This window comes from Streptomyces sp. NBC_01092 (assembly GCF_045039535.1).
Classification (GTDB): domain Bacteria; phylum Actinomycetota; class Actinomycetes; order Streptomycetales; family Streptomycetaceae; genus Streptomyces.
On record NZ_CP108659.1, the window covers coordinates 6,997,994 to 7,113,336 of the forward strand.

General features: G+C 70.9%; 99 protein-coding genes, 2 tRNA genes and 1 riboswitch (2 of these 102 running past the window's edge). Of the genes, 61 read left to right on the plus strand and 40 right to left on the minus strand.

Annotated features, from left to right (window positions below):
- On the minus strand, nucleotides 1-31 hold the beginning of the coding sequence (locus OG254_RS32005) for an MFS transporter (RefSeq protein ID WP_405588621.1). 1,178 nt of this gene lie to the left of the window's left edge; the window shows 31 of its 1,209 coding nt (coding positions 1-31); the start codon lies at nucleotides 29-31; its stop codon lies beyond the left edge, outside the window.
- 124 nt (nucleotides 32-155) lie between these two features.
- Here OG254_RS32005 and OG254_RS32010 point away from each other — a divergent pair, with 124 nt between their 5' ends.
- From OG254_RS32010 to OG254_RS32020, 3 genes are all read left to right on the plus strand, one after another.
- Nucleotides 156-797 (plus strand): DUF6758 family protein, encoded by a 642-nt coding sequence (locus OG254_RS32010; protein ID WP_351189469.1) that lies wholly within the window; start codon nucleotides 156-158, stop codon nucleotides 795-797.
- Nucleotides 798-986: 189 nt separating this feature from the next.
- Nucleotides 987-1,844: a PHP domain-containing protein gene (locus tag OG254_RS32015; protein WP_405588625.1), complete on the plus strand. Its 858-nt coding sequence runs from the start codon at nucleotides 987-989 to the stop codon at nucleotides 1,842-1,844.
- Nucleotides 1,845-1,963: 119 nt separating this feature from the next.
- On the plus strand, nucleotides 1,964-2,569 hold the full coding sequence (locus tag OG254_RS32020) for a MarC family protein (RefSeq protein ID WP_405588627.1): 606 nt from the start codon (nucleotides 1,964-1,966) through the stop codon (nucleotides 2,567-2,569).
- Nucleotides 2,570-2,670: 101 nt separating this feature from the next.
- Here the strand turns inward: OG254_RS32020 and OG254_RS32025 are convergent, their stop codons facing one another.
- Nucleotides 2,671-2,823, minus strand: a complete 153-nt coding sequence (locus OG254_RS32025) for a hypothetical protein (protein ID WP_093747204.1) — start codon at nucleotides 2,821-2,823, stop codon at nucleotides 2,671-2,673.
- A gap of 205 nt (nucleotides 2,824-3,028) precedes the next feature.
- Between OG254_RS32025 and OG254_RS32030 the strand changes: the two genes are divergently transcribed.
- Entirely contained in the window at nucleotides 3,029-3,922 is an 894-nt protein-coding gene (locus OG254_RS32030) for an NYN domain-containing protein (protein ID WP_405588630.1), read from the plus strand.
- Here OG254_RS32030 and OG254_RS32035 read toward each other — a convergent pair.
- Nucleotides 3,919-4,800, minus strand: coding sequence for an alpha/beta fold hydrolase (locus tag OG254_RS32035; protein WP_405588633.1), 882 nt, complete (start codon nucleotides 4,798-4,800; stop codon nucleotides 3,919-3,921). The two genes, OG254_RS32030 and OG254_RS32035, sit on opposite strands and share 4 nt — an antisense overlap.
- Nucleotides 4,801-4,953: 153 nt before the next feature.
- Entirely contained in the window at nucleotides 4,954-7,350 is a 2,397-nt protein-coding gene (locus OG254_RS32040) for a DEAD/DEAH box helicase (RefSeq protein WP_405588636.1), read from the minus strand.
- A gap of 473 nt (nucleotides 7,351-7,823) precedes the next feature.
- On the opposite strand from OG254_RS32040, the gene OG254_RS32045 reads away from it, so the two are divergent.
- A complete protein-coding gene (locus OG254_RS32045) occupies nucleotides 7,824-8,579 on the plus strand; it encodes a ferritin-like fold-containing protein (RefSeq protein ID WP_187284295.1) in 756 nt (251 codons plus the stop codon).
- A 138-nt stretch (nucleotides 8,580-8,717) separates the two neighbouring features.
- Here the strand turns inward: OG254_RS32045 and OG254_RS32050 are convergent, their stop codons facing one another.
- From OG254_RS32050 to OG254_RS32065, 4 genes are all read right to left on the minus strand, one after another.
- Nucleotides 8,718-8,987: a hypothetical protein gene (locus OG254_RS32050; RefSeq protein ID WP_147993572.1), complete on the minus strand. Its 270-nt coding sequence runs from the start codon at nucleotides 8,985-8,987 to the stop codon at nucleotides 8,718-8,720.
- A gap of 183 nt (nucleotides 8,988-9,170) precedes the next feature.
- A complete protein-coding gene (locus OG254_RS32055) occupies nucleotides 9,171-9,398 on the minus strand; it encodes a DUF3107 domain-containing protein (protein ID WP_147993573.1) in 228 nt (75 codons plus the stop codon).
- 152 nt (nucleotides 9,399-9,550) lie between these two features.
- Nucleotides 9,551-10,192, minus strand: coding sequence for a TetR/AcrR family transcriptional regulator (locus tag OG254_RS32060; protein ID WP_147993574.1), 642 nt, complete (start codon nucleotides 10,190-10,192; stop codon nucleotides 9,551-9,553).
- A 240-nt stretch (nucleotides 10,193-10,432) separates the two neighbouring features.
- On the minus strand, nucleotides 10,433-10,657 hold the full coding sequence (locus tag OG254_RS32065) for a hypothetical protein (protein ID WP_405588640.1): 225 nt from the start codon (nucleotides 10,655-10,657) through the stop codon (nucleotides 10,433-10,435).
- A 272-nt stretch (nucleotides 10,658-10,929) separates the two neighbouring features.
- Here OG254_RS32065 and OG254_RS32070 point away from each other — a divergent pair, with 272 nt between their 5' ends.
- From OG254_RS32070 to moeZ, 12 genes are all read left to right on the plus strand, one after another.
- Nucleotides 10,930-11,955 (plus strand): alpha/beta fold hydrolase, encoded by a 1,026-nt coding sequence (locus OG254_RS32070; RefSeq protein WP_405588642.1) that lies wholly within the window; start codon nucleotides 10,930-10,932, stop codon nucleotides 11,953-11,955.
- A gap of 8 nt (nucleotides 11,956-11,963) precedes the next feature.
- Nucleotides 11,964-13,556, plus strand: a complete 1,593-nt coding sequence (locus tag OG254_RS32075) for a DUF3152 domain-containing protein (RefSeq protein ID WP_405588644.1) — start codon at nucleotides 11,964-11,966, stop codon at nucleotides 13,554-13,556.
- Between the two features lie 56 nt (nucleotides 13,557-13,612).
- Complete coding sequence (locus tag OG254_RS32080; protein ID WP_341846150.1) at nucleotides 13,613-13,705, plus strand: Ms4533A family Cys-rich leader peptide; 93 nt, start codon at nucleotides 13,613-13,615, stop codon at nucleotides 13,703-13,705.
- A gap of 218 nt (nucleotides 13,706-13,923) precedes the next feature.
- Complete coding sequence (locus OG254_RS32085; RefSeq protein ID WP_405588647.1) at nucleotides 13,924-15,642, plus strand: ABC transporter substrate-binding protein; 1,719 nt, start codon at nucleotides 13,924-13,926, stop codon at nucleotides 15,640-15,642.
- A 23-nt stretch (nucleotides 15,643-15,665) separates the two neighbouring features.
- The gene (locus OG254_RS32090) at nucleotides 15,666-16,658 is read left to right on the plus strand and encodes an ABC transporter permease (RefSeq protein WP_405588649.1); all 993 of its coding nucleotides are present in this window, start codon (nucleotides 15,666-15,668) and stop codon (nucleotides 16,656-16,658) included.
- Nucleotides 16,655-17,644: an ABC transporter permease gene (locus OG254_RS32095; protein WP_405588652.1), complete on the plus strand. Its 990-nt coding sequence runs from the start codon at nucleotides 16,655-16,657 to the stop codon at nucleotides 17,642-17,644. The genes OG254_RS32090 and OG254_RS32095 overlap by 4 nt, the downstream gene beginning before the upstream one ends.
- On the plus strand, nucleotides 17,641-19,542 hold the full coding sequence (locus tag OG254_RS32100) for a dipeptide ABC transporter ATP-binding protein (protein WP_405588655.1): 1,902 nt from the start codon (nucleotides 17,641-17,643) through the stop codon (nucleotides 19,540-19,542). Before OG254_RS32095 ends, OG254_RS32100 begins: the two co-directional genes overlap by 4 nt.
- A gap of 213 nt (nucleotides 19,543-19,755) precedes the next feature.
- Complete coding sequence (locus OG254_RS32105; protein WP_405588658.1) at nucleotides 19,756-21,474, plus strand: DUF3492 domain-containing protein; 1,719 nt, start codon at nucleotides 19,756-19,758, stop codon at nucleotides 21,472-21,474.
- 68 nt (nucleotides 21,475-21,542) lie between these two features.
- Nucleotides 21,543-22,811, plus strand: coding sequence for a hypothetical protein (locus OG254_RS32110; protein ID WP_405588661.1), 1,269 nt, complete (start codon nucleotides 21,543-21,545; stop codon nucleotides 22,809-22,811).
- Between the two features lie 353 nt (nucleotides 22,812-23,164).
- Nucleotides 23,165-24,175, plus strand: a complete 1,011-nt coding sequence (locus OG254_RS32115; protein ID WP_351189513.1) for an NAD-dependent epimerase/dehydratase family protein — start codon at nucleotides 23,165-23,167, stop codon at nucleotides 24,173-24,175.
- Entirely contained in the window at nucleotides 24,163-24,942 is a 780-nt protein-coding gene (locus tag OG254_RS32120) for a spherulation-specific family 4 protein (RefSeq protein ID WP_405588664.1), read from the plus strand. Before OG254_RS32115 ends, OG254_RS32120 begins: the two co-directional genes overlap by 13 nt.
- 63 nt (nucleotides 24,943-25,005) lie before the next feature.
- Nucleotides 25,006-26,184: an adenylyltransferase/sulfurtransferase MoeZ gene (moeZ, locus tag OG254_RS32125; protein ID WP_351189519.1), complete on the plus strand. Its 1,179-nt coding sequence runs from the start codon at nucleotides 25,006-25,008 to the stop codon at nucleotides 26,182-26,184.
- Nucleotides 26,185-26,288: 104 nt separating this feature from the next.
- On the opposite strand, the gene OG254_RS32130 is transcribed toward moeZ, so the two are convergent.
- The 3 genes from OG254_RS32130 to OG254_RS32140 all read right to left on the minus strand — a co-directional run bounded on the left by OG254_RS32130 (nucleotide 26,289) and on the right by OG254_RS32140 (nucleotide 32,469).
- Entirely contained in the window at nucleotides 26,289-27,839 is a 1,551-nt protein-coding gene (locus OG254_RS32130) for an alpha/beta hydrolase (protein WP_405588666.1), read from the minus strand.
- A gap of 134 nt (nucleotides 27,840-27,973) precedes the next feature.
- A complete protein-coding gene (locus OG254_RS32135) occupies nucleotides 27,974-29,524 on the minus strand; it encodes an alpha/beta hydrolase (protein WP_405588668.1) in 1,551 nt (516 codons plus the stop codon).
- 149 nt (nucleotides 29,525-29,673) lie between these two features.
- A complete protein-coding gene (locus OG254_RS32140; RefSeq protein ID WP_405588670.1) occupies nucleotides 29,674-32,469 on the minus strand; it encodes a YbhN family protein in 2,796 nt (931 codons plus the stop codon).
- 186 nt (nucleotides 32,470-32,655) lie between these two features.
- Here OG254_RS32140 and OG254_RS32145 point away from each other — a divergent pair, with 186 nt between their 5' ends.
- From OG254_RS32145 to nudC, 5 genes are all read left to right on the plus strand, one after another.
- Entirely contained in the window at nucleotides 32,656-33,084 is a 429-nt protein-coding gene (locus OG254_RS32145) for an MGMT family protein (protein WP_405588672.1), read from the plus strand.
- Nucleotides 33,085-33,341: 257 nt separating this feature from the next.
- Entirely contained in the window at nucleotides 33,342-36,788 is a 3,447-nt protein-coding gene (locus OG254_RS32150) for an ATP-dependent helicase (RefSeq protein ID WP_405588674.1), read from the plus strand.
- Between the two features lie 114 nt (nucleotides 36,789-36,902).
- Nucleotides 36,903-40,418 carry a UvrD-helicase domain-containing protein gene (locus OG254_RS32155; RefSeq protein ID WP_405588676.1) on the plus strand — a complete coding sequence of 1,172 codons (3,516 nt, stop codon included), beginning with the start codon at nucleotides 36,903-36,905 and terminating at the stop codon, nucleotides 40,416-40,418.
- Between the two features lie 10 nt (nucleotides 40,419-40,428).
- On the plus strand, nucleotides 40,429-41,832 hold the full coding sequence (locus OG254_RS32160; protein WP_405588679.1) for a dipeptidase: 1,404 nt from the start codon (nucleotides 40,429-40,431) through the stop codon (nucleotides 41,830-41,832).
- A gap of 156 nt (nucleotides 41,833-41,988) precedes the next feature.
- Nucleotides 41,989-42,933 carry an NAD(+) diphosphatase gene (gene nudC, locus OG254_RS32165; protein WP_405588681.1) on the plus strand — a complete coding sequence of 315 codons (945 nt, stop codon included), beginning with the start codon at nucleotides 41,989-41,991 and terminating at the stop codon, nucleotides 42,931-42,933.
- Between the two features lie 74 nt (nucleotides 42,934-43,007).
- On the opposite strand, the gene OG254_RS32170 is transcribed toward nudC, so the two are convergent.
- The gene (locus OG254_RS32170) at nucleotides 43,008-43,250 is read right to left on the minus strand and encodes a mycoredoxin (protein ID WP_351189539.1); all 243 of its coding nucleotides are present in this window, start codon (nucleotides 43,248-43,250) and stop codon (nucleotides 43,008-43,010) included.
- 128 nt (nucleotides 43,251-43,378) lie between these two features.
- Between OG254_RS32170 and OG254_RS32175 the strand changes: the two genes are divergently transcribed.
- From OG254_RS32175 to OG254_RS32195, 5 genes are all read left to right on the plus strand, one after another.
- Complete coding sequence (locus OG254_RS32175) at nucleotides 43,379-45,631, plus strand: ATP-dependent DNA helicase UvrD2 (protein WP_405588684.1); 2,253 nt, start codon at nucleotides 43,379-43,381, stop codon at nucleotides 45,629-45,631.
- Nucleotides 45,632-45,796: 165 nt separating this feature from the next.
- The gene (locus tag OG254_RS32180) at nucleotides 45,797-46,123 is read left to right on the plus strand and encodes a hypothetical protein (RefSeq protein WP_147993594.1); all 327 of its coding nucleotides are present in this window, start codon (nucleotides 45,797-45,799) and stop codon (nucleotides 46,121-46,123) included.
- Nucleotides 46,124-46,295: 172 nt separating this feature from the next.
- Nucleotides 46,296-46,664, plus strand: a complete 369-nt coding sequence (locus OG254_RS32185) for a WhiB family transcriptional regulator (RefSeq protein ID WP_109496206.1) — start codon at nucleotides 46,296-46,298, stop codon at nucleotides 46,662-46,664.
- Nucleotides 46,661-46,984: a hypothetical protein gene (locus OG254_RS32190; protein WP_351189548.1), complete on the plus strand. Its 324-nt coding sequence runs from the start codon at nucleotides 46,661-46,663 to the stop codon at nucleotides 46,982-46,984. Before OG254_RS32185 ends, OG254_RS32190 begins: the two co-directional genes overlap by 4 nt.
- 136 nt (nucleotides 46,985-47,120) lie before the next feature.
- Nucleotides 47,121-47,330, plus strand: a complete 210-nt coding sequence (locus OG254_RS32195; RefSeq protein WP_405588689.1) for a hypothetical protein — start codon at nucleotides 47,121-47,123, stop codon at nucleotides 47,328-47,330.
- A gap of 81 nt (nucleotides 47,331-47,411) precedes the next feature.
- Here OG254_RS32195 and OG254_RS32200 read toward each other — a convergent pair whose 3' ends face one another.
- Complete coding sequence (locus OG254_RS32200) at nucleotides 47,412-48,782, minus strand: ABC1 kinase family protein (RefSeq protein ID WP_405588692.1); 1,371 nt, start codon at nucleotides 48,780-48,782, stop codon at nucleotides 47,412-47,414.
- Nucleotides 48,775-49,983 carry a TOMM precursor leader peptide-binding protein gene (locus tag OG254_RS32205; RefSeq protein ID WP_405588695.1) on the minus strand — a complete coding sequence of 403 codons (1,209 nt, stop codon included), beginning with the start codon at nucleotides 49,981-49,983 and terminating at the stop codon, nucleotides 48,775-48,777. Before OG254_RS32205 ends, OG254_RS32200 begins: the two co-directional genes overlap by 8 nt.
- 350 nt (nucleotides 49,984-50,333) lie before the next feature.
- Between OG254_RS32205 and OG254_RS32210 the strand changes: the two genes are divergently transcribed.
- The 4 genes from OG254_RS32210 to OG254_RS32225 all read left to right on the plus strand — a co-directional run bounded on the left by OG254_RS32210 (nucleotide 50,334) and on the right by OG254_RS32225 (nucleotide 54,335).
- Nucleotides 50,334-50,930, plus strand: coding sequence for a M48 family metallopeptidase (locus tag OG254_RS32210; protein WP_351201570.1), 597 nt, complete (start codon nucleotides 50,334-50,336; stop codon nucleotides 50,928-50,930).
- 177 nt (nucleotides 50,931-51,107) lie between these two features.
- Complete coding sequence (locus OG254_RS32215; protein WP_405588697.1) at nucleotides 51,108-52,868, plus strand: TerD family protein; 1,761 nt, start codon at nucleotides 51,108-51,110, stop codon at nucleotides 52,866-52,868.
- Between the two features lie 11 nt (nucleotides 52,869-52,879).
- Nucleotides 52,880-53,560, plus strand: coding sequence for an AIM24 family protein (locus tag OG254_RS32220; RefSeq protein WP_405588700.1), 681 nt, complete (start codon nucleotides 52,880-52,882; stop codon nucleotides 53,558-53,560).
- 19 nt (nucleotides 53,561-53,579) lie between these two features.
- Nucleotides 53,580-54,335 carry an AIM24 family protein gene (locus tag OG254_RS32225; protein ID WP_405588702.1) on the plus strand — a complete coding sequence of 252 codons (756 nt, stop codon included), beginning with the start codon at nucleotides 53,580-53,582 and terminating at the stop codon, nucleotides 54,333-54,335.
- Nucleotides 54,336-54,389: 54 nt separating this feature from the next.
- On the opposite strand, the gene OG254_RS32230 is transcribed toward OG254_RS32225, so the two are convergent.
- Together OG254_RS32230 and OG254_RS32235 are read right to left on the minus strand one after the other, a co-directional pair.
- The gene (locus OG254_RS32230; RefSeq protein ID WP_405588705.1) at nucleotides 54,390-54,905 is read right to left on the minus strand and encodes an NUDIX hydrolase; all 516 of its coding nucleotides are present in this window, start codon (nucleotides 54,903-54,905) and stop codon (nucleotides 54,390-54,392) included.
- A complete protein-coding gene (locus OG254_RS32235; protein WP_405588706.1) occupies nucleotides 54,902-56,356 on the minus strand; it encodes a zinc-dependent metalloprotease in 1,455 nt (484 codons plus the stop codon). Before OG254_RS32235 ends, OG254_RS32230 begins: the two co-directional genes overlap by 4 nt.
- 192 nt (nucleotides 56,357-56,548) lie before the next feature.
- On the opposite strand from OG254_RS32235, the gene OG254_RS32240 reads away from it, so the two are divergent.
- The 4 genes from OG254_RS32240 to OG254_RS32255 all read left to right on the plus strand — a co-directional run bounded on the left by OG254_RS32240 (nucleotide 56,549) and on the right by OG254_RS32255 (nucleotide 59,699).
- Nucleotides 56,549-57,667 (plus strand): SDR family oxidoreductase, encoded by a 1,119-nt coding sequence (locus OG254_RS32240; protein WP_405588709.1) that lies wholly within the window; start codon nucleotides 56,549-56,551, stop codon nucleotides 57,665-57,667.
- 88 nt (nucleotides 57,668-57,755) lie between these two features.
- Nucleotides 57,756-58,217 carry a molybdenum cofactor biosynthesis protein MoaE gene (locus OG254_RS32245; protein WP_405588711.1) on the plus strand — a complete coding sequence of 154 codons (462 nt, stop codon included), beginning with the start codon at nucleotides 57,756-57,758 and terminating at the stop codon, nucleotides 58,215-58,217.
- Between the two features lie 141 nt (nucleotides 58,218-58,358).
- Nucleotides 58,359-58,523, plus strand: a complete 165-nt coding sequence (locus OG254_RS32250) for a hypothetical protein (RefSeq protein ID WP_405588713.1) — start codon at nucleotides 58,359-58,361, stop codon at nucleotides 58,521-58,523.
- Nucleotides 58,524-58,601: 78 nt separating this feature from the next.
- A complete protein-coding gene (locus OG254_RS32255) occupies nucleotides 58,602-59,699 on the plus strand; it encodes a PDZ domain-containing protein (protein ID WP_405588715.1) in 1,098 nt (365 codons plus the stop codon).
- Nucleotides 59,700-59,774: 75 nt separating this feature from the next.
- On the opposite strand, the gene OG254_RS32260 is transcribed toward OG254_RS32255, so the two are convergent.
- A complete protein-coding gene (locus tag OG254_RS32260; RefSeq protein ID WP_351201551.1) occupies nucleotides 59,775-60,317 on the minus strand; it encodes a PPA1309 family protein in 543 nt (180 codons plus the stop codon).
- Nucleotides 60,318-60,483: 166 nt separating this feature from the next.
- On the opposite strand from OG254_RS32260, the gene OG254_RS32265 reads away from it, so the two are divergent.
- The 4 genes from OG254_RS32265 (at nucleotide 60,484) to OG254_RS32280 (ending at nucleotide 66,161) form a co-directional block, all read left to right on the plus strand.
- Complete coding sequence (locus OG254_RS32265) at nucleotides 60,484-63,444, plus strand: UPF0182 family protein (protein WP_405595301.1); 2,961 nt, start codon at nucleotides 60,484-60,486, stop codon at nucleotides 63,442-63,444.
- 57 nt (nucleotides 63,445-63,501) lie between these two features.
- Nucleotides 63,502-63,575 (plus strand) — tRNA-Met (locus OG254_RS32270).
- 228 nt (nucleotides 63,576-63,803) lie between these two features.
- Nucleotides 63,804-65,744 carry a tetratricopeptide repeat protein gene (locus OG254_RS32275; RefSeq protein ID WP_405588718.1) on the plus strand — a complete coding sequence of 647 codons (1,941 nt, stop codon included), beginning with the start codon at nucleotides 63,804-63,806 and terminating at the stop codon, nucleotides 65,742-65,744.
- Nucleotides 65,745-66,087: 343 nt separating this feature from the next.
- Nucleotides 66,088-66,161, plus strand: a tRNA-Met gene (locus OG254_RS32280).
- 60 nt (nucleotides 66,162-66,221) lie between these two features.
- On the opposite strand, the gene OG254_RS32285 is transcribed toward OG254_RS32280, so the two are convergent.
- The 4 genes from OG254_RS32285 to OG254_RS32300 all read right to left on the minus strand — a co-directional run bounded on the left by OG254_RS32285 (nucleotide 66,222) and on the right by OG254_RS32300 (nucleotide 69,607).
- Nucleotides 66,222-67,370, minus strand: a complete 1,149-nt coding sequence (locus OG254_RS32285) for an ABC transporter substrate-binding protein (protein ID WP_405588721.1) — start codon at nucleotides 67,368-67,370, stop codon at nucleotides 66,222-66,224.
- Nucleotides 67,367-68,230, minus strand: coding sequence for an ABC transporter permease (locus OG254_RS32290; protein ID WP_405588723.1), 864 nt, complete (start codon nucleotides 68,228-68,230; stop codon nucleotides 67,367-67,369). The genes OG254_RS32285 and OG254_RS32290 overlap by 4 nt, the downstream gene beginning before the upstream one ends.
- On the minus strand, nucleotides 68,227-69,021 hold the full coding sequence (locus OG254_RS32295) for an ABC transporter ATP-binding protein (RefSeq protein WP_405588725.1): 795 nt from the start codon (nucleotides 69,019-69,021) through the stop codon (nucleotides 68,227-68,229). The genes OG254_RS32290 and OG254_RS32295 overlap by 4 nt, the downstream gene beginning before the upstream one ends.
- Nucleotides 69,022-69,190: 169 nt before the next feature.
- Nucleotides 69,191-69,607: a Fur family transcriptional regulator gene (locus tag OG254_RS32300; RefSeq protein WP_147993611.1), complete on the minus strand. Its 417-nt coding sequence runs from the start codon at nucleotides 69,605-69,607 to the stop codon at nucleotides 69,191-69,193.
- Nucleotides 69,608-69,758: 151 nt separating this feature from the next.
- Here OG254_RS32300 and OG254_RS32305 point away from each other — a divergent pair, with 151 nt between their 5' ends.
- Nucleotides 69,759-71,213, plus strand: a complete 1,455-nt coding sequence (locus OG254_RS32305; protein WP_405588728.1) for a catalase — start codon at nucleotides 69,759-69,761, stop codon at nucleotides 71,211-71,213.
- A gap of 71 nt (nucleotides 71,214-71,284) precedes the next feature.
- Here the strand turns inward: OG254_RS32305 and OG254_RS32310 are convergent, their stop codons facing one another.
- The 4 genes from OG254_RS32310 to hisN all read right to left on the minus strand — a co-directional run bounded on the left by OG254_RS32310 (nucleotide 71,285) and on the right by hisN (nucleotide 73,439).
- Complete coding sequence (locus OG254_RS32310; protein ID WP_147993613.1) at nucleotides 71,285-71,677, minus strand: cyclic nucleotide-binding/CBS domain-containing protein; 393 nt, start codon at nucleotides 71,675-71,677, stop codon at nucleotides 71,285-71,287.
- A gap of 129 nt (nucleotides 71,678-71,806) precedes the next feature.
- Complete coding sequence (locus OG254_RS32315) at nucleotides 71,807-72,028, minus strand: helix-turn-helix domain-containing protein (RefSeq protein WP_405588731.1); 222 nt, start codon at nucleotides 72,026-72,028, stop codon at nucleotides 71,807-71,809.
- Nucleotides 72,028-72,519 carry a DUF2975 domain-containing protein gene (locus OG254_RS32320; protein ID WP_405588733.1) on the minus strand — a complete coding sequence of 164 codons (492 nt, stop codon included), beginning with the start codon at nucleotides 72,517-72,519 and terminating at the stop codon, nucleotides 72,028-72,030. The genes OG254_RS32315 and OG254_RS32320 overlap by 1 nt, the downstream gene beginning before the upstream one ends.
- Nucleotides 72,520-72,638: 119 nt before the next feature.
- Complete coding sequence (hisN, locus tag OG254_RS32325) at nucleotides 72,639-73,439, minus strand: histidinol-phosphatase (protein WP_147993616.1); 801 nt, start codon at nucleotides 73,437-73,439, stop codon at nucleotides 72,639-72,641.
- A 235-nt stretch (nucleotides 73,440-73,674) separates the two neighbouring features.
- On the opposite strand from hisN, the gene OG254_RS32330 reads away from it, so the two are divergent.
- On the plus strand, nucleotides 73,675-74,283 hold the full coding sequence (locus tag OG254_RS32330; RefSeq protein ID WP_405595303.1) for a TetR/AcrR family transcriptional regulator: 609 nt from the start codon (nucleotides 73,675-73,677) through the stop codon (nucleotides 74,281-74,283).
- A gap of 20 nt (nucleotides 74,284-74,303) precedes the next feature.
- On the opposite strand, the gene OG254_RS32335 is transcribed toward OG254_RS32330, so the two are convergent.
- The 5 genes from OG254_RS32335 to OG254_RS32355 all read right to left on the minus strand — a co-directional run bounded on the left by OG254_RS32335 (nucleotide 74,304) and on the right by OG254_RS32355 (nucleotide 81,080).
- On the minus strand, nucleotides 74,304-74,627 hold the full coding sequence (locus tag OG254_RS32335) for a multidrug efflux SMR transporter (protein ID WP_351192206.1): 324 nt from the start codon (nucleotides 74,625-74,627) through the stop codon (nucleotides 74,304-74,306).
- Between the two features lie 122 nt (nucleotides 74,628-74,749).
- A complete protein-coding gene (rsgA, locus tag OG254_RS32340) occupies nucleotides 74,750-75,760 on the minus strand; it encodes a ribosome small subunit-dependent GTPase A (RefSeq protein ID WP_405588737.1) in 1,011 nt (336 codons plus the stop codon).
- A 10-nt stretch (nucleotides 75,761-75,770) separates the two neighbouring features.
- The gene (gene aroA, locus OG254_RS32345; protein ID WP_405588739.1) at nucleotides 75,771-77,090 is read right to left on the minus strand and encodes a 3-phosphoshikimate 1-carboxyvinyltransferase; all 1,320 of its coding nucleotides are present in this window, start codon (nucleotides 77,088-77,090) and stop codon (nucleotides 75,771-75,773) included.
- A gap of 86 nt (nucleotides 77,091-77,176) precedes the next feature.
- Nucleotides 77,177-77,899, minus strand: coding sequence for a M50 family metallopeptidase (locus tag OG254_RS32350; RefSeq protein WP_405588742.1), 723 nt, complete (start codon nucleotides 77,897-77,899; stop codon nucleotides 77,177-77,179).
- Nucleotides 77,900-78,059: 160 nt separating this feature from the next.
- Nucleotides 78,060-81,080, minus strand: a complete 3,021-nt coding sequence (locus tag OG254_RS32355; RefSeq protein ID WP_405588745.1) for an AAA family ATPase — start codon at nucleotides 81,078-81,080, stop codon at nucleotides 78,060-78,062.
- Between the two features lie 240 nt (nucleotides 81,081-81,320).
- On the opposite strand from OG254_RS32355, the gene OG254_RS32360 reads away from it, so the two are divergent.
- From OG254_RS32360 to OG254_RS32415, 12 genes are all read left to right on the plus strand, one after another.
- Nucleotides 81,321-81,971 carry a hypothetical protein gene (locus tag OG254_RS32360; RefSeq protein WP_405588748.1) on the plus strand — a complete coding sequence of 217 codons (651 nt, stop codon included), beginning with the start codon at nucleotides 81,321-81,323 and terminating at the stop codon, nucleotides 81,969-81,971.
- Nucleotides 81,972-82,014: 43 nt separating this feature from the next.
- Nucleotides 82,015-82,770 carry a dienelactone hydrolase family protein gene (locus OG254_RS32365; RefSeq protein ID WP_405588751.1) on the plus strand — a complete coding sequence of 252 codons (756 nt, stop codon included), beginning with the start codon at nucleotides 82,015-82,017 and terminating at the stop codon, nucleotides 82,768-82,770.
- 138 nt (nucleotides 82,771-82,908) lie between these two features.
- Nucleotides 82,909-83,724, plus strand: coding sequence for an SOS response-associated peptidase (locus tag OG254_RS32370; RefSeq protein WP_405588754.1), 816 nt, complete (start codon nucleotides 82,909-82,911; stop codon nucleotides 83,722-83,724).
- Nucleotide 83,725: 1 nt separating this feature from the next.
- Nucleotides 83,726-84,373, plus strand: a complete 648-nt coding sequence (locus tag OG254_RS32375) for an alpha/beta family hydrolase (protein WP_405588757.1) — start codon at nucleotides 83,726-83,728, stop codon at nucleotides 84,371-84,373.
- A 257-nt stretch (nucleotides 84,374-84,630) separates the two neighbouring features.
- Nucleotides 84,631-85,326 carry an RNA polymerase sigma factor SigR gene (sigR, locus tag OG254_RS32380; RefSeq protein ID WP_147993625.1) on the plus strand — a complete coding sequence of 232 codons (696 nt, stop codon included), beginning with the start codon at nucleotides 84,631-84,633 and terminating at the stop codon, nucleotides 85,324-85,326.
- On the plus strand, nucleotides 85,323-85,625 hold the full coding sequence (gene rsrA, locus OG254_RS32385; protein WP_030961237.1) for a mycothiol system anti-sigma-R factor: 303 nt from the start codon (nucleotides 85,323-85,325) through the stop codon (nucleotides 85,623-85,625). Before sigR ends, rsrA begins: the two co-directional genes overlap by 4 nt.
- Nucleotides 85,626-85,733: 108 nt before the next feature.
- Nucleotides 85,734-87,023, plus strand: coding sequence for an HD-GYP domain-containing protein (locus OG254_RS32390; protein ID WP_405588761.1), 1,290 nt, complete (start codon nucleotides 85,734-85,736; stop codon nucleotides 87,021-87,023).
- Nucleotides 87,020-88,261 (plus strand): HD-GYP domain-containing protein, encoded by a 1,242-nt coding sequence (locus OG254_RS32395; protein WP_405588763.1) that lies wholly within the window; start codon nucleotides 87,020-87,022, stop codon nucleotides 88,259-88,261. Before OG254_RS32390 ends, OG254_RS32395 begins: the two co-directional genes overlap by 4 nt.
- 109 nt (nucleotides 88,262-88,370) lie before the next feature.
- Nucleotides 88,371-89,351 carry a tetratricopeptide repeat protein gene (locus OG254_RS32400; RefSeq protein WP_405588766.1) on the plus strand — a complete coding sequence of 327 codons (981 nt, stop codon included), beginning with the start codon at nucleotides 88,371-88,373 and terminating at the stop codon, nucleotides 89,349-89,351.
- 139 nt (nucleotides 89,352-89,490) lie between these two features.
- Nucleotides 89,491-90,141 carry a peptide deformylase gene (gene def, locus OG254_RS32405; protein ID WP_351192183.1) on the plus strand — a complete coding sequence of 217 codons (651 nt, stop codon included), beginning with the start codon at nucleotides 89,491-89,493 and terminating at the stop codon, nucleotides 90,139-90,141.
- Nucleotides 90,142-90,439: 298 nt separating this feature from the next.
- The gene (gene cyc1, locus OG254_RS32410; RefSeq protein ID WP_405595305.1) at nucleotides 90,440-91,525 is read left to right on the plus strand and encodes an epi-isozizaene synthase; all 1,086 of its coding nucleotides are present in this window, start codon (nucleotides 90,440-90,442) and stop codon (nucleotides 91,523-91,525) included.
- Entirely contained in the window at nucleotides 91,522-92,913 is a 1,392-nt protein-coding gene (locus OG254_RS32415; protein WP_405588769.1) for a cytochrome P450, read from the plus strand. The genes cyc1 and OG254_RS32415 overlap by 4 nt, the downstream gene beginning before the upstream one ends.
- A gap of 4 nt (nucleotides 92,914-92,917) precedes the next feature.
- Here the strand turns inward: OG254_RS32415 and OG254_RS32420 are convergent, their stop codons facing one another.
- Nucleotides 92,918-93,883, minus strand: a complete 966-nt coding sequence (locus OG254_RS32420) for a helix-turn-helix domain-containing protein (protein ID WP_405588772.1) — start codon at nucleotides 93,881-93,883, stop codon at nucleotides 92,918-92,920.
- Between the two features lie 175 nt (nucleotides 93,884-94,058).
- Between OG254_RS32420 and OG254_RS32425 the strand changes: the two genes are divergently transcribed.
- Nucleotides 94,059-94,298, plus strand: coding sequence for a hypothetical protein (locus tag OG254_RS32425; RefSeq protein ID WP_405588775.1), 240 nt, complete (start codon nucleotides 94,059-94,061; stop codon nucleotides 94,296-94,298).
- On the opposite strand, the gene OG254_RS32430 is transcribed toward OG254_RS32425, so the two are convergent.
- From OG254_RS32430 to OG254_RS32440, 3 genes are all read right to left on the minus strand, one after another.
- On the minus strand, nucleotides 94,211-95,224 hold the full coding sequence (locus OG254_RS32430; RefSeq protein WP_405588777.1) for a ribonucleotide-diphosphate reductase subunit beta: 1,014 nt from the start codon (nucleotides 95,222-95,224) through the stop codon (nucleotides 94,211-94,213). The two genes, OG254_RS32425 and OG254_RS32430, sit on opposite strands and share 88 nt — an antisense overlap.
- Nucleotides 95,224-97,608, minus strand: coding sequence for a ribonucleoside-diphosphate reductase subunit alpha (locus OG254_RS32435; protein ID WP_405588780.1), 2,385 nt, complete (start codon nucleotides 97,606-97,608; stop codon nucleotides 95,224-95,226). Before OG254_RS32435 ends, OG254_RS32430 begins: the two co-directional genes overlap by 1 nt.
- Before the next feature lie 146 nt (nucleotides 97,609-97,754).
- Nucleotides 97,755-97,863, minus strand: a riboswitch (cobalamin riboswitch).
- Between the two features lie 77 nt (nucleotides 97,864-97,940).
- Nucleotides 97,941-98,447: a GNAT family N-acetyltransferase gene (locus tag OG254_RS32440; RefSeq protein WP_405588783.1), complete on the minus strand. Its 507-nt coding sequence runs from the start codon at nucleotides 98,445-98,447 to the stop codon at nucleotides 97,941-97,943.
- Between the two features lie 156 nt (nucleotides 98,448-98,603).
- Here OG254_RS32440 and OG254_RS32445 point away from each other — a divergent pair, with 156 nt between their 5' ends.
- Nucleotides 98,604-102,221, plus strand: a complete 3,618-nt coding sequence (locus OG254_RS32445) for an ATP-binding protein (protein WP_405588786.1) — start codon at nucleotides 98,604-98,606, stop codon at nucleotides 102,219-102,221.
- 30 nt (nucleotides 102,222-102,251) lie between these two features.
- On the opposite strand, the gene mctP is transcribed toward OG254_RS32445, so the two are convergent.
- The 5 genes from mctP to OG254_RS32470 all read right to left on the minus strand — a co-directional run bounded on the left by mctP (nucleotide 102,252) and on the right by OG254_RS32470 (nucleotide 107,589).
- Nucleotides 102,252-103,868, minus strand: coding sequence for a monocarboxylate uptake permease MctP (mctP, locus tag OG254_RS32450; RefSeq protein WP_405588789.1), 1,617 nt, complete (start codon nucleotides 103,866-103,868; stop codon nucleotides 102,252-102,254).
- Nucleotides 103,865-104,131: a DUF3311 domain-containing protein gene (locus tag OG254_RS32455; protein WP_405588792.1), complete on the minus strand. Its 267-nt coding sequence runs from the start codon at nucleotides 104,129-104,131 to the stop codon at nucleotides 103,865-103,867. Before OG254_RS32455 ends, mctP begins: the two co-directional genes overlap by 4 nt.
- A gap of 139 nt (nucleotides 104,132-104,270) precedes the next feature.
- Nucleotides 104,271-104,468, minus strand: coding sequence for a YbdD/YjiX family protein (locus OG254_RS32460; protein WP_351192164.1), 198 nt, complete (start codon nucleotides 104,466-104,468; stop codon nucleotides 104,271-104,273).
- Nucleotides 104,440-106,578 carry a carbon starvation CstA family protein gene (locus OG254_RS32465; protein ID WP_405588794.1) on the minus strand — a complete coding sequence of 713 codons (2,139 nt, stop codon included), beginning with the start codon at nucleotides 106,576-106,578 and terminating at the stop codon, nucleotides 104,440-104,442. Before OG254_RS32465 ends, OG254_RS32460 begins: the two co-directional genes overlap by 29 nt.
- Before the next feature lie 246 nt (nucleotides 106,579-106,824).
- On the minus strand, nucleotides 106,825-107,589 hold the full coding sequence (locus OG254_RS32470; protein ID WP_405588797.1) for a GntR family transcriptional regulator: 765 nt from the start codon (nucleotides 107,587-107,589) through the stop codon (nucleotides 106,825-106,827).
- 320 nt (nucleotides 107,590-107,909) lie between these two features.
- Between OG254_RS32470 and OG254_RS32475 the strand changes: the two genes are divergently transcribed.
- The 5 genes from OG254_RS32475 (at nucleotide 107,910) to OG254_RS32495 (ending at nucleotide 113,194) form a co-directional block, all read left to right on the plus strand.
- Complete coding sequence (locus OG254_RS32475) at nucleotides 107,910-109,187, plus strand: extracellular solute-binding protein (protein ID WP_405588800.1); 1,278 nt, start codon at nucleotides 107,910-107,912, stop codon at nucleotides 109,185-109,187.
- 116 nt (nucleotides 109,188-109,303) lie between these two features.
- Nucleotides 109,304-110,290: a carbohydrate ABC transporter permease gene (locus OG254_RS32480; protein ID WP_405588803.1), complete on the plus strand. Its 987-nt coding sequence runs from the start codon at nucleotides 109,304-109,306 to the stop codon at nucleotides 110,288-110,290.
- Nucleotides 110,287-111,117 carry a carbohydrate ABC transporter permease gene (locus OG254_RS32485; RefSeq protein WP_405588805.1) on the plus strand — a complete coding sequence of 277 codons (831 nt, stop codon included), beginning with the start codon at nucleotides 110,287-110,289 and terminating at the stop codon, nucleotides 111,115-111,117. Before OG254_RS32480 ends, OG254_RS32485 begins: the two co-directional genes overlap by 4 nt.
- Nucleotides 111,118-111,126: 9 nt before the next feature.
- Nucleotides 111,127-112,614 carry a glycoside hydrolase family 3 protein gene (locus OG254_RS32490; RefSeq protein ID WP_405588808.1) on the plus strand — a complete coding sequence of 496 codons (1,488 nt, stop codon included), beginning with the start codon at nucleotides 111,127-111,129 and terminating at the stop codon, nucleotides 112,612-112,614.
- A 157-nt stretch (nucleotides 112,615-112,771) separates the two neighbouring features.
- Nucleotides 112,772-113,194 carry a DUF3592 domain-containing protein gene (locus tag OG254_RS32495; RefSeq protein WP_405588811.1) on the plus strand — a complete coding sequence of 141 codons (423 nt, stop codon included), beginning with the start codon at nucleotides 112,772-112,774 and terminating at the stop codon, nucleotides 113,192-113,194.
- A gap of 30 nt (nucleotides 113,195-113,224) precedes the next feature.
- Here the strand turns inward: OG254_RS32495 and nagB are convergent, their stop codons facing one another.
- Nucleotides 113,225-114,010 (minus strand): glucosamine-6-phosphate deaminase, encoded by a 786-nt coding sequence (gene nagB, locus OG254_RS32500; RefSeq protein WP_405588814.1) that lies wholly within the window; start codon nucleotides 114,008-114,010, stop codon nucleotides 113,225-113,227.
- A gap of 258 nt (nucleotides 114,011-114,268) precedes the next feature.
- Between nagB and OG254_RS32505 the strand changes: the two genes are divergently transcribed.
- Nucleotides 114,269-115,343 carry the 5' portion of an SIS domain-containing protein gene (locus tag OG254_RS32505; protein ID WP_405588817.1) on the plus strand. The gene runs 14 nt beyond the window's last position, so only the first 1,075 of its 1,089 coding nucleotides appear in the window; it begins with the start codon at nucleotides 114,269-114,271; its stop codon lies beyond the right edge, outside the window.

Below are 115,343 nucleotides of genomic sequence, written 5' to 3' on the forward strand. Positions count from 1 at the left end.
CCCGTGGCTGCCTCGAGAAAGTAGATGGCATATACACATATTAAGTTAGAGTGCCTAACGATGTAAAGAGGGCCCGGCTTCTCCGGCGAGCAGGTTCCGCCCGGACGGGTGATCGTCCTTGACGTGGCGCAGAAGGGGTAGGACCGTGGGGGCCTATGAGGGGCGAACCCAGTTGCCCGAAGTGTGGTGGCCGGGTCAGGGCTCCCGGACTCTTCGCCGACACCTGGCAGTGCGACGTGCACGGCACCGTGCATCCGGTGCAGCCCGTGATCCCGCCCAGTGTCGAGGCCCTCGGTGTGGTCGTGCATCGCACTCAGGTGCCGGTGTGGATGCCGTGGCCGCTGCCGATCGGCTGGTTGTTCACCGGGGTCGCCAGCGCGGGCGACGACCGCAGTGGCGGCAGAGCGACCGCGGTGGCCTGCTCCGGTCCCGGTCCGCTCGGCGGCATGGGGGAGCTGATCCTGGTCGCCGAGGAGCTCGGTGTCGGTCTCGGCGCGCGCTACGCGGGTATCGACGGGCCGGACCCCGGGTCGTACATGAACGTCGAGAAGCCGCCCCAGGCCAAGGTCCTCGCCGCCGGGCGTCCCACGCCGCTGTGGCATGTGTCGGGTACGCCCGACGACCGTGCCGTGTTCGCGGGGGAGGCGCTCGGGATGTGGCTGTGGGCGGTCATGTGGCCCGAGCAGTCGGGGCTGCTGATGTACGACGAGCTGGTGCTGACGGATCTGCGGGACGCGGGGGCCGAGATAGAGCTGGTGCCCTGCGGAGCGTTGTCGCCGCGCTTGCTTGAGCCGTAGCGCCCACCGGGGGTGGGGTTGCTCTGGGCGGGCGGCTGCGGGTTGTGTGTGGCTGGTCGCGCAGTTCCCCGCGCCCCTGGGTGGGTGTGTGTAGGGGGTGCTTGGGTCGTGCGGGTGTGACAGGGGGCCTCGAAAGTGCGGTTATCCTTGAGCGTCCCCTTCCTGCCGTCACCGACTGGAGTTCGCGTCGTGCGTATCGATCTGCACAGCCACTCCACGGCTTCCGACGGTACGGACACGCCGGCCGAGCTGGTGCGTAACGCCGCCGCGGCCGGGCTGGACGTCGTGGGGCTCACCGATCACGACACCACCCGTGGATACGCCGAGGCCATTGCCGCGCTGCCGGAGGGGCTCACCCTCGTCACCGGCGCCGAGCTGTCCTGTCGTGTCGACGGCATCAGCATGCACATGCTGGCCTACCTCTTCGACCCCGAGGAGTCCGCGCTGCTCGCCGAGCGTGAGCTGGTGCGCGACGACCGGGTGCCGCGGGCCCAGGGCATGGTCGCCAAGCTCAATGAGCTGGGCGTGCCCGTCACCTGGGACCAGGTGCTGCGGATCGCCGGCGACGGGTCGGTCGGCCGGCCGCACGTCGCCTCCGCGCTGATGGAGCTCGGGGTCGTCCCGACCGTGGGCGATGCCTTCACCGAGGACTGGCTGGCCGACGGCGGCCGGGCCTTCGTGGCGAAGCACGAGACCGACCCGTTCGAGGCGCTCCGGCTGATCAAGGCCGCAGGCGGCGTCGCCGTCTTCGCGCACCCCGCGGCGAGCAAGCGCGGCCGTACCGTTCCGGAATCCGCGATCGCCGAGCTGGCCGCGGCCGGGCTCGACGGCATCGAGGTCGACCACATGGACCACGACCCCGACACCCGCGCCCGGCTGCGCGGGCTGGCCAAGGAGCTCGGGCTGCTGCCGACCGGGTCCAGCGACTACCACGGCAGCCGCAAGACCTGCGTGCTCGGTGAGTACACGACGGATCCCGAGGTGTACGGCGAGATCACGCGGCGCGCCACCGGGGCGTTTCCCGTGCCGGGGACCGGCGGAGCCTGAGGCCCAGGCCCGCACCCCGCACGCTCACCTCTGTTTTCTCCGCGTTCGCGTCCGTCCCGCATGCTCGCGACGGCTTCGCACGCTCACGTCCGCTCGTTTCGTCACTTCGCAAGGCACCCATGTTCGACGTCGCCGTCTTCGGCTCCCTGTTCCTGACCCTGTTCGTCATCATGGATCCCCCCGGGATCACCCCGATCTTCCTCGCGCTCACCGCCGGCCGCCCGGCCAAGGTGCAGAAGCGGATGGCCTTCCAGGCCGTCTGTGTGGCGGGCGGTGTGATCACGGTGTTCGGGCTCCTCGGCCACCAGATCCTCAACTACCTGCACGTCTCCGTGCCCGCGCTGATGATCGCGGGCGGGCTGCTGCTCCTGCTGATCGCGCTCGACCTGCTCACCGGCAAGACGGACGAGCCGAAGCAGACCAAGGACGTCAACGTCGCCCTGGTCCCGCTGGGCATGCCGCTGCTGGCCGGGCCGGGTGCGATCGTGTCGGTCATCCTCGCCGTGCAGAAGGCCGACAGCGCCGCCATGCAGGTGTCGGTGTGGTCGGCGATCGTCGCCATCCATGTCGTGCTGTGGGTCGTGATGCGGTACTCGCTGCTGATCATCCGGGTCATCAAGGACGGCGGCGTGGTCCTGGTGACGCGGCTCGCGGGCATGATGCTGTCCGCGATCGCCGTGCAGCAGATCATCAACGGGGTCACCCAGGTGATCCAGGGAGCCTGAGCCGCTGGGCCTGGGCGCTTCGGTCTCCGGATGCGCGAAGCCCCCGTACGCCGTGAGTGGCGTACGGGGGCTTCGAAGCTTCTGCGGTGGAGCCGCGGCTGTTACGAGGCCGTGGTCTCGGCGGGTCGGATCCACAGTCGCTGCCCCGTCGCGGCGGCCTGCTGAACGATCCTGTTGACGGAGGCGGCGTCCACGACGGTGCTGTCGACGGGCGTGCCGTCGAACTCGTCGAGTCGCATGATTTCGAAGCGCATGGCTTCTCCCTTCGTCTGGTCATCCTCCAACGGAGAACTACTTGGTTACACAGGGAGTCAACGTGCTTCACGTTACAAACATTCCCTACGCTAAAGAAATTTTTCGAACGGCTAACTACCCGCCGGTAGTGGCTGCCGGATGATCAAGAGGGGACCGACCGGGACCGGTTGTGTTCGCAGCGTGACCGCCGGGACAATGGAGGCAATGAACGACGACCTCGGCGCACTCACCGCCCGCATCGACCGCACCAACGAGCTGCTGCAACGCATGCTCGCCGAGGTGGCGAAGACGCCCTCGACCCATGCGATCTTCGTCGACGCGGGGTATCTGTACGCGGCCGCGGGCCGGCTGGTCGCCGGGACGGAGGACCGCCGCGCCTTCGACCTGGACGCCGAGGGCCTGATCGAGGCGCTCATCGACCGGGCCCGCACGATCTTCGCGGACAGCAGGCTGCTGCGGGTGTACTGGTACGACGGCGCGCGGCGCCGCATCCACACCGCCGAGCAGCAGTCGATCGCCGAACTCCCCGATGTGAAGGTGCGGCTGGGTAACCTCAACGCCAACAACCAGCAAAAAGGCGTCGATTCACTGATCCGGACCGACCTGGAGTCCCTGGCCAGGCACCGCGCCATCAGCGACGCGGCCCTGCTCGGCGGGGACGAGGACCTGGTGTCGGCGGTCGAGGCGGCGCAGGGGTACGGGGCGCGGGTGCACCTGTGGGGCATCGAGGCGCCGGAGGGCCGCAACCAGGCCGAACCGCTGCTGTGGGAGGTCGACAGCCAGCGCACCTTCGACCTCGAATTCTTCAAGCCCTACGTCTCCCGTCGCACGGCCGCCGCGTACGAGGCCGCGGGGGCCCGGCCGACGCGGGAGGACGTCCGGTTCGTCGGCGCGCAGATCGCCGCGAAGTGGCTCGCGGCACGCGGGCGGGAATCGCTCGTGGAGCTGCTGCCCGGGCATCCGTATCTGCCCGGGTCGGTGGACCAGGACCTGCTGGTGGAGGCGGAGGGACTGCTGCAGTACTCGCTGCGGGGGCAGTCGGATCTGCGGCGGGCGCTGCGGGACGGGTTCTGGGAGCACCTTCAGGCGCAGTACTAGGCGGCAGTGACGCTGTCCCAGAAGTCGGCGACGGCCAATGCGGTGGGCAGGGGCTGGTCGGCGTTGGGGGAGTGCTCGGCGCCGGGGATGACCGTTCGGCGGGCCTTCAGCCGTACGGCCATGTCGTCGAGCACCGGAACCGGCCAGGTGTCGTCGCTGGCGCCCGACAGGACGTGGAACGGGAGCGGGAGGGCGGCGAGTTCGTCGACGCGGTCCGGCTCCGTGGACAACTGACGCCCTGTGGCGAGGAGTTGGGCGGGCTTCGTGCCGAGCCAGCGGCGGCGCAGCAGGTCCTCGCCGCCGATGCCGCGGGCCGGGCCGCCGACCTCCTCGGGCGGGCCCATGGCGCGGATCGCCTCCCAGGTCTCGGCCATCGTCATCACCCCGAGCGCGTCCCTCAGCAGCTTCACACGCTGCTGCTGGGAGTCGGAGATCTGGGCGGGGCCCGACGCCATGAGGGTCAGCGAACGGAAGGGCGTGTGGTCGAGGAGGACGGCCGCGCGGGCGATCTGGCCGCCCAGGGAGTGGCCGAAGAGGTGCAGGGGGGTGTCCAGGGGGCCGAGGGCCGCCACCTGGGCGAGGACGTCTCGGGCCAACTCGCTTTGCGCGTACGCGGATTCGTCGTGCTCCGGCCCGTCCGACTCGTGCTGGCCGCGACCGTCGACGGCGATCGTGCGGTAACCGCGCGCCGCGAGCGGCTCGTGCATGAGCGTGAAGTCCTCCTTGCTGCCGGTGAACCCGGGAAGCAGCAGAGCGACACCACGCGGCCGGACGCCGGGGGCGACGGGGTGGTCGACCACTGCGAAGGTGCCGCGGGCGGTCCGGAGGGGGTAGGCGCGGGCGTTCGGGGGCGGCGTGAAGGCGGGTTCGGTGGTCACGTGGGGAGGGTAACCGGTGCCACCGAGGCGTGCGTCGGGAGTCCGGACGGGCGGATCCGCCGAGCCGGCCCGGTCGCGCTCGTGCGGTGTCGGTCCCGGGAATGCCGACGGCCCGGTCCCACGCGCGGTGGGGCCGGGCCGTCGTGTGGGAGATCAGCTCTCCGCGGGCTCCGTGGCGGCGGTGGCCTTGCGGGTGCGGCGCACCTTGGGCTTCACCTCGGCCGAGCCGTCGGCGGGCTCCGCCGTCGCCGCGGCCTTGCGGGTACGGCGACGAGGCGCGGGGGCCTCGGAGGGCGCCGGCTCCTGCGTGGCCTGGGCCGGGATGTCGGCGGTCTCGGCGGCCTTGGCGGACGCCGCGGTCTTGCGGGTGCGGCGCGCCTTGGGCTTGTCCTCCGTCGCCTCGACAGTGTCGACGGCGGCCTCGGCAGCCGCGGCGGCCTTGCGAGTCCGACGGGGCTTGGCCTCGGCGGCCTCCGGCTCCGCAGCGGTGGCGGCGGTGGCAGCGGCCTTGCGGGTACGGCGCGGCTTCGCCTCCGTGCCCTCGGCCGTGTCCACGGCGGCCTCGGCGGTCGCGGCGACCTTGCGGGTGCGGCGTGCCTTGGGCTTGGCCTCGGTGGCCTCGGCCGTGTCGACGACCGCTTCCGCGGCGGCCGCTGCCTTGCGCGTACGACGCGGCTTGGCCTCGGCGGCCTCCGGCTCCTGGACCGTCTGGGCCGGGATCTCGGCGGCCTCGGCGGGCGCCGCGGTCTTGCGGGTGCGGCGTGCCTTGGGCTTGGCCTCGGTGGCCTCGGCCGTGTCGACGACCGCTTCCGCGGCAGCCGTGGCCTTACGGGTGCGGCGGCGCGGCTTGGCCTCCGCCTCCGGGGCCGTAGCGGGCTCGGATGCCTGCACGGCCTCCGAGACCTTCGCGGCCTCGGGTGCGGCCACAACCTCCGGCGTCGGGGCGGCCTCGGCCGAAGTCGCCTGCGGCTCGGCCGACTTGCGCGTACGGCGGCGGCGCGGCTTCGCCGCGGTCTCCTCGGCGGCGTCCAGGGACGGGCCCTCGGCCGTCGTCACGGCAGCCTCCGCGGCGTCCGTGGACACGGCCGTGACGGCCTGCTCCGCGGGCGCTCCGTTGCGGGTGCGGCGACGGCGGCGCGGGGTGCGCGATCCCGTGACGGACTCCGCCGTGGTGGCCTCGGCCGCCTCGTCCGGCGTCGCGGTACCGGCGGCGGGTGCCGACGCGGCGTCCAGCACGGCTCCGCCGCGCGTACGGCGACGGCGACGCGGCGTGCGCGCCGAGCGCTCGCGGTCCGGCGCGGACGAGCGGGACTCGTCCCGGCCACCGCGGCCGGCGCGACCGCGTGCACCGCGTCCGCCGGTCTCGCCGAGGTCCTCGACCTCCTCCGCGGCCAGCCCGGCGCGCGTGCGCTCCGAGCGGGGCAGGACACCCTTCGTGCCCGCGGGGATCTTCAGTTCCTCGAAGAGGTGCGGGGACGTGGAGTACGTCTCCGGCGGGTCGTTGAAGCTCAGCTCCAGCGCCTTGTTGATGAGCTGCCAGCGCGGGATGTCGTCCCAGTCGACGAGGGTGATCGCCGTACCCGTCTTGCCCGCGCGGCCCGTACGGCCGATGCGGTGCAGGTACGTCTTCTCCTCTTCCGGCGACTGGTAGTTGATGACGTGCGTCACGCCCTCGACGTCGATACCGCGGGCGGCGACGTCGGTGCAGACGAGGACGTCCACCTTGCCGTTGCGGAAGGCGCGCAGCGCCTGCTCGCGGGCGCCCTGGCCGAGGTCGCCGTGGACCGCGCCGGCGGCGAAGCCGCGCTGCTGGAGCTGGTCCGCGAGGTCGGCCGCCGTGCGCTTGGTGCGGCAGAAGACCATGGCCAGTCCCCGGCCGTCGGCCTGCAGTATGCGCGCGACCATCTCCGGCTTGTCCATGTTGTGCGCGCGGTAGACGAACTGCGCGGTGTTGCGCACCGTCTGGCCCTCGTCGTCCGGCGCGGTGGCGCGGATGTGGGTGGGCTGCGACATGTAGCGGCGCGCGAGGCCGATGACCGCGCCCGGCATGGTCGCCGAGAACAGCATGGTCTGGCGCCTGGCCGGCAGCATGTTGATGATCTTCTCGACGTCGGGCAGGAAGCCCAGGTCGAGCATCTCGTCGGCCTCGTCGAGGACGAGCGCCTTGACGTGCTTGAGGTTGAGCTTCTTCTGGCCCGCGAGGTCGAGCAGTCGGCCCGGGGTGCCGACGATGACGTCGACGCCCTTCTTCAGGGCCTCGACCTGGGGCTCGTAGGCCCGGCCGCCGTAGATGGCGAGGACGCGGACGTTACGGACCTTGCCCGCGGTCAGCAGGTCGTTCGTCACCTGGGTGCACAGCTCGCGCGTGGGGACGACGACGAGCGCCTGCGGGGCGTCGGTGAGCGCTTCGGGCTCGGCGCGGCCGGCCTCGACGTCGGCGGGGACGGTGACGCGCTCCAGGAGCGGGAGACCGAAGCCCAGCGTCTTGCCGGTGCCGGTCTTGGCCTGGCCGATGACGTCCGTGCCGGAAAGGGCGACGGGGAGGGTCATCTCCTGGATGGGGAAGGGGTTGATGATGCCGACGGCCTCAAGGGCCTCAGCGGTCTCGGGAAGGATTCCGAGCTCTCGGAAAGTCGTAGTCAGGGTGCTGCCTCTTCTGTGTGCGCGGTGCGAGGCGAGCGAGGGGGTCGTTGACGGACCGTGCCGGGGACGTCGGCTGCCATACGGATTGGCCGTAGGACACGGGACCACTGCCGACGCTCTAGCGCTCGTACCGCTGAGGGTGTCCCTCCGGTCGTCGTACGCAGAGTGCCGTACGGCCGGGGAGGGCTGTCGGGTCGGAGCCGATCGGGCCACCGACCGGGCATCCTCATAACGTGCGGCCCGTCGAAGTACGTCTGAGTACTCAGCGGGCGCATTACCACCATACCCCGGAAACGCGCACATGCGATGGCCGAATTGGTCACGTAGTCGGCGTCACACTGATTGACCAGGGACTTCCGCGACGCGATGAGCGGGCTATTGTGCGCTTCATGACGACGCCTGACAACACCGCTGACGCCTCCGACACCGCCGTCGAACACACTGGGGTCGCCGCCCAGGACTGGGCGCGGGCCTCCGCAGATCCGCAGTACCGGGCCGCTGTCGTGGACCTGCTCGGCGCGCTGGCCTATGGGGAGCTGGCGGCGTTCGAGCGGCTGGCGGAGGACGCCAAGCTGGCGCCGACGCTGGCGGACAAGGCGGAGCTGGCGAAGATGGCGTCGGCCGAGTTCCACCACTACGAGAAGCTGCGGGACCGGCTGACCGAGATCGGGGCCGAGCCGACGGCGGCGATGGAGCCCTTCGTCGCCGCGCTGGACGGGTTCCACAAGCAGACGGCGCCCTCGGACTGGCTGGAGGGCCTCGTCAAGGCGTACGTCGGTGACTCGATCGCCAGCGACTTCTACCGTGAGGTCGCGGCACGGCTCGACTCCGACTCGCGGGGTCTTGTGCTGGCCGTGCTCGACGACACCGGGCACGCGTCCTTCGCCGTCGAGAAGGTGCGGGCGGCCATCGACGCGGATCCGCGTGTGGGTGGGCGGCTCGCGCTGTGGGCCCGGCGCTTGATGGGCGAGGCGTTGTCCCAGTCGCAGCGGGTCGTCGCCGACCGGGATGCCTTGTCGACGATGCTCGTGGGCGGGGTCGCGGACGGGTTCGATCTTGCCGAGGTCGGGAAGATGTTCTCGCGGATCACTGAGGCGCACACGAAGCGGATGGCTGCGCTGGGTCTGGCGGCGTAGCCGGCCGCCCCGCGCTCTGGGGGCCTGCGGCCCCCAGACCCCCGCTTCGGCCCTGAAGGGGCCTCGTCCTCAAACGCCGGACGGGCTGAGATTGCTTATCGGCGCTTGGATGCGGGCGTCAGGAATTCGGCGGCCGGTCTACGCGGTCGCCGAGTGGCGGCTCAGTCTTCCCGCCGGGCGTACCAGCAGGGAGAGAGAGGCGGCGGAGACGATCGCCGCGCCGATGAGGATCACGAAGAGGTTGCCGAAGTCGAGCGCCGTGTGCGTGATGAAGGCGCCGAAGAGGGCGCCGGCGACACCCGTCGGGAGGACCAGCGAGCGGGCGGGCAGGCGGTGCGGCAGGCGGCGTGCGGCTGCCCATGCCAGGGCCAGGCCGAGGATCGCGGAGCTGATCGCTTCCAAGAGCATGTTGGGGTCCCTCCCACACGGCCGGCCTGCTCGAAACGGTCGTAGCCCGTCATACCCCTGACCTGCGGAATGCAATCCTCCTGTGTGAGCGAGCTGTGCTCCATCCGTGGAGACGGCGAGAGGGGCCCGGCGACCGTGGTCGCCGGGCCCCTCTCGTGATGCCTGTGCAGGCGGTGCGCCTTCTTACAGCGCGCCGAAGCCCACCTTGCGCGGAGCCGGCTCACCGAGCTCCACGTAGGCGAGGCGGTCGGCCGGGACCAGGACCTTGCGGCCGTGCTCGTCCACGAGGCTCAGCAGCTGCGTCTTCCCGGCCAGTGCCTCGGACACCGCCCGCTCGACCTCCTCGGCACTCTGACCGCTCTCCAGAACGATCTCGCGGGGCGCGTGCTGCACGCCGATCTTGACCTCCACGGCTATGTCCCTCCGACGGTCAGTGAAGTGCGCGACCTTCCGCGCCGTACCCAGCACACATTAGCCCGGTGAGGGGGACGTGCACGCTCCGCCCAAGAACGCCAGGAGCGAACAACGGACGGGAACAAACGCCCCGCACACGCCAGTGTGGGTCAGTGGTGCTCGCTGCCGTGCAACGGGAAGCCCGCGATGCCGCGCCACGCCAGGGACGTCAGCAGCTGCACCGCCTGGTCGCGCGGGACGCTGCGGTCGCTGTGCAGCCAGGAACGGGCCACCACCTGCGCGAGGCCGCCGAGGCCGGAGGCCAGCAGCATCGACTCGGCGCGCGAGAGGCCGGTGTCCTCTGCGATGACGTCGCAGATCGCCTCGGCGCACTCGTTCGTGACCTTGTCGACGCGCTCGCGCACGGCCGGCTCGTTCGTCAGGTCCGACTCGAAGACCAGGCGGAAGGCGCCGCCGTCGTCCTCGACGTACGCGAAATACGCGTCCATGGTCGCCCGCACGCGCTGCTTGTTGTCGGTCGTCGACGCGAGCGCGTGGCGTACGGCCTGGATCAGGGACTCGCAGTGCTGGTCCAGCAGGGCGAGATAGAGGTCGAGCTTGCCCGGGAAGTGCTGGTAGAGCACCGGCTTGCTGACGCCGGCGCGCTCGGCGATGTCGTCCATCGCGGCAGCGTGGTAGCCCTGCGCGACGAATACCTCCTGGGCGGCGCCCAGCAACTGGTTCCGTCGGGCACGGCGCGGCAGGCGCGTGCCTCGCGGGCGTGCTGCCTCTGTCTGCTCGATGGCTGTCACGCCGCCTCCCAATGTCGTCCACATGCGGTGTGCGCCGCGCGGCCATCGTACTTTTCGGTAACCCTGGTGTGCGCGGTGCGAGCGCAGAATTTCACGGACCGGACGGCGGCGAAAGTCGCGCACAGGGTTTGAAACCGGGGCAGAGCGGGCAACCGGCGGCCTCTTTCCTGCTCAGCGGCACACTCTTCCGTGTCCCGTTGCGCCTTCATTCGAGCTCGGCGGCCTCCGGGCCGGCCGATGTCACCGGTAGTCGTCCTCGTCGATGGAGACGACGCGTGCCTGCTCGATCAGATCGGCCTCGTTCGCCCGGTCCTGGTCCGCGCCGGTCAGCGGGTCGTCGCGGTCGCGCAGGACGTCGGCGTGCTGCTCGGCCGCGTCCGCCGACGGGGCCTCGACGTCGAACTCCTCGGACTCGTCGGTGTCGTCGTCCACGAACGTGTCGGGGTCGGTCGGATCGACGGCCATGACGGGCTCCCTTCCTAGAAGGTCCCCGGGGGGACGACGTCCCTGGATGAGGCAGGGGTCCACATCCGGGTGCCCTGCGTACGAGCCTAGGAGACACCCGTTCCGGACGCTATGCGATGCGCGGCGGATCCGCGGGCGATTCGGGCGGGCCCCGGGTGACTTCGGTCCGGGCGGTGCACAGGTCCGGTTCCCGGCCGATTTCTGCCATGTACGTGTCGACTTGTGACGGCGAACACATGAACCACTGCGTGATCGTCTCGTAACATTGCCGCATGTCTTCGACCGAGTTCCCGTCCGCGCCGGCCGCCAGCGCGCTCCCCAAGGTGGCGACCGTCCGGGTCGCGGAGGGTGAGCGGCTGCGATCGGTCGGACTGCCGGGGATCACGCTGACGGTACGGGCGAGACCGCCCGTGCGCGAGGGGCTGGCGCCCGCGCTCTACGTCCATGGACTCGGCGGTTCCTCGCAGAACTGGTCGGCGCTGATGCACGAGCTGGAAGGCGACGTCGACTGCGAGGCCGTCGACCTGCCGGGCTTCGGCGACTCGCCACCACCGGACGACGGCGACTACTCGATCACCGCGCACGCGCGCGCGGTGATCCGCTATCTCGACGCCTCCGACCGCGGCCCCGTGCACCTCTTCGGCAACTCGCTCGGCGGCGCCGTCACCACACGCGTCGCCGCCGTGCGTCCCGACCTCATCCGTACGCTCACGCTCGTGTCGCCCGCGCTGCCGGAGATCCGCGTCCAGCGCACCGCCGTGCCCACCGGCCTGCTCGCGGTGCCCGGAGTGACCGCGCTCTTCACCCGCCTCACCCGGGGGTGGACGGCCGAGCAGCGGGTCCGCGGCGTGATGCACCTCTGCTACGGCGACCCCGGGCGGGCGACGCCGGAAGCATTCCGCAACGCGGTCGAGGAGATGGAGCGCCGGCTCCAGCTGCCGTACTTCTGGGACGCGATGACGCGTTCCGCGCGCGGGCTCGTCAACGCCTACACCCTCGGCGGCCAGCACGCGCTGTGGCGCCAGGCCGAGCGGGTGCTGGCGCCGACGCTGCTCATCTACGGCGGCCGGGACCAGCTCGTGGGTCACCGCATGAGCGAGAAGGCCACGCGCAGCTTCCGCGACTCCCGCCTGCTGAGCCTGCCGGATGCCGGGCACGTGGCGATGATGGAGTATCCGGAGGTCGTGGCTCACGCGTTCCGCGAACTCCTCGTGGAGACGGGGCAGTCGGCGGCCCCGGGTTCGCGCGGGGAGGCCGCCGACGCCGGCGGGGTCGCTGCCGAGAGCGCGGGGAGCTGAGGCGGGACGTGGGACGTCACAGCCGCCGCGGGCCGGCCGCCAAACGCGACACCGCGGACACCACCGCACGACAGGGCACTCGGGGAGCGCAGCCGGAGACGGGGGCGGGCCAGCGCGGGCCGTCCGTGCCGGGTCCTGGCCAGCGCGGGCCCTCCGTGCCGGGCGCGGGGCCCGGACGGGTTCCGGGAGCGCGGCAGGCAGGCGCGCCCCTACGGCAGGGGATGCCGGGGGCGACGTACGGGGGGCAGGGCTTCCCCGACGGGACGCCGGCGCGTGGTGTCCCGCTGCTGCCGGACGGTACGCCGGTTCACGGGACCCCGAGGTTGCCGGACGGCACTCCCGCGCACGGCTTCCCGAGGCTAACGGACGGTACGCCCGTGCACGGGACCCCGAGGCTTCCCGACGGCACGCCCGCGCACGGCTTTCCCAGGTTCCCCGACGGCACCCCGGCCCACGGCGTGCCCCGATTCGCGGACGGCACCCCGGCCCGCGGCATTCCGCAGGCCCGCGGGAGTCACCCCGAGCAGCGTGAACCCGGTGGTGGCTGGGGCGAGTTGAGGGGCGGGGCCGCGACCGGCGTCCCCCTGCCGCGCCCCCGGCAGGCACCGCGCTCCGAAGGGCCCCGGCAGGACTACGTCAACGCCTTCGACGAGGACGTCGACGTCTTCGTGCCCCGGACGACCGAGGGCGCGCACGCCTCCGACCCGTACGCCTCTGTCACCGACTGGGACACCAGGACCCGTACCGACGTCGACGACGACGCCCCGCCGACCGGCGTGCCCGTGCCGGCGCAGGGCGGCAAGGGGCGGGCCTTCACCGGCATCGCCGCGGCCGCCGTCGTGACCGTGCTGGCGGTCGTCGTCGCCGGTCAGGTCGTGAAGGGGCGGGACGACGGCGACGCACAGTCGCAGTCCGCGACCGACCAGGCGCGGGACGCCCGGGACCCGGCCTCGCGCGGGGACGGGCGGCCGACGCCGTCCGACGCGCCCGGCGCGGCCCCGCTGACGTACGCCCAGAAGATGGCCGTGACCTACCCGCTCGGCGCGACCCTCAAGGGGTCGGGGAAGTTCGAGGCGGTCAAGGGGGTCGACAAGGCGCCGGGCAAGGGGCAGAAGTTCACCTATCGCGTGGACGTGGAGCAGGGGCTCGGGCTGGACGGCGAGCTCTTCGCCGCGGCCGTGCAGAAGACCCTCAACGACGACCGGAGCTGGGCCCACAACGGCGCGCGCACCTTCGAGCGCATATACACCGGCAAGCCCGACTTCGTGATCACGCTGGCCAGCCCCGGCACCACGGCCGACTGGTGCGCCAAGTCCGGACTCGACACCACCGAGGACAACGTGTCGTGCGACTCGGCCGCCACCGAGCGCGTGATGATCAACGCCTACCGGTGGGCGCAGGGGTCCGAGACGTACGGCGACCGCATATACGAGTACCGGCAGATGCTGATCAATCACGAGATCGGTCACCGGCTCGGCTTCGGCCATGTCACCTGCGACAAGGACGGCGAGCTCGCCCCGGTCATGCAGCAGCAGACCAAGTTCCTCGACCACGACGGGATCCACTGCCGCGCCAACGCCTGGGCGTATCCCGGGAGTTGACGGGTGACTCCTACGTCACATTGACATGTGCAGCGAGATCATCCATATTTCTGCACATGTCGACCCGTCACGCCTCCTCTCGCGCCGCCATCGAGCTGGCGCTCATCGGCGTGACCGCTCTGTGCGTGGCCGACATTCACTGTCGCTGACGCCCGCCCTCAGGCGTTCGCGTCGCGATCTCTTCTCTCTTTCGTGAATCGGTCCCGTGACCGGTCACGGCCTTCGACGACCTGACGCCGGGGCAGACGTCTGTTCATCTTCGTCTCACTCCGCGTCATTCCGTCTCGCACTTCGAGATCCGCTCTGGATCCGATACGTCCCACGCGGGATCGGATGCGAGATCCATCAATCCGAGAGGTCGTCTCCGATGCGTCAACCGTCCGTCATAGCGCGCCGCGTGGCCGCGGCATCCGTCAGCCTGGTCGTGGCAGCGGGCGCCGTCGCCTGCGGGCCTGAGGACAACGATGCCAAGGGTGCCGGCGGCGACTCCACGCCCCACAAGGGCGGCACGCTCACGGTCCTGAACTCCAACCCGCAGCAGGACTTCGACCCAGCCCGCCTCTACACCTCCGGCGGCGGCAACGTCCCCTCCCTCGTCTTCCGCACCCTCACCACCCGCAACCGCGAGAACGGCGAGGCCGGCGCCGAGGTCGTCCCCGACCTCGCCACCGACACCGGGCGCCCGAACAAGGACGCCACGGTGTGGACGTACACCCTCAAGGAGGGCCTGAAGTACGAGGACGGCACGGCGATCACCTCGGCCGACATCAAGTACGGCATCGAGCGCTCCTTCGCACCCGAACTGTCCGGCGGCGCCCCCTACTTGCGGGACTGGCTGGTCGGCGCGGCCGACTACCAGGGGCCGTACAAGGACAAGAAGGGCCTGTCGGCGATCGAGACGCCGGACGCGCGGACGATCGTCTTCCATCTGAACAAGCCCGAGGGCGAGTTCCCGTACCTCGCCACGCAGACCCAGTTCACGCCTGTACCGAAGGCCAAGGACACCGGCACGAAGTACGAGCAGCACCCGGTCTCGTCGGGGCCGTACAAGGTCGTGACGAACGAGAACGACGGTGAGCGGCTCGTCCTGGGGCGCAACACGCACTGGTCCGCGTCGACGGACGCCGAGCGGGGGGCCTACCCCGACAAGATCGACGTACGGTCCGGACTCGACTCGTCCGTGATCAACCAGCGGCTGTCGGCGTCCCAGGGCGCGGACGGCGCCGCGGTCACCACGGACACCAACCTCGGGCCGGCCGAGCTCGCGAAGGTGACCGGCGACAAGGAACTCGCCGCTCGCGTGGGCACCGGGCACTTCGGCTACACCAACTACATCGCGTTCAACCCGACGATCAAGCCGTTCGACAACCCCAAGGTGCGCCAGGCGATCTCGTACGCCATCGACCGCTCTTCCGTGGTCAACGCCGCCGGCGGCTCCGCGCTGGCCGAGAGCGCCACCACCTTCCTGCCGGACCAGAAGTCCTTCGGTTACACGCCCTACGACCACTTCCCGGCGGGGAAGGCCGGTGACCCGGCCAAGGCCAAGGAGCTGCTGAAGGAGGCCGGCCACGCGAACGGGCTCACCGTCACCCTGACCCACTCCAACGCCAAGGACTTCGAGACCAGCCCCGAGATCGCGACCGCGATCCAGGACGCGCTGAAGAAGGCCGGCATCACGGTCAAGCTCCAGGGTCTCGAGGAGAACGACTACTCCGACAAGATCCACAGCGTGCAGAGCGAGCCCGGCTTCTTCCTGGCGCACTGGGGTGCCGACTGGCCCTCCGGCGGTCCCTTCCTCGCCCCGATCTTCGACGGCCGGCAGATCGTGAAGGACGGCGCGAACTTCAACACGGGCCTGCTCGACGACAAGTCGGTCAACTCCGAGCTCGACGCGATCAACAAGCTGACCGATCTGGACGCCGCCGCGAAGCGGTGGGGCGCGCTGGACCAGAAGATCGGTGAGCAGGCGCTGACCGTGCCGCTGTTCCACCCCGTCTACAAGCGGCTCTACGGCAAGGACATCAAGAACGTCGTGATCAGCGACTGGACCGGCGTCCTGGACATCTCCCAGGTCGCGGTCAAGTAGGCGACGGATCCGGTCAAGTCATCATGAGCGAGGCTCTTTTGACCTCCCAGGCCCCCGGGGCGGACACCGCCGTCCCGGGGGCCTCGGGGGCCCGTCAGTTCTGGCGGCGGCTGCGGACGCAGCGCGCCGCCCTCGTCGCGGCGGTCGTCGTCGCGCTGCTCGTCCTGGTCGCGCTCGCCGCACCGCTGCTCACCGCGATCGAGGGCCAGGACCCGACCACGTACCACCCGTCCCTGGTGGACTCCGCGCGCGGGGGCGTGCCCATCGGGTCGTTCGGCGGAGTGAGCGCCGAGCACTGGCTCGGCGTCGAACCGCAGACCGGGCGGGACCTGTTCGCACGGCTCGTGTACGGCGCCCGGGTGTCGCTCGGGGTCGCGCTGGCCGCGACCGTCGTCCAGGTCGCCATCGGCGTCGTGGTGGGCGTCGCGGCCGCACTCGGGAGCCGCTGGGTCGATCAACTGCTGAGCCGGTTCACCGACGTCATCGTCGCGATGCCGCTGATGATCATGGCGCTGGCGCTGCTCGCGATCGTGCCGTCGAGCTTCCCGCGGCCTGTGCTGGTCGCCCTCGTCATCGGCCTGATCGGGTGGGGCAACATCACGAAGATCGTGCGCGCCCAGACCCTCACCCTCAAGGGGCTCGACTACGTCGCCGCGGCCCGGCTCAGCGGCTGGGGAACCTGGCGGATCGCCCGCCGTGAGCTGCTGCCCGGCATCGCCGCGCCGGTCATCACGTACGCGGCGCTGCTCGTCCCGGCCAACATCACCGTCGAGGCCGCCCTGTCCTTCCTGGGCGTCGGCGTGAAGCCCCCGACGCCGTCCTGGGGGCAGATGCTCACCGCGGCCGACGTCTGGTACCAGGCCGCCCCGCAGTACCTGCTGCTGCCCGCCGGCGCGCTCTTCGTGACCGTCCTCGCCCTGACCGTCCTCGGCGACGGCGTACGCACGGCGCTCGACCCGCGCGCGGCGTCCCGGCTGCGCGTCGGCACCGGCCGAAAGAGGGAGGCCAAGGCATGAGCGGCTTCCTCGTGCGCCGAGTCCTGGGCGCCGTCGTCACCCTGTTCGCCATCTCGGTGATCGTCTACGTCGTCTTCTACGTCACCCCCGGCAATGTCGCCCAGATCACCTGCGGCCCGCGCTGCTCGCCCGCCCAGGTGCAGCAGGTCGCCGAGCAACTGCACCTGAACGACCCGCTGTACGCGCGCTACTGGGACTTCCTCCAGGGCCTGGTCGCCGGCCAGGACTACTCGACGGGCACGTCCGTGCAGCACTGCGCGGCGCCCTGCCTCGGGCTGTCGTACCAGAGCGACCAGCAGGTCACCGAGCTGATCCTGGCGAAGCTTCCGGTCAGCCTGTCGCTCGTGTTCGGCGCCATGGTGCTGTGGCTGATCCTCGGCGTCGGCACCGGCGTCCTGTCCGCATGGCGCCGCGGCCGGCTCTCCGAGCGGCTGCTGACGGGCGTCACGCTCGCGGGCGTGGCCACGCCGGTCTTCGTCATCGGCCTGGTCCTGATGATCGTCGTCTGCGGGCAGCTGCAACTGCTGCCGTTTCCGCAGTACGTGGCCTTCACCGACGACCCCGAACAGTGGGCGTGGAACCTGCTGCTGCCCTGGCTCTCGCTCGCCCTGATCGAGGCCGCCGCGTTCGCCCGGCTGACCCGGGCGGCGATGCTGGAGACGCTGGCCGAGGACCACATCCGCACCTTCCGGGCGTACGGCGTCGGCGAGCGGTCGGTCATCGGGCGGCACGCGCTGCGTGGGGCCCTCGCGCCGGTCATCGCCCTGAACGCCAACAACTTCGGCAGCGCGGTCGGCGGCGCCGTGCTCACCGAGACGCTCTTCGGCCTGCCCGGCATCGGACAGGAACTGGTCCACGCCGTCAAGGTGGTCGACCTTCCGGTCGTCGTCGGCATGGTCCTGGTCATCGGATTCTTCGTGGTCGTCGCCAACGCCGTCGCGGACGTGCTGTACGCGGTGGCCGACCGACGGGTGGTGCTGGTATGAGCGACGTGACCAAGGCGGCCCCGGCTCCCGCGCGGGACCTGGTCGAAGTCAGCGACCTGACGGTCGACTTCGGCGACCTGCGCGCCGTCGACGGCCTCACCTTCCGGCTGGCGCGCGGTGCCGCCCTCGCCCTCGTCGGCGAGTCCGGCTCCGGCAAGTCCACGGTCGCCTCGGCCCTGCTCGGACTGCAACGGGGCACGGGCGCGCGGGTCGGCGGTTCGATCGAGGTCGCGGGAGTGGACGTACGGGAAGCGTCCGACGACGAACTGCGGCGGCTGCGCGGCGGCAAGGCCGCGATGGTGTTCCAGGATCCGCTGTCGTCCCTGGACCCCTACTACGCGATCGGCGACCAGATCGCCGAGGTGTACCGCGTGCACACGCGTGCCTCGCGGCGAGCGGCACGCGCGCGTGCGGTGGAGGTGCTGGACCGGGTCGGCATCGCGGACGCGCCACGGCGATCCCGGTCCCGCCCGCACGAGTTCAGCGGCGGTATGCGCCAGCGCGCGCTCATCGCCATGGCGCTGGCCTGCGAGCCCGACCTGCTGATCGCCGACGAGCCGACGACGGCGCTCGACGTGACCGTCCAGGCCCAGATCCTCGACCTGCTGCACACGCTCCGCGAGGACTCCGGCATGGGCCTCCTCCTCGTCACCCACGACGTGGGAGTCGCCGCCGAGAGCGTCGACGAGGTGCTGGTGATGCGGCACGGCCGGGCGGTGGAACACGGGCCGGTCGCCGACGTCCTGGGAGCGCCCGCGCAGTCGTACACACGCGACCTGCTGGGCGCGGTCCCGCGGGTGGACACACCGCGCGCTGTCCGTGGGGCGTCGCGGGGGGCGGTGCAGGTCGGGGGCTTGGCGGAGGCCGAGGGCTCGGCTGGGGTCGGGGGCTTGGCGGAGGCCGAGGGCTCGGCTGGGGTCGGGGGCTTGGTGGAGGTCGAGGGCTCGGCTGGGGTCGGGGGCTTGGTGGAGGTCGAGGGCTCGGCTGGAGTCGAGGACCCGGTCGAGGACCCGGCCGAGGTCGAGGGCTCCGGGCAGGTCGAGGGCTTGGCGGAGGCCGGGCGCTCGGCGCAGGCCGTCCTGGAGGCGACCGGGCTGCGGCGTGAATTCGGGCGTGGCAAGCGGGCGTTCACGGCGGTCGACGACGTGTCGCTGACCATCCACCGCGGCGAGACCCTCGGCATCGTCGGGGAGAGCGGCAGCGGCAAGACGACCCTGGGGCGCATGCTGGTCGGCCTTCTGGAGCCGACGGCGGGGGAGGTCCGGTACGACGGGCACGCGCGCGTGGGCGTGGATCCGGCCGTGCAGATGGTCTTCCAGGACCCGGTCTCCTCCCTCAACCCCCGCCGCAGCGTGGGCGAGTCGATCGCCGACCCGCTCCGCGCGCGGGGAATGGGGGTCCCCCCGCTCGAGCGAAGCCGAGAGTGGGGGAGCGACGAGGGGCGCATCCGGGGGCGAGTGCGGGAGCTGCTGGAGCGCGTGGGGCTCGAAGGGGCGCACTACGACCGCTACCCCCACGAGTTCAGCGGCGGCCAGCGCCAGCGCGTCGGCATCGCTCGGGCGCTCGCCGCCGATCCGCGCGTCATCGTCTGCGACGAGCCCGTGTCCGCACTGGACGTCACCACCCAGGCCCAGGTCGTCGCGCTGCTGGGCGAGTTGCAGCGCGAGCTCGGCCTCGCGCTCGTCTTCGTCGCGCACGACCTGGCCGTGGTACGCCAGGTCAGCGACCGGGTCGCGGTGATGCGGCGCGGGCGCATCGTCGAATCCGGGCCCGCCGACGAGGTGTACGACAACCCGCAGGACCCGTACACCAAGCAGCTCCTGGCCGCCGTACCCGCGCTCGATCCGCAGATCGCGGCCCAGCGGCGGGCCGCACGGCGGGAGTTGGCCGCGGTGTGATCCTCCCGGCCGTTCAGGTGTGACGATCCGTGCGCGTTTGAACTCCTAGCGCGACGGAACGCGACCCGCACGGGAAAGTTACGACCGTTCACCCCTTTTGGTGGCGCGATGGACAACCGTCCGTCGCGCCACCGCCTTGTCCGCATACGTTCGTCCCGCTGCGAGCCGCCGGGGGAACGGCGGCTCCCCTTATGGGAGATCGGGGGTGTACTCGTGCGCATCGGACTGATTGCGGAGGGCGGCTATCCGTATGTGAGCGGTGACGCCAGGCTCTGGTGCGACCGGCTCGTCCGCGGGCTCGGCCAGCACGAGTTCGACATCTACGCGCTCAGCCGCAGCGAGCGCCAGGAGGACGAGGGCTGGGTCCCACTGCCGGCGCACGTCAGCCGGGTGCGCACGGCGCCGCTGTGGACGGCCGAGGACGACGGCGTGAGCCACGGCCGCCGCGCCCGCCGACGGTTCGCCGACTGCTACGGCGAGTTGGCGGCCGTGCTCTGCGCGGGCGGCGCCATGGATCCGGCCGAAGCTTCCGAGGGCGCGTCGGCCACTGAGGCGGACCGTTTCGCCAACGCGCTGTACGGGCTTGCCGAACTCGCCCGCGACGAGGGCGGCCTGGTGGGAGCGCTCCGCTCCGAGGCAGCCGTACACGCACTGGAACGCGCCTGCCGGGCCCGGGGCGCCCTGCGCACGGCGCGCGAGGCGCGGGTACCCGATCTGCTGGCCGTCGCCGCGCACTTGGAACGCGCCCTGCGCCCCCTCTCGCTCGACTGGTACGAGGACGACGGCCTGGGCTCGGCCGACCTGTGCCACGCCACCTCCGGCGGCCCCGCGGCCCTGCCCGGCCTGCTCGCGCAGCACTTCTGCGACGTACCGCTGCTGCTGACCGAGTACGGCGTGCGGCTGCGTACCCACTACCTGGCCGCCCCCGACTCCTCGCCGGCCGTGCGGTCCCTGCTCGCCGCCTTCCACGGCAGGCTCGCCGCCGAGACCTACGCGCGGGCCGCCGCCATCACGCCCGGCAACGGTCACGCCCGTCGCTGGCAGGAGCGCTGCGGCGCCGACCGCGAGAAGCTCCGCACCGTCTACCCCGGCATGGACCCCTCCCGATTCGCGGAGGTCGGCGAGAGCGCGGAGTACGCGCAGTGCGCGGACCCGGACTCGCTGGTGTGGGTCGGCCGCGTCGAACCCACCAAGGACCTGGTGTCGTTGCTGCACGCCTTCGCCGAGGTCCGCAAGGAGGAGCCGAAGACCCGCCTGCGGATCGTCGGCACCCCCTCGGGCCCCGAGGGCGCCGACTACCTCGGCCACTGCAAGGCACTGGCCGCGCAGCTCTTCCCCGACGAGGCGGAGGGCCCGCACCGGGTCGGTGACAACCCGGTCTCCTTCGAGGAGATCGGCGCCCCGGAGACCCCGACCCTGGCCGACGCGTACGCCTCGGGTGCGGTGACCGTCCTGTCCAGCGTCGTCGAGGGCTTCCCCATCGGCCTCGTCGAGGCCATGCTGTGCGGTCGCGCGACGGTGTCCACCGACGTCGGCGCGGTGGTCGAGGTCATCGGCGGCACCGGGCTCGTCGTACCGCCGCGCAACCCACGGGCGCTCGCGGAGGCCTGCGTCGCGCTGTTGCGCGACCCCGAGCGCCGTGAACGCCTGGGTGCGGCCGCGCGTGCCCGTGCGCTCGAACTGTTCACCGTCGAGCAGAACATCGCAGCATTTCACGGCATTTACCTGGAGATCGTCTCGCGCACTCCGGTCCGCCGCGTCGTCCTCGACGAGGCCGGGGAACCTCTGCCCTTCGCCGTCCCGGCCGAGGCCCATGTCCCCGGCCGCTGGACCGAGCGAACGCCCGGCCTCGCGGCCCGCGGCGGCCCACACCGGCCGCCGGGAGCTCCCGTACGGGCCACGGCTCTTCCTGCGACGGAGGGGGCGCGATGAGGGGCTTGGGCGGCGGCGACGGGCGCGCGGGGAGTGGCCTGGGTGACCTGGGTGACTCGGGAGGCGTGGTGGGTGACGCACTCGATCGCCCCGCTACCCCGACCGGCGCCGGAGCGTGGGACGAACGGTCGGAGGAGTGGCTCACGGCGGACACGGCCGTACGGCACGACGCGGCCGATTCTCCGTCGGCGTCGGCGCCGGCGTCGATGTCGCCGTCGGCCGGCGAGGACCCGACCGCGGCCCCTCGCCCCACCCGCCGAGGCGGCGCCGACCCGGTCAAGGCCCTGATGCACCGCCACCGCGACCTGTGCGAACGCGCGGTGGACCCACTGGAGATCGCGGCCGGCCTCGAAGCCCACGGCGTCACCGACCGCACGGCGGCCCGCTTCCTGCACCGGGACGTCTTCTCGCTGGCGGAGGAGATGTACGCCCGGACGTCCCGGGACGCAGAAGCACCCCCGAGCGCCGGGCCCCTCGCCACGCCCCGCGCACGAGCCGACTGGGTGGTCCTCACCCTCCTCCCCGGAGCACTCTGCGTGGCGGCCGTGACCGGCATGCACCTCACCCACGGCCAGAACCGCCTCATCGCGGCCGCCGTGGGAGCCCTCGCCGTGACCCTCGCCCTGCGCGCGGCCCTGGCCCGAGGTCCCCTGTCCACCCAGCACGCCACACCCCCGACGGCCACCCGGATCAGCTGGCTCCTCGCCTACGCCCTCCTCGGCGACGGCCTGCTCCAGGCAGCCACAGCCGGTGGCCCCGACGCCCTCCCCACCGGCGCCGCCGAAGGCCCCTGGCCCCTCACCGCCGCCCCCGTACTGGCCCTCGCCCTCTCCTGCGCCCCCGCCGCCTGGTGCGCCCACTTCCTCGCCGTACGGGCCCGCCACAAACTCTCCGCCAGCCGAGCCCTGAAGGACTTCGCCGCCTCGGCGAAGCCCCTGATCCTGGCCACGCTCGCCCTCTACCTCGCCGCCCTCGCGGCCCTTCTCGCCCTGACCTCCACCGCCCTCGACGAGCCCGCCCCCTACGCGCCGACCCTCACCCTCGGCGCCCTCCTGTTCCTCGCCCGCCTCCTCACCACCCACGGCTTCACCCACGCCCCCGCCCTGGTCCTCACCGCGGCGGCCTCGGCCGAGGGAACCGCCGTCGCGACCGTCTTCGCCGCCCGCCTCCCCGGCTGTGCCTGGCTGGGAACCCCGGCCCAGGCCCTCCTCGACGCAGGGGGCCCGGCAGCCATCCCCACGATCGCCTGCGGGGCGGGCGCCCTGACGCTCCTGCTCCACGCGACGCGCACCCTCACCAGGGCGTCGGCACATGCGAGGGCGGACGACGCATGCTGACGCGACATCAGCCGACGGCTCGCGGCACCCGTGTACGGCGGGCAAGGGACGTGCCGCGGGGTGTCCGCCCGCAGCGGCGGCCGTCAGGAAACCGAGCCTCCGGGCCAGCAGCAACCGCCCGACCGAGGACGCGCACCCCCCGGCACGGCCCCGACCCCACCCGGGCCGTCGGCGTCACGCGAACCCCCACCGAACCGGCACAGGCCGCCGCAGGCATACGCCCCCACACACCCGCGGAAGCCGTCCTGCCCGAAGGCCACTCCACCTGAAGCCCCAGAACCTGAAGTCCTAGAAGGAGACCCCCAAATGATCACCTCCGGATCCGACCACCGCTCGGCTCCGGGAGCCGCCCGATGAGAGTCCTGCTGATCGGAGCCAACGGCTACCTGGGCCGCTTCGTAGCCGACCGCCTCCTCGCCGACCCCGCGGTCCAACTCACCGCTCTGGGCCGCGGCGACGACGCCGACGTCCGGTTCGACCTCGCGTCCGGCAGCCCCGGCGCCCTCACCCGCTTCCTCGACGCGGTCCACCCCGGCGTCGTCATCAACTGCGCCGGCGCCACGAGAGGCGGTGCCCGCGAACTCACCCGCCACAACACCGTCGCCGTCGCCACCGTCTGTGAGGCCCTGCGCCGCAGTGGCTGTGGCGCCCGCCTCGTGCAGATCGGCTGCGGTGCCGAGTACGGCCCGAGCCAGCCCGGCTCCTCCACGGCCGAGGACTCCGTCCCCCGCCCCGGCGGCCCGTACGGCGTCAGCAAACTCGCCGCCACCGAACTGGTCCTGGGCTCCGGCCTGGACGCCGTCGTCCTGCGCGTCTTCTCGCCCGCGGGCCCCGGCACCCCGGCCGGCTCTCCCCTCGGCCGTCTCGCCGAGGCCATGCGCCGCGCCATGCAGTCGGGCGACGGCGAGCTCAAACTCACCGGCCTCGGCGCCCAACGCGACTTCGTCGACGTCCGCGACGTGGCCCGCGCCGTCCACGCCGCCTCCCTCTCCGCAGCGCAGGGCGTCATCAACATCGGCTCCGGCCGCGCCGTCCGCCTGCGCGACGCCGCCGCCGTCCTCGCCCGCGTGGCCGGCTACGGCGGTGCCCTCCACGAACTCGACGGCCCGCCCGGCCCGTTGCGGCCGACCATCGGCCACCCGCGCACCGACCCGGACCATGCGACGCACGCCGTCCACGCCACCGCACACGCGGTGCACTCGACGCACGCGGCCCACGCCGCCCCCGTCGCCTACCCGGACGGCTGCGGCAGCTGGCAGCAGGCCGACGTACGCACCGCACGCGACCGGCTCGGCTGGCGCCCCCGGATCAACCTCGAGGAGTCCCTGGGCGATATCTGGATGGAGGCGGCATGCCGTATCTGACCGGCCTGAAACGGACCACGCCGAGCACCGATCTCCGCACCGGTCTCGGCGTGCCGGGCTACGCCCACCCCCTTCTCGCCCCCACCGAATGGGGCGAACTCACCCGCCCCGGCACCCCCTTGGACTGGGTCGTCCTCAACGTCGCCGACGGCCCCGGCGCCCGCCCGGACCCCCACTGCCTCGAATCGGCCGGCCGACTCCGCAACGCGGGAGTCCGTGTCCTCGGCAACCTCGACACGGCCTCGCTCGACCGGGTCCACCTCGGCACGGCCCACGGCGCCCGCGTCTTCGGCGAGGTGATCTCCAAGGCGCACCGCTACCTCGACTGGTACCGGGTCGACGGCTTCCTCCTGGACCGCTGTCCGACCGACGGCACGGCATTGCCGGAGGTCCTGCGCACCATCACCACCCTGCGCGCACTGCGTGACAAGGCCCACATCGTCCTGGGCCACGGCACCCACCCGCACCCCGGCTACGCCGAGTGCGCCGACCAGCTCGTCACCTTCAGCGGCCCGTGGAGCGACTACCGCTGGTCGCAGGTGGCGGAGTGGACGGCCGACTATCCGCCCGACCGCTTCTGCCACTTCGTCCACGGAGTGCCCCTCGGCCATCTCGACGAGGCACTGCGCATCGCCCGCTGGCAGGGTGCCGCGACGATCTGGTTCACCGACCACACGGACCGAGGCGGCCGCGGCGACCCCTGGGAGACGATGCCCGGCTACTGGGACGAAATCGTCTCGCGGATCGGAACAGGTGTCTCGGAATGAAAAAGGCCATGGCACTGTTACCAGGAGAACAGACGTAGTGATCGACCGACCAACGGAGTCCCCGTGTCGCTGCCACCCCTGGTCGAGCCGGCCCCCGAGCTCACCGTAGACGAGGTTCGCAGGTACTCCCGCCACCTGATCATCCCCGACGTGGGGATGGACGGGCAGAAGCGGCTGAAGAACGCCAAGGTGCTCTGTGTGGGCGCCGGCGGCCTGGGCTCGCCGGCGCTGATGTACCTGGCCGCTGCGGGCGTGGGCACGCTCGGCATCGTGGAGTTCGACGAGGTCGACGAGTCGAACCTCCAGCGCCAGATCATCCACAGCCAGGCCGACATCGGCCGCTCCAAGGCGGAGTCCGCCCGCGACAGCGTCAAGGGCATCAACCCGTACGTGAACGTGATCCTTCACGAGGAGCGGCTCGAGGCCGACAACGTGATGGACATCTTCAGCCAGTACGACCTGATCGTCGACGGCACGGACAACTTCGCGACCCGCTACCTGGTCAACGACGCGTGCGTGCTGCTGAACAAGCCGTACGTGTGGGGCTCCATCTACCGCTTCGACGGCCAGGCCTCGGTCTTCTGGTCCGAGCACGGCCCCTGCTACCGCTGCCTGTACCCGGAGCCCCCGCCGCCGGGCATGGTCCCCTCCTGCGCCGAGGGTGGCGTGCTGGGCGTGCTGTGCGCGTCCATCGGCTCCATCCAGGTCAACGAGGCCATCAAGCTGCTCGCGGGCATCGGTGAGCCGCTGCTCGGCCGCCTGATGATCTACGACGCCCTGGAGATGCAGTACCGCCAGGTCAAGGTCCGCAAGGACCCGAACTGCGCGGTCTGCGGCGAGAACCCGACCGTCACCGAGCTCATCGACTACGAGGCCTTCTGCGGCGTCGTCTCCGAGGAGGCCCAGGAGGCCGCCGCCGGCTCGACGATCACTCCCAAGCAGCTCAAGGAGTGGATCGACGACGGCGAGAACATCGACATCATCGATGTCCGCGAGATCAACGAGTACGAGATCGTCTCGATCCCCGGCGCCCGCCTGATCCCGAAGAACGAGTTCCTCATGGGTACCGCCCTGGAGAGCCTCCCGCAGGACAAGAAGATCGTCTTGCACTGCAAGACGGGTGTCCGCAGTGCGGAGGTCCTCGCGGTCCTGAAGTCCGCGGGCTTCGCCGACGCCGTCCACGTCGGCGGCGGCGTGATCGGCTGGGTCCACCAGATCGAGCCCGACAAGCCGGTCTACTGATCGACCTTCCCGCTGACCGGCGGGACACACGAGGCCCACGGCGCTGACCTGTTCAGAGCTGTGGGCCTCCGTGCGTCGCGCAGGAAACTGCGGTGTGGTGGCCGCTAGGAAGCGCAGACCTTGCCGTCCTCCGGCACCTTCCCCTGAAGCAGATACGCGTTCACCGCGGAGTCGACGCAGTCGCTCCCCTTCCCGTACGCGGAGTGGCCCTCGCCCTTCCACGTGAGCGTCACCCCCACGCCCTTGCCGAGTTCGTCCGCCATCTTGCGGGTGCCCTCGTAGGGCGTCGCCGGGTCGCCGGTGTTGCCGACCAGCAGGATCGGAGCCGCACCCGGCGCGCTGACCTCCGGGGTGTCGTACTGCCCGGCCACCGGCCAGTCGTGGCACCAGCCGGCCGTGTCCCAGCCGAGCATGGGCCCGAACACGGGCGAGACCTTCTCGAACCGCGGCAGCAGCTTCCTCGTCTCCTCGACCGTCGGCCGCTGCTTGTCGTCCAAGCACGATATGACCCGTTGCGAATGGGTCCCCGTGCTGTAGCGCCCCGATGCCTCGCGGTCGTTGTACTGGTCGGCGAGCGCCAGCAGTTCCGAGCCGTCGCCCCGCTCGGCCGCCTCCAGAGCACTGGTCAGGGTCGGCCAGCTCGCCTCGCTGTACAGCGGCCTGATGATGCCGGTGAGCGCGAGCGGCTCCGTGAGCTTGCGGGCCGAAGACGCGGGCAGCGGGCTCGCGTCGATCCGCTTCAGCAGGGCCACGATCTTCCGGGTGCCTTCTTCGGCGCCCTGGCCGGTGGACTCCAGGTAGTTGTCCAGCGCGCGCTGGAAGCCCCTGGCCTGGTTCTCGGCGTGCCCGGTGGCGTCCGCGCTCGGGTCGACGACCGCGTCCAGGATCATCCGCCCCACGGTGCCGGGGAACAAGTGGGCGTAGACGCCGCCGAGTTCGGTGCCGTAGGAGATGCCGAAGTAGTGCATCTGCTGGTCGCCGAGGACCTGGCGCATCAGGTCCATGTCGCGGGCCGTGTCGGTGGTCGACACATGCGCCATCAGTGTGCCCTCGGCCTTCTGGCAGCCCTTGCCGAAGGCCGCGGCGTCCTGGAAGTAGGCCGCCTCCTCGGCCGCCGTGTCCGGCGTGATGTCCACCGACTCGGAGGCCTGGATCTCCCTGTCGCTGCGGCAGCGCACGCCCTCACTGGCGCCCACCCCGCGCGGGTCGAAGCTCACCAGGTCGTACCGCTCGCCCAGTTCGGAGGCGCTGGTCGCGTACCAGGGCATCGTGGACACCCCCGAGCTGCCGGGGCCGCCGAAGTTGAACAGCAGCGAACCGATCCGGTCGTCGCCGGTCGCCTTGGTACGGATCAGCGCCAGGTCGATCGTCGTGCCGTCCGGCTTCGCCCAGTCCAGCGGCGTCTTGAGCGTCGCGCACTGCCACTCGTCGCCCGGCGCGGGGGAGTCCCTGGTCGCCTTGCACTTCCCCCAGCCGAGCTTCTGCGAGGTCAGGGAGGACGGCAACGGGGCCGCCGAGCCGGTGGAGGCCGCCGACGAAGCCGCGTCGCTCGTCCTGTCACCGGCCTGCGGGCCGTCGGACGACCCGCCACTGCACCCGGTCGCCAGCAGCGCGGCAGCGGCCGCCACGGCCGTCCACCGTACGAAACGCGTCATGTCGCTTACCCCCTCGCAGGCCGTCCGCGCTGTGCCGCGGATGGCGGTCAGGCCATAGTAGGCGGATCACGAAACGGCCGTAGCGGCCTGTGGATAACTCTCTGACCTGCGGATTCATACGGGCCGATACGGTCTCAGGAGCAGACCGTGCCGGCCGCCGGCACCTTCCCGTCCAGCAGATAGCCGTTCACCGCGTCCTGCACGCACTTGTTCTTGCTGTCGTAGGCCCCGTGCCCCTGCCCCTTGTACGTCAGCTCGACGCCCACGCCCTTGCCGAGCGCCTGCGCCATCTTCCGCGCGCCCTCGTACGGAGTGGCCGGGTCGCCCGTGTTGCCCACGACGAGGATCGGTGCCGAACCGGGCGCGCTGACGTCGGGATGGTCGGCGGCGCCGGGCTCGGCCCAGTCGGTGCAGCTGAGCATGGACCAGGCGAGGAAGTCGCCGAACAGGTTCGAGGCGGACCGGAACTCGGGCAGCTTCCGCTGCACGTACTCGGGGGTGTACCGCGGCTTGTCGTCGGCGCAGTTGATCGAGATGTTGGCGGCGTGGATGTTGCTGTACTCGCCGTTCTCACTGCGCCCGTTCATCGAGTCGGACAGCAGCATCAGGATCCTGCCGTTGCCGTCGTACGCCTCCTCGAGAGCCTGGGTGAGGATGGGCCAGTAGTCCTGCGAGTACAGAGCCTGCGCGACGCCGTTGGTCGCGGCCGACTGGGTCAGCCTGCGCGGGAAGATCCCCTCGATCGGCGTGCTGTCGAGGTCCTTCAGCAGCTTCGCGATGCGGTCCTTCACGTCCTGGGCGGTGTCGCCGATCGGGCAGTCCTCGACCTTGGAGGTGCAGTCGGCGGCGAAGTTGTCGAGCGCGAGCTGGAATCCCGCGGCCTGCCCGAGGGCCCCCTGCTCGGAGGTCTGCGTCGGGTCCACCACCGCGTCGAAGACGGCACGGCCGACCTTGTCGGGGAACAGATGGGCGTAGACGCCGCCGAGTTCGGTGCCGTAGGAGATGCCGAAGTAGTGCAGTTTGTCGTCGCCGAGGACCTGGCGCATCAGGTCCATGTCGCGGGCCGCGTCGGTGGTGCGCACCCGCGGCAGCATCTCTTCGGACTTCTTCTCGCAGGCCGCGTTGAACTCCTTGGTGTTGTCCACCAGTTCGGTCCGCTCGGCGGTGTCGTCCGGCGTGGAGTCCTGCTGGAAGTAGGCGTCGAGCCGCTGGTCGTCCTCGCACAGCACGGGCTCGCTGCGGCCGACCCCGCGCGGGTCGAAGCTCACCAGGTCGTAGCGGGTGCGCAGCTTCTCGTAGTCGTTGCCGAAGGCGGGCAGGGCGGTGACGCCCGAGCCGCCGGGTCCGCCGAAGTTGTAGATCAGCGAGCCGATGCGCCGGTTCTCGGGGCCGCTCGCCTTCACCCGGATCAGCTCGATGTCGATCGTGTCGCCCTTGGGATCGGGCCAGTCGAGGGGCGCCTTCATCGTGGCGCACTGCCAGGTGCCGTCGTCCGGCAGCGGGGACGGGCTGCCCTCGCCGCCCTGCGCCTGGGAGGGGGCCGGACAGTCCTTCCAGCTCAGTTCCTGCGCCGTCAGATCCTCGCCGTTCCCGGAGTCGTCGTCGCTGCAACCCGCCAGCAGGAAGGGCAGCAGCAGGGCGGTGGCGGTCAGGGCAGCGGCGCGCATCCGGGGAGGCTTCGGCATGGTCCCATCCTGGGGTCGTACGTGGTGGGGCGCTCGGGGCACGGGCCGTACGAGGTACCGCCGCGCCTCACCTTCCGTGCCCTGACAACGTACGGCGACCGGGTCCCCGTACGCCAAGTCCCGGCCGCCCTCTCGTACGCCCCCTCGCGCTACAGCGCGCCCTTGCGGCTCAGGTGGTTGAAGGCCAGCCAGCCCGGCAGCACCGGCAGCCACAGCGTCAGCAGACGGAACAGCAGCACCGAGGGCGCGGCGACCTCGCTGGGCAGGCCCACGGCGATCAGACCGACGGTCAGGGTCGCCTCCACCGCGCCCACACCGCCCGGGGTCGGGGCGGCGGAGCCGAGCGCGTTGCCCGCGAGGAAGACGACGGCGACGCTGGCGATGCTCAGCGAGGTCCCCTCGCTGCCGAACGCCCGGATCGACGCGTCCAGGCACATCACGAAGCAGGCGGTCAGCAGCAGCATGCCGCCGATGCCGGTGACCAGCTTCTGCGGCCGCTGGAGCACGTCGAGCATGCGCGGCACGACACCCGCGAACAGCGACCTCACGCGCGTGACGACGAATTTGCGCAGGAACGGCACCGAGGTCACCACGAGCACCAGCACCGCCACCGTCAGCAGACCCGCGATGACGGTGCGGGACGGCGACAGCGACGGTGTCTTCTCGGTGCCGGTCAGATAGCCGAAGGACAGCAGCATCAGGATGTGACAGCCGAGCCCGAACAGCTGCGACGCGCCCACGCTCGCCACCGCGAGCCCCGGCCGCACTCCCGCGCGCTGAAGGAAGCGCGTGTTCAGGGCGACGCCACCGACCGCGGCCGGCGCGACGATCTTCACGAACGACCCGGCGACCTGCGCCGACACGGTCCGCCGGAACGGCACCCGCTCGGGCACGAACCCCAGCAGGGCCATGGCCGCCGCGAAGTAGCTGGCCGCCGAGAACAGCACGGCCGCCGCCACCCAGCCCCACTGGGCGTTGGCGATGAGCGGGCCGAACTCGATGTGGGTGAGCTGCGTCAGCAGGAAGTACGCGCCGATGGCGCCGGCGATGAGACTGATCAGCGTGCGCGGCCGCACCCGCTCCAGCCGGGCCGGCTCGACCGGTGCCTGCGGCCTGATGAGCAGCACCTCGTGGCGGATCAGCGTGAGGAGATCCTCCTCGCGCGCCTCGTCCAGGGCGTCGTCGATGGCCCGCTTCTCGGCCCGCGCCTGCGCCCGTACGGTCTTCTTGTCCGGCTTGTCGAGTGTGACCCCGGTGTCGGCCGAGGCCTCCTCGCTGCGGGCGTGCTTGGCCTGCCGGGACGCCTCCACTACGGCGTCGCGCTCGCGCTGGGCACGCTCGCGGGCCAGTCGGCGCAGCGTCGCGCGCGTGGAGCGGCTCAGCGCGATCGGCTGGAGCATCGGCAGACAGTCGGCCACGGCGTCGGGGCCGAGCACGCCCACCGCCGAGGCCACCGCGCGCTCCGCGCCGACGCGCAGGCCGAGTGTCACCAGCAGCTGGGAGATGTCCATGCGCAGCAGCAGACTGTTGGCCGCGATCTCACCGATGCGCAGATCGGTGATGATCACCTTGCCGGAACGATCCACCAAAATCGCGTCACCCACGAGCCTGCGATGCGCGATCCGCCGCGACTGCAACGCCTGGACCTGGCGCCAGGTGTCGCGCAACAGGTCGTCGGTGATCTCGTCGTCCGACAGCGAGTCCAGGGTGTGGCCGCCGGTGTGCTCGTAGACCAGCATCACGGCGTCCGGGCCCAGCTCGGAGGTGGCGATCAGCTTGGGCGCGTTGGCGCCGGCCGCGATGGCCGCGTAGGCGAGGAGCGCCTCCTGCTCCAGGGCCTGGCGCAGCGACTGGAGGCTGGAGCGGGTGGCGAAGCCGCGCAGCGTCAGATTGCGCCACGCGCGGTAGAAGAAGCCCTGAGCCTGCTGCTCCCGGTCGACCACCGTCACATCCAGCGGCGGGCCGTCCTCGAGGGTGACGAAGTAGCGCCGGCCGCGGTCGCCGCTCTCCTCGGAGACCTCCTCGCGGGCCGCGCTCACCGGGCGGAAGCCGACGTGCCTGAGGCCCGCCATCAGCGTCCGTCCCGTGGGCCGGACGTTGGGCGAGCCGACCGCGTACAGCGTGCCGTAGGCGACGGTCCAGCCGATCAGCAGCGTCAGGATGATCGAGAACGGCGTGGTGTAGCCGGTGACCAGCATGGAGAACGCGTACAGGACCAGGACCGCCCACAGCACCGCACGCCAGCGGGGTCTGCGGGACATGCCCACGGCCGTCATGTACGCGATGACCGGCGCGAGGTAGCCGTGCACGGGGTCGGTGAGGGAGCCGACGTCGCCGGGCGAGGGCTGGGTGAGGGCGTCCCGGATGGAGTCGGGTGCGCCTCGCGCGACCCACAGGTCGGTGGCGAGTGTCACACCGTGCGCGAGGACCGCCGCGAGGACGCCGTCGGCGATGCGCAGTCCGTCCCGCTTGATCAGCCGCTCGATCGCGAATGCGACCGGCACCAGCAGGATCGCGATGCTGGACACCAGCCCGGCGATCTTGCTGAACAAGTCGGGCGCCTGCCCGGTGCCCTTGTTGATGTCCTGTTCAAGACCCGAGGTCGTCCCGTGCGCGAACGCGGCGATCGCGAGGAGCAGGGCGATGCCGAGCACGCCCACCAGGAGCCGCATCAGGTCGGACGGACGGTGCACGCGCGCGGGAAGCAGCGGTTCGTCGCCCTCGACCTCGTCCACGGGCACCTCGTCGAGTTCGAGGTCGGGGCCGCCTTTGCCCTCGACGGCCGTGCGGCCGGCGTCGCTCGGGTCGGCGCCCTTGCCGACCTCGTGCTTCGTGCCGTCGTCGCTCTCGCCGGGGTCCTTCTTGGCGGCGTTCACGGTGTCAGGGCGCGACGAAGCGTCAGAGGTGCTTTCCGCGTCCTCCGGGTGCGCACCCTGCTGCTTCATCGTCTCTTCTTGATCTCGTATCACCAGTCACCGCCCGCACGATGGTGGCATGCTCCACCGACACACGGGGGCATCAGGGTGCAAATGCGGGGGCGCACAGTCTGCCCGAAGCGCCGCCCCGGGGCGAGGGATACGCACAGTGGCGAGCGCGTCACATTGTCGGTGCCGTGGGGCAGGATGGGGCGGATGAGCGAGGAGAGTCTTCCGGACGATGCCCGTCCACCCCATGACGACGCCCGTCCGGAGTACGCCGATGTCCCTCGGGAGGACGCCGACGAGCTGCCGGCGTACGCCGAGCGGGTCCTCGATGTCACCGAGCTGATCCCGCCGGGGCGCGTCATGACGTACGGGGACGTCGCCGAGTGGCTGGAGGAGGGCGGCCCCCGGCAGGTCGGCCGTGTCATGGCCCTCTATGGGGGAGCCGTTCCGTGGTGGCGCGTGGTCCGCTCGGACGGCGCCCTGCTGCCCGGCCACGAGCTCAGAGCGCTGGAGCACTACCGGGCGGAGGGCACGCCCCTGAAGGAGGCGAGCAGGGCCGCCGAGAGCCACCTGCCACGCCTGGACATGAAGCGGGCGCGGTGGGACGGCGGCGGACGCGCACAGGGTCACACCTGACAGCTTCCGCCATCCGACCGCCCGCCGTGTGACCTGTGATCCGTACGGGGGAAAGAGGGCACGTCCGTGGCATGACGTACGTTCGTGAGGCGAGGGACGCACGTGCCACGAGTGCCCCGAGGGATGAATCGGAAGCCCTGCTTCCGCACCGCCCCTCGGCGTAGCGTCGGCTGCATGTGACCCCCTCATCCCGCGGCCACCGCCCTCCACGCGCGAGGGGCGAACCACCAGCACACCCACCAGGACCGGCGAACCACGTGAGCTCCTCTTTCTCCACCAGGCGCCTGTCGCACCCACAGGTGCGACAGGGGGCCCGTGGCGCTTACCGGCTGGTGCGTACCCCTGCGGTGCGAACGGTTCCCCCTCGTCTGGACGCCGCACAGCGTGCCGTGGTTGACCACGACACCGGCCCACTGCTCGTCCTCGCAGGTCCGGGCACCGGCAAGACCACCACGCTCGTCGAGTCGGTGGGGGCGCGCATCGCCCGCGGCGGGGACCCCGAGCGCATCCTGGTGTTGACGTTCAGCCGCAAGGCCGCGGTGGAACTGCGCGACCGCATGGCCCTGCGCATCGGGGCGGCCCGCGCGCCCCGGGCGACGACGTTCCACTCGTTCTGCTACGCCCTGGTCCGCGCCCACCAGGACAGCGACCTCTTCACGGAGCCGCTGCGGCTGCTGTCCGGCCCCGAGCAGGACGTGACCGTGCGTGAGCTGCTCGCGGGCCAGCCCGACCTGGAGCGGCTCGGACTCGCCCATGTGCGCTGGCCGGACGAACTGCGCGCCTGCCTGACCACACGCGGCTTCGCCGACGAGGTTCGCGCGGTCCTCGCCCGCAGCCGCGAGCTGGGCCTCGCCCCCGACGCCCTGGACGCCTTCGCCCGCCGTATCGGCCGCCCCGACTGGCGCGCCGCGGCCGCCTTCCTCGCCGAGTACCTCGACGTGCTCGACATGCAGGGCGTGCTCGACTACGCCGAACTGGTCCACCGCGCCGTACTCCTCGCCCGCCGCCCCGAGTCCGCCGCGCGACTCGCCGCGCAGTACGACGCCGTGTACGTCGACGAGTACCAGGACACCGATCCGGCGCAGGTACGGCTGCTGCGCGCCCTCGCCGGCGACGGCCGCGCCCTGGTCGCCTTCGGTGACCCCGACCAGTCGATCTACGCGTTCCGGGGCGCCGACGTGAACGGCATCCTGGAGTTCCCGCACGCCTTCCCACGCGCGGACGGCCGCCCCGCGCCCGTCGAGGTCCTGCGCACCTCCCGCCGCTCCGGCACCGGCCTGCTGGCCGCGACCCGGTTGCTGACCCAGCGCATGCCGCTCACCCGGCTCCCGGCGGAGAAGGTACGCGCCCACCGCGAGCTCGCCCCGGTCCGCGAAGGCGGCCGCGTCGAGGTCTTCACCTACCCGACGCCCGGCACCGAACTGGACAACATCGCCGACATCCTGCGCCGCGCCCACCTGGAGGACGGCGTGCCCTGGGGCGAGATGGCCGTACTGGTGCGTGCGGGGGCGCGCACGATCCCGACGGTGCGCCGTGCGCTCACGGCCGCCGGGGTGCCCCTGGACATCGACGGCGACGATCTGCCGCTGCGCCATGAGCCGGCCGTCGCACCCCTGCTGACGGCGTTGCGGGCGGTGGCGACGGCGGAGGCTGCGGTACGTGCCGGGGAGGAGGCTTCGGCCGAGGAGTCGGGGGAGCCAGCGGAGCCGGGGGCGCCGGAGGAACCGGATCGGCCGGACTCGGATGGGCCGGAGGAGCCAGAACCGCAGGGCGAGCCGGAACCGCAGGGCGAGCCGGAACCGCAGGGCGAGCCCGAGCCGGCCTGGCTCGACACCGAGACCGCACTCACCCTGCTCGCCTCCCCCCTCGCCGGCATGGACGCCGCCGACCTTCGCCGGCTCGGCCGCGCCCTGCGCGAGGAGGAGCGGGCCGCGGGCAACGCCCTGCCGCCGCCCTCCGACGACCTGCTCGCGCGGGCGCTGGCCGAGCCGGAGCGGCTCGCGGTGCACGACCCCACGTACGCGCGTGGCGCCCAGCGGCTCGGCGCGCTGCTCCGCAAGGCCCGTGAGCGCCTCGCCGGCGGCGGTACGGCCGAGGAGGCGCTGTGGGACCTGTGGGAGGGCACACCGTGGCCCACCCGCCTGGAGCGCGCCGCCCGCCGCGGCGGCGCCGCCGGACGCAACGCCGACCGCGATCTGGACGCCGTATGCGCACTGTTCGCGACGGCCGCCCGCGCGGAGGAACGCACCGGTGGCCGGGGCACCCTGAACTTCCTGGAGGAGATCCAGGCCGAGGACATCGCCGCCGACACCCTCACGCGGCGTGCCGTACGCCCCGACGCCGTGCGCCTGATGACCGCGCACCGCTCCAAGGGCCTCGAATGGCGCCTGGTCGTCGTCGCGGGCGTCCAGGAGGGCCTGTGGCCGGACCTGCGCCGCCGCGGCTCCCTCCTGGAGGCCGACCGCATCGGCCGCGACGGACTCGCCGAGCCGCTCACCCCGGGGGCGCTGCTGGCAGAGGAGCGCCGCCTGTTCTACGTCGCCGCCACACGCGCGCGTGAGCGTCTGGTCGTCACGGCGGTGAAGGCACCGGCCGACGACGGCGACCAGCCCTCCCGCTTCCTGACCGAACTCGGTGTGGAGCCGAGGGACGTGACGGGCCGCCCGCGCCGCCCGCTGGCCGTAGCCGCGCTCGTCGCCGAACTGAGGGCGACGACGGTCGACCCGCGCGCGTCGGACACCCTCAGGGAGGCCGCGGCCCGCCGACTGGCCCGGCTGGCGGCGCTCGCTGACGAGGACGGCCGCCCGCTGGTCCCCGCGGCGCACCCCTACCGCTGGTGGGGCATGTTCGAGCCGACCGAGTCCAAGGTGCCGCTGCGGGGCCGCGACCAGCCCGTCGTCCTCTCGGGAAGCGCCCTCGACCAGCTCGCCAACACCTGCGCCCTCCAATGGTTCCTGGGCCGCGAGGTGAAGGCCGACGCGCCCGCCACCGTCGCCCAGGGCTTCGGCAACGTGGTGCACGTCCTCGCCGACGAAGTCGCATCCGGACACACCCCGGCCGACCTCGACGTCCTCATGGAGCGCCTCGACTCCGTGTGGAACGCGCTGGCCTTCGACGCGCCGTGGAAGTCGGCCCAGGAGAAGGGCAACGCGCGCGTGGCGCTCGAACGCTTCCTGAAGTGGCACGTGATGGACCGCACGGGGCGCACACCGGTGGCGAGCGAGCACGACTTCGACGTCACCTTGGCGGCCGGGGACTTCGAGGTGCGCATCCGCGGCCAGATGGACCGCGTCGAGGCCGACGGCGAAGGACGCGCCTACGTGGTCGACTTCAAGACCGGCAAGCAGGCACCCAGCGCGGCCGAGGTGGCCCGCCACCCCCAGCTCGCCGTCTATCAGCTCGCCGTCCGCGAGGGCGCCGTCGACGACGCCTTCGACGGTGTGCACCCCGAGCCGGGCGGCGCCGAACTCGTCCAACTGCGCCAGGGCGCCGCCAAGCGGGACGGCGGCGAGACGCTGCCCAAGGTGCAGGGGCAGGAGCCGCTGGACGGCCCGGAGGGGGAGTGGGTCGGCGATCTGCTGGCCACGGCCGCGGGCAAGGTCCTCGACGAGCGGTTCACACCCAATGCGGGACAACACTGCACGCACTGCGCGTTCCGGGCATCGTGCAGCGCGCGGCCCGAAGGACGGCACGTGGTCGAGTGACACACCGTCAGTATTCGGAGTGACCGATCGCACCACCCGTGCTGACCTGCGCTTCCTACGGCCCGAAGGGCTGTCCGGCATCGAGTGTCAGTGCCCGCCGCTAGCCTCTCTGAGATGTCCGCCCGTATCATCGATCCCGAGCAGCTCAAGGAGCTCCTCGGCATCCCGTTCACTCCGGAGCAGACGGCGTGCATCACCGCGCCGCCCGCCCCGCAGGTGATCGTGGCCGGAGCCGGATCGGGCAAGACGACGGTGATGGCGGCCCGTGTGGTGTGGCTGGTCGGCACCGGCCAGGTCGCCCCCGAGCAGGTCCTCGGCCTGACCTTCACCAACAAGGCCGCCGGTGAACTCGCCGAGCGCGTCCGCAAGGCGCTCGTCAGAGCCGGCGTCACCGACCCCGACGTCATCGACCCGGACAACCCGCCCGGCGAGCCGGTGATCTCCACGTACCACGCCTTCGCGGGCCGCCTGCTGACCGACCACGGCCTGCGCATCGGCCTCGAACCGACCTCCCGGCTGCTCGCCGACGCCACCCGCTACCAGCTCGCCGCACGCGTGCTGCGCGAGGCCCCGGGCCCCTACCCGGCCCTCACCCGCTCCTTCGCCGACCTCGTCAGCGACCTCCTCAACCTCGACGCCGAACTCGCCGAGCACCTCGTACGGCCCGAGGCCCTGCGCGCGCACGACGCCGCACTGCTGCTCACCCTTCGGGGCGCCAAGCTCACCAACGCCGACCTGCGCAAGGTCCCCGAAGCGGCGGCGGCCCGGCGCGAACTCGCCGACCTCGTGGTCCGCTACCGCGCCGCCAAACGCGAACGGGACCTGCTCGACTTCGGCGACCAGATCGCCCTGTCGGCACAGCTCGCCAAGATCCCCGAAGTGGGCCGCATCCTGCGCGACGAGTTCCGTGTGGTCCTGCTGGACGAGTACCAGGACACCTCCGTCGCCCAACGCGTCCTCCTGGCAGGCCTGTTCGGCGAAGGCACCGGCCACCCGGTGACCGCCGTCGGCGACCCCTGCCAGGCGATCTACGGCTGGCGCGGCGCCTCCGTCGCCAACCTCGACGACTTCCCCGAGCACTTCGCCCACGCCGACGGCCGCCCCGCCACCCGCCAGGCGCTCAGCGAGAACCGCCGCAGCGGCGGCCGCCTCCTCGACCTCGCCAACGGCCTCGCGGAGCCCCTGCGCGCCATGCACGCGGGCGTGGAGGCCCTGCGCCCGGCCCCCGGAGCCGAGCGTGACGGCACCGTCCGCTGCGCGCTGCTGCCCACCCACGCCGAGGAGATCGACTGGATCGCCGACTCCGTCGCCCACCTCGTGAACACCGGCAAGGCACCCGCCGAGATCGCCGTCCTGTGCCGTACGGCCACCGACTTCGCCGAGATCCAGGGCGCGCTCGTCGCCCGCGACATCCCGGTCGAGGTGGTCGGCCTGTCCGGGCTGCTCCATCTGCCCGAGATCGCCGACCTGGTCGCCGTCTGCGAGGTCCTCCAGGACCCCGGCGCCAACGCCTCCCTGGTCCGCCTGCTCACCGGCCCCCGCTGGCGCATCGGCCCGCGCGACCTCGCCCTCCTGGGGCGCCGCGCACGGATGCTGGTGTCCCACGCGCGCGTGGACGGCGACGACGACCCCGACCGCCGGCTCGCCGAAGCCGTCGAGGGGGTCGACCCCGCCGAGGTGATCTCGCTCGCGGACGCCCTCGACACGTTCCTGGAGACGCCCCTGGACGGCGACGGGGACCACGACGGGCTGCCCTTCTCGCCGGACGCGCGCGTGCGGTTCGCCCGCCTGGCCACCGAACTGCGCGACCTGCGCCGCTCCCTGTCCGACCCGCTGATGGACGTCCTGCACCGAGTCCTCGCCGCCACCGGCCTGGAAGTGGAGCTGTCGGCGTCCCCGCACGCGCTGGCCGCCCGCCGCCGCGAGACCCTGTCCAACTTCCTCGACATCGCCGCCTCCTTCGCGGCCGGTGACAACGAGGCGACCCTGCTCGCCTTCCTCGGCTTCCTGCGCACCGCCGCCCAGTACGAGAAGGGCCTCGACAACGCCCTCCCGGGCGGCGAGAACACCGTCAAGGTGCTCACCGCGCACAAGTCCAAGGGCCTGGAGTGGGACGTCGTCGTCGTCCCCGGCCTGGTCACCGGCACCTTCCCCAGCACGCAGGGCCGCGAGAAGTGGACCGCCCAGGCCAAGGTGCTCCCGCACGAACTGCGCGGCGACACCGACACCCTCCCCGACGTCGCCTCCTGGGACTCCCGCGGCCTGAAGGCCTTTCAGGACGCCATGAAGGACCACCAGCACACCGAGGAACTCCGCCTCGGCTACGTCACCTTCACCCGCCCCCGCTCCCTGCTCCTCGGCTCCGGCCACTGGTGGGGCCCCACCCAGAAGAAACCCCGCGGCCCCTCCGACTTCCTGCACGCCCTGTACGACCACTGCGCCGCCGGGTACGGCGAGATCGAGGCGTGGGCGGACGAGCCGGCCGAGGGCGAGGAGAACCCGGCCCTGCACCGGGACACCGCCGACCAGCTCTGGCCCCTGCCCCTCGACGAGGCCGCCCTGACCCGACGCCGAGCGGCAGCCGAGACGGTCCTCGCCCACCTGGAGAACCTCGCCTCCCACGAGGACGGCCACCCGGCCGCGACGCACGACCCGGACGAGTACGACGACCCGCAATGGCCTGCGCCGCCGGAGGACGACGAACCACTCCCCGAGGACTTCTCCGACCAGGACGACCCCTTCGAGGAAGACGACGACTGGGACTCCTGGACCACCGACCGCCCGGACCGCCCGGACCGCCCGACCATCCCGCACCAGGCGACACCCCCGCAGCCCCCCGCATCCCCGCAGCACCCGGCCCGCCCACATCCCACGGAAGCGGAACCCCTCACCCCGGAGGAGGCCCGCACCATCGCCTCCTGGGACCGCGACCTCGACGCCCTCACCGGGGAGCTGCTGCGCGCCCGCGCGAGCGTCACGGACGTACCCCTGCCCGCGTCACTGACCGCGTCCCAGCTGCTGCGCCTGGCCGCCGACCCGGACGGGTTCGCGCAGGAACTCGCGCGCCCCATGCCGCGCCCCCCACAACCCGCCGCACGTCGAGGCACCCGATTCCACGCCTGGGTGGAGGCCCGCTTCGAAGAGCTGACGCTGCCCCTGCTGGAGCCGGAGGACCTCCCCGGCAGCGAGGCCGAGATCGCCGACGAGCGGGACCTGGAAGCCCTCAAGGACGCCTTCGAGCGCACCGAATACGGGCACCGCACGCCGTACCGGGTCGAGGCCCCGTTCCAGCTCGCGATCGCCGGCCGCGTCGTACGGGGCCGTATCGACGCCGTCTACAAGACCGGCGACGGCGACGGGGCGACGTACGAGATCGTCGACTGGAAGACCAACCGCACCCGCACCGCCGACCCGCTCCAGCTCGCCCTGTACCGGCTCGCCTGGGCCGAGCAGCAGGGCGTACCCCCGGAATCGGTCGACGCCGCGTTCCTGTACGTCCGCAGCGGCGAAGTCGTACGCCCGGACGACCTGCCGGGCCGGGCGGTCCTGGAGCGGCTGCTGACCGAGGAGCCGGTCACCGAGATGAACTGTGAGGAACCGCCCAACCAGGATGTCGGTGCGGGCCGATAGGCTCGTGACCATGAGCCAGACCCCGGACAGCGCCGTCCGCACGTACATCGAGCAGCACCGTGCCGCCTTCCTCGACGACCTCGCCGAATGGCTGCGCATCCCCTCCGTGTCGGCCCAGCCCGACCACGCGCCCGACGTACGCCGCAGCGCCGACTGGCTCGCCGCCAAGCTCACCGAGACCGGCTTCCCGACCACCGAGGTCTGGCCGACCGAGGGCGCGCCCGCGGTCTTCGCCGAGTGGCCCTCCGACGACCCCCAGGCACCCACCGTCCTCGTCTACGGCCACCATGACGTGCAGCCCGCCGCCCGCGAGGACGGCTGGGACAGCGACCCCTTCGAGCCCGCCGTCCGCGAAGGACGCCTCTACGCGCGCGGGGCGGCCGACGACAAGGGCCAGGTGTTCTTCCACACACTCGGCGTCCGCACCCACCTCGCCACCACCGGCCGCAGCACCCCCGCCGTCAACCTGAAGCTGCTCATCGAGGGCGAGGAGGAGTCCGGCTCCCCGCACTTCCGCGCGCTCGTCGAGGAGCACGCGCAGCGGCTCGCGGCCGACGCCGTGATCGTGTCCGACACCGGCATGTGGGCCGAGGACACCCCCACCGTGTGCACCGGCATGCGCGGCCTCGCCGAGTGCGAAATCCGGCTGTACGGCCCCGACCAGGACATCCACTCCGGCTCCTTCGGCGGCGCCGTCCCCAACCCCGCGACCGCCGCCGCCCGCCTCGTCGCCGCCCTGCACGACGAGCACGCACGCGTAGCCGTCCCCGGCTTCTACGACGGCGTCGTCGAGCTCACCGACCGCGAGCGCGACCTCTTCGCCGAGCTGCCCTTCGACGAGGCGCGATGGCTGCGCACCGCCAAGTCGTACGCCACCCACGGCGAGGCCGGCCTCACCACCCTGGAGCGCATCTGGGCCCGCCCGACCGCCGAGGTCAACGGCATCGGCGGCGGCTACCAAGGCCCCGGCAGCAAGACGATCATCCCGTCCTCCGCCATGGTGAAGCTCTCCTTCCGGCTCGTCGCCGGACAGGACCCCCAGCACATCGAGAAGGCCGTCCGCGCCTGGACCGCCGACCAGGTGCCCGCCGGGATCCGCTGCGAGATCACCTTCACCGGGTCCACGCGCCCGTGCCTGACCCCACTGGACCACCCGGCCCTGCAGTCCGTCGCACGCGCCATGGGCCGCGCCTTCGAAGGGCCCGTCCGCTTCACACGCGAAGGCGGCTCGGGACCCGCGGCCGACCTCCAGGACGTCCTCGGCGCCCCCGTGCTCTTCCTCGGCATCTCCGTCCCCTCCGACGGCTGGCACGCCCCGAACGAGAAGGTCGAGCTGGACCTGCTCCTCAAGGGCGTCGAAACCACCGCCTACCTGTGGGGCGACCTGGCCGCGAACTGGCGCCATGCGCCCTGAGCCACCGGGGCCGTCCGGAGCGGCATCACGCGCGGGGCACACTGGACAGGCCGTCCCGCACCACCGAGCCCTGCCGCACCCGGCCCCCTCCCGCCATACGTCCCGCCGATCCGCCCGCCGAAGCACACCGTTCCACTGGGGGAGTTGGAAGCACCCGTGACCACCTGGACCGACCACACCGCCGACCGACCCATCTCGCTCACCGCCCCGAGCGGCATCGACCGCGCCGCCCACCACCGCCTCGACGAGGCCTGGCTCGCGGCAGCGTGGAGCCACCCCACAACCCGCTGCTTCGTGGTCTCCGGCGGCCAGGTCCTCATCGACGAGACGGCGGACGGCCGCACCGAACTCGTCATGACCCCCTCCTTCGAGGCCCCCCTCACCGAGGCACACCGCTACTTCCTCGGCATCGACGACGACGGCGTCAGCTACTTCGCCCTCCAGAAGGACGCGCTGCCCGGCCGCATCGACCAGTCCGCCCGCGCGGCCGGCCTGCGCGAGGCAGGCCTGCTGCTGTCGCCACGCGACACCGGCCTGATGGTGCACGCCGTCGGCCTGGAGAACTGGCAGCGCACCCACCGCTTCTGCTCCCGCTGCGGCGAGCGCACCGTGATCGCCGCGGCCGGGCACATCCGCCGCTGCCCCGCCTGCGGCGCCGAGCACTACCCGCGCACCGACCCCGCCGTGATCATGGCCGTCACCGACGAGGACGACCGCATCCTCCTCGGCCGCCAGGTCCACTGGCCCGAAGGCCGCTTCTCGACGCTCGCCGGCTTCGTCGAGCCCGGCGAGTCCATCGAGCAGACGGTGCGCCGCGAGGTCTTCGAGGAGGCCGGAATCACCGTCGGGCAGGTCGAGTACGTCGCCAGCCAACCCTGGCCCTTCCCGTCCAGCCTCATGCTCGGCTTCATGGCCCGCGCCACCTCCACCGACGTCAACGTCGACGGTGACGAGATCCACGAGGCCCGCTGGTTCTCCCGCGAGGAACTGCGTGCCGCCTTCGACTCCGGCGAGGTCCTGCCGCCGTACGGCATCTCCATCGCGGCACGCCTGATCGAGCTCTGGTACGGCAAGCCACTGCCGACGAGGAGCTTCGTCTGACAGGACGCACGACAAGAAGGCGGCCCCTGAAGCGCCTCAGGGACCGCCTTCCACAACCGCGCCGACAGGCGCGGTCAGACGCTGACCTTCTGCTTGACCTGAGCCAGCGACGGGTTCGTCAGCGTCGAACCGTCGGCGAAAAGCACGGTCGGGACCGTCTGGTTTCCGCCATTCGCCTTCTCGACGAACGCGGCGGACTCGGGGTCCTGCTCGATGTTGATCTCCGTGTACGCGATGCCCTCGCGATCCAGCTGCTTCTTCAGCCGCTGGCAGTATCCGCACCAGGTGGTGCTGTACATCGTCACAGTGCCCTGCATGGCTCGCGCGCTCCTCTGATGGCTCGGGGAAACAGGTCTTCCGGAGGGGGAACGCACGCGACCGGGCCGCCATTCCCACCCGGGGTATGCCCCGCCACGTGACGCCTGCCGCATTAGTACGACTATCAATGCCTGCCTGTGGACAACCGGCACAGCCGTCTCCGGCGACCTGGCAGCATGGCCATGTGACAGCAGCAACGCACTCCACCCTCTTCCCGCAGGCACCGGACTCGGCCGACGCGGTGCTCGAAGGGCTCGACCCCGAGCAGCGCGAGGTGGCCACCGCCCTGCACGGTCCCGTGTGCGTGCTCGCAGGCGCCGGCACCGGCAAGACCCGGGCCATCACCCACCGCATCGCCTACGGGGTACGGGCCGGCATCCTCCAGCCCTCCAGCGTGCTCGCCGTCACCTTCACCAACCGCGCCGCCGGCGAGATGCGCGGCCGACTGCGCCAGCTCGGCGCCGCCGGAGTCCAGGCCCGCACCTTCCACTCGGCCGCCCTGCGCCAGCTCCAGTACTTCTGGCCGAAAGCGGTCGGCGGCTCCATGCCCCGGCTCGTCGACCGCAAGATCCAGCTCGTCGCCGACGCGGCCGCCGCCTGCCGCATCCGCCTCGACCGGGGCGAGCTGCGGGATGTCACCGGCGAGATCGAATGGTCCAAGGTCACCCAGACCGTCCCCGCCGACTACGCGCCCGCCGCCGCGAAAGCAGGCCGCGAAGCCCCCCGCGACCCGGCCGAGATCGCCCAGATCTACAACGTCTACGAGGACCTCAAGCGGGACCGCTCCGTCATGGACTTCGAGGACGTCCTGCTGCTCACCGTCGGCATCCTCCAGGACCGCCACGACATCGCCGACCAGGTCCGCTCCCAGTACCAGCACTTCGTCGTCGACGAGTACCAGGACGTCAGCCCGCTCCAGCAGCGCCTGCTGGAGCTGTGGCTCGGCGAGCGGGACAACCTGTGCGTGGTCGGAGACGCCAGCCAGACGATCTACTCGTTCACAGGCGCAACCCCCGACCATCTGCTCGACTTCCGCACCCGCCACCCCGGAGCCACCGTCGTCAAGCTCGTCCGCGACTACCGCTCCACCCCCCAGGTCGTCCACCTCGCCAACGGCCTGCTCGCCCAGGCCCGCGGCCGCGCCGCCGACCACCGCCTGGAGCTCATCTCCCAACGCGACCCCGGCCCCGAACCCGTCTACACCGAGCACACCGACGAGCCCGCCGAGGCCGAAGGCGCCGCCCGCCGCATCCGCGAACTCATGGACGCCGGCGTCCCGGCCAGTGAGATCGCCATCCTGTTCCGGACGAACTCCCAGTCCGAGACCTACGAACAGGCCCTCGCCGACGCGGGCGTCCCCTACCAGCTGCGCGGCGCCGAGCGCTTCTTCGACCGCCCCGAAGTACGCAAGGCGGGCATCGCCCTGCGCGGCGCGGCCCGCTTCGGCGGCAACGACGCCCTCCTCGACGACGTCGTCGACCTGCCCTCCCAGGTCCGTGCCGTGCTGTCGGGGGAGGGCTGGACCACCGAGCCCCCGGCCGGCTCCGGCGCCGTCAGAGAGCGCTGGGAATCGCTGGCAGCCCTGGTGAACCTCGCCCACGACTTCGCCGCCGCCAAACCCGGCGCCACCCTCGCCGACCTCGTCGCGGAGCTCGACGAACGGGCGAACGCCCAGCACGCCCCCACCGTCCAGGGCGTCACCCTCGCCTCCCTGCACTCGGCCAAGGGCCTGGAGTGGGACGTCGTCTTCCTGGTCGGCGTCGCCGAGGGCATGATGCCGATCACCTACGCAAAGACCGACGAACAGATCGAGGAGGAACGCCGCCTCCTCTACGTCGGCGTCACCCGCGCCCGGCAGCACCTCCACGTCTCCTGGGCCCTCACCCGCGCACCCGGCGGCCGCGCGAACCGCCGCCCCAGCCGATTCCTCGACGGACTGCGCCCCGGCTCGACCGGCACCACCGGACGCGCCGCCGCGGCCGGCTCCGGAGGCGTCGAGCGCGGTTTCACCAGCCGACCGGACGCCGCCCCGAGACGGACACAGCGCAGCCCTGCCCGCTGCCGCGTCTGCGGGCGCACCCTCATCGACGCCGGCGAGATGAAGCTGATGCGCTGCGAGGCCTGCCCGTCCGACATGGACGAGGGCCTCTACGAACGCCTGCGCGAATGGCGCGGCGTTCAGGCACGGCTCAGCGGACAGCCCGACTTCTGCGTCTTCACCGACCGGACCCTGATGGCCATCGCCGAGGCGGAGCCGACCGGTCCGGTTGAACTCTCCCGCATCCCCGGTGTCCTCAAGCGCAAGCTCGACCGATACGGAGCCGATGTGCTGGCCATCTGCGCAGGCCAGGAGGTTGAGGACGGCCCGGACGGGGAATGACACGAACTCGTCGAAAAAATAGTTTGCGCATGCCCCAGCAATCCCCATAGGTTCTTAGCCACGGGAACGGAGGCCTTCTCGAAGGCCCCAATTCCGTGTTCTACTTGCATACCCATCGGACTGGTTCACCCCAGTCCCTCGAGACGCCGAGAGGAGGCGAGTCCAGTGATCAGCATCAACGCCAGCTCCATCAGCACCGTCAAAATGACCGATCGCTCGGTCGTCGCCTCCCTGTGCATGCTCGTCGCCTCGAACCAGGGCACCGGTCTGTCCGGCATCCGTGCCGCCCGCCCGGCGTCCTCCGTGTCTCTCGCGGGTCTTCCCGTCAGTGAGCGCAATGAGCGACCGACCAAGGCACTGGAAGCGGCAGTAGAGGCAAAGGCGCATGCCTATGCCGCCACGGCGACCGGTGCCGGATTCCGGAAGCAGACGACGCAGCACCACCAGATGTGGGCCTTCCGTGGGCCAGAACCCTGGAGTGATCCAGCCTGACAGTCGATCAGGCCGGCGCCTTCAGGGCCGCGGAACCCCATCCGGGATCCGCGGCCCTTCTGTTTGTCCTCGACCAGGGATGACAGAGCGAAGGGGCCTCGGGACAAGGAAACCCGGTACCAACCGCCACCCGGCCCAACAGGGCCGGAACGACAGACGAGGAAGACCAACCGTGCAACTCGAAGCGCACGCCCCGTCAGTACCGCCTTCAGACGCGATCCCCAAGCCCGGCCTCACGGAGGACTCCACCTTGACTCCCCTCACTGCGCTCACCGCGCTCGACGACGCCATCGAGAACCTCGGCGTACCCGTCCCCTGCCGTTCCTACGACCCGGAGGTCTTCTTCGCCGAGTCGCCGGCGGACGTCGAGTACGCCAAGTCCCTCTGCCGCACCTGCCCGCTGATCGAGGCCTGCCTCGCCGGCGCCAAGGAGCGGCGTGAGCCCTGGGGCGTCTGGGGTGGCGAGCTGTTCGTCCAGGGTGTCGTCGTCGCCCGGAAGCGGCCGCGTGGCCGCCCGCGCAAGAACCCGGTCACGGCATGAACACCGCAGGAACGATCGACCGTCCCTTCACGCACGACCCCCAGAAGCAGGCCCCGATGAAGCCGTCCACCCACGAGCTCGCAGGCTCCGCGCCTGAAGACTTCACCACCAGTGGCGCGAAGGACTCGCGTCAGAACAGGAACCGAGAGATGCAACTCATCCAAGAAGCCCTGGCACGTGCGCATATGCACGAGCGACAGCACGAGGCCGCGCGGGAGAGCCGGGCCGTGCGCGTCGCGACCGCGCGCCGCATGCAGCGCCGGGCCGAGCGCGCCTCGCTGCGTGCTCGCCGTGCGCTCGCCATGGCGGTCATGCAGTAATCGACCACACCGCTACGCGGTTGCCTCCCCGTCAGGGAGGCGGTAGCTCCCCGCGGGGGCCGGTCCGTACGAACGGACCGGCCCCCGCGGTGCGTTGTGCCCGTCGATCGGACAGCGGCGGCGATATCGTCGCCGAGTGACGAGTCTTTCCGGAGGCAGTGACAACGGCGGCTCCGCCACGGAGCCCCAGCCCCTCGTGTGCGCCCGATGCGGCACCGAGGCCCGGTCCCCGCAGCCCACCTGGACCTGCTCCGTGGAGCACGGCACCCGTCAGTACATCTGCGACAAGTGCTCTCGGGAGAATCTCAGGGCGATCGAGGGGCGGTTGGACTCGGCTTGGTGGTAGGGCGGCTGCTTCCCTTGGGGGCCTCCCCCCGCCCCCGCCCCCCTCCCTCTCCCCCAGCGCTTCCGCGCAAGCAGCGTCAGCTCACGCCTCCGCCGCCGCCCCCTCCTCAGCGGTCGGCTCCTCCAGGACGAATCCAGGAAGCCACTCCTCCAGTTCGTCGCGCAGTCTCACCGTCGCGCCCAGCTGGCACAGCACCCCGATCGTGCTCAGCGTCACCCGGTGGATGAGGAGATACGCCGGGGGGAGGTTGAGCTGTTTCGCGAGTTGGTAGGCGGGGGAGCGGGGGTCGGCCACGCGGCCGGCCTGGCTGCGCATCCAGCCCCGCGTGAAGGTGAACTCGTCGACCTGGGCCGGTTCGATGATCGGCAGGAGGTAGTCGAGGACGGCGTCGGGGTCCAGGTCGATGGAATCCTTGACGAAGCCCTCCTCGCAGAGAAGTTCGTAGACGGCGTCCGCCTCGCCGTCCAGGGTCATCCGCAGGGAGTCGCCGATGGGGGTCGGCAGGCCGCCCGGCAGACGGTCGACCGTGCCGAAGTCCAGGACGCCCAGCCGCCAGTCGTCCTCGCCTTCCGGGCCGCCCGGCAGGAGGCGGAAGTTGCCCGGGTGCGGGTCGGCATGCAGCAGGCCGGTGCGGGCCGGGCCGGAGAAAAGGAAGCGGGCCAGGAGCTGGCCGGCGCGGTCGCGCTGCTCCTGGGTGCCGTCGGAGATCACCTCCGAGAGCGGGATGCCCTCCATCCACTCCGTGATCAGGACCTGGTCGCACTGGTGGACCACCGCGGGCACGACGACGTCGGGATCGTCGGCGAACTCGTCCGCGTGTGCCTGCTGGGCCTGCGCCTCCAGGCCGTAGTCCAGTTCCTCCGAGACCCGGTCCTTGAGCTCGGTGATCAGTGGCTTGATGTCCATGCCGGGGATCAGCGGGCCCAAGAGTCGGGCGAAGCGGCTCAATTGGTTCAGGTCGGACAGCAGGGCCTCGCCGGCTCCCGGGTACTGCACCTTGACCGCGACCTCACGGCCGTCGTGCCACACCCCGCGATGCACCTGGCCGATCGAGGCGGCCGCGGACGGCTTGTCCTCGAACTCCAGGAACAGGTCGTGCCAGTCCTCACCGAGCCGCTCCGCCAGCACCGAGTGCACGGTGCGCGTCGGCATCGGGGGAGCTGCCTCCTGGAGCTTCGTGAGTGCGGCGCGGTAGGGGCCGGCGATCTCCTCGGGCAGGGCGGACTCGAAGACGGACAGGGCCTGCCCGAACTTCATCGCGCCGCCCTTGAGCTCGCCGAGCACCTTGAACATCTGCTCCGCGGTGCGCTGCTGCAACTCCCGGCCGACGATCTCCGCGGACTCGCCGACGATCCGCTTGCCCAGTCCCCAGGTCGCCCGTCCGGCGAAGCCGAGCGGAAGCGCGGCGAGCTTGGCGGTGCGGGTGACCGCCTTGCGGGGAAGATCAGACATGCGCCCTCCAGGTACGAGCCGGCCGCTCTGCGTCTGCCCTACGGCGTGACTTCTTCGACGGCCGCTGCTCCGCCATTGTCTCGTGCCACTCCCCTTCCTCGGAGGGGTGTTCTCCCTCACCTTTCCTCGTGGCGCCGCACGGGCATGCGGAATGTGCCCACACGGGCCGGGCGTGCCAGGTCAGACCGGGTAGGGACACTTCCCAGCGTGCACCCGCGCTGGACGGAATCCGGCCGTCCAGAAAGGTGAGGGCGTGTGCGGCGGCCAGTCCGGCGACCGTGGTGGCCAGCGTGAGGTCGCAGGGTCGCACCTCGCGTGCCCTCCTGGAGCCCGAGCGCCACTGGGCGACCAGGCGGGGCCAGGCCGGGTCCCGATCCGTGCGCTCCTCGTTCAGGCAGCCGGCGCAGCCGGTCTCGCCGGGCAGGACGAGCGGGCCGACCACGCCGGTTCCCTCCACGACACCGGCGTACAGGTGGGGCGTGCCGGAGGAGACGAGGGGTTCGGCGGCGGACGGGGAGGGGGCGTGTACGGCGACGTCGTCCCGGGGCGCGATGATCACCAGGGAGTGGCCGGTGGTCTCCTCTCCCAAGCGCGAGCGGGGACCGCGGCGCGGTGGGCGGTCCGGTGCGCAGCGGCGTGCCGTCCGCCGCGCGGCCTCGTCCCTGCGGTCGCCGACCGTCTCCATGGGCAGCCCGCCCGGCGTCACGTCCCACGGTTCGACCCGGCCGACGTCGCGCACGTCGACGTCGCCCACCCCCGCTGCCGACAGCAGCGAGGCCACCATCGAGCCGACCCGGCCGGCGCCTCTCACCTGTACGCGCAGTGAGCGACGCGCGGTCAGGCGGCTCATCGCCTCACCCGGCTGGGAGGTGGTCAGGGACAGCGAGGCCAGATCGGGGCGCATCCGGTCCAGTACCTCCTTCTTGCGCCGCAGGGTGTCGCCGGCCGGGCCGCCCCCTTTGGCGTCGTCGAGCAGTCCGGCCCCTGCCAGTCGGCGCACCAGTCTGTCGACATGACCGTCCGGCAGATCCATGCGGCGGCCTTCCTCGCGCAACAGCTCCAGTCCGCGAGTGCCGTTGAGCTGATCGAGGAAGCTGCCCGTCGCCGTGTCCATGGGCCCCAGTGTCAGCGCGTGTGCCGGAGTCATCCCGAATTGCACGGTGTTGAGGTCGCGCCAGCCGCGCCTGAGGGCCGGCTTCATCAGGGGAGCTGTCAGGGTCGGTGGATCCGTCCGAGTCGACTGGACTGGTGGAGTCGGCGGCGTCGGCGGCGTCGACGTCCCCGGCTGTGCGGTTGAAATGTCTGAATTCGGTGAATCCGTCGCGTGCATGAACTGGCCCCCGTAGCCGTCGTGGAACATCCCCGTGCGTCGGAGGAGCTCGGTCGTGGCTCCGTCGACGACTGTCAGCATGCCCCGACGCGGCGGCCGGTGCCGAAAGTTGTCCACAGGCGGTGGATATTCGTCGTACAAATCAAACGCATGGTGGGGGATCGGGATCGAACCGTCCCGGAGTCGGGACTTCCCCCGTGTGCAGCGGGTAACGTCGGGGCGTGTCCGCCGACCCACTGCACCGCGCCGGAACACCACAGCGCAGTACGACGAGCCCGCCGCCGAGCGGCTCGAAGGCGAGCGCGATCGAGGTCCGCAGAAGCGCCCGGCGCCGCCGGACGGTCTCGGCGTACCGCGAGGGCGATCGCACCGTCGTGCTCATCCCTGCCCGGATGTCCGAGGCCGAGGAGCAACGCTGGGTGAACGTCATGCTGGACAAGCTGGCCGCGCAGGAGAGCAAGCGGGTCATCGGGGACGCCGAGCTGGCGGAGCGGGCCGAGCGGCTGTCGGACCAGTATCTGGACGGCCGTGCGCATCCCAACTCGGTGCGCTGGGTCACCAACCAGAACACCCGCTGGGGCTCGTGCACCCCGGCCGAGGGCAGCATTCGCCTTTCGCACCGGTTGCAGGGCATGCCCGAGTACGTCGTCGACTACGTCCTCCTGCACGAACTCGCGCATCTCCTGGTGCCCGGCCACGGGCCCGGCTTCTGGCGGCTGCTTGAGGCCTATCCCCGCACCGAGCGGGCGAAGGGCTACCTCGAAGGCGTGGTCGCCGCCGAGCGGTTGCCGCATCTGCCCGGCGCACGCGGCGAATGAGCCCGAGGGGCCCGCGACCGCACCCGTCCGCTCTCTGAAGCGGCGCCGGAGGCGGCGCTTCCGGTTCGACCGGGCGTGGCTTGTGTACCGGGTCTGTACCGGCTTCGTCCGATGTCCGAGTTTGCCGTTAGCCTGGCGCGACGCACTTACATTCGGGATGGGGGACGGTCGTTACGCATGGCCAGGGAATTCCAACGCGGCCACAAGGCCAAGATCAGTGACCTCACCTCGGGCACGGATCTGTACGTAGGGGTACAGATCGCCGCCCCAGGGCTGAGCTTCGACATCAGCTGCTTCGGTCTCGACGCCGACGAACGGCTCTCGGACGACCGCTACTTCGTCTTCTTCAATCAGCCGAAGTCCCCCGAGGAGTCCATCCAGCTCCTCGGCACCCAGGCCGGTGACACGGAGTCCTTCCGGATCACCCTCGACAGGATCCCCCCTCAGATCCAGAAGCTGTCTTTCACGGCGACGATCGACGGCGCCGGACAGATGTCGCAGATCAGCCCCGGGTACGTCCGCATCGTCGCCGGTGGCGAGGAGGTGGCCCGGTACGCCTTCAACGGCTCGGAGTTCTCCACCGAACGCGCCGTGATGCTGGGTGACTTCTACCTCAAGGACGTCTGGCGGTTCGCCGCCGTCGGCCAGGGCTTCGACGGTGGTCTCGACGCGCTGCTGAAGAACTTCGGCGGCGAGGTGGCCGAGGAGGAGACGCCCGCCGCTCCGCAGCAGGCCCAGCAGCCCCAGACCGGCGCGGCTCCCAGCTTTGCACCGCCGGCCCAGTCGGCCGCGCCGCCCGCGTTCGGCGCCCCGGCCCCCGCGCCTGCACCGGCGCCCGCCGCGCAGGGCTTCGCGCCCCCTCCGGGATCCACCCCGCCGCCCCCGGCCCCGGCGCCCGCACCCTCGGTGCACGCCCAGCCGACCATCATCGCGCCCATGACCCCGCCCGGTGGAGCGCCGCCGCCCCCCGCCCCGGCGCCCGCGCCGTACGGTCAGCCGGGTCAGCAGCCGCCGTACGGTCAGCCGGGCCAGCCCGCGCCCTACGGTCAGCCCGGGCAGCAGCCGCCGTACGGCCAGGCGCAGGCGCCTGCCCCGACCGCCCCGCCGCCCCCCGGCTACGCCCACCCCCAGGCACCGCAGGCCCCGGCCCCGCCGCCTGGTTACGGCCAGCCGACCCCGCCCCCGGGCTACGGCCAGCAGCCCCCCTACGGGCAGGTCCCGGGCCAGCCGGCGCCCTACGGAGCCCCCCAGGGCGCACCGCAAGGCGCACCTCAGGGCCCCGGCGTGGCCGCGGCGCTCCAGCAGTTCAAGGAGACGCCCACCGGGCAGCGCTGGACCCAGCAGAACAAGAAGCTCGTCCGTGTCGACCTCGGCATCGGCGGCCAGCCCGTGCTGGCCCGGCAGGGCAGCATGGTGCTCTACCAGGGCAAGGTCGACTTCAGCTACAAGGGCGCCGGCTTCTCCGGCCGGATCGTGGGCAACGCGACCGGCCAGGAGATGCAGCTGATGCGCTGTACCGGCCAGGGCCAGGTCTTCCTCGCCGAGAACTCCACGATGCTGCACCCCATCGAGCTCCAGGGCGACGGCATCTGCGTCTCCGCCGAGAACGTCCTCGCCTTCGACGAGAGCCTTCAGCACGAGGTCCGCCGTATCGAGGGCCACGGCATCCCTGGCGGCGCGCTGTTCACGATGCAGTTCACGGGTACCGGCACGATCGTCGTCAAGACGCACGGCACGCCCGTGGTGCTGCCGGTCACGCCGACCACGTTCGCTGACTGCAACGCCGTGGTCGCCTGGTCGTCCGCGGCCCAGGTCGTCGTCTCCAGCCAGGTCCGCATGCGGCGCAACGCCTACCCCGGCGACACCGGAGAGAGCGTCAACCTCCAGTTCCGGGCCGCTCCCGGCAACTTCATCGTCGTCCAGCCGTACGAGATCTGAGGGAGCCCGTCATGAATCAGCCACTCGCGGGCTTCGCCCCCGCACCCGTCTCCGCCCGCATGGAGAACCACGGCAACCACATGCTGAAGGTCGCCATGCAGACCGGGAACGACCTCCTCGCGCGCGTGGGCTCGATGGTCGCCTACGAGGGCTTCGTCCAGTACGAGCCCAACCCGCCGGCCGTGCGCCAGATCGCCAAGGACTGGATGACCGGCGAGGGCGCGCCCTTGATGAAGTGCTCCGGTGACGGCCTGCTCTACCTCGCCGACTACGGCGCCAACGTCGTCGTGCTCAACCTCAACGGCGACGGAATCTCCGTCAACGCCACCAACCTGCTCGCCTTCGACGCGCATCTGACGTGGGGCGTCGAGCGGGTCAAGGGCCTGGCGAAGTTCGCCGGGCAGGGCCTGTGGAACACCAAGATCTCCGGGCAGGGCTGGGTCGCGCTGACCTCCCGGGGCAAGCCGATCGTCGTCGACTGCGGCGGCGGCGAGGACGAGACCTACGTCGACCCGGACGCGCTCGTCGCCTGGTCCCCGAACCTCAAGGTGAAGGGCAAGCGCAGCTTCAAGGCGCAGTCGCTCATCGGCCGGGGCAGCGGCGAGGCCTACCAGATGGCCTTCTCCGGCCAGGGCATCGTCGTCGTCCAGCCCAGCGAGGACAGTACCGACCGCCTCCGGGTCCGGGGCTGAGGGGGAGCAGGGAAACGTCATGCAGAGCCCGATTTTCGCCTACAACGATCAGCAGACCCAGGACCGCTGGAGCCTGCAGAACAAGCAGATGCTCCGCGTCGGCCTGGAGGGCCACGACGACATCCTCGCCCGCAAGGGCACGATGGTCGCCTACCAGGGACTCGTCGAGTTCGACGCCGAGTACCAGAGCAACCAGCAGGGGCGCGCGCGTGCGCACACCGGTGAGGGCCTGAACCTCATGCGCTGTCACGGACAGGGCACGGTCTACCTCGCCAACCTCAAGCAGCACGTCCACCTCATGGACGTCGACCAGGACGGGCTGACCGTCGACAGCAGCTATGTGCTGGCGATGGACTCCTCGCTGCACCACGAGGTCATCGCCGTGGACAGCCTCTACGGCATCTCCGGCTCCGGGAAGTACCAGCTCAACATCACCGGCCGTGGCAAGGTCGCGCTCATGACCTCCGGCATGCCGCTGATGATGCAGGTGACGCCCGACAAGTACGTCAACTGCGACGCCGACGCGATCGTCGCCTGGTCCACCTCGCTGCGCGTGCAGATGCAGGCCCAGACGCACTCCTCCGGAGTGTGGCGGCGCCGAGGCAACACCGGCGAGGGCTGGGAGCTCAGCTTCATGGGCAGCGGCTACGCGCTCGTGCAGCCCAGCGAGCTGCTGCCGCCGCAGAACGCCCAGGTCGGCTCCGGCCTCGCCGCGCAGTACGGCATGGGGCAGCAGGGGGCGCGGGGGCAGAACCAGGGCAACGTCTGGAGCTGAGCCGGCGTGACCATCGGTGAGGGGTGACCGCGAGGGCGGTCACCCCTTACGCGTTCACAGCCTCGCCCGCGTCGCTTCCAGCAGCCGTACGACCGACTCGTCCGCCACGTCCGCCACCTCGTCGTAGGCGAACCAGCGCAGGTCGAGCGACTCGTCGCTGATCGCCTCCACCGCGCCCGCCGGAGCCAGCGCCGCGTACTGGACGTCGAGATGCCAGGCGCACGGCGTGTGATGGCGGTCCAGACGCACCGGGCCGCCCGGCAGCAGGGTCAGCCCCGCGACGCCCGACTCCTCGGTCCCCTCGCGCAGGGCGGCCGCCGCCAGCGTGTCGTCGGCCTGCTCGCAGTGGCCGCCCATCTGCAGCCACATGCGCAACTTCTTGTGCAGGGTGAGCAGCACACGCCCGCGTGAGGGGTCGATCACCAGCGCGCTCGCCGTGATGTGCCCGTCGCCGCAGGCCTTCCACAGGCCGTCCGGGTGGGTCTCCAGATGCTCCAGATACGTCCGGCGCAGCTCTTCCTGGCCCTCGTAACCCTTGAGCACGAGGACCGCGTCGTCGTGCAGGCTCACTCGGCGCCGTCGTCCTTGGAGTCGTCGTCGCCCTTGGTGTCGTCGTCCTTCTTCAGGTTCGGCTTCTCGGTGGAGCCGCTCGCCGCCTCGCCGAGCATCTTGTCCAGCTCGGAGAAGTCGATGTGCTCGCGGTGCACGAAGCCGTCCGGGTCGTCCAGGTCGGTGGCCGTCGGCAGCATGTCCGGGTGGGCCCACAGGGCGTCCCGGCCGTCGACACCACGCGCGTCCGTGAGCGAGGCCCACAGGCGGGAGGCGTCACGCAGCCGGCGCGGGCGCAGCTCCAGCCCGATCAGCGTGGCGAAGGTCTGCTCCGCCGGGCCGCCCGAGGCGCGTCGGCGGCGCAGCGTCTCACGCAGCGCGTCCGCGGACGACAGACGCGGCTTCGCGGCCGCGTGGACCACCGCGTCGACCCAGCCCTCGACGAGCGCCAGAGCCGTCTCCAGACGCGCCAGAGCCGCCTTCTGCTCCGGGGTGTCCTCCGGCTGGAACATGCCCTGCTGAAGTGCGTCCTGAAGCTGCTCGGGGTTCTGCGGGTCGAACTGGCCGACCACGTCCTCCAGCTTGGCGGTGTCGACCTTGATCCCGCGCGCGTAGCCGTCGACCGCTCCGAACAGGTGCGAGCGCAGCCACGGCACATGCGCGAACAGGCGCTGGTGGGCCGCCTCGCGCAGGGCGAGATACAGCCGCACCTCCTCCTTCGGCACGCCCAGGTCCTTGCCGAACGTCTCGATGTTGATCGGCAGCAGCGCGGCCTTGCCGATCGGGCCGAGCGGCAGGCCGATGTCGGTGGAGCCGACGACCTCGCCCGCGAGCACGCCGACGGCCTGCCCGATCTGCGTGCCGAACATGGCGCCGCCCATCGAGCGCATCATGCCGATCAGCGGGCCGGCCATGGCCTGCATCTCCTCCGGCAGGACGTCGCCCATGGCGGTGCCGACGCGCTCGGCGACCGGGTCGACGAGCTCCTGCCACGCGGGCAGGGTCGCCTCGACCCACTCCGCGCGGCTCCACGCCACGGCGGTGCCCGCGCCGGACGGCAGGGACGTCGCGTCGTCCAGCCACAGGTCGGCCAGCCGGACGGCCTCCTGGACGGCGGTGCGCTCGGCGGGGCCGACGCTCGCGTCCTTGGTGCCGTCAGCGGTGCCCTGGGAGACCGTCTGGCGGGCGATCTGCTTGGCCATGTCCCAGTTCACCGGGCCGCCCTCGTAGGAGAGCATCTGGCCCAGCTGCTGGAACGCGGCGCCCAGGTCGGTGGGGTTCAGCGAACCGAACATCGCTGCGAACGGATTGTCGGCACCACCCCCCATGCCACCGGCACCGGGCAGCCCGCCGAAACCGAACGGGTTGGCCGGTCCCTGACCACCACCGCTCTGCTGGTCCTTCTTCTTGCCCTCGTCGCCGTCGTCCGGCTCCTCCGGCGGAAGGCCGAATCCGAATGGGGTGTCACTCACGGGATTCCTCGGCTGTTAAGGCCACCGGCTGGCGCCGGCGGCACGACTGCCCGATAACACCACCCAGCGTAGACACCGCGAGCCGATCGGGCCTCGGTGCTTCGCCGACTCCCGGCCTGCGGCAGGATGGATGCCACCTGGTACGTACGCGTCACTCGCGTCCGTACTGAAGACAACCGCTGGAGACGCCCGGTGAGTTCCCCTGATCCGCAGGTTCGCGCAGCGCGAAACCAGTCAACCCCTCCCGCGCGCGGCGTGCGCGGCCCCGTCGTGGCGGTGACCGGTGCCGCGTCCGGGATCGGCGCCCTGCTCACCGAGCGGCTGGTCGCGTCCGACGAGGTCAAGCAGGTCATCGCCATCGACGAGCGGCGCGGTGAGTGCGCGGCGGCGCAGTGGCACATCCTGGACGTGCGGGATCCGGCCATCGCGGAGAAGCTGCGGGGCGCCGACGTGGTCGTTCACCTGGCGCTCGACCTGGATCTGGAGACGGATTCAGCCGCGCGCACCGCCTACAACGTTCGGGGGACGCAGACCGTCCTGACGGCCGCCGCGGCGGCCGGGATCCACCGCGTCGTGCTGTGCACCTCGGCGATGGTCTACGGGGCGCTCCCTGACAACGAGCTGCCGCTGTCCGAGGACGCGGAACTGCGGGCGACGGCCGAGGCCACCGGCGTCGGGGACCTGCTGGAGATCGAGCGTCTCGCGCGCAGGGCGCCCCGGGCCCACCCGGGACTCAATGTCACCGTGGTGCGTCCGGCGGTGCTCGTGGGCGGCACGGACACCGCGCTGACCAGGTACTTCGAGTCGCCGAGGCTGCTCGTCGTCGCCGGTTCGCGGCCCGCCTGGCAGTTCTGCCATGTCGAGGACCTGTGCAGTGCCCTGGAGTACGCCGTCCTGGAGAAGGTCGACGGGGAACTCGCCGTCGGATGCGACGGCTGGCTGGAGCAGGAGGAGGTCGAGGAGCTCAGCGGGACCCGGCGCATGGAACTGCCCTCGGCGGTCGCGCTGGGAGCAGCGGCCCGGCTGCACCGCATCGGGCTGACACCCTCCCCGGCAGGTGACCTGGCCTACACGATGTATCCGTGGGTGGTGAGCGGAAGCCGGCTCCATGACGCGGGGTGGCGGCCGCAGTGGACAAACGAGGAAGTGCTCGCGGAGCTGCTGGAGGAGGTCTCCGGCAGGCACACGGTCGCCGGGCGGCGGCTCGGGCGCAAGGACGCGACGGCGGCCGGCGCGGCGGGCGCGACGGTGGCCCTGCTGGGCGCGGCGGCGGTGGTGCGGCGGGCCCGCAAGGCCCGGCGGCGGATCTGAGGCCCGTAGGACCCTCCAAACCTCCACGCGCGTGTGCCGGGCGATAGCGCTATTCCCCGGCCACACACGCGTGAGGCACGATGGGCCCATGGCACCTTCCAACGATCACCCCGGTGAGCAGGGCGCTCAGGATCCCGTCAAGCTCATCGCCGTGTCCGAGACGGCCCTCTCCCTGGACGAGGTCTTCCGGGCCGTCGGGGACGATGCCGCCGGTGGGACCGCGCTGTTCGTGGGGACCGTGCGCAACCACGACGGGGGTGCCGACGTCGACGAGCTCGGGTACTCGTGCCATCCCAGCGCCGAGGCCGAGATGCGACGGATCGCCGAGAAGGTCGTCGCCGAGTACCCCGTGCGGGCGCTCGCGGCCGTGCACCGCGTCGGGGATCTCAGGGTCGGGGACCTCGCCGTCGTCGTCGCCGTCTCCTGCCCGCATCGCGGCGAGGCCTTCGAGGCGTGCCGCAAGCTGATCGACGACCTCAAGCACGAGGTGCCCATCTGGAAGCACCAGAAGTTCTCCGACGGCACCGAGGAATGGGTGGGCGCCTGCTGAAAGGCGCCCGGATCGGTCGGCCCGAACCCGTCCACCTCACTCCGCTTGCGTAACCGCACCCCTGGCGTGAGCGTTGTCAGTGCCAGTGGTTAATCTGCTGATCAGTCAGTTGCGGTCGCTCATTGGGGATGGGAGGACGGCATGGCAGCGCTTGCCTGGTTGCTGATTCCGCTTGTGGCTGCGATCTTTGCCGGTCTGTGGGGCAGTTGGGCCAACCGCAACCGCAAGGCACGGGGCGACGGCCCGGAGCTCGACGGTTATGCCCGCTTCCGCGCGGCCATGGAGAAGCCCTCCTCCCGCACATGATCGCTCGGCACAATGCTCATGGAGTCGGGTTCGCGGCCCTGACGGGGCTCTGACAGGACTGTCACGTACTGTCGAGGCATGCCACGCCGCACCGCGACGATGCTCGCCTCCACCCTGATGCTGATCGCGCTCCTGTGCGCGGGAGTCTTCATTCCCGTGCCGTACGCGGAGATGTCCCCGGGGCCGACGGTGAACACCCTCGGCGAGCACGACGGCGAGCCGGTGCTGCAGATCTCCGGGCGCAAGACGTACCCGACGACCGGGAACCTCAACATGACCACGGTCCGGGTCACCAGCGCCGACTACAAGATGAACCTGGTCGAGGCCGTCTACGGGTGGCTCGCGCACGACAACAAGGTCGTTCCGCACGACACCCTCTACCCGGACGGCAAGACCGAGCAGCAGTCCACCCAGGAGAACGCCGAGGAGTTCAGCCAGTCCCAGGAGAGCGCCAAGGTCGCCGCCCTGAAGGCGCTGGACATCCCGGTGCAGAGCTGGGTGATCGTCTCGACCGTCGTCAAGGGCACCCCCGCCGAGGGCAAGCTGCACGCCGGTGACGTGATCAAGGCCGTCGACGGCACGACGGTGAAGGAACCGGGGGACGTCGCCAAGCTGGTGACCAAGCACAAGCCCGGCCAGGACGTCGTCTTCACGATCGTGCCGGCCAAGGAGCAGGCCGCCGCGGAGAAGGAGCGCAGGCAGCCCACGAAGACCGAGAAGGTCACGATCAGGACCGCCGCGTCCGACGACACCGGCAGCAAGCGCGCCATCGTGGGGATCTCCGCCGGGACCGACCACACCTTCCCGTTCGGCATCGACATCAAGCTCGCCGACGTCGGCGGACCCAGCGCGGGTCTGATGTTCTCGCTCGGGCTCTTCGACAAGCTCAGCCCGGGCAGCCTCACCGGCGGCAAGTTCGTCGCCGGCACCGGCACCATCGACGACGACGGCAAGGTCGGCCCCATCGGCGGCATCGAGATGAAGACCATCGCCGCGCGCGAGAAGGGCGCCCAGTACTTCCTCACGCCCGCCGACAACTGCGCGACCGCCTCCAGGGACGTCCCCGGCGGGCTCACCCTCGTCAAGGTCGGCACCATCGACGACGCGCTCGGCGCCCTGGACGGCATCCGCTCCGGCGACACCGCCGACCTGCCCAAGTGCACGGCCAAGAGCTGAGCGAGCGGCCTCGGTACGACGACGGGGGGCGCCCTTCACCGTGAAGGGCGCCCCCCGTCGCCGTACCGGAAGACCTCAGTCCGCGAAGGTCGCCGTCAGCGCCTGAGCCAGACCCGGGACCAGGTCCGGGCCGGTGAGGACCTCCGTCGGGGTGTCCTTCTCGCGCAGGCGCAGGGCCGACTCACGGGTGCCGTCGCGCAGCACCGCGACCGTCATACGGACCTCCTGACGGTCCGGATGGTCCGCCACCCACTTCGTGAGCTTGGTCCCGCTCAGGCCCTGCGGGACCTGCGTCTCGGCGGACGGGGGCAGCATCAGGCGCTCCACCGTGAGCGCGCAGCCGACCACCGCGTCGGGCCAGGCGATCGTGCCGAGGAACTCGTCGAGCGCCTTGCCCGTTGGAATTTCGTCCTGCTCGATCGGGGTCAGGCCGGTGGACTCCTGCTCGTCCCCCAGGCCGAGCTGGGCAGCGAGGCCGGGTTCCTGGACTCGCAGCCGTGCGGTGTCGACGAGGGCGAAGAGGCGGGCGGGCTGGTCCCAGCCGAGGCCGGAGGCGTACTCGTCGATCTCGAGAACGGCCCGGGTCAGCGGGTTCGCAGCCATGGGAGTGTTGGACATGGTCACAATCCTGCCTCGTTCCTGGCCGGAATCGGGAACCGAGTAAGCGGTGAGTAAGTTGCATAGGTGTGGGCCCGCGATCACGGGGGGCCACTCAGGGTCCACGAAGACGCGGGCCTGACGCAGACCAACAGCGAACTTCGGGGTGCGAACCTTGGCTTTCCAGATGCCGGACCGCGGCGGAGGCCCGACCGGGCCACGGATCAGAGTGGGCCGCCCGTCCCGGCGTGTCCGGACCCTGCTCATGACACTGGGCGTCCTCGCCGTCCTCGGCATGGCCTTCACCATGTTCGCGGGCTTCTGGACGGACTGGCTCTGGTACCGGTCGGTGAACTACTCCTCGGTGTTCACGACCACGCTGTGGACGAAGATCGGACTCTTCTTCGTCTTCGGTCTGTTGATGGCCCTCGCCGTCGGCTTCAACATCTGGCTGGCGCACCGGCTGCGCCCCCCGCTGAGCGCCATGTCGATGGAGCAGCAGAGCCTCGACCGCTACCGCATGGGCATCGCGCCGTACAAGAAGTGGCTGCTGCTCGCGATCACCGCCCTGGTCGGCCTGATCGCCGGCGCCTCCGCCTCCGGCCAGTGGCGGACCTGGCTGATGTGGGTCAACGGCGTTCCGTTCGGTGAGAAGGACCCGCAGTTCCACCTCGACGTCGGCTTCTACGCCTTCGACCTGCCCTGGTACCGGTTCCTGCTCGGCTTCGGCTTCGCCGCCGCGATCCTCTCCGTGATCGCCGCCGCGCTCACCCACTACCTGTACGGCGGGCTGCGCATCACCAGCCCGGGCGCGCGCGCCACAGCGGCCGCCACCGGTCATCTGTCCGTCCTCATCGGCATCTTCGTCGCCCTGAAGGCGGTCGCGTACTGGCTCGACCGGTACGGACTCGCGGTGAAGTCCAGCGACTTCAAGGCGACCGACAACTGGACCGGCCTCAGGTACGTCGACGCCAACGCCTATCTGCCGGCCAAGACGATCCTGTTCTGCATCGCCGTCATCTGCGCACTGCTGTTCTTCGCCACCCTGTGGCGGCGCACCTGGCAGCTGCCCGTCATCGGCTTCGGCCTGATGGTGCTCTCGGCGATCCTCATCGGCGGGCTGTACCCGGCGATCGTGCAGAAGTTCCAGGTCCAGCCCAACGAGCAGGCCAAGGAAGCGCCGTACGTCGAGAAGAACCTCAAGGCGACGCGCGACGCGTACGGCATCGACGGCACCCAGGTCACCGAGTACCCGGGCACCAGCAAGACCGAGGACAAGGCGAAGCTGCGCGACGACGTCGACACCACGGCGAGCATCCGCATCCTGGACCCGAACATCGTCTCGCCGACGTTCCAGCAGCTCCAGCAGATCAGGAACTACTACGCGTTCCCGACCAACCTGGACGTCGACCGGTACAGCAAGGACGGCAAGGACCAGGACACCGTCATCGGTCTGCGTGAGATCAATCTCAACGGCATCCCGAAGCGGAACTGGATCAACGACCACTTCCGCTACACCCATGGCTACGGCGTGGTCGCCGCCGAGGGCACCAACGCAGACTCGCAGGGCCGGCCGGACTTCACCGAGTCCGACCTGCCGTCCAAGGGCGACCTCGGGACATACGAGCAGCGGGTCTACTACGGCGAGAAGACCACGATGTACTCGATCGTCGGCGGTCCCCAGAAGGAGATCGACTACTCCGACGACAACGGCGAGAAGACCTACAGCTACAAGGCCGACAGCGGGGTCAGTCTCTCCAACCCGGTCAACCGGGCCGCGTACGCGGTGGCGTTCGGCGAACCGCAGATCCTGTACTCCGGTGCGATCGGCGACGGTTCGCGCATCCTGTACAACCGCACGCCCAAGGAGCGCGTCGAGGCGGTCGCCCCGTGGCTGACCATCGACGGCGACGCCTACCCGGCGGTCGTGGACGGCCGTATCCAGTGGATCGTCGACGCGTACACGACGACGAACGGCTACCCGTACTCGTCCCGTACGACCCTCGGTGACACGACGGCCGACTCGTTGACCGCCACCAACGACAACCGTGCGGTGGTGGCCCAGCAGAACCAGGTCAACTACATCCGCAACTCGGTGAAGGCGACGGTCGACGCGTACACCGGCGAGGTCAAGCTCTTCCAGTGGGACACCAAGGACCCGGTCCTGAAGACCTGGATGAAGGCCTTCCCGGGCACGGTGAAGTCCAAGAGCGAGGTCTCCAAGTCGCTGATGGCTCATCTGCGCTACCCGCAGGACCTGTTCAAGGTCCAGCGTGAGCTGCTCACCCGCTACCACGTGAAGGACGCGACGACGTTCCTCAGCGGCAGCGAGGTCTGGCAGGTGCCGGACGACCCGACCAACAAGTCGGGCAGCGCGACACCGCCGTACTACCTGAGCATGAAGATGCCCGACCAGGCGGCGCAGGCGTTCTCGTTGACGACGACGTTCACACCGAACGGCCGGGACAACCTCAGCGCGTTCATGGCCGTCGACGCCGAGGCCGGCACCCCTGACTACGGCAAGATCAGAGTGTTGAAACTGCCGACCAACACCACGGTCAACGGCCCAAGTCAGGTCCAGAGCCAGTTCAACTCCGAACAGGACATCGCCGAGACCATCAGGCTGCTGAAGGGCGGCGGCGACTCCGACATCGAGTACGGCAACCTGCTGGCCGTGCCACTTGACGGAGGACTGCTGTACGTGGAGCCGGTCTACGTCCGTGGTGGTGGGCTCAAGTACCCGCTGCTGCGGAAGGTACTGGTGACCTACGGAGGCGCCATCGCCTTCGAGGACACGCTCGACGAGGCCCTGAACAAGGTCTTCGGAGCGGACGGCGCGACCACCCAGCCACCGGACGACGGCGACGAGGACGGCGGCGGTACGACACCTCCGCCGACGTCGAGCAACCCGACCGTCCAAGACGCGCTCAACGACGCCCAGAAGGCCTTCGAGGCCGGCCAGGACGCCCTGAAGAAGGGTGACTGGGAGGCGTACGGCAAGGCGCAGAAGGACCTGGAGGACGCGCTGCGGCGGGCCGAGGACGCGCAGTCGCAGCCCGACAAGACCGGCGGCGGCGCGGGCAACGGTGGCGCAGGCGCGAGCCCGAGCGGCAGCCCGAAGCCGAGCAGCAGTCCCACCGGGACATAGAGCCGGCGGGTGATCGAATAGCCCACCCCGCGCCGTGATACGGTTGCAGAACAACGGCGCGGGGTGGAGCAGCTCGGTAGCTCGCTGGGCTCATAACCCAGAGGTCGCAGGTTCAAATCCTGTCCCCGCTACTGAAGTCGGCGAATATTTCGTACGACAGCGAAGGCCCGGATCCTCCAGAGGATCCGGGCCTTCGGCGTGTGCGAACGCATGTGCCGCAGGGCAGGACGGTCGTGCCGCCGTGGGGAGTTGAGGGAACTGTGTTTGACTTGTCTCTCTGTGGGCATGTCGACAAAACGCTGAAGTGACCTCACTGGCTGCGGTATACCAGGTGTACCCAGGTTGCAGGTGGTGCGACGATGGACGTTATGGGGGACAAGGCAACTCTGTTGGAGACAGGGCGGTTTGTGCAGCCTGCCGACTTTGTGCAGCCGACGGGCGATTTCGTGCACCCCGGGAACGACGCCTCGCAGCCGACGGACGGCTCCTTGCAGCCGGTGGGTGAGCTCATGCAGCCGGAGGGTGACTTCGCCCTCGGCCGGCCCGCGGACCAGGACGAGACCGGGGAGGCCGCCGAGGAGGCACGGCAGCGGCTCGCCGCCGAGACCGGTGACGTCGAGGCGATGAGCGTCCTCGGGGCCATGCTGCTGCGCCGCGGAGACCTCGACGGAGCCGAGGCCCATCTGCGTGCCGCCACCGCCGCCGGTGACCGGGCGGCCGCGAACAACCTGGGTGTCCTTCTGCATCAGCGCGGGTACGCCGACGAGGCCGCCGGATGGTGGCGGATCGCCGCCGTCGCCGGGTCGGCCGCCGCCGCGCACGCGCTGGGACGTCATCACCGCGAGCGGGGCGACGAGCCCGCCGCCGAGTACTGGCTGCGGCAGTCCGCCGAGCAGGGGCACACGCTGGGCGCGTACGCGCTCGCCGATCTCATGGAGCACCGCAGCGACGACCGGGCCGAGCAGTGGATGCGGGCCGCGGCCGAGCGCGGGCACCGGGAGGCGGCGTACCGGCTGGCGCGCGCGCTCGACCGGCATGCGGTGGGCGCGGGGGAGGACGGAGCCGACAACGGTGTCGCGCCGGACGAGGCGCTGCTGGAGGAGGCCGAGCAGTGGTACCGGCAGGCCGCCGCGCGCGGGCACCGCAGGGCCGCGCTGCACCTCGGCGCGATCCTGGAGAAGCGCGGGGAGCTGAAGGAGGCCGGGCGCTGGTATCTGACCTCCGCCAAGGACGGGGAGGCGCGGGCCGCCTGTGCGCTCGGGTTCCTGCTGCGGGACGCCGGGGACAGCGAGAGCGCCGCCGTGTGGTGGCTGCGGGCCGCGCAGGACGGTGACGGCAACGCCGCGAACGCGCTGGGCGCGCTGCACGCCGAGCGCGGTCAGACGCAGACCGCCGAGCGGTGGTACCGGGCCGCGATGGACGCAGGCGATGTGAACGGCGCGTACAACCTCGGGCTGCTCTGCGCCGAGCAGGCGCGTACCGCGCAGGCCGAGCAGTGGTACCGGCGTGCGGCGTACGCCGGGCACCGCGAGGCGGCGAACGCGCTGGCGATCCTGCTGCTCCAGGGCGGGGACACGTCGGGCGCCGAGCCGTGGTTCTCCAAGGCCGCGGAGGCGGGCAGCGTGGACGCCGCGTTCAACCTCGGGATCCTGCACGCCGGGCGGGGCGAGGAGCGGGCCGCGCTGCGGTGGTACGAGCGTGCCGCGGCCGCCGGGCACACGGAGGCGGCGCTCCAGGTCGGGATCGCGCGGCTGCGGGACGGGGACGAGCGGGCGGCGGAGCGGCATCTGCGGTGTGCGGCCGGGGGTGGCAGCGCGGAGGCCGCGTACCGGCTGGCGACCGTGCTGGACGCTCGGCGGCCGCCGGAGCCCGCGCATGAGCTCGGGGAGCCGGCGCACGAGAAGACCGAGTGCGAGGAGTGGTACGAGCGGGCGGCCTCCCAGGGGCATCGGCGGGCGCAGGTGCGGGTCGGGATGCTGGCCGCGGCCCGGGGGGACGTGGTGGAGGCGGCTCGGTGGTACCGGACGGCTGCCGAGGCGGGGTCCCGAAACGGCGCCTTCAATCTGGGGCTGCTGCTGGCCCGGGAGGGGAGTGAGCCCGAGGCGGCGGTGTGGTGGACGCGGGCGGCTGACGCCGGGCATGGGCGGTCGGCTTTGCGGCTCGCCCTGGTCTACGCGCGTCGCGGTGAGCTTGCGGAAGGGCAGCGGTGGGCTGATCGGGCGGTGAGTCTGGGGCCGGCGGAGGTTACGGAGCGGGCTGCGCGGTTGCGGGACGCTCTGCGGGAGGAACTGTCGGCGTGACGGTGCGCTGAGGGGGGGCGCCGGGTTCCTCGCCCCCGCCGCCCCTACCCGTCCCTCCCCCAAGCTCTCGGCTTCGCTCGAGCAGGGGGGACCCCCATCCAGGGGCTCTGCCCCTTCGACCCCGGCCGGTATCTGGGGGCTGCCGCCCCCCAGGCCCCCGCCTCGCACCTGAACGGGCCTTGTCCTCAAACTCCCCCAAGCTCTTCGAGCAGGGGGGACCCCCAGACGGGCTGAAGGATGCCGGCCGGCGCCGAGAGGCGAAGCCCCCACAGCGGGGAAGGATGGCTGCCGGACAAGCGATTTGCCTCTGTCCGCGTCCTTGACGTAATGTTCAGTTCACCGACGCGGGGTGGAGCAGCTCGGTAGCTCGCTGGGCTCATAACCCAGAGGTCGCAGGTTCAAATCCTGTCCCCGCTACTGAAGGCCTAGGGCCGGGATCCGAAAGGGTCCCGGCCCTAGGTGTTTTTCGGGTGCGTGTCAGGGCTGGTGGCCCACTGCCTCCTCGTACAGGGTGCGGTTTGTCGTTCGGGACTCCGGTAGCGGGCTTCCCTCTGCCGCGCCCTGGGTCTCGTAGGCCGACTGGAGGCGCGTCGTCGTGCCGGAGCGGATTTCCCAGTCCATGGTCAGGGACGGGGTGGATTTGAGGATCGGCTCCTCCGCCTTCAGGAGTTTGGCGAGGTAGGTGACGAAGGTCGCATCTTGCTTGTAGTCCGACGCGAAGTACGTGTTTAGGGTGCGGATGTAGGCCCTCAGGAGGGCCACCCCCGCGTCCACGTCGTCCTGGAGGAGCGCGGGGCCGTAGAGCATGCCGCCCAGGGGTTCGCCCCGCGGTTGGCCGCCCAGGAAGGCGTACCCCTGCTCGCCGTCCACCTTGCGCCAGACCGGGTCCAGGAGCCACGCGGAGTCGACGCCGCCGTTCTGGAGGGCCGTGAGGACGTCGGCGGAGCCCAGTTGCTGGTACTGGATGTCGGCGAGGCCGCCGCCGTGTTTCTCCAGTGCCTTCTCCATGGGGTACGCGATGACCGAACCCTTCCCGATCATCGTGCCCAGCTTGCGGCCGGCCATCGTCACGCGGTTCGCGGTCTCGCCGTCGTTGAGACGCACCCACAGACCGCTCTTCGAGCGCGCGGCCGGTGAGAAGTTCCCCGCGACCCACTTGATGTCGAAGCCGCCCTTGATGCCGTTCATGACGGCCGCTTCCGGGGCCGCCCACAGCGCGTCGATGTCGCCCTTCGCAAGGAGCGGGAGCGCGTCCGGTGTCGGCAGGACCTTCAGCGTGACGTCCAGGCCCTCCTTCTTGAACTCCCCCTTGTCGAGCGCCACTTGCAGCGGGGCCACGTACTCCGCGCTCAGCGTGCCCGTCGCGATCGTCAGTTCGCGGGGCTCGGAAAGGGGCTGTGGGGAAGGGGCCCCGGGCAGGCAGCGGGCCGGTGTGCGGGTCGGGGAGAGGTCCTTCGGGTCCGTCCAGGCCTTCGCGCCACAGCCCTCGACCGGGCGGATCGTGCGGTCGCCGGCGGCTGCCTTCGACGAGGAGTCCGACTCGTACGGCGATGAGCACGCCGCCGATGCCAGCAGTGCCGCCGCGGCGATCGCGACGCCGTACGCCTGGCGTGTTCCCCTGCTCATGACTGGCCCCTTCCTCGGTCCCTCGGCGCCCAGGGCGTGAGCAGGCGTCCGGCGAAGCGGATCAACTCGGAGAAGAGCACCCCGAGGATGGCCACGCAGACGATGCCGACGAACATGACGTCGTTCTGGAACAGCGCGCGCGAGTCGAAGATCAGATGGCCCAGGCCGTTCGTCGCGGCGATCTGCTCCGACGCGACGATGACCAGCACCGCCACGCCCGCCGCGATGCGCGCGCCCACCAGGACGGAGGGAAGTGACGCGGGAAGCAGCACGTGGCGGAACATTTGCCACCGCGAGGCGCCGAAGACCTGGCCCGCGTCACGGTGGCCGGACGGGATGGACATGACCGCGGACATGGTCGAGATCCACACGAAGAAGAAGACCGTCGCCGCCACCAGGGCCACCTGCGGGCCCTCGCCCAGGCCGAACATGTTCAGGAAGATGGGGAGAAGGGCCAGTTTCGGTACGACGTACAGCGCGTCCAGCAGTGGCTCCAGTGCCGCTCGTACCAGCGACAGGGAGCCCATCAGCAGGCCCAGGGCGTAGCCCGCCGCCGTGCCGGCCGCGTAGCCCGCCAGGACCCGCTTCAGGGTTGCCCATACGTCCGGCCACAGGTCGCCGGCCGCCGCCCGGTCCCAGCCGTCGGCCAGGATCGTGGACGGGGCCGGGTAGACGCGGTCGTCGATCCAGGCCTGGGTCGCGGCCAGTTGCCAGAGCAGGAGGAGGCAGAGGGGCACGGCGAGGGCCAGGGACACCTCCAGTGCGCGCCTGCGGCGGTGGGCGCGTGCGGGGTGGAGTTCCCGGGCGCCCGGGCGGCGGACCAGGACCGACTCGGCGGGCGGCTTCGTGAGGGTCGTCATGCCGGGACGGCCTCCTTCCGCAGCAGGTCCCACAGCTCGCTCTTCAGGGCGGTGAACTCGGGGGTGGCGCGGATGTCGCCGGTGCGGGGGCGCGGGAAGGGCGGGCGGTGCTCGGCGATGATCCGGCCGGGGCGGGCGGACATGACCAGGACCCGGTCGCCGAGGACGATGGCCTCCTCCAGGCTGTGGGTGATGAAGAGCGTGGTCGTCCGGAGCGACTGGGTGAGGTCCAGGAGTTCGTCCTGGAGGATCGTGCGCAGCTGGGCGTCGAGCGCCGCGAAGGGCTCGTCCATCAGCAGGATCTCGGGCTCCACGGCCAGGGCGCGGGCGATCGCCACTCGCTGACGCATCCCGCCGGAGAGGGTGGCGGGGTAGGCGTCCGCGAAGTCCGACAGGCCCATGCGGGCCAGCCAGTCGTCGGCGCGGGCGTTCGCCGCGCGGCGCGGGACACGCTGGATGTCCAGACCGAAGCGGACGTTGGCGCGAACGGACTTCCAGTCGTAGATGCCGTAGTCCTGGAAGATCATGGCGGCCGGGCGGCTGCCGGCCGTACGGATCTCCAGGGTGCCGGTGCTCGGGCGGAGCAGGCCCGCGGCGATGCGCAGCAGCGTCGACTTGCCGCAGCCGGAGGGGCCGACGACACAGACGAACTCGCCGGGGGCGACGGTCAGATCGAGGGGGCCGAGGGCGTCGACCGTGTGGGGGGTTCGGCCGAAGGCCCGGGTGAGGTCACGGGCCTTGAGTTTGGGGCTCGGTGGATTCGGCTGATTCTGCGGATACGGCTCTCCCACTTCTGTCTCCTCGCGGAGTGCGGAACGGACGTGTGGGTGACGCATGGGGGGCGTGATCGACCATATGCCGGTCGACCATATGACGGTCCGTCAGATTCGGGAACCCCGCCCGTAGCAGGGCAGCACAAAGCCCCGGCACTCACCCGTGCCGGGGCTCAAGAGGTGGCCGTCAGGCCTTCGCGCAGTTCGGGCAGATGCCGCGGTACGTGACCTCGACGTCCGAGACCGTGAAGCCGAAGCGCTCGGTGTCGGGGAGGTCGGCCATCGGGTTGCCCGTCGGGTGGACGTCCCGGATCGAGCCGCACTGGGCGCACACCAGGTGGTGGTGGGGCCGGTGGGCGTTCGGGTCGTACCGCTTCGCGCGCTTGTCGGTCGAGACCTCGAGCACCTCACCGAGGGTGACCAGCTCGCCCAGCGTGTTGTAGACGGTCGCGCGGGAGATCTCCGGCAGCTTGGCCACGGCCCGCGCGTGCACCTCGTCGGCCGTCAGATGGACGTGATCGCCGGCGAGGACCTCGGCCACGACGCGCCGCTGCGCGGTCATCCGCCATCCGCGTCCGCGCAGCCGTTCCAGAAGGTCGCTCATGAGGACACCTTAACAGCAGGAGGACCAGGTTCCGAATGGATGTGACTTTAGAGCTCGGCTTGACTTGGACAAAGTCCAGTATAGGATCGAGCTCTGCTCTGGCCGATGGACAGGAGTGGCCGGAGTTGCTCGTACAACGCAGGAGGCGCACGTGACCCAGGGACCGCTCACGACGGAGGCCGGTGCTCCGGTCGCCGACAACCAGAACAGCGAGACCGCGGGCATCGGGGGTCCGGTCCTCGTCCAGGACCAGCTCCTGCTGGAGAAGCTCGCCCACTTCAACCGGGAGCGCATCCCGGAGCGCGTGGTGCATGCGCGCGGCGCCGGGGCCTACGGCACCTTCACGGTGACCGCCGATGTCACGCCGTACACGCGCGCCGCCTTCCTCTCCGAGGTCGGCAAGCAGACGGAGACGTTCCTGCGCTTCTCGACGGTGGCCGGCAATCTCGGCGCCGCCGACGCCGTGCGCGATCCGCGCGGCTGGGCGCTGAAGTTCTACACCGAGGAGGGCAACTACGACCTCGTCGGCAACAACACCCCGGTGTTCTTCATCAAGGACGCCATCAAGTTCCCGGACTTCATCCACACCCAGAAGCGCGACCCGTACTCGGGGAGCCAGGAGGCCGACAACGTCTGGGACTTCTGGAGCCTGTCGCCCGAGTCCACGCACCAGGTGACCTGGCTGTTCGGCGACCGCGGCATCCCGGCGTCGTACCGCCACATGAACGGTTACGGCTCGCACACCTACCAGTGGAACAACGAGGCCGGCGAGGTCTTCTGGGTCAAGTACCACTTCAAGACCGACCAGGGGATCAGGAACCTCACCCAGGACGAGGCGGGCCGGCTCGCCGGCGAGGACCCCGACTCGCACCAGCGCGACCTGCGCCAGGCCATCGAGCGCGGGGAGTTCCCGAGCTGGACCGTGCAGGTGCAGATCATGCCGGCGGCGGACGCGGCGACGTACCGCTTCAACCCGTTCGACCTCACCAAGGTGTGGCCGCACGAGGACTACCCGCCGATCGAGATCGGCAGGCTGGAGCTCAACCGCAACCCGCGCAACGTCTTCGCCGAGGTCGAGCAGAGCATTTTCAGCCCCGCGCATTTCGTGCCGGGTATCGGTCCGTCGCCCGACAAGATGCTCCAGGGCCGCCTCTTCGCCTACGGCGACGCCCACCGCTACCGCGTCGGCATCAACGCCGACCACCTGCCGGTGAACCGCCCGCACGCCACCGAGGCGCGCACCAACTCCCGTGACGGCTTCCTGTACGACGGCCGGCACGGCGGCGCGAAGAACTACGAGCCGAACAGCTTCGGCGGCCCGGCCCAGACGGACCGCCCGCTGTGGCAGCCGTTCGCGGGCTTCATCGCCGGCACGGGCAACCACGAGGCCCCCGCGCACGCGGACGACAACGACTTCGTGCAGGCCGGCAACCTCTACCGGCTGATGTCCGAGGACGAGAAGGAGCGCCTGATCGCCAATCTGGCGGGCGCCATCGCCCCGGTCTCGCGCGAGGACATCGTCGAGCGGGCCGTCGACAACTTCCGCAGGGCGGACGACGACTTCGGTAAGCGGCTGGAGGCCGCGGTCCAGGCTTTGCGCGGCTGATCACCAGCACTGGACCGCTTGCCGTGGCGGACGGGCCGGGTTCCTTCGGGGACCCGGCCCGTCGTGCGTGGTCAGGCCGGTACGTGCTGTCGTACGGGTGCCCAGCAGCGGATGATGTCGCGGACCGAGACGATGCCGACGGGCTCGCCGCGGTCCAGGACGATCAGATGCCGGAAGCCGCCGTGTGCCATGGCGCGGGCCGCCTCCTCCAGGGTCCATGCCGGGGCGGCGAACACGACGTCGGTGGTGGTGTGGTCATGGGCGCGTTCGGTGTCCGGGCTCTGTCCGAGACCGACGGAGACGAGGATGTCGCGTTCGGTGAGGATGCCGATACCTCCCGCGTCGGGGTCGTGGACCACGGCCGCGCCGACCCTGCGGGTGGACATCAGCGCGGCGGCCTGGCGAAGGGTGTGGGTGGGGCCGATGGTGAGGACCACGGTGCTCATGGCGTCACGTACGAGCATGGATGGAGCCACCTCCTGAAGTGCCCCCGCACCGTTTGTTCATCGATTCACAAATTCACAAGTGGGGGGACTCTCAGAGTGACAGGTAAAGAGCGGGTCAACAAGGGGGCGCTCAGTGGCGTTCGCGCGTCATCCGCTCGCGGCGTCCTCGGCCTCCCAGCGCAGCAGGTCGCCCGGCTGGCACTTGAGTACGTCGCAGAGCGCGGCGAGCGTCGCGAAGCGCACCGCCTTGGCGCGGCCGTTCTTGAGCACCGCCAGGTTGGCGGGCGTGATCCCGACGCGGTCCGCGAGGTCGCCCACGGACATCTTCCGCCGGGCCAGCATCACGTCGATGTCGACGACGATCGGCATCAGATCACCTCGTCCAACTCGGCCTGCATCTGCGCCGCTTCGACGTCGCGCGCGACGGCCTGGGTGAGCAGCATCCGCAGTACGAGCACGATGAGCGCGACCCCCAGGATGGCCAGGCCGATCCCGCCCATGATGACGGTGACGCCCGGGTCGTCCCGCTGGCCCGGCGCATTGAGGGCCGTGACCGTGAACCACAGGAGGGCGGCCGCCACGATCGCGCCGATCACGGCGTCCACGTACCGGAAGGCGGCATGGGAGAACACGGTTCCGCGTCGCACCATCGTCACCAGCCGCCACACGCTGACCAGGGCGACCTGGGCCGACACCATGCCCAAGATCACGATCACGCGCAGCGGGGTCAGCGGGAGCGACCCGTCCTCCGGGTCGCTGCCGCTGAGCAACACCCACACCATCAACACCTGTACGAGCGCGGTGCCGGCGAGCACCACGACGAGCACGGCGCGAAGCGCACGCACTGCCAGTTTTCCCATGCCTCGTCCTTCCATCGAGCTGCGATGGAAATCTATCGAGTTTCGATAGATGAGGCAAGGTGTGCCTTCGAGGGCGGCCCGGGAATGAGGGAAACGTTCAGGTCGAGCCCTGAGCGCCGTCAGTACCGTTCGTTGAGGTACCCGAGGAACTCGTCGTGCAGGATGCCGTTCGACGCGGCGGCGTTGCCGCTATGCGGGCCGGGGCGGCCGTCGAGCCCGGTGAAGGTGCCGCCCGCCTCCGTCACGATGATCGCGTTGGCCGCCATGTCCCACAGGGACAGCTCGGGCTCGGCGCAGATGTCCACCGAACCCTCGGCGACCATCATGTACGGCCAGAAGTCGCCGTACGCGCGCGTGCGCCACACCTCGCGCGTGAGGTCGAGGAAGCCGCCGAGCCGCCCCTGCTCCTCCCAGCCGCTCAGCGAGGAGTACGCGAACGAGGCGTCCGTCAGCTTCGAGACCTGGGAGACCCGCAGCCGGGACGCGGAGGAGAGGCTGCGGCCCGCGAAGGCGCCGTGGCCCTTGGCCGCCCACCAGCGCCGCCCGAGCGCGGGAGCGGAGACGAGCCCGACCACCGGCTGGTACCCGCCCTCCACGGCCTCCATCAGGGAGATGAGGGTGGCCCAGACGGGGACGCCGCGTACGTAGTTCTTGGTGCCGTCGATCGGATCGATGACCCAGCGGCGGGGCCCGGTGCCCTCGACGCCGTACTCCTCGCCGAGGATCGCGTCTCTCGGGCGGGCCCGCTGAAGCTGGCCCCGGATGAGTTCCTCGGCGCCCTTGTCCGCCTCGCTCACGGGGGTCATGTCCGGCTTGGTCTCGACCTTGAGGTCGAGGGCCTTGAATCGGTCCATGGTGGTGGCGTCGGCGGCGTCCGCGAGGACGTGGGCGAGGCGGAGATCGTCCAGGTAGTCCGGCATGGAACGAACGGTATCTGCCGTGGTCGGGCTGGGGCTACTAGGCCCGGGGCGGTTGGGCCGGTTGCGCACGGTTGGCGGCCGCTTTGTCGTGCACACCGCAGCCGACCCCGCCGGAACCGCCCGAGACCCGCGCACCCCGGGCAATTGGCGCCCCCGCACGCCTTCGCGAACCCTTGACAGTGACGCTGTGCGCGTCAAATCTGGGCGCACAGCCGCTCCTCCCCGGGAGGCGATGATGCCTGCAGCGCGGGAATCCCTGCTGGACGCCGCTTACACGGCGCTGGCGCGCCGGCCGTGGTCCGCCGTGCGGATGGTGGACGTGGCCTCGGCGGCCGGAGTGTCCCGGCAGACGTTGTACAACGAGTTCGGCAGCAAGGAAGGCCTGGCCCGCGCGCTCGTCCGCAGAGAGGCCGACGGCTACCTCGCCGGCATCGACCGCGCCCTCGCCACCCCCAGCGACGCCCGCGACCGCCTCACCGCCACCGCGGAGTGGACCGCCGGCCTCGCCCGCGACAACGCCCTGGTGCGGGCCATGCTCACCGGCTGCTGGAGCGAGCGCCTGCCCTCGCCGACCCTGTCCGCCGTCCCGTCCTCCTCCGCGGTCCCGGCGCAGCGCCGCGCCGACGGCCCGCTGCCGTCACCCGGCGACTTCGTGGCGATGGTGCGCGACCGGGCCGTGTCCGTCCTGACCGGCCCCGCCAACAGCAAGTCCGACACCGGCGACCTCTCCCGGTCCTGCGAACTCGTCGTCAGACTTGCCCTGTCCTGCGTCGCCGCCCCACCCGGCGAAGGAGGTGTCGCCGACCTCGTACGCAGCACGCTGTACCGGCAGTTGCCCGGCTGACGCCGCGAAACGGGCCCGGCTCAGTGCGACGAGCCGGAAAGCTGCAGCCCGATGACGCCGACCACGACCAGAGAGATCGACATGATCTTCAACGTGGACACGATGTCCCCGAGGAAGACCATCCCGTAGATCGCCGTACCCGCCGCCCCGATCCCCGTCCACACCGCGTACGCCGGACCCACGTCCAGCTTGCGCAGCGACAGCGTCAGCAACCCGAAGCTGCCGAGGGCGAAGATGCAGAAGGCGACGGTCGGCCAGAGCCGGGTGAACCCGTGCGACAGCTTCAGACAGACGGCGAAGCCGGTTTCGAGCAGCCCCGCCACGATGACCAGCAGCCACGCCATGTGCTGTCCTCCCGTATCCCCACGTACTGTGACCGCTTCGTCAGGCTTGGATCCGGCTCGGTGCGATTATGCCTTTACCGGACTCACAGGAAGACAAACAACGCGAAGGTCAATCGCCTTCCTCAGTCGCCTTCCGTGCGCTCACGCGTGGACAGCAACCGTCGCAGCGAGTAGAGCCGCGCCGGGTCGGCGTGCCCCTGCGCGACCCAGTCATCCAGCGCGCAGTCCGGTTCGTCATGACTGCACGCACGCGGACAGCCCTCGGTTCCCGGTTGCAGGTCGGGAAACGCGTTGATCACACGCGAGGGATCGATGTGTGCCAGGCCGAACGACCGCAGACCAGGGGTGTCGATCACCCAGCCGTCCATCTTCGGCAACGGCAGCGCCAGCGCCGACGTCGTCGTGTGCCGACCACGTCCCGTCACCGCGTTCACATGCCCCGTCGAACGCCGGCGATCCTGCGCCACCAGCGCGTTCACCAGCGTCGTCTTGCCGACACCCGAGTGCCCGACGAACGCCGTGACCCGGCCGTCCAGTTGCTCGCGCACCCGGTCCGCGGCGCCCCCGGTCTCCAGCTCCTCCCGGCTGGTGACGACATGCGGGATGTCCAACGCCCCGTACAGCTCCAGGAGTTCGTCCGGCGGTGCCAGGTCCGACTTGGTCAGCACCAGCAGGGGTTCGAGCCCTCCGTCGAACGCCGCCACCAGGCAGCGGTCGATCAGCCGGGGCCGTGGCTCGGGGTCGGCGAGGGCGGTGACGATGGCGAGTTGGTCGGCGTTGGCCACGACCACGCGCTCGAAGGGATCGTCGTCGTCGGCCGTCCGCCGCAGCACGGAGGTCCGCTCCTCGATCCGCACGATCCGCGCGAGGGTGTCCTTCTTGCCGGACATGTCGCCGACCAGCGCCACCCGGTCCCCGACCACCGCTGCTTTGCGGCCCAGTTCGCGGGCCTTCATGGCCATCACGATCCGGTCGTCCACGAGGACGGTCAGCCGCCCCCGGTCGACGGTGAGGACCATGCCCTCAGCGGCGTCCTCGTGCTTGGGCCGGATGTTCGTACGGGGCCGGGTGTTGCGGCGGCCGGGACGCGTGCGGATGTCGTCCTCGTCGGTGTGCTTGCCGTAGCGGCGCATGGCGGTGTCCCTACGCCCCGAGCATCCCGGTCCACAGTTCGGGGAAGTCCGGGAGGGTCTTCGCCGTCGTGGCCACGTTCTCGATCCGTACGCCCTCCACAGCGAGGCCGATGATCGCGCCGGCCGTGGCCATGCGGTGGTCCTCGTAGGTGTGGAACACCCCGCCGTGCAGCCTGCGCGGGCGGATGTGCAGGCCGTCGGCGGTCTCGGTGACGTCGCCGCCGAGTTCGTTGATCTCCTTGGTCAGCGCCGCCAGCCGGTCCGTCTCGTGCAGACGCAGGTGCGCGACGCCGCGCAGGGTGGAGGGGGAGTCCGCGAGGGCGGCGACGGCCGCGATGCCCGGGGTGAGTTCGCCGACCTCGCTCAGGTCCACGTCGATGCCGTGAATCGCACCCGAACCGGTGAACACGAGCCCGTACTCGGTGAGTTCGCAGGAACCGCCCATCTCGGTGAAGATCTCGCGCAGCCGGTCACCGGGCTGGGTGGTGCGGGCCGGCCAGTCCGGGACGAGGATCTTGCCGCCGGTCACCAGCGCCGCCGCCAGGAACGGCTGGGCGTTGGACAGGTCCGGCTCGATGGTCAGGTCGCGGCCGAGCAGGGCGCCCGGCGTGACACGCCAGACGTTCGGCTCGCCGCCCGACTCCGGGGTGTCCACCTGGGCGCCGACGGCACGGAGCATGTCGACGGTCATGCGGATGTGCGGCATCGAGGGCAGCGAGGAGCCGATGTGCCGGACCTCGACGCCCTGGTTGAAACGCGGTCCGGAGAGCAGCAGGGCCGACACGAACTGGGACGACGACGAGGCGTCGATCTCCACCGGGCCGCCCTCCAGGGCGCCCCCGCCGTGCACCGTCAGCGGCAGGGCGCCCCGGCCGTCGTCGTCGATCCGGGCGCCGAGGACGCGCAGGGCGTCGATCACACCGTGCAGGGGACGCTCGTACGACCTCGGGTCGCCGTCGAAGCGGACGGGGCCGTCGGCCAGCGCGGCGACCGGCGGCAGGAAGCGCATCACCGTGCCGGCATTGCCGACGTCGACCGTGGCCGGGCCGCGCAGACCCGCGGGGAGCACGCGCCAGGCCTCGCCGGTGCCCTCGGGGCCGACGCCCTCCTCGATACCGACGCCCATCGTCCGCAGCGCACCGGCCATCAGCAGGGTGTCGCGGGAGCGCAGCGGGCGGCGCAGCCAGCCCGGCTCCGAGGCGAGGGCGGCGAGGACGAGGGCACGGTTGGTGACTGACTTGGACCCCGGCACGTGGACCGTCGCGTCGACGGCTCCGCTCGCGTGCGGGGCGGGCCATAGGGCGGTGTGTGCGGCGGGGTTTTGGGCCATGGGTTCACTTTATAAGGAGCGTGTGGTTCGGGTGCGGCGCCGTCGGGGCTGATCGCGCAGTTCCCCGCGCCCCTTGAGTTGGCTGGTCACACCGCTAGCAGCCACCTGCCGCCACCTATCAGCGCGCACAACGACACCGCGTGGAACAGGAAGAGCCAGAGGCCCGCCGGTACGTGGGTCAGCCTCGAAAGCTGGTCAGCGTCCGAGTCCCCGGCGCCCCCACGCGACCGCTTCGCCTGCAGCTCGAACGCCGGGCGTACCCCGCCCACCAGCAGGAACCACACCACCACGTACGCGAACGCCGCCTGTACCTGCGGGCCGGTCAGCCAGGACACCAGGACGAAGGTGCCGCCGGTCACGAACACCGTCAGCGCCCCGTACGCGTTGCGGATCATCACCAGCATCGCCACCAGCAGGGCCGTCGCCAGCCACAGCAGGAGGGTGATGCGGCCGGCGCCCAGCAGTGCGGCGCCGCCCAGGCCCAGCAGCGGGGGAGCCGTGTAGCCCGAGGCGGCGGTGAGGATCATGCCGATGCCGTGCGGCTTGCCGCGGCTGACGGTGAGGCCGCTGGTGTCGGAGTGCAGGCGTATCCCGGTCAGCGTCCGGCCGGTCAGCAGCGCGACCAGGCCGTGGCCGCCCTCGTGGGCGATCGTGATGGCGTTGCGGGACAGACGCCACAGGCTGTGCGGGACGACGACGGCCAGCGCGACGACCAGCGCGGCGATCACCACCCACAGGTCAGGGTCGGGCTGGGTGCCGGAGACCTCGCCCCAGAGGGAGGCGAGCGAGGCGGATGCTGTGCTGTCCATGTAAGACGTCGGCTCCCTTGGGTCGGATGGAATCTGGCAGTGTGGCACGCAAGTGCGGACGGTATCTGAGACGCCGACTCGGCAGCGATCGTTCCTGACAGCAAACGCACAGGTCAGAGTGTTGGAGCCGGGGAATGCTCCGGGACTCTCGGGGTACGGGTCAGGGCCCGTCCGCGTAACGGCGTGCCAGGGCGATCAGGGCGGCCCGGCCGCTTTGGCCGGTGCGGTTTCTGAGGCTCGCGAGGTGTTTCTCGACGGTGCGTGGCGAGAGGAAGAGGTGCTCGGCGATCTCCTGGTTGCCGAGTCCTCGGCCGAGCAGGCGCAGCACCTCGTACTCCCGCGCGGTCACCCCCGCCCGCCGCAGTTCCTGCGGAATCGTGTCGTGGCCCTGGCGGCGGCGGGGAACGGGAGAGCCGGCTTCCCGCAGCAGGGCGCGGCAGGCTGCCGACACCCGTGTCGTGCCCCGGTCGTGGAAGAACTGCTCGGCGGCGCACAGCCACTCGACGGGGTGCCCCCAGCCGTCGGCGAGCGCCGCGGAGGCGCCCAGGCGCAGACACAGGTGACGGGCCAGGGGGATGGCGTCGGTCCCGGCCAGTGCTTCCTCGGCCGCCTTGGCTGCCTCCCCGGCGCGGCCCTCGCGGCCCAGCAGCACGGCCCGGGACCACCCCACGAAGGGCCGGTCCCAGTGGACCTGGGTGAGCCGGTCCGCGACGGCCCCGTCCAGCTCCGCCCAGCCGGCCGCGCCCCGCACGGTACGCAGGAGCAGGTACGGGCCCAGGAAACCGGTGACCCCGCGCGTACTGGGCAGGGCGCGCATGGCCCGGTCCGCCTCGGTGAACTCGGCCAGCGCACGGTCGGGTTCCTCCCGCAGCAGGGAGCAGATGCCCTGGGCCCAGCCCCACACGGAGGTGTCGGCGTAGCCCCAGAGCGCTCCGGCGCTCCGTCCGGCCAGTGCGCTCTGCATGGCCTGCAGCGCGGCCTGGAGTTTCTCCCGCTCGCCACGGGAGGCGGCGATGATGGCGTCCATTCCGACGCCGATCAGCTGCACCTCCTGCAGCCGCAGTCTGCGGGCCGTCGTCCTCAGCCGCCGGGCGGACTCCAGGGCCTGGTCATGCTCGTCGCGCAGCACATGGGCCTGTGCCAGATGCATGTCGGCCCAGGCCGTCATGAGCACGGCACCGGTCTCCTCGGCCGCCTTCCGAGCGGCCAGCAGCCGATCCGTCCCGGTGAACCGGATCCGGTCCAGGGCGCCGAGTTCCAGCAGGCCGCGTATCCGCCAGACCGGCAGCGCATGGGCGTCGGCCGTGGCCACCAGGCGTTCGAACACCTTCTCCGTCTCGGCCAGATCCCGGGGCCGCAGGCAGTACCCCAGCATGTTCAGCGCCTTGCAGCTCACCTCCGGCAGCCCGACCGCCTCGGCGGTCGCCACGGCTCCCTCGGCCAGGGCTCTGGCGCTCTCCAGCCGGTCCGGGCGCTGCGAGTTGAGCACCAGGTGCGCGGCGACCGCGTCCAGGGCGGCGCGGGACGCCGGGTCCGGCTCGGCTCCGAGCAGCTCCCGAGCCCGCCGTACGGCGGTCAGGCCCTCCTCCCACTGCTGCGCGGTGGCCGCGGCCCTGGCCCGGATCAGGAAACCCGCGGCGCGGCGGGCGGGCGGCGCGCCCCATGCGGTCAGGACACGGTCCAGCCGGTCGCCGAGCTCCGGGACGCGCCGGACGTCGCCCGTGAGGACGAGTGTCCCGAGCAGCTCCTCCAGCAGCCGGGCCACGGCCTCGGGCGGGGCGTCCGCCGCGTCGGCGGTCAGCTCCAGGCCCCGGTCGAGGAGTTCCACCGCGGTCAGCAGAGCGCCCCGCAGGACCGCCTGCCGGCCGGCTCGGGTGAGCAGTACGGCCGCACGGGCCCGCTGCCCGCCGGCGACGCACAGCTCCGCGGCCAGGCGGTACAGGTCGTCGCCCGGGTCACCGCCGATCAGACCGTCCGGCTCCCCGGCCCGCCGGGCGGGGCGGTCGGCGCCCCGCGGCCGATGCCCTGCCGCGTCGGCGGACTCGATCGCGTCGGCGGCGGCGAGGCAGAGCGCCGCCCGCTCCGCGGGCAGCAGCCGGTGGGTGATGGCGTCGGCGGTCAAGGCATGACGGAAGGAGTGCCAGCCGGGCTCCTCCGCGGTGGCGCCGTCGGTGACCAGATGGGCGCGTGCCGCATGCCGTAGCTGGCGGAGCGCTGTCGTCCGGTCGACCCCGGCGACGCGGGCGGCGATGTCCACGGGGAAGCGCCTGCCCAGAACGGCCGCCGCTTCCAGGAGCGCGACGCCCGGCGGTTCCAGGTGGTCCACGCGCTGGAGGACGGCGGCGGCGACCGTCGCGGGCACACCGGCGTCCAGCGAGCCGGTCACCGTCCAGCCGTCGCCCTGCCGCTGGACGAGGCTGCCGCTGTCGACCATGGCGGTCAGCAGCTCCTCCACCACGAAGGGGACACCTTCGGAGACGGCGTGCAACCGGTCCAGTACGGCTGCCGGAACCTTGCCCGCGTCGTCGTGGCCCAGACAGCGGGCCGCCAGTTCCGCGGTGTGGGCGGGGCCGAGGCGTGCGAGGCGCAGGGTGCGGGCCGTGCGGCGGGACGCGGCGGCCTCCGCGAGGTCGAGGGCGGGACCGGGCCCACCGCGCAGGGTGGCCAGCAGGACGGCCCGTTGGCCGGGAAGGTTGTCCGTGAGGTAGTCGACGATGGTGAGCGTGTCGGCGTCCGCATCGTGCAGGTCCTCCAGCACCAGGACACAGCCGCCGGAGCGTCCGAGGGTCCCCAGGAGTCGCAGCACCGCTTCGGCGTAGCCCACCAGCGGCGCACCGTCCTGCGGCGCCAGCCCGCACAGCCGCGACAGCAGCGGCTCGTAAGGGCCCAGGTCCCCGTCCGCGGGCGCCCCTTCGCCGCGCAGTCCGGAGAACACGGCCTCCGCGAGCGGGCGCAGCGGCACCGCGCGCCCGGCGGACGCGGCCCGCCCGCGCAGCACCCGCAATCCGGAGCGGACGGCTGCGGCTGCGGTCTCCTCGACGAGGCGCGACTTGCCGATGCCCGGCTCGCCCAGCACGAACACCGACGAGCCCCGCCCCTCGCCCGCCGATGCGACCGCCGCGGTCAGAAGATCCCGCTCCGGTTCTCTGCCGACCAGTGCCGATGACGACAACGACGACACTCAGGCCCCCTGCGCCCTCTTCCGGGATGTCCCCCGCCGGCACCCGTCGAATACTCCTTCGAGCCCGCACAGCGTAGTACCCACAAGTCACAGGGGCCGCACAACTACATGGGGGCTCAACCCCGATGTCCGCGGCGGCCGGTGGGCGGCACGCTTACCTCCAGCAGGGCACGGGGGACAGGGCATGACTCGGGGGACATGCCCTGCCTGCTGTTCTTTCTTCGATCGGGAGTCGCCGACATGTCGTCAACGCCGTCATCGCCGCGTGCCGTCAGATGGATCACCGCCGGGCTTCTGGGCGTGGCGCTGTGCGGATGCTCGTCGCTCACCGCCGGTACGGGAGGGGATACCGGCGGATCGTCGTCGACGAGCTCGGCGCAGGACGGACCGGACGTACCGGCGTTCGCCCAGGACCTGGAGCGGGTGTGCACGGAGGGGCTCGGCTACTCGGGGATGCCCGCCTACGACCGCAGGAAGAAGACCGTGCACCCGGCGATGCTCATGAACAAGCCCGGTGACGACTGGTCGCAGTCCGAGCCGTCCGCCGATGACTTCCCCAAGGGCTGGTTCCTCGGCTACGCGGACAAGCCGGCCGAGGCCGAGCTGGTCGTCTGCGTCGAGCGCACCAAGGCGACCGCGAGCGGCAAGGTGTGCGACATGGAGGGCGACGACGGCAAACCGTTCAAGGTGCGTACGTACAACACCTCGTACCGCCTGAAGGTCGTCGAGGCGCGCACCGGCGAAGAGCTGTACAAGCACACGGGGGAGGCCAAGTCCGAGGAGTGCCCGGTGTACATGCTCACCTCGGAGGGCGAGGACAAGGACAAGTACTACAACGAAGTGCGGCCCAAGGACTTCCGAAAGAACGTCCAGCCCTTCATCGCGCCGTAGGCTGCACGACGGCCGTCCCGTCCCCGCCCCTCCGGAGGACCGCATGCCCGCCGCGACCACCACCGTCGATCTCACCGAGCTGAGCGCCGCCGCCGGTGGCTCCCGTCGGCTCACCGGTCATCTCACCCGGCCTACCGGGCCGGGCCCCTGGCCCGGTGTCGTCGTGGTCCATGAGGCGCTGGGCGTCAATGATGTGATGCACCGTCAGGCGCAGCGGCTGGCGAGCGCCGGGTACCTCGTCGTGATGCCGGACCTGTTCACCGACGGAGGGGCCGTACGCTGCCTGGTGCCGACCTTCCGGGCCGCCCTGTCCGGCCAAGGCCGTGCCTTCCGCGACATCGAGGCGGCCCGCACCCGCCTCGCCCAGGATCCCGACTGCACCGGGCGGATCGGCATCATCGGCTTCTGCATGGGCGGTGCCTTCGCCCTCCTCGCCGTGAGCGACGGCGAGTTCGACGCCGCTTCCGTCAACTACGGCCGCCCGCCGAAGGACCTCGACGCGGCGCTCGACGGCTCCTGCCCCGTCGTCGCGAGCTACGGAGCCCGCGACCGTACGCTGCGCGGCGCGGCCCCCAGAGTGGAGGCGGCGCTCGACCGGCTCGGCATCGTCCACGACGTCAAGGAATACCCGGAGGCCGGGCACTCCTTCCTCAACGACTCCGAGGTCGGGCCACGCGCGCTGCGTCCGCTGATGCGGGTCGCCGGAATCAGGCCGCACCCGGAGTCCGCTGCCGACGCCTGGCGGCGCATCGACAGCTTCTTCGCCACGCACCTCAAGGCGGACGGCCACAAGCCCTGATCGTGCCGGGTGCGGGAGCGGTCTGCCACCCTTGGACGTCTCCAGGCGGCTCGGGCACGCTGACCCGGCACCATGCCGACTGGTGCTGAGTGAGGCAGAGTGATCTTGCGTTTTCGCAGGTCGGAGGGGTGGTTGCAGATGTGCGGACGGTATGCGGCGAGTCGTGCGCCCGAGGATCTCGCAGGAATCTTCGAGATCGAGAAGTGGGAGCCCGAGGAGACCCTCGACGCGGACTACAACGTGGCTCCGACCAAAGAGGTCCTCGTCGTCCTCGACCGTGCCCTGAAGGACGCGGAGGACCCGCGGCCGGTTCGGCAGCTGCGCAAGCTGAAGTGGGGGCTGGTGCCGAGCTGGTCCAAGACCCCCGAGAGCGCCTTCAAGATGATCAACGCGCGCGCGGAGACGGTGCACGAGAAGCCGTCGTACCGGCGGGCCTTCACCTCCCGGCGCTGCATCATCCCCGCCGACGGCTACTACGAGTGGGTCACCGGCACCCAGGAGCGGGACCTGGAGGTCGAGGGGAAGCGGAAACGGCCGCGCAAGCAGCCGTACTTCGTGCTGCCCGCCGACGGGTCGGTGTTCGCGATGGCCGGACTGTACGAGTTCTGGCGGGACAAGACGCTGCCCGACGAGCACCCGCAGGCCTGGTGGGTCACCTGCTCCGTCATCACCACGGAGGCCGAGACGACCCCGCTCGCCGTGTCGCCCGCGGACGGCCCGCGCACGCTCGCCGACATCCACCCCCGCATGCCGCTGATGCTGACCCCGGACCGCTGGGACGCCTGGCTGGACCCGTCCCGCAAGGACCCGGACGAGCTGCGCACGCTCCTGGACGCGCCGCCCGCCGGACTGATGCGCGCCTACCCCGTCTCCACGCTGGTCAGCAACGTCCGCAACAACGGCCCGGAGCTGCTGAAGGAGCTGGACGGGCCCGAAGAGGGCACACTTTTCTGACGTGACGACCGAGTCTGATGTGACGACCGAAACCGTGGGCACGGACGCGGGCGACGCCCGTATCACCTGGCACCGCGCGAAGAAGCCACGCCTCGTCCTGGCCGCGAGCCACGGCGCCGGAGGCGGCATCGGGGCACGGGACCTCGTCGCGCTCGCGGAGGTCCTCCCGGCCCACGGGGTGAGCGTGGCCCTCGTGGAGCAGCCCTGGCGCGTGGCCGGCAAGAAGGTGGCGCCCGCGCCGAAGACGCTCGACGTCGGCTGGCGGGGCCTGTGGCCCGCGCTCGCCGCACCGGGGCTGCCCGTGATCGCCGCAGGCCGCAGCGCCGGCGCCCGCGTCGCCTGCCGTACGGCCGTCGAACTCGGCGCGCACGCCGTGCTCGCGCTGAGCTTCCCCCTCCACCCGCCGGGCAGGCCCGAGAAGTCCCGCGCCGACGAACTGCTCGGGGCCGGGGTGCCGACCCTCGTCGTGCAGGGCGGGAACGACCCCTTCGGCAGGCCCGAGGAGTTCCCGGCCGGTGACTACGAGCTGGTCGAGGTGCCGTACGGCGATCACGGGTTCGCGGTGCCCAAGCGGGCGCCCCTCGATCAGGGCGAGGCAGTGGCGATCGTCACGGACGCCGCTGTGAAGTGGGTCGGGTCACTGGGGTAAAGCTTCGGGAATGTTGTGGACCCGGTCCCTGTTGTGGCGGACAGCGGTGCTGAACCGGCAGCGCACACGTCGTAGGAGAGGAAGTCCGCCGCATGGGTTCGACCTTCTGCCCGACCGCAGGCAGCCGCGCCGACCTGGAGTGGACGGTCCTGCATGCGGCCAGGACCACTCCTATTCGAGGGGCGGCAGGTACGGCAGGTCGTCTATCCTCCGATTCAGGTGGGACCGGTTTCGGCCCTGCCCGCAATCTTGAGGAGGTGGGTCCGGTTCCCGGTACCGACGCAGGGACCGACAACGGCCAGGCGGAGCAGCCCGAGGGCCTGGGCACGAGCGTGGACCCGTCCGCGGAGTCGACCGCCGAGCGCAGCGCGCGCTTCGAGCGGGACGCGCTCGAATTCCTCGACCAGATGTACTCGGCCGCGCTGCGTATGACGCGCAACCCGGCCGACGCCGAGGACCTGGTCCAGGAGACCTACGCCAAGGCGTACGCGTCCTTCCACCAGTTCCGCGAGGGCACCAACCTCAAGGCGTGGCTGTACCGGATCCTCACCAACACCTTCATCAACTCGTACCGCAAGAAGCAGCGCGAACCCCAGCGCTCCGCGGCCGAGGAGATCGAGGACTGGCAGCTCGCCCGCGCCGAGTCGCACATGTCGACGGGCTTGCGCTCCGCGGAGTCGCAGGCGCTCGACCATCTGCCCGACTCGGACGTGAAGGAAGCGCTCCAGGCCATCCCCGAGGAATTCCGTATCGCCGTGTATCTGGCCGACGTTGAGGGCTTTGCGTACAAGGAGATCGCGGACATCATGGGGACACCCATCGGTACGGTGATGTCCCGGCTGCACCGGGGCCGCCGTCAACTGCGCGGCATGCTCGAGGACTACGCCCGAGAGCGCGGGCTGGTCCCGGCCGGCGCCGGAGAGTCGAACGAAGCGAAAGGCTCGGGCTCATGAGCTGCGGAGAGCCGCACGAGACGGACTGCTCCGAGGTACTCGATCATCTCTACGAGTTCCTCGACAGCGAGATGCCGGACGTCGACCGGGACAAGTTCAAGCAGCACTTCCAGGAGTGCTCGCCGTGCCTGGAGAAGTACGGGCTCGAAGAGGCCGTGAAGAAGCTGGTCAAGCGGTGCTGCGGACATGACGACGTACCGACGGACCTGCGTGCCAAGGTCCTCGGCCGGCTCGACCTGATCCGCTCCGGCCAGGCCGTGCCCGAGCACGACGTCACGGCAGCGCCACAGGAATCCTGACCGCACAGCCGTCACTCGAACGTGCTAATCCCCCGGTCATAAGACCGCGAACCTCCCCTTGGTCGCTTTAGGCTCCCATGCCTGACGAGCGCGGCCGGGGAGGGGCGTATGGAGGCGACACCCGTACGGGCCCGTGTCTACGTGGGCTGTGCCGTCCTCGGCGCCCTGCACTGCCTGTACGTCCTGCCGACGACGCGTGTCCCCTGGTGGGCGGTGGCCCTGCTGGCCGCGCTCTACGCCGTGGGCGAGCGGCTGTCCGGCTCGTTCTATCCCGTGCTCCTCGCCGGGGCCTTCCTGCTGTCACCGCCCGCCGCCGCGCTGGTCGCGGTGCCGGGGGCGCTGATCGCCCCGGCCGGCGGACGGCCGCAGCCGCTGCGGCGGGTGTGGCGGGCGGCGCAGCTCGTGGTCGCCGTGTGGGTGGCCGCGCGGGTGCACTGGGAGCTGGGCGAGCGCGACGCCGTGGTGGCGTCCGACTTCCCGTACGCGCTGGTGCCCGCCGCAGCCGCGGTCCTGGCGTTCTGTCTGGTGCTGACCGTGCTGGACGGCGGGATCCTGGCGCTGGCCGAGCGCCGGCCCCTGCGGCGGACCTGGCACGCGCTGTTCCTGCGGTCGCTCGCGCCGATCGCCGTCCACGGTCTGGCCGGGCTCATGATGGCCGTGCTGTGGCGCAGTGCCTACGGTCCCGTCGCCGCGCTGCTCGTGCTGCTGCCGATGTGCGTGTCGTGGTGGGCGTTCGCCCAGTACCACCGGGAACACGCGGCGCATCAGGCGACCATCCGAGCCCTCGTCCAGGCCGTCGACATCAAGGACGGCTACACCCGGGGCCACAGTGAGCGCGTCGGTCAGGCCACGATGATGATCGCGCGTGAGCTGGGCCTGGCCGAGGAGCGCGTCGAGGTGCTCCGCTTCGCCGGGATCCTGCACGACGTCGGCAAGCTGGGCGTGCCCACCCGGCTGCTGCGCAAGAACGGGCCGCTGACGCCCGAGGAGCGGCGGGTCATCGAACTGCACCCCGAGTACGGGCACGAGATGGTGCGCGGGATCGCCTTCCTGGGGGAGGCCCGGGCCGCCGTACTGCATCACCACGAACGGCTGGACGGGAGCGGGTACCCCTACGGGCTGAGCGGGACTCAGATCCCGGAGTCGGCGCGGGTGGTGGCCGTCGCGGACGCCTTCGACGCGATGACGTCGACCCGGTCCTACTCACGGGCCCGGCCCGTGCCCGTCGCGCTGCGGGAGCTGGAGAAGTGCGCCGGCACGCAGTTCGACCCCCGGATGGTCACGGCCCTCGCCCGCGCCGTCGACCTGCACGGCTGGCATCCCGCGGTGACCGCCGACGAGCCCTCCGCGCCCGCGCCCCGCCCGCAGATCGCCGGCGCCCCCGGAGCGCCCCGATGAGCGCCCCGCGGCCACCCCTGTTGCTCACCCTCGTCCACACCTGCGCCGCCCTCCTCGCCACGGGCTGTCTGCTCGGCATCCTGGGGAGCGCTCTCGCCGAGCGCGGCATCGCCGTCGCCTTCGGCGCTCTCGTCGTCCTCGGCGAGGTCACCCGCTGGACCGGAGCCGAAGGCAGGGAGGCGGCGCCCCTCGGAGCCGCCGCCGCGCTGTCGTACGCGCTGCTGGGGGAGAGCGGCGGCGAGCCCACCCAGCACGGCGTCGCCCAGGTCGTCGGTGTCGTCCTGGCCGCCTCGCTCCTCGGCAGCGTGCCGCACATCGCGCGCGGGCGCCCCGTGCTGGACCACCTCGCCCGGCGGGTGCTCACCGTCGGCTTCGCGGCCGCCTGCTTCCAACCCCTGTTCAACCAGGGCACGTTCCACGGCTGGGGCACCTCCTACGCTCTGCTCCTGCTCGCGATCCTGGCCCTCACCACCCTGTGCGACGCCCTGCTCGCCGCGGCCCTGGCGCACGCGCGCACCCGATGGCCCTTCGGGCCGCTGCTGCGGGACGAGCTGCGGGCGACCCTCGGGGTCGGGTCGGCCGTCTGCGCGACCGGCGCGGTGATGGCGCTCGCGGTCGCCGTGGTCGGGCTGTGGGCGCTGCCCGTCTTCTCGCTGCCGCTGCTGCTGACCCAGATGTCCTTCCGCCGGTACGCCGCCGTGCGGACCACCTACCGGCAGACCATCGCCTCCCTCGCCCGGGCCACCGAGATCGCCGGGTACACGCCCGTCGGACACGCTCGGCAGGTGGCCGCGCTCAGCCGGGAGGTCGGGCGGGACCTGGGCCTTTCCGAGGCCGAGCTCACCGTGCTGGAGCACGCGGCCCTCATGCACGACATCGGGCAGCTCAGCCTGGTCGACCCGGTACCGGCCGGCGCCACCGCCGTACTGCCCGTCGAGGAGCAGCGCAGGATCGCGCTGCTCGGCGGGGCCGTCGTACGGCAGACCGGGGTGAGTCCGCAGGTGGCGATGGTCGTGGAGCGACTCGCCGATCCCGGTCCGGAGCAGCCGCTGGCCGCACGGATCGTGCGGGCGGTCAACGCCTACGAGGAGAAGGCACGCGACGCCGGTCCGGGCGGGTCGCTGAAGGCGCTGGAGGAACTGCGGCTGAGTGCCGCCGGGGACTACTCGCCGGAAGTGGTGGGGTCGCTCGCGCGGGTGCTGTCCAGAGACTGTCTGACGGCGCCCGTGGCTGGGTAACCCATGGGTAATGAGCGCCCTTCCAGCCGTACGTGGTTGGATGCGAATGAGAGGGTGTCCGGGGGCGAGCACTAGCCAGCCCACTCCACGGAACTGGCAGGCGGGAATCGTGAGGATCTTCGGCAAGGGACGGCACCGGCCCTCCGCCTCCTGGCGGCAGGCCACCGACCGGGCGTTCACGCTCATCGGCGACGGCCGGTACGAGGACGCGGGCGCGCTGTTGACACGTGCCGCCGATCTGGAGCCCTGGCTTTCGGAGTCCTGGTTCAACCTCGCGCTGCTGCACAAGTTCCGGCACGACTGGGAGCAGGCCCGGGCCGCCGGACTGCGTGCCGTGGCGCTGCTGGACCGGGAGACCGGGGCGCCCGACTGGTGGAACGTCGGTATCGCCGCCACCGCACTGCAGGACTGGCCGCTGGCCCGGCGGGCCTGGCAGGCGTACGGGCTGCGGGTGCCCGGTGGCGCGACCGACTCCGGTGAGCCGGTCGGCATGGACCTCGGCAGCGCGGCCGTACGGCTGTCCCCGGAGGGGGAGGCCGAGGTCGTGTGGGGGCGGCGCCTGGACCCCGCCCGGATCGAGGTGCTGTCGATTCCGCTGCCGTCCTCCGGGCGGCGCTGGGGCGAGGTCGTGCTGCACGACGGCGTGCCCCACGGCGAGCGGACCACGGGGTCCGGGCACTCCTACCCCGTCTTCGACGAGATCGAGCTGTGGGCGCCCTCGCCCGTGCCCACCTGGGTGGTCCTCCTGGAGGCCGCCACCGAGGCCGACCGGGACGCGCTGGAGCAGCTCGCCGCCGACGCCGGGTTCGCGGCCGAGGACTGGTCGTCGTCCGTGCGGCTGCTGTGCCGGATGTGCTCCGAGTCACGGATGCCGTCGGACGAGGGCGACGGGGAGCACCTGGATCCGCACGACCACAGCGAGCCGGGGCACCCGGGGCCGCTGGGGCATCGCACGGACGGGCAGCTGTGGGTGCCGGAGCGCGAGTGCGGCGTGGCCGCGCCGGCTGCCTTGGTGCGGGGGTTGCTGGACGGGTGGGCTGCCGATAGCCCGGATTCCAGGGATTGGCGGGATCTCGAAGAGGTTTGCTAGGACCGTCGCCGGCGCGGGTCCGTCGCGCCCTGCGGCGGAGCCGCACATCGACGCAGTCCCGCGCCCCTGTGGCGGCGCTCCCCGTACCCTGTATCAGCATCACACCCTCTTTTCTTGTGCAGGAAGGCATACGTCGGTCATGGCCCAGCAGGACACCGAGCAGCAGCACGCGGGCGTGCTCCCCGTGGACGACGAGGGGTTCGTCGTCGACACCGAGGACACGGAGGAGCGCGAGAACGCCTGGCATGAGCGCGGCACCTCGCGGCCGATCACCGTGGTGGGGAACCCGGTCCTGCACAAGGAGTGCAAGGACGTCACCGAGTTCGGCGCCGAGCTGGACCAGCTGGTGGCGGACATGTTCGCCTCGCAGCGCACCGCCGAGGGCGTGGGCCTGGCCGCCAACCAGATCGGCGTCGACCTGAAGGTCTTCGTCTACGACTGCATGGACGACGAGGGCAAGCGGCACGTCGGTGTCGTCTGCAACCCGAAGCTCGTCGAGCTGCCCGCCGACCGGCGCCGGCTGGACGACAGCAACGAGGGCTGCCTGTCCGTGCCGACCGCGTACGCGCCGCTCGCCCGCCCCGACTACGCCGAGGTGACCGGGCAGGACGAGAAGGGCAACCCGATCAAGGTGCGCGGCACCGGCTACTTCGCCCGGTGTTTGCAGCACGAGACGGACCACCTGTACGGCTACCTCTACATCGACCGGCTGTCCAAGCGCGAGCGCAAGGACGCGCTGCGGCAGATGGCCGAGAACGAGCCCCGCTACCCCGTGGTCGCCAACGACTGAGAACGGCTCGCGGGCCCCACAAGTCCCTTACGCACGGCGCCTGGTCAGGTTCCTCCTCCTGACCAGGCGCCGTTCGCATGTCCGTCGCACGTTCGATCCCATACATGCAAGTAGTGATCCAAATCCAGTCACAAAAAGGGAGGAACGCGGCACTGAGGGGTAGTGAAAGAAGCAAATCCGTTCCCAAAACGGTCAGTTATGGTGCTGAATGGAAGTGCGGGGATACGCGACGGCGCACGCCCGGCACAACGGCAGGGCGTGCACGACTGCACAACTGGCGGCTGAGAGGAGTTTGTTCGTGCATGCTTTCTCGGACGGCACCACAGCGACATCGACGGCGGTCCCGGTTCCACCGTCGCTCTCTCTCCCGATGATCGAAGCGGCCTTTCCCAGGCAACTGCATCCGTATTGGCCCCAGCTCCAGGAGAAGACCCGCGCCTGGCTGCTGGAAAAACGTCTGATGCCGGCCGACAAGGTCGAAGAATATGCCGACGGACTTTGCTACACCGACCTGATGGCGGGGTACTACATTGGTGCCCCCAACGAGGTGCTCCAGGCGATAGCGGACTACAGCGCGTGGTTCTTCGTCTGGGACGACCGGCACGACCGCGACCTCGTCCACCACCGCCCCGCCGCCTGGCGGCGACTCAGGGACCGCCTGCACGCGGCGCTCGACTCCCCCGAGGACCATCTGCACCACAAGGACCCGCTGGTCGCGGGGTTCGCGGACAGTGTGACGCGGTTGTACTCGTTCCTGCCCCGCACCTGGAACATCCGGTTCGCCCGGCACTTCCACGCCGTGATCGAGGCGTACGACCAGGAATTCCACAACCGTACGGAAGGGATAGTCCCCACCGTCGAGGAATACCTGGAACTGCGCCGGCTCACCTTCGCGCACTGGATCTGGACCGATCTGCTGGAGCCGAGCGCCGGAATGGAACTCCCGGACTTCGTGCGAAATCACCCGGCATATCGGCGGGCGGCCCTACTGAGTCAAGAATTCGCCGCCTGGTACAACGATCTGTGTTCGTTCCCGAAGGAAATCGCGGGCGACGAGGTGCACAATCTCGGAATCAGCCTCATCACCCACAAGGGGCTGACGCTCGAAGAAACGGTGACGGAAGTCAGGCGACGGGTCGAGGACTGCGTCTCCGATTTCCTGGTGGCCGAGCGCGAGGCCCTGGAATTCGCGGACTTTCTCGCCGGCGGCACGCTGTGGGGAAGGGAACTCGGTGCCGCCGTGCGCGCTTGCGTCGGCAATATGCGCAACTGGTTCAGCTCCGTCTACTGGTTCCACCACGAGTCCGGCCGTTACCGGGTCGACAGCTGGGACGACCGGTCCACGCCCCCGTACGTCAACAACGAAGCGGCAGGTGAGAAATGACCGTCGAGTCCGTCCACCCCGAGACCCGGCCCCGCGGGGCCTCGGAATTGCGTCAACCGCCCCTCGCGGGCGGGGGAGTTCCGCTTCTCGGCCACGGCTGGAAGATGGTCCGTGATCCGCTGGCCTTCATGACGACGCTGCGCGATCACGGCGACGTCGTACGGATCAAGCTCGGACCGAAGACCGTCTACGCCGTCACCACGCCGGACCTCACCGGCGCGTTGGCGCTGAGCACCGACTTCGAGATCGCCGGGCCGCTGTGGGAGTCCCTGGAGAGCCTGCTCGGCAAGGAGGGCGTGGCCACCGCCAACGGCCCCCGGCACCGGCGTCAGCGACGCACCATCCAGCCCGCCTTCCGGCTCGACGCGATCCCCGGGTACGGGCCGATCATGGAGGAGGAGGCGCATGCGCTGACCGAGCGCTGGAAGCCCGGCGAGACCATCGACTGCACCTCCGAGTCCTTCCGGATCGCCGTGCGCATCGTCGCCCGGTGTCTGCTGCGCGGCGCGTACATGGACGAGCGGGCCGACCGGCTGTGTGCCGCGCTCGACACCCTCTTCCGCGGCATGTACCGGCGGATGGTGATCCCCCTCGGGCCGCTTTACAAGCTGCCGCTCCCAGCCAACCGCGCATTCAACGAAGCCCTGGCCGATTTCCATCTCCTGGTCGACGAGGTCGTCGCCGAACGCCGGGCATCCGGTCAAAAGCCGGACGATTTGCTGACGGCATTGCTGGAGGCGAAGGACGGCAATGGCGATCCCATCGGGGAGCAGGAGATCCACGATCAGGTCGTCGCGATATTCACCGCGGGCGCGGAAACCGTGGCCTCCACGATCTTGTGGCTGCTCCATGTGCTCGCGGAACATCCGGAACACGCCGACCAGATACGCGCGGAGGTCGAATCGCTCACCGGCGGCCGACCTGTGGCATTCGAGGACGTCCGCAGCCTGCGGCACACCAACAATGTCGTGGTGGAGGCGATGCGTTTGCGCCCCGCGATCTGGATTCTCACGCGACGGGCGGTGACCGATACGTCACTCGGTGGCTATCGCATTCCGGCCGGGGCCGACATCGTCTACAGCCCCTACGCCGTCCAGCGCGACCCGAAGTCGTACGTGCGGGGCGCCGAGTTCGACCCCGACCGCTGGCTTCCGGAACGCGCCAAGGAGGTGCCGAAATACGCCATGAGCCCGTTCGGCGTCGGCAACCGCAAGTGCCCGAGCGACCACTTCTCGATGGCCATGCTGACGCTGATCACGGCGGCGCTGTCCACCGAGTACCGCTTCGAGCAGGTGCCCGGTTCGAACGACGCGACCCGGGTGGGGATCACCCTGCACCCGCACACGCTGCTGCTGAAGCCGGTGGCGAGGGACCGGCGCAGGCCGTGACGGCCTACGCGGCGCTCGGCCCCTGGAACGTCCGCCGGTAGGCGTGGGGGGTCGTGCCCAGCGCCTGTACGAACTGATGGCGCAGCGCGGCCGCGGTACCGAACCCCGTGCGGCCCGCGATCGCGTCCACCGTCTCGTCCGTCGCCTCCAGCAACTGCTGGGCCAGCAGCACGCGTTGGCGCAGGATCCAGCGGTAGGGAGTCGTCCCGGTCTCCTGCTGGAAGCGGCGGGCGAACGTGCGCGGGGACATGTGCGCGCGCTCGGCGAGCTGCTCGACGGTGACGTCCTCGTCGAGGTGGCGCTCCATCCAGGACAGCACCTCGCCGACCGTGTCGCAGTGCGAGCGCGGCAGCGGACGCTCGATGTACTGGGCCTGCCCGCCGTCCCGGTGCGGCGGCACCACCATGCGCCGGGCGATCTTGTTGGCGACCTCGGGTCCCTGCTCCTGGCGCACGATGTGCAGACAGGCGTCGATACCGGCGGCGGTGCCGGCGCTGGTGACCACCGGCCCTTCGTCGACGTAGAGCACATCCGGCTCGACGATCGCCCGCGGGTGCTGTCGGGACAGTTCCCCGGCGTGCTTCCAGTGCGCACTGCACCGCCGCCCGTCGAGCAGCCCGGCCGCGCCCAGCACGAAGACGCCGGAGCACACGCTGAGCACCCGCGCCCCCCGCTCGACGGCCCTGACCAGGGCGTCCAGCAGCTCGGGCGGATAGTCGCGGACGACATAGTCGCGCCCGGCGGGCACGGCGATCAGGTCGGCCTCGTCCAGCCGCTCCAGACCGTAGGGCGTGGAGACGGAGAGCCCGCCGACATGGGTGCCCAGCGTCGGTCCCTCCGCCGAGGCGACGGCGAAGTCGTACGTGGGCAGATCCTCGTCGCTGCGGTCGATGCCGAAGACCTCGCAGACGACGCCCAGTTCAAAGGGGTGTACGCCGTCGAGGAGGACGGCGGCGACGTTGCTCAGCACGAGTCACCTCGCATCGCCACGCCGCTCGGTATCGGCTTCGGCCGGGGGGCCGGGGGTTGTCCCCCGGAAAGGCACAGCAGCATGCTGCCAGTGTGCCTCGGAAGTGGCAGTAAATCGAGGGTGTGCGGCAGTCCTGCCACTGTTTGTAAGGAGTGTTCAGCGCGACAGTGGTGTCATGACTACAGAACAGACACAGACACTGCTCGCCATGGTCGCCGTTCTCGGCATGTTCCTGGTCCTGGTCCTCCCGTCACTGATCGGCGCGGCGCGCGACCGGCGCATCGACCGACAGATCCGGGAGGCCCAGGGACGCAACGAGCCCCAGGCTCAGAAGTCCTCGTCCAGGTCGACGGTGCCCTCCACCGCCACCTGGTACGCCGACGGACGCCGCTCGAAGAAGTTGGTCAACTCCTGAACACCCTGCAGCTCCATGAAGGAGAAGGGGTTCTCGGAGCCGTACACCGGAGCGAAGCCGAGGCGCGTCAGACGCTGATCGGCGACACACTCCAGGTACTGCCGCATCGACTCGGTGTTCATGCCCGGGAGGCCGTCACCGCACAGGTCGCGCCCGAACTGGAGCTCGGCCTCGACGGCCTCCCTCAGCATGTCGGTGACCTCCTGCTGAAGCTGGTCGTCGAAGAGTTCCGGCTCCTCCTTGCGGACGGTGTCGACCACGTCGAACGCGAAGGACATGTGCATCGTCTCGTCGCGGAACACCCAGTTGGTGCCGGTGGCGAGGCCGTGCAGCAGGCCCCGGCTGCGGAACCAGTAGACGTACGCGAAGGCGCCGTAGAAGAACAGGCCCTCGATGCACGCGGCGAAGCAGATCAGGTTCAGCAGGAAGCGACGCCGGTCGGCCTTGGTCTCCAAGCGCTCCAGCTTCTCGACCTCGTTGATCCACTTGAAGCAGAACTCGGCCTTCTCGCGGATGGACGGGATGTTCTCGACGGCGTCGAAGGCCGCGGCCCTGTCCTCCGGGTTCGGGAGGTAGGTGTCAAGGAGCGTCAGATAGAACTGGACGTGCACGGCCTCCTCGAAGAGCTGACGGCTCAGGTAGAGCCGCGCCTCGGGGGAGTTGATGTGCTTGTACAGCGTCAGCACCAGGTTGTTCGCCACGATCGAGTCGCCCGTCGCGAAGAACGCGACCAGCCGGCCGATCATGTGCTGCTCACCCTCGGACAGCTTCGCGAGGTCGGCGACGTCCGAGTGGAGGTCGACCTCCTCGACGGTCCAGGTGTTCTTGATGGCGTCCCGGTAGCGCTCGTAGAAGTCCGGGTAGCGCATGGGACGCAGGGTCAGTTCGAAGCCCGGGTCGAGAAGGTTGCTGTTACGGGTGGTCATTACTGGCAGGCCTCGCAGGACTCGGGGTTTTCCAGGGAGCAGGCGACGGCGTCGGGCTCGGCGACCTGCTGGACGGGGATGGACTTCTCGGGCTGGGCCTGCGCCTGGGCGGCACGGGCGATACGGGTCGCCGGGCGCGAGCGCAGGTAGTACGTCGTTTTCAGGCCCTGCTTCCAGGCGTACGCGTACATCGAGGAGAGCTTGCCGATGGTCGGCGTCTCCAGGAAGAGGTTCAGGGACTGCGACTGGTCCAGGAACGGCGTGCGGTCGGCGGCCATGTCGATCAGGCCGCGCTGCGGGATCTCCCACGCCGTGCGGTACAGGGCCCGTACGTCCGCCGGGATCCAGGCGAAGTCCTGCACCGAGCCGTTCGCGTCGCGCAGCGCCTCACGGGTGCGGGCGTCCCAGACGCCGAGCGCCTTGAGCTCGTTGACCAGGTAGGAGTTGACCTGGAGGAACTCGCCGGAGAGCGTCTCGCGCTTGAACAGGTTGGAGACCTGCGGCTCGATGCACTCGTAGACACCGGCGATGGACGCGATGGTCGCGGTGGGCGCGATGGCCAGCAGCAGGGAGTTGCGCATGCCGGTCGTGGCGATACGGCTGCGCAGGGCGGCCCAGCGCTCCGGCCAGGTCAGCTCGACGCCGTAGTGGTCGGGGTGCAGCACGCCCTTGGCCGTACGGGTCTTCTCCCAGGCCGGCAGCGGGCCGCTGCGCTCGGCGAGGTCGGCGGACGCCTCGTACGCGGCGAGCATGATGCGCTCGGCGATCCGCGTGGAGAGGGCCTTGGCCTCCGGCGAGTCGAAGGGCAGCCGCATCTTGAAGAAGACGTCCTGCAGACCCATCGCGCCCAGGCCCACCGGCCGCCACTTGGCGTTCGACCGGCCCGCCTGCTCGGTCGGGTAGAAGTTGATGTCGACGACGCGGTCGAGGAAGGTGACTGCGGTGCGCACGGTGGCGTCGAGCCGCTCCCAGTCGATGTCGCCGGTCATCGTGTCGACAAAGGAACCCAGGTTCACCGACCCCAGGTTGCAGACCGCCGTCTCCCCGTCGTCGGTGACCTCCAGGATCTCCGTGCAGAGGTTGGAGGAGTGCACGACGTGGCCCGGCAGGGCGGTCTGGTTGGCGGTGCGGTTGGCGGCGTCCTTGAAGGTCATCCAGCCGTTGCCGGTCTGCGCGAGGGTGCGCATCATGCGGCCGTACAGGTCACGGGCCGGGATGGTCTTCTTCGCGAGCCCGGCCGCCTCCGCCTTGCGGTAGGCCGCCTCGAACTCCTCGCCCCACAGGTCCACCAGCTCGGGCACGTCCGACGGCGAGAAGAGCGACCACGGTTCGTCGGCGTTGACCCGGCGCATGAACTCGTCCGGGACCCAGTGCGCGAGGTTCAGGTTGTGCGTACGGCGGGCGTCCTCACCGGTGTTGTCGCGCAGCTCCAGGAACTCCTCGATGTCGGAGTGCCAGGTCTCCAGGTAGACGGCCGCGGCGCCCTTGCGCCGGCCGCCCTGGTTCACGGCGGCGACGGAGGCGTCGAGGGTCTTCAGGAACGGGACGATGCCGTTGGAGTGCCCGTTGGTGCCGCGGATCAGTGAACCCCGGGAGCGGATGCGGGAGTAGGACAGCCCGATGCCGCCGGCGTGCTTCGAGAGGCGGGCGACCTGGTGGTAGCGGTCGTAGATGGAGTCCAGCTCGTCGAGCGGGGAGTCGAGGAGGTAGCAGGACGACATCTGGGGGTGCCGGGTGCCGGAGTTGAAGAGCGTGGGGGAGGAGGGGAGGTAGTCGAGGCGGCTCATGAGCCCGTAGAGCGCGGCGACTTCGTCGACGGAGCGGACGGTGTCGTCCTCGGCGAGACCTGCGGCGACGCGCAGCATGAAGTGCTGGGGCGTCTCGACGACCTTGCGGGTGATGGGGTGCCGGAGCAGATAGCGGCTGTGCAGGGTGCGCAGGCCGAAGTAGCCGAAGCGGTCGTCCGCGTGCCGGTCGATCAGCGCGTCGAGGCGGGCCGCGTGCAGGCGCACGAACTCGGCGGTGCGGTCGGCGATGAGGCCCTCGCGGTGGCCGACGGCGACCGACTCGGTGAAGGACGTCACGCCCTGCGAGGCGGCCTCGGCGGCGATGGAGATGGTCAGCAACCTGGCGGCCAGCCTGCTGTAGGCGGGGTCCTCGGAGATGAGACCGGCCGCCGCCTCGGTGGCCAGCTCGCGCAGCTCCGCCTCGTCCGCGAAGGCGGACCGGCCGCGCAGCGCGGCGGCGGCGACCCGGCCGGGGTCGGCGTCGGAGAGGTCGGCGGTCAGCTCGGTCAGGGTCCGCAGCAACGCGGTTCCCGGAGCGTCCTCGTCCGTCGGGACGGTCGGGACGGCTGAAGCCGGATCTGCTGGCGCGATGGTCACGTGGGGGCTCTCCCTCGCTCGGCACGGGGGCCTTGCGGAGGGCAGGGGGCAGCACACGAGCGCACGCGGCGTCGCGTCCACCGGCCCACTCCACGAGGCCCGGACGTCAGAGCGCACCGGCCGGGTGGCCGGGCGCGCTGTCGACAGGTCCTCGGACTGACTCCTGTGCCCGCCGGGTCCCGGGAGGTGAGTCCTGGGAACAGACATGCACAAGTACACCGTTGCGGGACAGTTCCGGATTCGCACCGGATTCCCCTGCGGCGACAGCGAGGACGAGCATACATCTTGTGCTCGCCCGCCACGCCACCACCAGATGTTGTGTCGCGCTGGTTTCAGAGCGTCAACTCATAGGTGAGGAGAGTGATGTCGTCCAGGTGCGGGATCGGATTCCAGTCCCGCTCGGGCGTGCGAACGAAACCCAGCCTCGCGTAGATGCGATGGGCTCCGTGCATGGTGCTCTGGGTCGACAGGACGATGCGTACGCAGCCCTCCGTGGCCCGGGCGCGGTCGACGCAGGCGCGCACGAGGGCCTCGCCGGCGCCGCGTCCGCGGGCCGCGCGGTCGACGGCGAGCATCCGGATCTCCGCCTCGCCGGAGCCGGCTATGTCGGCCATGGGGCCGCCGCTCGGTACGAAGGTCACCCCGCCCAGCAGCCGCCCGCCGTCGACGGCCACCAGCACCTCGGCGGCGGCCGCGCGCCTGGCCACGTCCCTGAGCTCGCCGAGGTACTCGTCGCTCTCGCCGAAGTCGAGGAGTCCGTCGTCGAGGTAGGCCCGGGCGGTGATCTCACCGAGCGCGTCGAACTCGCCGGGTGCCGCCGGCCGGATCGCGAAGTCCATACGGCCGAGTCTGCCGGACGGCCACGACGGCGGGCCCGTGGATTTGCGCCGAGGGCCGCCGGGTTGCGGGGAGTTCCGGGAGTGTTTCCATGGAGATAGGTGTCGGCGCCTCGCGGTCGCTCCGTTTCGAGAGCCGTTCTCGGAAGGAGACGAACGATGACGAGGGTCGTCCGTCGCCCGCCCGGCAAGAAGCGGCCGCGCGACGCGCCGATGGCGACGCTGGCTCCGAGACGGGCGGGCAACTGGATCAGGCAGGGGGCCGTGGGCCACTGGCACCGGCTGACGATCCGCCTGGAGGCCCGCGGCGGCACCGCCCGCCCCAGGAAGTGGCGCCGCTGGTTCACCTACACCAATGTCACCCGGGCCATTTGGACGGTGGCCGCGCTGGGCGTGCTCGCGTGGGTGGTGGAGGGCCTGTACATCCTGCTCTCGGGCCACACGACCGGCTTCGAGAAGTGGCGGCAGGGCAACGACGGATTCGACACGGTCATGCGCTTCGTCGGCCCGGTGCTCGCCGCGTCGCTCGCCGCCGCGCTCTTTCTGTTCTGGTGGTACCGGTGGACCAAGCGGCGCTATCTCGCCAAGGCACGGGGCGACCCCCACCGACTGGTGCTCACCGCCGGCCCGGACACCGCCGAGATCGTGGGCCGGGAGGAGATCGCCCAGGTCATCGCCGAACGGCTGCGCGACCGCGACACGCGCCGGCCCTATCTGCTGGTCGGCGGGGTCGGTGTCGGCAAGACCGCCGTCCTGGTACGGCTCACCGAACTGCTGGCGGAGCAGAACGCCGTACCCGTGCCGATCCGGCTGCGGGACGCGAACGGCGGCAGCGACCTGAACTTCGAACGCATGGCCAAGGAGCGCTTCATCGACGAGGCACCCCGGGGCATCCTCGCGCGCACCAAGACCGAGCGGGTCTGGCAGCAACTGCTCGCCGACGACAAACCGGTCGTCATCGCCGACGGACTGGAGGAGGCTCTCCTCGGCGACGGCCTCCAGCAGAACCGGGACAACATCATCCGGCGGGCCATCGAGCGTGCCTACGAGGAGAAGCTGCCCCTCGTCATCGCCTCCCGTCCGCACAGCCCGCTGGAGAGCACCCCGGCCGCGATCGTGGAGCTGGAACCGCTCAGCGAGGAGGAGGCACTGCGGTTCGTCCAGGCACGCGTCCCGGAGACGGACGAACGCCGCGTGGACTGGATCGTGGAGACGGCGGAGGTGACCGAGTCGCCCGTCTACCTCCAGATCGCCCGCGAACTGCACCGCCATGGCGCCCTGGAGCACGACCGGCCGGACAACGACCCGCAGCACATGAACACCCGCAGCCGCGACCGCGGCACGCTGCGGCTGTGGCTGCTGGAGACCTGGGACGAGGCGCTGTGCGAGGGCCGGCTGCGCCCGGACGTCGCGCTGAGCCGGCGCGAACGCCGCGACGCCGTCGAAGTGGTCTCCGCCCTGGCCTGCGTGGGACTGCTCCAGGACAAGCTGGAGGTCGGCCTCGGGGAACTGCTCGACTCGGACGTCCACCCCGGTCCGCTGCGCCGCGCACAGGCCCGCGCCGAGCACCTGTGGACCGGCGGACGCGCCTTCGACCGGTACGGCAGGCGCGGCAATGTCTTCTCCGAGTGGCACCGGCAGCAGATCTGGGACGTGCTGTGCCGGCGGATCGGCCCGGACGAGAGGAGGCGGCTGCGCGGGGGCAACATGGACCAGTGCCGCTCCGCCCTCGCCCGGATCATGCGCAACGCGGACAAGCTGGACCTGGTGGAGGGCTTCGAACGCAAGGTCCGTTTCCCGCACAGCATCATCCAGGCCTACTTCGGCTACCGCGTGCTGCGCCAGCTCGGCGAGCGGGGCGCCGGCGAGCTCGTGGAGCACGTGCTCCAGCCGCCCGGACCCAGCCGCGAACTGCTCATGGCCCTGGTGCTGTTGTCGCGCCGCCGGGCGGCGACGGCCAGGGCCCGCGGGGTGGGCGTCCGGGCCGAGGTGAAGAAGGAGGCCGAGGAACGGCTTCGCCGGTCGCGGGTGGGCGGGCACACCCTGGCCCAACGGCTCTGCAAGGCCGCGGAACGCCGCACGGACGATCCGAAGGCGCTCGATCTGTACGCCGCCGCCGTGGAGATCGAGAGCGTGGAGGACGCTCCGCGGCTGCTCGGGGACATCCTGAACGAAGTGCGCGTGACCTGGGCCGGTTTCAAGGGCGACCGGCGCAGCCTCGACGACGCCAAACTGCGGCTGCTCAGGCAACTCGGAGCCGCCCTGCGAAGCGTCTCCGACCGGATCGACACCACTCCCCTCTACGAGCAGCTCGTCCAGATCGGCGTGAAGGAACCCTCCTACTCGATACGCCTGGCAGCCGCCCAGGAGTTCGGCACCGGCGGCAACGCGGCGTTCGCCGTGATCCGCGGGCGGGTCGGGCTGAGCAGCGACCCCGTGCAGGAGTACGACGACCGGCTCGGCGAGCTGAAGGCCTGGAAACGCGGTGAGTACGAGCATTGGGCCGAGCGCATGGCGCGGGCGCGGGCCGCGGGCGCGCCCTCGCTGGCCAGGACCGAGCGCATCGCCCGGCTCCAGCAGGACCGGCGCACGCTCAACCAGGAGTACCGCAGGAAACGGGTCGATCTGTTCCGGGAGTTCGTGATGCGTGCCTGGATGATCCCCATGCTGCTGGGCTCCGTCGACGAGGCACACCATGACGAGGCCCGCGAACGTCTCACCAAGTGGCTGAGCCATCTGGACCCGAAGGCCACCGGGGGCGTCCCCGATCTGCCGCTCGCCCTGGAGGCCGCGCTGGCCCAGGGCTTCAAGTACGCGGCCAACCGGCGGATCCGGCATCCGCAGGCCTACCAGGGCGGTCGCGATGACCTGATCCGGCAGGCGGAGACGGTGCTCCAGCAGTCCCGCTGCTGGTACGCGCAGGTCATGCTGCTCCAGGCGCTGTGCCTGTGGGAGCTCCCCGACAGCGTGGGCGTCCATGAGCGGGAGGCACACGCGATGCCGGTCAAGGACGGGCACCACGGCGGGCACGAGCCGCCCCAGGCGCTGGGCGGGGCGAGTGCCGTGCAGACCGTGGAGCGTTGGCTTTCCATGGCCGGCACGGTGAACCGGGCATCCGGGCATCCCGAGGCGAACGGCACCTCGCCGCCTCAGCCCCTGCATCCGTTCGTCGCCGAGGCAGGGGATCTGGTGGCCCTCGCGCTGGAGACCGGGCAGCCCGAGCGGTTCCTCTGGATCGACGAGAAGGGCGTCGCCGACAACATCGGCGCGCGCACCGGCAACCCCGAGGGGTACCGCAGGCACAACCTGTGGATCCCGCCCTCGGTCGGCTGGAGCACCCTCGACGCGCGCGCCCAGCGCCTGGTCGCCGACGTGCTGGTGATGCTGAACCTCATCGAACGGGACGGGCATCCGGACGAGGTCGAGGAGCGGATGACCCGCGCGGACCAGCCCGGGACGTCACTTCCGCCGTGCATCCGCAGCGACCGCGGCCCGCTGCGGCCCGACCTGCGGGCCGGCATGGGGGACCCGCCCACACCGGGAGCGACCTGCCTGCCCGACTGCAAGTTCCAGCTCTGCCCCTACCCGCCCCGGGGCTGTGTGCCGCGCGGGGAGATCCGGGAGCCGTTCTGCCGCCAGCAGCAGGCCCTGCTGCCGGGACGGGTGCGCCGGCATCTGCCCCGGGGGCTGCGCAGGAAGACGCCGCGCTGGGTCAGCATGCGGGTCCGGGAACTCGACGGCTTCTGGCAGCAAATGGCCGGACGTACACGCAGCTAGTGCGGTACGCCCGGCCTCCTTGCGGCTGAACTAGTGGGACGCCACCGGCAGTTCCGTCTTGACGCCGGCGTCGCCCGCGTCCGCCGTGTAGTCCTCCGGCTTCGTCTCGTCGACGCCCTCCGGGGCCTTCATCGCCTTCAGGACGAAGGTCAGGACGACCGTCACCACCACGTTGAGCACGAACGCGGTCAGGCCGATGTAGCCGATCTCCCCGATGCCCGGGATCTCCTTCGCCGAGCCGCCGAAGTGCTTCTGGGTCGGAGAGGCGACGCCGTACGCGGCGACCGTGCCGTAGATCATGCCGACCGCCCAGCCGGCCAGCAGGGCCCAGCGGTGGAACCAGCGGGTGAACAGGCCGCCGACCAGGGCCGGGAAGGTCTGCAGGATCCAGATGCCGCCCAGCAGCTGGAAGTTGATGGCGACCGTCTTGTCCATCGTCAGGACGAAGACCAGCGCGCCCACCTTCACCAGCAGGGACACGATCTTGGAGACCTGGGTCTCCTGCTTGGGCGTGGCATCCGGCTTGATGAAGTCCTTGTAGATGTTGCGGGTGAACAGGTTCGCCGCCGCGATGGACATGATGGCCGCCGGCACCAGCGCGCCGATGCCGATCGCCGCGAAGGCCACGCCCGCGAACCAGTCCGGGAACATCGTCTCGAACAGCTGCGGGATCGCCAGCTGGCCGTTGTCCACCTTGATACCGGCCGCGATCGCCATGAAGCCCAGCAGGGCCAGCAGGCCCAGCATCAGGGAGTACAGCGGCAGGATCGTGGTGTTGCGGCGGATCACCTCACGGCTGCGGGAGGACAGCGTCGCGGTGATCGAGTGCGGGTACATGAACAGCGCGAGCGCGGAGCCCAGCGCCAGCGTGGCGTACGTCCACTGTCCGGCCTCGGCCGGGACCAGCGCACCGCGCGGCGCGCCCGTGGCCGGGTTGGTCTGGCTGTACGCCTCGCCCGCCTTGGCGAAGATCTCGTCGAAGCCGCCCAGCTTGATCGGGATGTAGATGATCGCCACCGCGATGACGATGTAGATCAGCGTGTCCTTCACGAACGCGATCAGCGCCGGGGCCCGCAGACCCGAGGAGTAGGTGTACGCGGCCAGCACACCGAAGGCGATGAGCAGCGGCAGGTCCTTGATGAACCAGTTCGTGTTCTCCCCGCCGCCGACGCCCATCACGTCCAGCACGGCCTGGATGCCGACGAGCTGGAGCGCGATGTACGGCATCGTCGCCAGGATGCCGGTGACGGCGACCGCCAGCGACAGGCCCTTCGAGCCGAACCGGCCGCGCACGAAGTCCGAGGTCGTCACATAGCCGTGCTTGTGCGAGACCGACCACAGGCGCGGCAGGAAGGTGAAGATCAGGGGGTACACGAGGATCGTGTACGGCACCGCGAAGAAGCCGGCCGCGCCCGCCGCGTAGATCGCCGCCGGGACCGCCACGAAGGTGTACGCCGTGTACAGGTCGCCGCCGAGCAGGAACCAGGTGACCCAGGTGCCGAACGACCGGCCGCCCAGGCCCCATTCGTCGAGGCTGTGCTCGTTCTCGGCCTTGCGCCAGCGCGCGGCCAGGAAGCCCATGACCGTGACGGCCAGGAAGAAGAAGATGAAGACGCCGAGTGCGACGCCGTTCACGCCGTCGTTCATTCCGGCGCACCGCCCTTCTGGGAGGCGCGGGACCGCTGGTCACGCTGCCACAGCTTGTACGCGACCATCGTCAGCAGCGTGGAGATCAGTACCCACAGCATCTGGTACCAGTAGAAGAACGGGATGCCGGCGAACGCCGGGTCGGTCTTGGCATACGAACCGACCCACAGCATCGCCACGAAGGGCGCGCCGAGACAGAGCGCGATGACGACCCTCACGGGTGTCACCACCGGCCCTCTGTTCACTTCTGAGGCATCTGACATCTGACGGCTCCGTCCCCTCACTGATCACCTGAGAAACGCCCGGGCAATGTAGGTGACGGTGCAACGACAGCGGAAGACCCCGTCCGCATATCGGATGTGGAGGGTTGGTGTGCACGGCACCCTTCGGGTGGCGGCGCGCTCAGCAGCAGCGGAACCCCTGGCGCGGGTCGGCCTCCTGACGGTCCGTCCGCATCCGCTCGAAGTCACGCCGGGAGGGCACCCGCGCGTCCGGATGCCCGTGTCGTACATGCGCGACATAGCGGTCGTACGCCGACTCGTCGGTCAGCTCGCGCAGGTACCAGCGCACGCTACCGAGTACCCGTCTCAGCGACCGCACGGCGCTCCTCCTCCTTCTCCTCCTGCGTCGGGAACAGCCCGGCCGGAGCGATGATCTTCGACTCGACGTACGGCGCCTCTTGAAGCGTGGACAGGGCCGGACGGCGCACGTGCCGGACGCAGACCCGGGTGGCGTCGACGATCACGACGACGATCAGGAGGGCGAGGGCCGCCGTGAGGACGCCGTCCACCGTGGAGTTGGTGACCACGGTGTGCATGTCGTCCATGGTCTTGGCGGGCGGCAGGACCTCGCCGCGGTCGATGGCGTCCTGGAAGACCTGACGCTGCTTGAAGAAGCCGACCCTGGGGTCGCTGGAGAACACCTTCTGGTAGCTGGCGGTCAGGGTGACCGTCGCGTCCCAGGCGAGCGGAACCCCGGTGATCCAGGCCCACTTGAGGCGCCCGGACTTCACCAGCAGCGTCGTGCAGATGGCGAGCGCGACGGCCGCGAGGAGCTGGTTCGAGATGCCGAAGATCGGGAAGAGCTGGTTGATGCCGCCGAGGGGTTCGTGGACGCCCACCCACAGGAAGTAGCCCCACAGACCGCACACGAGGGCGCTGGTGATGACCAGGCCCGGCTTCCAACTGACGTTCTTGAAGGGCCGGTAGACGTTGCCCAGCATGTCCTGGAGCATGAACCGGCCCACGCGCGTGCCGGCGTCCAGCGCGGTCAGGATGAACAGCGCCTCGAACATGATCGCGAAGTGATACCAGAAGGCGCGCAGACCGCCCCCGGTGACCTGCGAGAAGATCTCCGAGACACCGATGGCGAGGGTGGGCGCGCCGCCGGTCCGGGAGAGCAGGGACGCCTCCTCGACGTTCTTCGCCGCCTGGGCCAGGTCCTCCGGGGAGATCTGGTAGCCCCAACTGCCCACGACCTGCGAGGCGTTCTGCACGGTGTCGCCGATGACCCCGGCTGGCGCGTTCATCGCGAAGTACAGGCCCGGGTCGATGATGCTGGCCGCCACCAGCGCCATCACGGCGACCGACGACTCCATCAGCATGGAGCCGTAGCCGATCATCCGGACCTGCGTCTCCTTCTGGATCATCTTCGGCGTCGTACCCGACGAGATCAGCGCATGGAAGCCGGACAGGGCGCCGCAGGCGATGGTGATGAAGACGAAGGGGAACAGCGAGCCCGCGAAGACCGGGCCGTCGCCGCGTGCGGCGAAGTCCGTCACCGGGTCCATCTTCAGCGTCGGCAGGGCGATGATCACGCCGAGTGCGAGCAGGAAGATCGTGCCGATCTTCATGAAGGTGGAGAGGTAGTCGCGCGGCGCGAGCAGCATCCACACCGGCAGGATCGAGGCGATGAAGCCGTACGCCACCATCCAGACGACCAGCGTCGAGGGCGCGAGGGTGAAGGTGTCGGCCCAGGACGACTCGGCGACCCAGCGGCCCGCGACCAGCGCGAGCAACAGCAGCCCGACGCCGATCAGCGACACCTCGCTGACCCGGCCGGGGCGCAGGACCCGCAGGTAGAAGCCCATCAGCAGGGCGATCGGGATGGTCATCGCGATGGAGAAGGTGCCCCACGGGGACTGCGCGAGGGCGTTGACGATCACCAGGGCCAGCACACCGAGCAGGATGATCATGATGGTGAAGGTGGCCAGCAGCGCGGCCGCGCCGCCGAACGGGCCGATCTCCTCGCGCGCCATCTGCCCCAGCGAGCGTCCGTCACGGCGGGTGGAGAAGAACAGCACCACCATGTCCTGGACCGCGCCCGCGAAGATGACGCCGACGATGATCCAGATCGTGCCCGGGAGATACCCCATCTGCGCGGCCAGCACGGGCCCCACCAGCGGGCCGGCGCCGGCGATCGCCGCGAAGTGGTGGCCGAGCAGGACGCGGCGGTCGGTCGGGTGGTAGTCGATGCCGTTGTTGAGGCGCTCGGCGGGGGTGGCCCTGGTGCTGTCGACCTTCAGGACCTTGTACGCGATGAACTTGCTGTAGAAGCGGTAGGCGATGGCGTACGAGCCGAGAGCGGCCGCGACCATCCAGACGGCCGAGACCTCCTCACCCCGGGACAGCGCGAGTACGGTCCAGCCGGCGGCGCCCACCAGCGCCACGAGCGTCCAGATCAGGATGGTTCGCGTGCTGGTGGTACGCATCCGAGTCGTCCTCCCAACTCGTACGGCGACGGGAGGAACTTGGAGTTCTCTCCCGCATGGCCGCGGGAGACTCTCCCCTGGATCGCTCCGAGGAGTTTGACGGGGCACGCCCGTCCTGCGACCACTCTCCCAGCGGCCGGAGCGGGTCAAGACCCGCTCGGTGGCGCCGACTTGGTTGTCATCGGCGCGATGAGCGTAACAGCTACGCGCTTGGTGAGCGCCCGCCTTGCGGCAATTGAGGCAGCCTTACTCCGTCGGCCGCTTCAGCCGCGCCACGAACTTGTACCGGTCCCCCCGGTACACCGACCGCACCCACTCCACCGGCTGCCCGTCCCGGTCCAGCGAGTGCCGGGACAGCATCAGCATCGGCAGGCCCACGTCCGTGCCGAGCAGGCCTGCCTCGCGCGGGGTGGCCAGCGAGGTCTCGATGGTCTCCTCGGCCTCGGCGAGATGGACGTCGTAGACCTCGGCGAGCGCGGTGTACAGGGAGGTGTACTTCACGAGGCTGCGTCTGAGGGCCGGGAAGCGCTTGGCCGACAGATGGGTGGTCTCGATGGCCATCGGCTCGCCGTTCGCCATGCGCAGCCGCTCGATGCGCAGCACCCGGCCGCCGGCGGTGATGTCGAGCAGGTCGGCGAGGCGGTCGTCGGCGGTGATGTAGCCGATGTCCAGCAGCTGGGAGGTCGGCTCCAGTCCCTGGGCGCGCATGTCCTCCGTGTAGGAGGTGAGTTGCAGCGCCTGGGAGACCTTCGGCTTGGCGACGAAGGTGCCCTTGCCCTGGATGCGCTCCAGGCGCCCCTCGACGACCAGCTCCTGCAGGGCCTGACGCACGGTCGTGCGGGAGGTGTCGAACTCGGCGGCCAGGGTGCGCTCGGGCGGGACCGGGGTGCCGGGCGCCTGGGTCTCCGTCATGTCGAGGAGGTGCTTCTTCAGGCGGTAGTACTTGGGCACGCGGGCGGTACGGACAGTGGCGCCGTTCTCGTTCTCCGCACTGCTGACGTCGGTGCTCATGCTTCGCCTTCCCGGCTCCGGATGCGGGTCACATCGTGATCCCTTCTGTATACCGTCGCCGCCACTTTTGGTCTAGTCCATGCCGCCGAGTGGTCTAGCGGATGAGAGTACTCCGGCGTCGGTGTTTTCGCTGGCTTCTTACTTAAAGGTTCCTTCATATGTAGGTCCCATAACGGCTGGTCAGGGCCCATCCGTGACCCTTGACAGGGCTTTTGGTCTGGTCCAAGCTCCCCGTACTGGTCTACACCATTGGTCCAGGTCCCGGCCCAACGCTCGTGCGGGGAGGCAGGGGGGTTTGTGGCATCCCTGAGGAGGGTGGCGTGAAGCGCAAGCTGATATCCGCGATCGGTGTCGCGGGCATGATGATCTCCCTGGCGGCGTGCGGGGGCGACAACGGCGACGGCGGCGACAAGGCGGGGGCCGACGGTTACGCGGGCGAGACGCTCACGGTCTGGGTGATGGACGGCTCCTCCCCTGACCAGTGGCAGAAGGACGTCCAGGCCGCCTTCGAGAAGAAGACCAAGGCCAAGGTCAAGTTCGAGATCCAGCAGTGGAACGGCATCCAGCAGAAGCTGACCACCGCCCTGTCCGAGGAGAACCCGCCGGACGTCTTCGAGATCGGCAACACCCAGACCCCGGCCTACGCCAAGACCGGCGGCCTCGCCGACCTCGCCGACCTCAAGACGGAGATCGGCGCCGACTGGGCCGAGTCCCTGAACGAGTCCTCCATCTTCGACGGCAAGCAGTACGCCGCCCCGTGGTACTTCGCCAACCGCGTCGTCCTCTACAACAAGAAGGTCTGGGCCGACGCCGGCATCAAGGACACCCCGAAGACCCGCGACGAGTTCTACGCCGACCTCAAGCAGATCGGCGAGAAGACCGACGCCGAGCCCATCTACCTGCCGGGCCAGAACTGGTACCACTTCGTCGGCCTGACCATCGGTGAGGGCGCCGAGCTGGTGAAGAAGGACGGCGACAAGTACGTCTCCAACCTCGCCGACCCCAAGGTCGCCGCCGCCATGGAGACGTACAAGAAGTTCCAGGCCCTGTCCAAGGCGCCCAAGGACAAGGACGAGGCGACCCCGCAGCAGGCCGAGGTGTTCGCCAAGGGCAACGTGGGCGCCTTCATCGGCATGGGCTGGGAGGCCGGTACGGCGATCGCGGCCAACAAGAAGATCGAGTCGGACATCGGCTACTTCACCATCCCCGGTGCCACGGCCGACAAGCCCGAGGGCGTCTTCCTCGGCGGCTCCAACCTCGCCGTCGCCGCGGGCAGCAAGAAGCAGGAGCTCGCCAAGGAGTTCCTGAAGATCGCCCTGTCCGACCAGTACGAGGGCGAGCTCGCCAAGCAGAACGGCGTCATCCCGAACAAGGAGTCCCTGCAGAGCAACCTGAAGGGCAACGCCGTCGCCGAGGCCGCCGCGCCGGCCGCCGCGGGCGGTGGCACCACGCCGCTGATCCCGGAGTGGGCCGCCGTGGAGAACGCGCCCAACCCGGTCAAGACGTACATGACCGCCGTGCTGAACGGTAAGTCGCCGGCCGAGGCCGCGGCGCAGGTCGAGGACGAGTTCAACAAGCGTCTGGCCCAGCAGCAGTAACGGCACCGGAGTCGCGCCGGGGCGGGGGAAGCGCGTGACGCCCCCCGCCCCGGCGACCGTACGCGGGTCCCCGTACGCAGGTCGAGATACGCAGGCCGAGAAGAGAGATCGCGAGCATGACCGTGCAGACCGAACGGCCGCCCTCCGGTCCGGTGGACGTAGTGAAGAAAGCCGAGAGCGGCTCCGCCGGACCGCGGCCCCGAGCCGCGTCCCGCCTCGGCGCGCTCACCCCGTACCTTCTGCTGCTGCCGGCCTGCGCGGCCACCGTGCTGCTGCTCGGCTGGCCGCTGGTGAAGGACGTCCTGCTGTCGTTCCAGAACCTCAACATGGCGCAGCTGATCCAGCACGTCACCGAGTGGAACGGCATCGACAACTACAAGGAGGTCCTCACCGGCGAGGACTTCTGGCGCGTCACCCTGCGCTCGATCCTGTTCACGGCGGTCAACGTCGCCCTGATCATGGTCCTGGGCACCCTGGTCGGCCTGCTGCTCGCCCGCCTCGGCAAGCGGATGCGGGTCACGCTGCTGCTCGGGCTCGTGCTGGCCTGGGCGATGCCCGTGGTCGCCGCGAGCACCGTCTACCAGTGGCTGTTCGCGCAGCGCTTCGGCGTCGTCAACTGGGTTCTGGACAAGCTGGGTTGGCACTCCATGGCCGACTACAGCTGGACCAGCAGCCAGATGTCGACGTTCTTCGTGGTCACGGTGCTGATCGTCTGGATGTCGATTCCGTTCGTCGCGATCAACCTGTACGCGGCCACGACCACCATCCCGGGTGAGCTGTACGAGGCCGCGGCGCTGGACGGCGCGGGCGCCTGGAAGAGCTTCACCACGGTGACCCTGCCCTTCCTGCGGCCGTTCCTCTACGCCACGACCTTCCTGGAGATCATCTGGGTCTTCAAGGCGTTCGTGCAGGTCTTCACCATCAACGGCGGCGGCCCCGACCGGCTCACCGAGATCCTGCCCGTCTACGCCTACATCGAGGGCGTCGGCAACCAGCACTACGGCATGGGCGCCGCGATCGCCGTCCTGACCATCCTGATCCTGCTCGGCCTGACCGCGTACTACCTCAGGATCGTGCTCAAGCAAGAGGAGGACGAGCTGTGAAGCGCTCGCTCTTCGGCCGTCTGTGGCCCAACGTCACGGCCGTCGTCCTGTTCATCGGCTTCGTCTTCCCCGTGTATTGGATGTTCTCCACGGCCTTCAAGCCGACCGGCGACATCATCTCCGAGGACCCGGTGTGGTTCCCGACCGACATCACCTTCGAGCACTTCAAGACGGCGACCGGCGTCGACCACTTCTGGACCTACGTCACCAACTCGCTGATCGTCACGCTGTGCGCGGTCGGCTTCGCCCTGGTCATCGCGCTGGCGGGCTCCTTCGCCCTGGCCCGGATGCGGTTCAAGGGGCGGCGCGGGTTCGTCATCGGCTTCATGATGGCCCAGATGGCGCCCTGGGAGGTCATGATCATCGCGATGTACATGATCGTGCGGGACGCGTCGATGCTGAACAGCCTCGTGCCGCTGACGGTCTTCTACATGATGATGATCCTGCCCTTCACGATCCTGACCCTGCGCGGCTTCGTCGCCGCGGTGCCGCGGGAGCTGGAGGAGGCCGCGATGGTCGACGGCTGCAGCCGCGCCCAGGCCTTCCGCAAGGTCATCCTGCCGCTCCTTGCGCCGGGCCTGATGTCCACGTCCCTGTTCGGCTTCATCACCGCATGGAATGAATTCCCCCTGGTCCTGGTGCTGAACAAGGAGGCCGAGGCGCAGACCCTGCCACTGTGGCTGTCCAGCTTCCAGACCGCCTTCGGCAACGACTGGGGCGCGACGATGGCGGCGTCCTCCCTCTTCGCCATCCCGATCCTGATCCTCTTCGTCTTCCTGCAGCGCAAGGCTGTCAGCGGCCTGACGGCCGGCGCCGTGAAGGGATAACGCCACCCGATGACGACATTCGCCAGCGGCACCGACACTCTGACGCGTGACGCCCTGACCGTTCTGCAGCCCGGCTTCACCGGCACCACCGCCCCCGACTGGCTGCTGCGCCGGCTCGGCGAGGGCCTCGCCTCCGTCGGCCTGTTCGGCCGCAACATCGCCTCGCCCGAGCAACTGGCAGCCCTGACCGCCCAGTTGCGCGCCGAGCGCGACGACGTCCTGGTCGCGATCGACGAGGAGGGGGGTGATGTGACGCGGCTGGAGGTGCGCACCGGTTCCAGCTTCCCCGGCAACCACGCGCTCGGCGCGGTGGACGACGTGGAGCTGACGAGGGAGGTGGCCTTCGAGATGGGCCGCCGCCTGGCCGCCTGCGGGGTGAACCTCAACTGGGCTCCGTCGGCGGACGTGAACTCCAACGCAGCGAACCCGGTGATCGGCGTGCGCTCCTTCGGCGCCGACACCGCCCTGGTCGCCCGGCACACCGCCGCCTACGTCACCGGCCTGCAGTCGGCGGGCGTCGCGGCCTGCACCAAGCACTTCCCCGGCCACGGCGACACCGCGGTCGACTCCCACCACGCCCTGCCCCGCATCGACGCGGACGCCTCGGTGCTGGCGGAGCGCGAACTCTCCCCGTTCCGCGCGGCGATCGCCGCCGGCACGCGGGCGGTGATGAGCGCGCACATCCTCGTCCCCGCCCTTGACCCGGACCACCCGGCGACCCTCTCCCGCCCGGTCCTGACCGACCTTCTGCGCGGCGAACTCGGCTACACCGGCCTCATCGTCACCGACGGCATGGAGATGCAGGCCATCGCCGCCACCTACGGCATCGAACGCGGCAGCGTCCTCGCCATCGCGGCCGGCGCCGACGCGATCTGCGTGGGCGGCGGCCTGGCGGACGACGAGACGGTACGGCGCCTGCGCGACGCGTTGGTCGCGGCGGTCCGCTCGGGCGAACTGGCCGAGGCCCGGCTGGCGGAGGCGGCGGAACGCGTCCGCGAGCTGGCCCGCTGGACGGCGACGACGGCGACACCGGCGGCCGAGGGCGAGGGGCGCAAGGACGTCGGCCTCGTCGCCGCTCGCCGCGCCCTGAGGGTGACGGCAGCGTCGTCCTTCGCTCCGCTCACCGAAGCGCCGTTCGTCGCCGCGTTCACCCCGGTCGCGAACATCGCGGTGGGCGACGAGACCCCGTGGGGCGTGGCGGCCGAACTGGCCCGCCTCCTGCCCGGCACGGAGACGGGCAGCTACAGGGGCGAGGACGCGGCCCGAGCGGCCCTCGAAGCGGCCGGCGACCGCCGGGTCGTGGCCGTGGTCCGCGACGAACACCGCTACCGCTGGATGGCGGCGGCCCTGGACACCCTCCTGTCGTCCCGCCCCGACACGATCATCGTCGAGATGGGCGTCCCCCAGGCGTCCCCCCGAGGCGCCCTGCACATCGCCACCTACGGGGCGGCCAGGGTGTGCGGGCGGGCGGCGGCGGAGGTCATCGCGGGGGAGTGAGCGCACGCCGACCGCCGAACTGCCCCTGCGGGGGCGGGAACACGGTGATCGAACACCTGGGATAGCGTCCCTCTCACTCCGGACGAGTGAGAGGGACGTCGTGCAGTTTCAGGTTCAGACGGGTGGACGGCGTGCCCGCCGGTGGATCGCCTTCGGGATGATCGCGTTCGGAACGGTGTTCCTGGTCGTCGGGCTGATCCTGGCGGGGATATCGGTCTCGTTCCTCGCGGACGCGGAGCGCGCCCGGGGCACGGTGGTGGAACTGGAGTGGCGCAGCGACGACAACGGCGCCTCCCGCAAGGCCCGGGAGAGCAACCGGCCGGTGGCCTACCCGGTGGTCGAGTTCACGTCGGCCGACGGCACGTCGAGGACGTTCCGCAGCTCGACGGGATCCAATCCGCCCTCGTACGAGGAGGGCGAGCAGGTCGAGGTCCTCTACCGCGCCGATTCCCCCGAGGACGCCCGGATCAACGGCTTCGCCTCGCTGTGGCTGCTGCCGCTGATCTTCGGCGGGATCGGGCTCGTGATCGCGGGCGTCGGGACGGCTGTCGCGGTGCTCGGGCGGCGGCGCACCGGCTGAGCCGGCCCGGAACCCGCGTACGCGGCCTGCTCAGATCCCCTGCCACTCCGGCTTGTTGACGTAGGTGTGCCGGAAATAGTCGGCCAGCTTCAGCTTCGACGCGGCCGCCTCGTCGACCACGACGGTGGCGTGCGGGTGCAGTTGCAGCGCCGAGGCCGGACAGACGGCCGCGACCGGCCCCTCGACGGTCGCCGCGACCGCGTCCGCCTTGCCCTCGCCGGTGGCCAGCAGCACCAGGTGCCGCGCTTCCAGGATCGTGCCGATCCCCTGCGTGATGACGTGGTGCGGGACCTGGTCGATGTCCCCCTCGAAGAACCGCGCGTTGTCGATGCGGGTCTGCTCGGTCAGCGTCTTGATCCGCGTCCGCGAGGCCAGCGACGAACAGGGCTCGTTGAACCCGATGTGCCCGTCGGTCCCGATCCCGAGCAACTGCAGGTCCACGCCCCCGGCGGCGGCCAGCGCCGCGTCGTACGCCTCGCACGCACCCTGTACGTCCTCGGCCGTACCGTCCGGCCCCATGAACGCGTCCATCCCGATCCCGAGCGGCTCCAGCACCTCGCTGCGCAGCACCGAGCGGTAGGACTCGGGGTGCTCGGCGGGCAGTCCCACATACTCGTCGAGCTGCGCGATCCGCGCCCGCGAGACGTCCACGGCGCCGGAGCGGACCTTGGCCGCGAGCGCCGCGTAGATGGGCAGCGGCGTCGACCCGGTGGCCACGCCCAGCACGGCGTCGGGCTTGCGCCCGAGGAGCTGGGCCATGGCCTCGGCTATCAGCTCGCCACCCGCCTTGGCGTCCGGAACGATGACAACTTCCACGCTGGGCCTGCCGATCTGAAGAGGGTCTCGAAGGGCACCCTGAAAGGGGCATGTGGTTTAGACCAATCTAACAGAGCGGGGACCCCGAGGCCCAGGTGAACGCAAGCCCCACGGACATTTCGAGAGCCCGCCGGGCAGGCGTCATTCCCCATGGGGGAGTGGAATGGAGACTGTCCGTCCGAACCGTCCCTCCGACCTGTCCGTCCGGAGCGACAGTCGCCATGCCCGGCACGACAAGCGCGAGAGCAGGAAGGGCCCATGACCACCACGACGCCGTACCCGCCCGACCCCCAGGCCCCGCACAACGACCTACCCGGCCGCGTCATGGCCCGCGAGATGGCCGAACAGCCCGCCGTACTGCGCCGGATCCTGTCCCAGGGCGCCCCGATCATCCGCCAGGTCGCCCAGGAGATCGCCGCCCGCTCCCCGCGCTTCGTCCTGCTCACCGCCCGCGGCACCTCCGACAACGCCGCGCTCTACGCCAAGTACCTCCTGGAGATCCGCCTCGGCCTGCCCTGCGGTCTGACCTCGATGTCGACGACCACGGCCTACGGCGCGCGCCCCGACCTCACCGACGTCCTCGTCATCACCGTCAGCCAGTCCGGCGGCTCACCTGACCTGGTCGCCTCGACCCGGGCCGCCCGCGAGGCCGGCGCGATCACGCTCGCGGTGACCAACAACCCCGACTCCCCGCTGGCCGGCGTCTCCGAGTACCACCTCGACATCATGGCCGGACCCGAGCGGGCCCTTCCCGCGACCAAGACCTATACGGCCTCCCTCCTCGCTCTGTACCTCTTCGTCGAAGGTCTGCGCGGCGGCGACGGCGGCGCCGCCAAGGTGCTCCCGGACATCGCCGAGCGACTCCTCGCCCGGCAGGACGAGGTCCGCACCCTCGCCGCCCGCTACCGCTTCGCCGAACGCATGGTGATCACCTCCCGCGGCTACGGCTATCCGACGGCCAAGGAAGCCGCCCTCAAGCTGATGGAGACCAGCTACATCCCGGCGCTCGCCTACTCCGGCGCCGACCTCCTGCACGGCCCGCTCGCCATGGTCGACAACGTCTCCCCGGTCATCGCGGTCGTCACCGACGGCAAGGGCGGCGAGGCCCTGCGGCCCGTCCTCGACCGGCTCCGCGGCCGCGGAGCCGACCTGGTCGTCATCGGCCCCCGGCACCAGGTCGAACAGGCCTCGGCCGGCTTCGTCCTGCCTACCGAGGACGTCGCCGAGGAGCTCCAGCCGATCCTGGAGATCCTCCCGCTCCAGCTCCTGGCCTACGAGGTCACCATCGCCCGAGGCCAGGACCCGGACGCGCCGCGGGCTCTGGCGAAGGTGA

Coding starts and splice junctions, on each gene's coding strand:
- OG254_RS32010 (WP_351189469.1), top strand. CDS start 156: ATGAGGGGCGAACCCAGTTGCCCGAAGTGTGGTGGCCGGGTCAGGGCT.
- OG254_RS32020 (WP_405588627.1), top strand. CDS start 1,964: ATGTTCGACGTCGCCGTCTTCGGCTCCCTGTTCCTGACCCTGTTCGTC.
- OG254_RS32025 (WP_093747204.1), bottom strand. CDS start 2,823: ATGCGCTTCGAAATCATGCGACTCGACGAGTTCGACGGCACGCCCGTC.
- OG254_RS32030 (WP_405588630.1), top strand. CDS start 3,029: ATGAACGACGACCTCGGCGCACTCACCGCCCGCATCGACCGCACCAAC.
- OG254_RS32040 (WP_405588636.1), bottom strand. CDS start 7,350: ATGACCCTCCCCGTCGCCCTTTCCGGCACGGACGTCATCGGCCAGGCC.
- OG254_RS32050 (WP_147993572.1), bottom strand. CDS start 8,987: ATGCTCTTGGAAGCGATCAGCTCCGCGATCCTCGGCCTGGCCCTGGCA.
- OG254_RS32065 (WP_405588640.1), bottom strand. CDS start 10,657: ATGGCCGTCGATCCGACCGACCCCGACACGTTCGTGGACGACGACACC.
- OG254_RS32070 (WP_405588642.1), top strand. CDS start 10,930: ATGTCTTCGACCGAGTTCCCGTCCGCGCCGGCCGCCAGCGCGCTCCCC.
- OG254_RS32080 (WP_341846150.1), top strand. CDS start 13,613: ATGTCGACCCGTCACGCCTCCTCTCGCGCCGCCATCGAGCTGGCGCTC.
- OG254_RS32085 (WP_405588647.1), top strand. CDS start 13,924: ATGCGTCAACCGTCCGTCATAGCGCGCCGCGTGGCCGCGGCATCCGTC.
- OG254_RS32090 (WP_405588649.1), top strand. CDS start 15,666: ATGAGCGAGGCTCTTTTGACCTCCCAGGCCCCCGGGGCGGACACCGCC.
- OG254_RS32095 (WP_405588652.1), top strand. CDS start 16,655: ATGAGCGGCTTCCTCGTGCGCCGAGTCCTGGGCGCCGTCGTCACCCTG.
- OG254_RS32100 (WP_405588655.1), top strand. CDS start 17,641: ATGAGCGACGTGACCAAGGCGGCCCCGGCTCCCGCGCGGGACCTGGTC.
- OG254_RS32115 (WP_351189513.1), top strand. CDS start 23,165: ATGAGAGTCCTGCTGATCGGAGCCAACGGCTACCTGGGCCGCTTCGTA.
- OG254_RS32120 (WP_405588664.1), top strand. CDS start 24,163: ATGCCGTATCTGACCGGCCTGAAACGGACCACGCCGAGCACCGATCTC.
- OG254_RS32130 (WP_405588666.1), bottom strand. CDS start 27,839: ATGACGCGTTTCGTACGGTGGACGGCCGTGGCGGCCGCTGCCGCGCTG.
- OG254_RS32135 (WP_405588668.1), bottom strand. CDS start 29,524: ATGCCGAAGCCTCCCCGGATGCGCGCCGCTGCCCTGACCGCCACCGCC.
- OG254_RS32140 (WP_405588670.1), bottom strand. CDS start 32,469: ATGAAGCAGCAGGGTGCGCACCCGGAGGACGCGGAAAGCACCTCTGAC.
- OG254_RS32145 (WP_405588672.1), top strand. CDS start 32,656: ATGAGCGAGGAGAGTCTTCCGGACGATGCCCGTCCACCCCATGACGAC.
- OG254_RS32155 (WP_405588676.1), top strand. CDS start 36,903: ATGTCCGCCCGTATCATCGATCCCGAGCAGCTCAAGGAGCTCCTCGGC.
- OG254_RS32160 (WP_405588679.1), top strand. CDS start 40,429: ATGAGCCAGACCCCGGACAGCGCCGTCCGCACGTACATCGAGCAGCAC.
- OG254_RS32170 (WP_351189539.1), bottom strand. CDS start 43,250: ATGCAGGGCACTGTGACGATGTACAGCACCACCTGGTGCGGATACTGC.
- OG254_RS32175 (WP_405588684.1), top strand. CDS start 43,379: ATGCCTGCCTGTGGACAACCGGCACAGCCGTCTCCGGCGACCTGGCAG.
- OG254_RS32190 (WP_351189548.1), top strand. CDS start 46,661: ATGAACACCGCAGGAACGATCGACCGTCCCTTCACGCACGACCCCCAG.
- OG254_RS32200 (WP_405588692.1), bottom strand. CDS start 48,782: ATGTCTGATCTTCCCCGCAAGGCGGTCACCCGCACCGCCAAGCTCGCC.
- OG254_RS32205 (WP_405588695.1), bottom strand. CDS start 49,983: ATGAAGCCGGCCCTCAGGCGCGGCTGGCGCGACCTCAACACCGTGCAA.
- OG254_RS32215 (WP_405588697.1), top strand. CDS start 51,108: ATGGCCAGGGAATTCCAACGCGGCCACAAGGCCAAGATCAGTGACCTC.
- OG254_RS32220 (WP_405588700.1), top strand. CDS start 52,880: ATGAATCAGCCACTCGCGGGCTTCGCCCCCGCACCCGTCTCCGCCCGC.
- OG254_RS32225 (WP_405588702.1), top strand. CDS start 53,580: ATGCAGAGCCCGATTTTCGCCTACAACGATCAGCAGACCCAGGACCGC.
- OG254_RS32245 (WP_405588711.1), top strand. CDS start 57,756: ATGGCACCTTCCAACGATCACCCCGGTGAGCAGGGCGCTCAGGATCCC.
- OG254_RS32250 (WP_405588713.1), top strand. CDS start 58,359: ATGGCAGCGCTTGCCTGGTTGCTGATTCCGCTTGTGGCTGCGATCTTT.
- OG254_RS32255 (WP_405588715.1), top strand. CDS start 58,602: ATGCCACGCCGCACCGCGACGATGCTCGCCTCCACCCTGATGCTGATC.
- OG254_RS32260 (WP_351201551.1), bottom strand. CDS start 60,317: ATGTCCAACACTCCCATGGCTGCGAACCCGCTGACCCGGGCCGTTCTC.
- OG254_RS32265 (WP_405595301.1), top strand. CDS start 60,484: ATGCCGGACCGCGGCGGAGGCCCGACCGGGCCACGGATCAGAGTGGGC.
- OG254_RS32275 (WP_405588718.1), top strand. CDS start 63,804: ATGGACGTTATGGGGGACAAGGCAACTCTGTTGGAGACAGGGCGGTTT.
- OG254_RS32285 (WP_405588721.1), bottom strand. CDS start 67,370: ATGAGCAGGGGAACACGCCAGGCGTACGGCGTCGCGATCGCCGCGGCG.
- OG254_RS32290 (WP_405588723.1), bottom strand. CDS start 68,230: ATGACGACCCTCACGAAGCCGCCCGCCGAGTCGGTCCTGGTCCGCCGC.
- OG254_RS32300 (WP_147993611.1), bottom strand. CDS start 69,607: ATGAGCGACCTTCTGGAACGGCTGCGCGGACGCGGATGGCGGATGACC.
- OG254_RS32310 (WP_147993613.1), bottom strand. CDS start 71,677: ATGCTCGTACGTGACGCCATGAGCACCGTGGTCCTCACCATCGGCCCC.
- OG254_RS32315 (WP_405588731.1), bottom strand. CDS start 72,028: ATGCCGATCGTCGTCGACATCGACGTGATGCTGGCCCGGCGGAAGATG.
- OG254_RS32320 (WP_405588733.1), bottom strand. CDS start 72,519: ATGGGAAAACTGGCAGTGCGTGCGCTTCGCGCCGTGCTCGTCGTGGTG.
- hisN (WP_147993616.1), bottom strand. CDS start 73,439: ATGCCGGACTACCTGGACGATCTCCGCCTCGCCCACGTCCTCGCGGAC.
- OG254_RS32330 (WP_405595303.1), top strand. CDS start 73,675: ATGCCTGCAGCGCGGGAATCCCTGCTGGACGCCGCTTACACGGCGCTG.
- OG254_RS32335 (WP_351192206.1), bottom strand. CDS start 74,627: ATGGCGTGGCTGCTGGTCATCGTGGCGGGGCTGCTCGAAACCGGCTTC.
- rsgA (WP_405588737.1), bottom strand. CDS start 75,760: ATGCGCCGCTACGGCAAGCACACCGACGAGGACGACATCCGCACGCGT.
- aroA (WP_405588739.1), bottom strand. CDS start 77,090: ATGGCCCAAAACCCCGCCGCACACACCGCCCTATGGCCCGCCCCGCAC.
- OG254_RS32350 (WP_405588742.1), bottom strand. CDS start 77,899: ATGGACAGCACAGCATCCGCCTCGCTCGCCTCCCTCTGGGGCGAGGTC.
- OG254_RS32360 (WP_405588748.1), top strand. CDS start 81,321: ATGTCGTCAACGCCGTCATCGCCGCGTGCCGTCAGATGGATCACCGCC.
- OG254_RS32365 (WP_405588751.1), top strand. CDS start 82,015: ATGCCCGCCGCGACCACCACCGTCGATCTCACCGAGCTGAGCGCCGCC.
- OG254_RS32370 (WP_405588754.1), top strand. CDS start 82,909: ATGTGCGGACGGTATGCGGCGAGTCGTGCGCCCGAGGATCTCGCAGGA.
- rsrA (WP_030961237.1), top strand. CDS start 85,323: ATGAGCTGCGGAGAGCCGCACGAGACGGACTGCTCCGAGGTACTCGAT.
- OG254_RS32390 (WP_405588761.1), top strand. CDS start 85,734: ATGGAGGCGACACCCGTACGGGCCCGTGTCTACGTGGGCTGTGCCGTC.
- OG254_RS32395 (WP_405588763.1), top strand. CDS start 87,020: ATGAGCGCCCCGCGGCCACCCCTGTTGCTCACCCTCGTCCACACCTGC.
- def (WP_351192183.1), top strand. CDS start 89,491: ATGGCCCAGCAGGACACCGAGCAGCAGCACGCGGGCGTGCTCCCCGTG.
- OG254_RS32415 (WP_405588769.1), top strand. CDS start 91,522: ATGACCGTCGAGTCCGTCCACCCCGAGACCCGGCCCCGCGGGGCCTCG.
- OG254_RS32425 (WP_405588775.1), top strand. CDS start 94,059: ATGACTACAGAACAGACACAGACACTGCTCGCCATGGTCGCCGTTCTC.
- OG254_RS32430 (WP_405588777.1), bottom strand. CDS start 95,224: ATGACCACCCGTAACAGCAACCTTCTCGACCCGGGCTTCGAACTGACC.
- OG254_RS32440 (WP_405588783.1), bottom strand. CDS start 98,447: ATGGACTTCGCGATCCGGCCGGCGGCACCCGGCGAGTTCGACGCGCTC.
- OG254_RS32445 (WP_405588786.1), top strand. CDS start 98,604: ATGACGAGGGTCGTCCGTCGCCCGCCCGGCAAGAAGCGGCCGCGCGAC.
- mctP (WP_405588789.1), bottom strand. CDS start 103,868: ATGAACGACGGCGTGAACGGCGTCGCACTCGGCGTCTTCATCTTCTTC.
- OG254_RS32455 (WP_405588792.1), bottom strand. CDS start 104,131: ATGTCAGATGCCTCAGAAGTGAACAGAGGGCCGGTGGTGACACCCGTG.
- OG254_RS32465 (WP_405588794.1), bottom strand. CDS start 106,578: ATGCGTACCACCAGCACGCGAACCATCCTGATCTGGACGCTCGTGGCG.
- OG254_RS32470 (WP_405588797.1), bottom strand. CDS start 107,589: ATGAGCACCGACGTCAGCAGTGCGGAGAACGAGAACGGCGCCACTGTC.
- OG254_RS32480 (WP_405588803.1), top strand. CDS start 109,304: ATGACCGTGCAGACCGAACGGCCGCCCTCCGGTCCGGTGGACGTAGTG.
- OG254_RS32490 (WP_405588808.1), top strand. CDS start 111,127: ATGACGACATTCGCCAGCGGCACCGACACTCTGACGCGTGACGCCCTG.
- OG254_RS32495 (WP_405588811.1), top strand. CDS start 112,772: ATGATCGCGTTCGGAACGGTGTTCCTGGTCGTCGGGCTGATCCTGGCG.